This window comes from Burkholderia sp. BCC0419 (assembly GCF_902830285.1).
In the GTDB taxonomy this organism is placed as follows: Bacteria; Pseudomonadota; Gammaproteobacteria; order Burkholderiales; family Burkholderiaceae; genus Burkholderia.
Genome location: NZ_CADESR010000010.1, coordinates 111,969 through 217,910, shown reverse-complemented (window position 1 = coordinate 217,910; position 105,942 = coordinate 111,969). Strand labels below are relative to the sequence as shown.

Genomic DNA, 105,942 nt, shown 5'->3' with positions numbered 1-105,942 from the left:
CAGAACTGGGTCGTCGAAGGCGGTCTGCAGGCGGGCGATCACGTGATCGTGCAAGGCGTCGACAAGGTGCGCCCGGGCGCGACCGTGAAGACCGTTGCGGCCCAGCTTGCGCAGGCGCAGGGCGCCGCCGCAGGGGCTGCAGCGGCGGCCGTCACGCCGTCGTCGGGTTCGTCGCCTGCCGCGGCGTCGCCGGCCGCCTCGCCGGCTGCAGCGTCGGGCGCCGCACCGGCGAGCGCTGCCGCCGCATCGAGCGCTCACTAACAGGGAGCCTGCTTCATGGCCAAGTTTTTTATCGATCGCCCGATCTTTGCATGGGTGATCGCCATCGTGCTGATGCTGGCCGGCGTCGCGTCGATCTTCACGCTGCCGATCGCGCAGTATCCGACGATCGCGCCGCCGGCCGTGCAGATCACCGCGAACTACCCGGGCGCTTCCGCGAAGACGGTGGAAGACACGGTGACGCAGGTGATCGAGCAGCAGATGAGCGGTCTCGACCACTTCCTGTACATGTCGTCGACGAGCGACGACTCGGGCAACGCGACCATCACGATCACGTTCGCGCCGGGCACGAACCCGGACATCGCGCAGGTCCAGGTGCAGAACAAGCTGTCGCTCGCGACGCCGAACCTGCCGCAGGTCGTGCAGCAGCTCGGCATGTCGGTGACGAAGTCGAGCAGCAGCTTCCTGCTGTGGATTGCGTTCAACTCCGACGACGGCAGCATGTCGAAGGACGACTTGACGAACTACGTCGCGTCGCACGTCCTCGATCCGATCAGCCGCATCAACGGCGTCGGCCAGACACTGCTGCTCGGTTCGCAATATGCGATGCGCGTGTGGCTCGATGCGACGAAGCTGACGAACTACGGCCTCACGCCATCCGACGTGACGGCCGCGATCACGCAGCAGAACGTGCAGGTCGCGGGCGGCCAGATCGGCGGCACGCCGGCGAAGCCCGGCACCGTGCTGCAGGCGACCATCACCGAGGCGACGCTGCTGCGCACACCCGAGCAGTTCGGCAACATCCTGCTGAAGGTCAACCAGGACGGCTCGCAGGTGCGCGTCAAGGACGTCGCCAGGGTGTCCCTGGGGACGGAAAACTACAACTTCGACACGAAGTACATGGGGCAACCCACGGCCGGGCTCGGCATCCAGCTCGCGACCGGCGCCAACGCGCTGGCGACCGTGAGCGCGATCCAGGCGAAGGTGGCTGAGCTGTCGCGATACTTCCCGCACGGGCTGGTCGTCCACTATCCGTTCGATACGACGCCGTTCGTGCGCCTGTCGATCGAGGAAGTGGTCAAGACGCTGCTCGAAGGCATCGTGCTGGTGTTCCTCGTGATGTACCTGTTCCTGCAGAACCTGCGGGCGACGATCATCCCGACGATCGCGGTGCCGGTCGTGTTGCTCGGCACGTTCGCGATCATGGCGGCGGTCGGCTTTTCGATCAACACGCTGTCGATGTTCGGCCTCGTGCTCGCGATCGGCCTGTTGGTCGACGACGCGATCGTGGTGGTGGAGAACGTCGAGCGGGTGATGGTCGAGGAGGGCTTGTCGCCGAAGGAGGCGACCCGCAAGGCGATGGGCCAGATCACCGGCGCACTCGTCGGCGTGGCGCTCGTGCTGTCGGCGGTGTTCGTGCCGGTGGCATTCTCCGGCGGCTCGGTCGGCGCGATCTATCGTCAGTTCTCGCTGACGATCGTATCGGCGATGGTGCTGTCGGTGCTGGTCGCGTTGATTCTGACGCCGGCACTGTGCGCGACGATCCTCAAGCCGATCGAGAAGGGGCATCACGAAGAGAAGAAAGGTTTCTTCGGCTGGTTCAACCGGACCTTCGACAAGAGCCGCGATCAGTACCACGTCGGCGTGCACCACGTGATCAAGCGCTCGGGTCGCTGGCTCGTCATCTACCTGGCCGTGCTCGTCGCGGTCGGCCTGTTGTTCGCGCGCCTGCCGAAGTCGTTCCTGCCGGACGAAGACCAGGGCTACATGTTCGTGATCGTGCAGACGCCGTCCGGCTCGACACAGGAAACGACCGGCAAGACGCTCGACAACATCAACACGTACCTGACTACCGCCGAGAAGGACGTGGTCGACTCGGTGTTCACGATCAACGGCTTCAGCTTCGCGGGCCGCGGCCAGAACTCGGGTCTCGTGTTCGTGAAGCTGAAGGGCTTCTCGGCGCGCCAGCGTTCGGATCAGAAGGTACAGGCGCTGCTGCGAAGGACCGCCGCGCATTACGCGAAGTACAAGGATGCGATGGTGATTCCGTTCAACCCGCCGTCGATTCGGGAACTCGGCAACGCGTCCGGCTTCGACTTCGAGCTGACGGACAACGCCGGTCTCGGCCACGACGCGCTGATTGCCGCGCGCAACCAGCTGGTCGAGATGGCGTCGAAGGATCCCCTGCTCGCGCTGGTGCGCCCGAACGGCCTGAACGACACGCCGCAGTACAAGGTGGACATCGACCGCGAAAAGGCGGATGCGCTCGGCGTGATGCCGGATGCGATCGACCAGACGTTCTCGATCGCGTGGGCGTCGAAGTACGTGAACAACTTCCTCGACACCGACAGCCGGATCAAGAAGGTGTACGTGCAGGCCGACGCGCCGTTCCGGACGACGCCGGACGACCTGAACGTCTGGTACGTGCGCAACGGGTCGGGCGGGATGGTACCGTTCAGCGCGTTCGCGACCGGCCACTGGACCTACGGTTCGCCGAAGCTGGAGCGCTACAACGGCGTGTCGTCGTTCGAGATTCTGGGGCAGGCGTCGCCGGGCAAGTCGACCGGCCAGGCGATGGCCGCGATGGAAGCACTCGCGAAGAAGCTGCCGGAAGGCGTCGGCTATTCGTGGACGGGGCTGTCGTTCCAGGAAATCCAGTCGGGCTCGCAGGCGCCGATCCTGTACGCGATCTCGATCCTCGTCGTGTTTTTGTGTCTCGCTGCGCTGTATGAAAGCTGGTCGATCCCGTTCTCGGTGATCATGGTCGTGCCGCTCGGCGTGATTGGCGCACTGCTCGCGACGACGCTGCGCGGCCTCGAGAACGACGTGTTTTTCCAGGTCGGCCTGCTGACGACCGTGGGCTTGTCCGCGAAGAACGCGATCCTGATCGTCGAGTTCGCGCGGGAGCTGCAGGTAACGGAGAAGATGGGGCCGATCGAGGCTGCGCTGGAAGCGGCGCGCCTGCGGCTGAGGCCGATCATGATGACGTCGCTCGCATTCATTCTCGGCGTGCTGCCGCTCGCGATCAGCAACGGCGCGGGCTCGGCGAGCCAGCACGCGATCGGCACCGGTGTGATCGGCGGGATGATCACCGCGACGTTCCTCGCGATTTTCATGATCCCGATGTTCTTCGTGAAGGTACGCCAGATCTTCAGCGGCGAGCAGGAAGATGCCGATCTCGCACTGCGTCTCGCGCAGGCGCATTCGCGTCACGAAGATCGACCGCACAACGACGAAGACGCCGGCAACAACGGACAGTGATGATGCAAAAACACGCTTTGACTGCAAGCGCGATCGCACTCGCCGCCGCGCTCTTCGCCACGGGCTGCACGATGGCGCCGCATTACAAGCGGCCGGATGCGCCCGTCGCACAGGCGTTTCCGTCCGGCGGCGTGTACGCGACGCAGCCGGCGGCGAAGGCCGGCGCGCGCAGCGCGAACGGCCAGGCGGCGGCCGGCATCGGCTGGCGCGAGTTCTTCGTCGATCCTCGCCTGCAACGGCTGATCGAGATCGCGCTGAAGAACAACCGCGACCTGCGCGTGTCGGTGCTGAACATCGAGGCGGCGCGTGCGCAGTACCAGATCACGCGCGCGGGGCTGTTCCCGACGCTCGACGGTACGGGCACGGGCAATATCCAGCGCTATCCGCAAGGTGTCTCGCCGACCAATCAGGCCTACATATCGCGCACTTACAACGTCGGACTGTCGGCGTCGTGGGAGCTCGACCTGTTCGGCCGGATCCAGAGCCTGAAGGACCAGGCGCTCGCGCAATACCTCGCGACCGCGCAGGCCCGCAAGGCGTCGGAGATCTCGCTGGTGTCGCAGGTGGCCGATCAATACCTGACGCTGCTGTCGACCGATGACCTGCTGCAGGTCACGGAGAACACGCTGAAATCCGCGCAGGCGTCGTACGACCTGACCAAGCTGCAGTTCGATAACGGCACGGGCTCCGAGCTCGACCTGCGCCAGGCGCAGACGATCGTCGAGACGGCGCTCGCGAACCAGCAGGCGCAGGCGCGCGCCCGCGCGCAGGCGGTGAACGCGCTGGTGCTGCTGATCGGCGAGCCGCTGCCGGACGATCTGCCGGCGGGCCTGCCGCTCGACGCGCAGAACCTGCTGACGGACGTGCCGGCCGGGTTGCCGTCGGACCTGCTGACGCGTCGTCCGGACATCATGGAAGCGGAGCAGAACCTGCTCGCGGCCAACGCGAACATCGGCGCGGCGCGTGCGGCGTTCTTCCCGCGCATCTCGTTGACGAGTGCGTTCGGCACCGCGAGCCCGACGCTGGGCGGCCTGTTCAAGGCCGGCACGGCGGCGTGGTCGTTCGCGCCGAACATCGCGCTGCCGATCTTCGAGGGCGGCGCGAACATCGCGAACCTCGATCTCGCGAACGTGCAGAAGCGCATCGAGATCGCGAACTACGAGAAGGCGATCCAGTCGGCGTTCCGCGAAGTGTCGGACGGGCTTGCCGCACGCGGCACGTACGACCAGCAGATCGCCGCGCTGGAGCGCAACGAGCGCGCGCAGCAGCGTCGCTTCGACCTGTCGGACCTGCGCTACAAGAACGGCGTGGACAGCTACCTGTCGGTGCTGACCGCGCAGACCGACCTGTATGCGGCGCAGCAGTCGCTGACCAACGCACGGCTGGCACGGTGGACCAACCTCGTCGACCTGTACCGCGCATTGGGCGGCGGCTGGATCCAGCGGGCCGGCGAGACGCCGCGCCCGGCCGACCAGCCGGTGGACGACGGCAAGGTGGCCGTACCGTTCGCATCGGTCATGGCAGCGCGGGCGAACTGACCGCGGGCATGACGAAAAAATGGCTCGCAAGACCAAGGAAGCGGCGCTGTTGACCCGGGAAGCCATTCTCGACGCGAGCGAGCGCCTTTTCGATGCATGCGGCTATGGCGCCGCGTCGCTCGAGGACATTGCCGAGGCGGCCGGTGTCACGCGCGGCGCGGTGTATTGGCACTTCAAGGACAAGGGCGATTTGCTACTGGCGCTCTTTGTCCGTGTGCGGGAGTCGTTTCGCGACCAGTTACTGGCACTGGTGCGGCGCGGCAGCCGGCGCGGGAGCATCAAGGCGTTCTGCCGCCTGCTATTGTCGGGCGGCGCGCGCCGCGCGGAAGCGAAGGCGATCTGCCGGCCCGGCGGCAAGCTGCTGCCGTACGACGAGATTTTCCTCGCCGAGCCGTTGACGGCGCACCTCGCGATCGACCTGTTTCAGGAGATGCACGAGACGCTCGTCGCGATCCTGAACAAACCCGGCGACGCCGGCGAAAACGGCGCGAAAGCGTCGGCGGGCGAAACCGAAATCGACGCCTATTTTCTTCAGGCGCTGCTGGTGGGGCACGCGCGTCTATGCGCATTTCACGCGGCGCCGCGCAAGATGGGCGACGCCACCGCGCGGATCGTCGGGCGCGGCATCGAGGCGGTCTCCGCGCGCCACGGTACGCGCGCTCGCGCCGCGAACCGGGTCGGCGCGACTCCGATAGCCTGACCCCAGGCGGCGTGCACGGCCACCGTGCGACGTGCGTTCCACAACGCGTCGAGGCCCGCCGCGCCGCCCGCCGCCATCCGGCCGATCGAGCGCGCGAGCGTGTTCATCGGCACCGCGACGTCGTTCAGTTCGATCGTACGCATCGTCGCGGCGAGCGACACCGGCACGAGGCCGAGCTGCCGCGCGTCGCCGGGCATCAGGATGTTCGCGCCGTCTGCCCGGCGTCGCGCCGTCAGGCCACGATGGCGCGCCGCAGCCGCAGCGCGGCGTCCCGCATGTTGCCCGGCAGCGTCGCGCCAAAACCGATCACCAGCCCGGCCTCGCCGCCGCCGCGGTAATGCGGCGACAGCGGCGGCGTCTGCAGCCCGAGCGCCGCAGCGGCTTCCCATACCGCGAGATCCGCGTCCGGTGCAGTCGCGCCACGCAGCTTCGCGACGAGATGCAGGCCGGCATCGGGCGCGTCTCCCCAATCGAGTACGTCCGCGCAGTGGCATTCGAGCGCGGCCAGCAGCGCATCCCGACGCTCTGCATAAAGCATCCGCATGCGGCGCAGATGCGTCGCGAAATGCCCTTCGCCGATGAATTCCGCGAGCGTGACCTGCAACGGCGTCGGCGATTGCCGGTCAACCAGCGCGCGGGCGTGCGCAAACGCCCCGGCGAGCCCCGGCGGCGCGATCAGGAAGCCGATCCTCAATCCGGGCGCCAGGACCTTCGCGAACGTGCCGACGTAGATCACGCGATTCGCGGCCGATTGCCGGCCGAGCGCGCGTAGCGGGTGCAGCGGCCGCCCGGCGTAGCGGTAGTCGCCGTCGCAATCGTCCTCGATGATCCAGGCGTCCGCACGCTCGGCCCAGTCCAGCAGCGCGAGCCGGCGCCGCAGGCTCATCGTCACGCCGAGCGGGTACTGATGCGACGGTGTAACCACCGCGAGGCGCGCGTCCGCGGCCAGCCGTGCACCGGCCTCGACGTCGAGGCCCTCCGCGTCGACCGGCACCGGTACGACACGTGCGCCCGCGCTTTCGACCGCGCTGTGTCCCGCGACGAATCCCGGGTTCTCGATCCATACCGTATCGCCCGCGTCGATCAGCAGGCGCGCGGCCAGCTCGATCGCGTGCTGCGAGCCGGACGTGATCACGACGTCGTCGGCATCGCACGCCAGGCCGCGCGTCACGCCCAGATGTTCGGCGATCGTCTCGCGCAGCGGGCGGTATCCGGCCGGATCGGCGTAGCCGAGCTGGTCGGCGGTCGGCCGGCTGCGCCAGAAACGGGCGGACAGGCGAGTCCACGTGTCGTACGGAAACGCATCGAACGCGGGCGTGCCGGGCGCGAGCAGGCCCGGCCCGCGCGGCACCGGCGTAACCGGCAGCCCGGCCAGGCGGCGGCCCCGCTCGGACAGCGCCGGGTACGCTTCGCCGCGCGCTGCGGTAACGGACAGCGGCGCCGCGGCGGCGGGCGGCGCCAGATCCTCCGGCAACACGTCCGGCACGTAGATGCCGGAGCCGCGCTGCCCGCGCGCATAGCCCTCCGCGACGAGCCTGTCGTACGCCAGCACGACGGTCTGCCTCGACACGCCCAGTTCGGCCGCGAACGATCGCGTCGATGGCAGGCGCGCGCCGGGACGCAGGTGGCCGCGCAGCACCGCCTCGCGCAGGTGCCGGGCGATCTGCTCCTGAAACGGCAGCGCCGCGGCGGGATCGACGGCGAAAGCGCCCCAGACGGGCGGTGTGGCGCGTTTGCTCATGGCCTGAAAGTGGATTGATCCAGTTTTCGAAAGTGGGCTTAGATAATCGTGCCACCTGTTGCTATCGTGCAGACCATATCACTCCTTTCCCGATTACGCGCATGACTATCGAAGCGTCTTCCCTGCGCCGCGGCCTCGCGCTTGCGTCGCTCTATACAGGCGTATTCCTGCCGCCGCTGGATTACTTCATCGTCAATCTGGCGCTGCCTGCGATTCACGTCGGCCTGAAAGCCAGCGACGCGCAGATCCAGCTCACGGTCTCCGCATACGCGCTCGCCTATGCCGTCGTCCTGATCACCGGCGGGCGCCTCGGCGATCTGTACGGACGCCGGCGGATCTTCATGATCGGCATGGCAGCCTTCGTCGTTGCATCGGCGCTGTGCGGCATGGCGATGAGCGGCGAGGTGCTGGTCGCGAGCCGCGTCGTGCAGGGCATCAGCGCGGCGCTGATCACGCCGCAGGTCCTCGCGTCGATCCGCACCGTCTTTCCGGTGCAGATGCAGGCGCGCCTCATGGGCCTCTATGGGTTCGTGTTCGGGCTCGCGTCGGTGGCAGGGCAAGTCGGCGGCGGCGCGCTGATCGACCTGCATCCCTGGGGACTCGACTGGCGCGTGGTATTTCTCGTGAACGTGCCGATCGGCATGCTCGCGCTGGCGGGAACCTGGCGGTATCTGCCCGAGAGCCGCGCGGCGCGCGGCGCGCGCATCGACGTCCCGGGCATGGTCGCGCTGACGATTGCGCTGATGCTGCTGATCTATCCGCTGACCGTCGGCCGCGAACTGCACTGGCCCGCATGGACGTTCTGGAGTCTCGGCCTGTGCATGCCGGCGTTCGTCGCGTTCATCCGGATCGAACGCCGGATTGCGCGGCAGGGGCGCGATCCGCTCGTCGATGTGGCGGTGTTGAGCCAGCCGGTCGTGGCAATCGGCTTGCTGCTCGCGTTCCTCTTCTACAGCATCGCCGCGTTCTTTCTCACCTATGGCATCTACCTGCAGGAGGGGCTCGGCTGGACCCCGCTGCAATCGGGCCTCGGCCTCGCTCCCTACGGTGCCGGCTATCTGCTCGGGCCGCTCGCGACGCCATGGCTTGCCCGCCGCATCGGCGAGGGCCTGATGCCGCTCGGGTTCGGTTGCCTCGCCGGCGGCTTCGGGCTCTGCGCGTCGCAACTGGGCCATGGCGCACCGGAACTGCCGTTTTATATCGGTCTCCTGATTGCCGGGACCGGGCAAGGGCTGGCGCTGCCGTCGCTGCAGCGGATCGTGCTTGCGGACGTCGACGCGCGCCATGCCGGCATGACTGCCGGTGCGATCGTCGCGATGCTCTATATCGGCGCCGCGTTCGCGGCCGCCTGCATCGGCGGTGCGTTCTTCGGCGCGCTCGGCGAGGGCGGCGGCGCAGCAGCGCACGCGCACGCGATGCGCATCGGCCTCGAATGGATGCTCGTGCCGCTCGTCGCGGGGTTCCTGGTCAGCATCTGGATGGTGCAGCGTCGCGATCGGACGACGCGTGCCGTGCGCGGCATCTGACCCGGCGCGCGAGGTCGCGGCGCGGACGTGCCCGCGTGCGGCGCGGGGCGCTCACGCCGTGACCGCGACGCGATCCTTGCCGCGATACGAAGCGGCGATGACGCGCAGCGCCTGTTTGGCGCGCTCGTCCAGCGAGCCGCTGTGCAACATGACATCGGAACCCGGCAGCGGCGGCAATCCGAACCGGGTGCCGACCTCGACGGATCCGGCCGGCGCGGCGGGCCGGGCCAGCGCCGCGACGGCCAGGCCCGCGGATACGGCGGCCGCGACCGTATTCACGCCCCCACCCACGAAGACCTCCAGCCAGGGAATGCCCGCGTCGTCGAGCGCCCGCGACGCCATCGCGCGCACCCTGCACGTGGCGGGCAACGAAGCAATACGGAGCGGCGTTCCCGGCTCGTAATGCAAGCTCGGCGCGGCGTACCAGCCGATCTGTTCGTTGGCGATCACGCAGCCGTCGTCGCGTCCGTCGACGTGCCGGACGATCGCGGCGTCGAGATTGCGGCCATCGAGTTCGGCGAGCAGCCGGCGGGAATTGTCGACGCGCACTTCGATCGTCAGCCCGGGATCGAACACATGAAGCATCGACAGCAAGGCCGTCAATTCCGTGCCGACGAGATTGTGGCTCACGCCGAGCATCAGACGCGCGGGAGGTAGCGCCGGCCCACGCAGCGCGCGGTCATGCGCGGCGACGAATTCGCGCGCGGACTCGACGAATGCATTCCCTTCCCGCGACAGTCTCACGCTGCGCGGCGTGCGATCGAGCAACCGGTATCCCAGGCGCCCCTCGAGGCGTTTCAATTTCACGCTGACCACGCCCTGTGTCGTATCGAGAAAATCTGCCGCTTTTGTAAAGCTTTCCAATTCGGCAACCAGCAGAAATACGCGAACGGCATCGACGTCGAGTGTAGCCATGGCCAATCATCCAGATTTGTTGTGATTGAAATAATTATTTCGATATTCAACACATACTCAGGGAACTCCATAATTCTGTCAACTCGCCACGAGTGATAGCGATTCAGAACGAATATTATTGAGAGGACCCCATGAATAACGCCATCTGCGCCGCCAACCGACCGGTTTTATCGCAATCCGGCCTCTTTCGCACCGGGTAAGCCGCCGGCGCAGGTTTGCGCCGGGCGTGCCATGCGCGCGCCGACAGCTATGACGAAGCCGGTCCGGCGATATGGCGCAGACCGATCTGCCTTCCGGGATCCAGCAATCGGGATCGCGTGATTCACGCTGCTCCGGCAATTTGCCGGGACGGCGGGGTGCGCTTTTTGATTACACTCGTTTTTGACGAATTGCATTCAAAAAGCTTTCGGATTGCGCTTGCCACTCCATCGAATATTCATGGAGATGGATTGGTGCGGCCGGAATGTCACCCAATTACGCATCGGATGGATTTAATCGGCCAATAAGCCCGCCGGAGTGCATTGCCGCATTTTTGAGAATGTGACGTAACGCAATCTGCCTACGTCGGTTCGATAGCCTATTCATCAATTTGCAATACCAATGATTAGCGAGGAAGCCATGAACGAGCAACGCGATCCCCCCGTGTTCGTCTCCTCTCCTGCACGCCTGCGGTGCGAACTGCCGGCCGAGCGCGACGAGGAGCGCTTCGTCGCCGAATCGCGGGATGCGATCCGGCGCATTCTGGACGGAGACGACGACCGGCTTCTCGTGATCGTCGGCCCCTGCTCGGTGCACGAGCGCACCGCTGCGTTGGATTATGCGGCGCGCCTGTCCGAGGTTCGGCGCACGCTGCATCGCGACCTGGAAATCGTGATGCGCGTCTATTTCGAGAAGCCGAGAACCTGTCTCGGCTGGAAAGGCCTGATCAACGATCCGCATCTGGACGAATCGCATGACATCGATGCCGGGCTGCGGATCGCGCGCCAGTTGATGCTGGATGTCACGTCGCTGCGTTTGCCGGTTGCCACCGAGTTCCTCGACGTCCTGAGCCAGCACTATCTCGCGGACCTCGTATCGTGGGGCGCGATCGGCGCTCGCACGACCGAATCGCAGATCCACCGTGAAATGGCGTCCGGGCTAGGCTGCCCGATCGGATTCAAGAACGGCACCGACGGCGGCCTGAAGGTTGCGATCGACGCGATCCGCTCGGCACGCAGCCGCCATCGCTTTCTCGGCGTCGATGGCGATGGCCGGTTCGTCAGGCAGTCGACGGGCGGAAATGACCACGGCCATCTGGTGCTGCGCGGCGGCAAGGTGCCCAACTACGACGCGCAGAGCGTGGGCGCCGCCTGCGAACTGCTTGCGACGCACGGGCTTGCGCCCCGCGTCGTCATAGACGCGAGCCACGGCAACAGCGGCAAGCAGCACGAGAACCAGTTGCCCGTGTGCGAATCGATTGCCGCGCGCGTCGCGGCCGGCGATGCCTGTGTCGCCGGCGTGATGATCGAGTCGAACCTCGTCGCCGGCAACCAGTCGCTCGGCGCCGGGCTCGTCTACGGCCAGAGTGTCACCGATGCCTGCATCGGCTGGAACGACACGGTCACGGCGCTCGAGCGGCTGGCCGCCGCGATCCGTGCGCGCCGGCGCCCGTCCGCCGGCGCCCGCGCCGATCTGGCGCCGCTCTCTTCGATCGCATGACCGATGGCCACCGCCCGTCGCGTCGCTCGACCGCCAGGCCGAGTACGCGCCCCGGTGCGGCGAAACCCGACACACTCTCTTTTCGCTCCATGGACAACCTCACGCACGCGGCCCATGAACGCGAGGTCGACCGGCACCGCCGGTCGATCAGCGCGATCGACCAGGAATTGCTCCGGTTGCTCAATCGCCGCAGCGAGCATGCGCAGCAGATCGGCCTGTCGAAGCTGCGCGCGGGGCTCGCGATCCTGCAGCCGTCGCGAGAGCAACGGATTCTCGACGAACTCAAGCAGCTCAACCCGGGGCCGCTGCGGCCAGCGCAGGTCGAACAGATCTGGGAGGAGATCTTCTCCGCATCGAGGAGCCTGCAGCAGGCCGCACCGATTGCCTTCCTCGGGCCCAGCGGCACGTATAGCGAAGAGGCGGTGATCCGGTTTTTCGGCGACGCGGCCTTGCGCATCGGTTGCGCGACGCTCGATGACGCATTCGACGCGGTTGCGTCGGGTGCCGCACCCAGCGCGGTCGTGCCGTTCGAGAATTCCGCGCACGGTTGCATCGCGGACACGCTCGATCTGCTCGCCTGCACCGGCCTGCCCGCCAGCGGGGAAGTCGTCCTGCCGATCGTGCATTGTCTCCTGTCGCATGCGCGGGATCTGAGCGCGGTCGACTGCGTGCTCGGGCATGCGCAGGCGCTTGCGCAATGCAGGCACTGGCTCGATCGCCACTTGCCCGGCGTCGAGCGACGCGCTGTCTCGAGCAACGCCGCGGCGGTGAAGGCGGCCAGCGAAAGCGCCACCCACGCAGCGCTCGCCGGCGAGCGCGCCGGGCAACTATACGGCGTTGCGGTGCTGCATCGCGCCATTCAGGACCAGCCGTCGAATCGCACACGATTCCTGATCGTCGGCGACGCGCCGCGTGTCGCGGCGAGCAACGGCAAAACGCTGATACGGGCCGAGATCGAGCATCACGCCGGCAGTCTCGCCTGCTTGCTTGCCCCCCTGCAAGCCCACGGCGTCTCGATCGAATTCCTCGAAACACGCCCGCTCGGCAACGGCGTATGGACGTATTGCTTCTATCTCGAGCTTGCGGGCTTTCCGCACGAGGCGCCGGTCGCGGCGGCGCTGGCGGAGATGACGCAACGGGCGTCGGCGTTTGCGGTGCTCGGCTCGTATGCGCGCTCGACCGCGTGCGCGGCGCCCGCCGTACCGCTCCCGACCGACCCTGCCGGCAAGGAGCGCGCGCAATGAACCGGCCCGCTGACCATGCAACGCACCGCATCAAGCGGATCTTTGCATCGCAGGACGATCGCCTGATCGTGCTGCTTCGCTGCACGCCGCACGCGCTCGCGCGTCGCGACATGATGAAGTGCCTGAACACGCTGCGCTCCGCGTACGAGGACGAGCTGGAAATCGTGCCGTTTCTCGCGGCGAGTTGCCAGCACACGTTGCCGGAGGCCGTCGAACGAACGCTCGGCCGCCGGGTGCGCCGCACCGGCTTCTCGCTGGCCGTCGAGCACGCCGCCCTGCGCGGGTCCGGCTTGCCGTCCGCGTGGTGGCTGTGGGACGGCCGCGCGCCGCTGCGAATCCCGTCCGATGCGCCGCTCGTCGCGACGCTCTGTCCGGCCGTGCCCCTGCCGGAACTCGGCTGGGCACTGCCGCTCGCCGAGGGCGAGTGCCTGACGGAACGCCTGACCGTGCTCGACGACGGTGCGCTGCCGGCCGGCGGCCGGCGCGTGCTGCTCGACCTGCGCGCACCCGGCGCAAGCGGCCTGCGCATGCTCCGGCATACCCGGCAGGCGGCCGAATCGATCGGCTTGCATCGTGACCTGCTGGGCGGCGCGGTGCTCGATCTGCGCGAACTGGTCGACCTGCGCATGCCGCCCGCGCCGCCATCACGCGACGCGTGCGTCGATCTCGACACCACCAAGGCGCTGCTCGACGAACTGGCGAACGTCGTTACGCATTGCCGCATCGCGACCTACACACGCGCAAGCCGATCGCTATGGCGGCGCCTGTAGTCCCCGGAGGCGGACAGGCGGACACCGACGATCCCGCTGCCGCTCCCTTTCACCTCTCGATTCACGTCTCTATCAAGGATTCGACAACATGACGACGACCAAGGCAAGGGTGAAATTCGATCCGCTCGATCCGCTGCTGCTCACCCGCGAACTGTCGGACGACGAAAACACGTATCGTGAACGGGTGCGCGCGTTCGCGACCGGTGTCCTTATGCCGCGCGTGCGCAGCGCGTTCCGGCACGAGCACGAGGACCGCGCGATCTTCCGCGAAATGGGCGCGTATGGCCTGTTTGGCTGCATGGTGCCCGAGCAGTACGGCGGCGAAGCGCGCAGCGCCGTCTGCTACGGCATTGCCTCGCACGAAATCGAACGCGTGGATTCGGGCTACCGGTCGCTGCTGACGATCCAGGCATCGCTCGTCATCTTCCCGATCCTGCATTTCGGTTCCGACGCCCAGCGGGAACGGTATCTGCCGAAACTCGTGTCCGGCGAATGGGTGGGCTGCTTCGGGATGACCGAGGCGAACCTCGGTTCCGATCCCGGTGCGATGCAGACGCGCGCGGTCAAGGTGCCGGGTGGCTATCGCCTGAGCGGCGAGAAGAACTGGATCACGAACGCGCCGATCGCGGATGTGCTGGTCGTCTGGGCGAAGGCGGAGGACGGCAGCGTGCTCGGCTTTATCGTCGAACGAAATGCCGTCGGGCTGTCGACGCCCGTCATCGAAGGCAAGATGGCCCTGCGCGCGTCGACGACAGGGAAAATCGTGCTCGACGACGTGATGATCCCCGATGCGCAGGTGCTGCCCGGCGTGAAGCGTTTGTCCGATCTCTTCAGTTGCCTGAATTCCGCACGCTACGGGATCTCATGGGGCGCGCTCGGCGCCGCGGCTGCCTGCTACGAAACCGCGCGCGATTACACGCTCGCCCGCAGCCAGTTCGGCAGGCCGCTCGCCGCCAACCAACTGATCCAGAAGAAGTTCGCCGACATGCTGACCGAAATCTCGCTCGGGATGCTCGGCTGCCTTCGCTTCGGCCGAATGACCGACGACGGCATCGCGAGCGTCGAACTGACGTCGATCCTGAAGCGCAACTCGTGCGGCAAGGCGCTGGACATTGCCCGCGTCGCGCGCGACATGCTCGGCGGCAACGGCATCTCGGACGAGTACTGCGTGATCCGTCACTTGCTCAATCTCGAAGTCGTGAATACGTACGAGGGCACGCATGACATCCACGCGCTTGTGCTGGGCAAGGCGATCACCGGCCTGAGCGCATTCGCGAACTGAGCGCCTCGATCCATCCCGACTGGAGATCAACATGCACCCCATGCAGGAACTGCTCGTCGTCGCGGAACGGATCGGTCGGGTTGCCCATCTGCAACTCAACCGGCCGACGAAGGCGAACGTGCTCAACGCGGAACTGATGGCGGCCCTGTCTGCCCACCTGGCGCACCTCGATGGCGATGATGAAATCAGCGTGATCGTCATCTCGGGGCATCCGAAGTTCTTCGCCGCCGGCGCGGACGTCGCCGCGATGGTCGAACTCGACGCCGCGGATGTGGTTCGCGAACGCTTTCTCACCGGCGCGTGGGAATGCGTCGGGCGCGTGCGCAAACCGGTCATCGCCGCGGTGACAGGCTATGCGACGGGAGGCGGGTGCGAACTCGTCCAGGCCTGCGACGCCATCATCGCGGGCGAGTCGGCCCGCTTCGGACAGCCGGAACTGGCGCTCGGCACGATTCCCGGGCTCGGCGGCACGCAACGCCTGCCGCGCTGGATCGGCAGAATGCGTGCGCTGGATTGGTGCCTGCGCGCCCGCGTCGTCACGGCACGGGAAGCGCACGACGCCGGCCTCGTCACGCAGGTGGTCGCCGACGAGAACGTCGTTCCGCACGCGATCGCGTACGCCCAGGAGGTGGCGGCCTACTCGCTTCCGGCGCTGATCCTGTTGAAGGAAGCGATCAACCGCACGGCCGAGATGCCCTTGTCGGCCGGCCTCGATTTCGAAAAACGCTTGTTCTACTCGACCTTCGCGTTCGAGGACAGGCGAGAAGGCATGGCCGCGTTTCTCGCGAAGCGAGCGCCCGTGTTCCGGCATGCGTGACGCACGTGCCATTTCACTTTCATGAGGAGCAGGTCGAACATCATGACGAAACGCCATTTCACTCAGCAGATCGTCGTCCGCTATTCGGACATCGATTACATGGGGCACGTCAGCAATGCGGTCTATTACCAGTACCTGCAGGACGCGTACGTGAAGTTCATGTACGGGTTGCTTGACGCACCGTTCAGCGAACGCATCTCGCAGATCACTGTAAAGACGGTATGCGAGTACGTCGATCAGGTGCGGCTCGGCGAGGTGCTGAATCTGCGCGCAAGCGTCGTCCGGTTCGGCACGCGGAGTTTCGACATCGAGTATCTGCTGGCGCGCCGGGACAACGATGAGCATCTGGTCGCACGCGGCCTGTCGACCCACGTCACGTTCGATTACGGAAACAACGTATCGATCCCGCTGCCGGACGACCTGAAGGCGGGCGTGCTCGCCTATCAGGGCAGCCTGTAATCGCAGCCGTCGATTCGGCCGACCTGTCTGTCGGTACGCCAGTGTGCGCCCTCCAGACGATCGGCTGTCGTGCCACGCCGGCTCGATCTCGGTCGCTGAAGCAGCGTTTCGGGATCGGGCCGCATTACCGACAAGGCCTGAACATGGCTCACGCTCCCCGGCCGCACGACGGCCTGGCCGCCGAGAACGCGGCGGCGCCGAACCACCCTGGTGCGCCCGGGACGGACCGCGAAAGCGGCCGCCGGTTCTGTCTCGTCGGCCTGATGGGCACCGGCAAGACGACGGTGGGACGGCATCTGGCAGAGCGCCTGTCGATCAGCTTCGTCGATGCCGACGCCCTGCTCGAAGCGCGGCTGGGCTACCCGATCCGGGAATGCTTCGCGCGCGACGGTGAACGGGCCTTCCGCGCCCGGGAGTCGGACGTGATCGACGAAATCGCGGGCTGGCCCGATGTCGTGCTGTCGACAGGCGGCGGTGCCGTGCTTTGCGAACGCACGCGTTCGACGCTGAAGCGCCGCTTCACGGTCGTGCACCTGACGGCCACCGTCGACGAAATCCACGCCAGAACGCGGCACGACCGATCCCGCCCGCTTCTGCAGACCGACGATCCGGTCGCTACGCTGCAAGGCCTGCTGCAGCAACGGCACGCGCTCTACGAGGCCTGTGCCGATCTCACGGTTGACACGACCGGCCGCTCCGTCGCGGCAATCGTGACGCATCTGGCCCGCGTGCTGATGCCGGCCGACGTACGCGGTGCGTTCCCCAGCCCATCACGCTGAAGCGCCGCGCGGTCGGCGTTCTATCGGGAGGCGCTGGATTGCCACTCAGACATGCGCGACACGACCGATCCATCGTTCCCGACTCATGAAGCGCAGGGTGGCAAGCGATCCTGATTGCGCTCGTCAATTGGATCTTGGCCGTTGTCGATGAGCTCGCGCATCGTAAGCGCTTTTTCGCGTGCTTCAGAGAGGGAGACGTCGAGGCAGGTGCCCAACCCGGCGTCACGTCACTTGCCGGTCACGGGACGGGTGATGCGTAGGGTCCACTTGCTGCCCGACATCGTTGGGGTAAGCAGCAGTCCGGTCACTTTGCCGTCGAAGACGGGTTTGTCGATGGGTTTGAGCGCTTTGGCTTGTTTGTCGGTTAGCATCGGTTTTTGACCCATCACATAGCCCGTCGAGCATCACCGGACAGGGCTGGATGGTGTCAGAGTAAAATGGCCGGATTGACGATGCAAGCTCTTGATTTGCTGAAAGATAATCGGATTCCGATGGATGTTATTGGACAATAATTTGCCAGAAATGACCGAATCCGTTTCCACGCCTCGCTCCCGCTCCCGTTCCACCCGTTCGTCGACCCGTTCCCGCCAGCGCTCGGCCGCTGCCGCAGGCAGCACGTCCGCAAGGGCGACGGCACGATCCGGCAGCGCACCGGCCGGCGACGCGCCGCGCGACGAACGGACGCTCGACCTGTTCGGCGATCCGGTGCTGGAGCCGGGCGAGCGCATGCCGGTGGCGGCGCGCGATGAAGCGATCGTGGAAGCCGATGCGGCGGCCGGTGCCGACGACGGGCGACAGGCCACGCTCGACGGGTTTGTCCCGCCGGCGGATGCGGCTGCTGCGGCAACGCACGCGGAAGCTGAAGGTACGGCGGCGCCGGATGGGGAGATCGAGGCCGTTTCGACGCCTGAAGGCGGGATGGCCACGAACGTCGACGGCGCATTCGCAGAGGGTCTTGCTACGAAGGCAGCCGATTTGCCTGCGGGCGATGGCGGCGTAATGCAGATCGATGTGCCCGTGGTCGACGGTGCCGCGAACGCGGAGACGAAGCGGCAAGCATTGGGTGGCGCCGCCGCGCAGATGGCCGAATCGCAAGCAGCAGACGCCGAAGTTGTGAAGCCTGCGGTCGAGGTAGCGGCCGTCAAATCCCGCGAAGGGAAACCTTCGGGTGATGCCGTGAAGGAGCGCCGCGCGTCGTCGGGCGGCAAGCGCCGGGCGGCTGCCGGGGCCAACGAAGCGGCGGCGACGCAAACCGTACCGGTTGCGACGAGCGTCGACTCGAAGCCGAAAGCGGTTGAATCGAACCCGCCGCCGATCGCCGCCGCGCCGGTCGAGCCGCAGACGCCGGTACAGCCAGCACAGCCAGCACGGCCAGCACAGCCGCTCGAACCGGCGATCGCCCCGCATTCCGCGAAGCCCCGCGATACGGCCCAGCAGCCCGACGCTTCGCCGTCGCCGGTTGCGCAGCCGGTGGCATCCGCCGCATCGTTCGTGACCAAGCCGTCGTCGGAGCGTACGCAACCGGCCGCGCCGGCCTTCGATCCTGACACGCACCTGCGCCCGCTGACCGACCGGCTCGCCGCGCTGCAGTCCGACGTGGACGGCCTGGCGCGCGCGGCCGACCGCGAGATGCGCCGCGTCAACCGTCTGTTGCTCGCGCTGGCCGTCGTCGTGCTGGCGGGGCTCGTCGCGCTGGTGCTGCAAACGCGGCAGATCGCGCACCTGAAGCAGGACGTGGCTGCCAAGCAGCAGCGGATCGATCGCCTCGCGGCCGATCTGTCGACGCAGCAGGCCACGCTGATGACGCTCGAGGAGCATCACGAAGCGCTCCTGTCGCAAGTCGACCGGCTTCAGCGCAACGCGAACCGCGAGGCGGCCGTCGCGAAGCGGGCTCGTCGCACGCGCTAATCGTTTCGACCCTATCCTGGAAGCCTGACGGAGCAAGGATCGCCGTTTCACACCGGCGATCGGCTGTCGCGCGCGTGCGGCAAACCGATGCAGCTCACTGGCGGAGTTCAGGGGAAACCCTTAGAATAGCGGCTGTCTAAGGGAAAACCCTAGATCTATCTGTCAGGAGTCTCACATGAGCTTCATCTTCGCCCTGCTGCAAAAAATCGACGACCTGTTCGTGTCCCCGCACCTGCCGCTCGACGCCGACTACTCGTACGCCGCACGTCACGCCGAAGCCGAGCGCGTCCGCCGTGCGCACCTCGTGCCGATCGTCCTGTACCGTCGCTGATTCGCTGATTCGCTGATTCGCTGATTCGCTGATTCGCTGATTCGCTGATTCGCTGATTCGCTGATTCGGCGCGGCGTCCGCCGCACCTGCCTGCCCGTTTTCCACCGCCGCATCGCGCGCCGGTGCGACTGTCCCGCTACACTGGAAGTCCGATTCCGTTCACGGCGACCGGGCCATGCTGCAGATGCGACCGATGACGGCCGGCGAATTCCACGCGTACCGCACGCGAGCCATCGACGGCTACGCGCGCGATCTCGTTTCCTCCGGGCAAAATGCTGTCGAAGACGCGGCCGAGCGTGCGCGCGCCTGTTTCGACACGCTGCTGCCGGACGGCCTGCTGACCGCCGGCCAGACCCTCGTCACGCTCATCGACGGCGCCAGCGGCGACACGGTGGGCGACCTCTGGTACGCGATCGTCCCCGAAGGGCCGAACCGCACACTGTTCATCTACGACCTCGACATCGTCCCGTCCCGGCGTCGCCAGGGCTGGGCCACGCGCGCGCTCGATGCGCTCGATGCCGAGGCGCGCCGGTACGGCGTCACCGAGATCGGGCTGTCGGTGTTCAATCACAACGCGGCGGCGCGTGCGCTGTATCGCGCGTGCGGCTTCGCGCCGATCACCACGACGTTGATCAAACCGGTCGTGTCGGGCTGAATCCGCCGGCCCGCGATGCGTCGTGACGTGCTGCCGGTTCGGCACGCCGCGTAGCCGGCCAACATCGGCACGCTTCCCGATCCTTCCTGTTGGTCGAGCGTCGAACGCCGAACGCCGAACGGCCCTTTCGGCCCGTTCGGCATTCACCGCCTGCCGCATCAACGCGCGCGGCCTTTCCATCTCCGCAGCAGCAACGCGTTGGTCACGACGCTGACGCTGGAAAACGCCATCGCCGCGCCCGCGATCACCGGGTTCAGCAAGCCGAGCGCCGCGAGCGGCACGCCGACCAGGTTGTACACGAACGCCCAGAACAGGTTCTGCTGGATCTTGCGGTACGTGCGTCTGGAGATGTCGATCGCATCGGCGACGAGCGCCGGGTCGCCGCGCATCAGCGTGATGCCGGCCGTGTGCATCGCGACGTCCGTGCCGGTCGCCATCGCGATGCCGACGTCCGCCGCGGCGAGCGCGGGGGCGTCGTTGATCCCGTCGCCGACCATCGCGACGATCCCGCCGTGCGTGCGCTTCAGCTCGGCGACGACGCGCGCCTTGTCGTCCGGCAGCACCTGCGCGTGCACTTCGCCGATGCCGAGCGCCGCCGCGACGGCCGCCGCGCTGCCGCGGTTGTCGCCCGTCACGAGTGCGCTCGCGACGCCGCGCGCCGACAGCGCCGCGATCGCGCCGCGGGCGCCCGGCTTCACGGTGTCGCCGAATGCGATCAGCGCGAGCACCGCGCGCGGCGCATCGGCACGCATCAGCCACGAGATCGTGTTGCCGGCGCGCTCGAGTTCCGCCGCGCGGGCGTCGAGCGTCGGCGGTACCGCGATGCCGAGTTCGTCGCGCCAGCGCGTGCTGCCGAGTGCGAGCCGCTGTCCGCCGACGTGCGCTTCCACGCCGCGCCCGGCCACCGCGCGCGCATCGGTCGCGACGACCGGTTCAGCGGCGCCGCCCTGTGCGGCCACGTCCGCGTCATGCGCGGCGACCACCGCACGGGCGAGCGGATGATCGCTCTGGCGCTGCACAGCCGCCGCGAGCGCGAGCGCTTCGTCGCGCGGTACGCCGACGGCGTCGAACGCCGTCACGGACGGTTTGCCTTCGGTCAGCGTGCCGGTCTTGTCGAACGCGATCACGGTCGTGCGCTGCGCGAGTTCGAGCGCCTGCGCGTCCTTGATCAGCACGCCGTGCCGGGCCGCGACGCCCGTGCCGGCCATGATCGCGGCGGGCGTCGCGAGACCGAGCGCGCACGGGCACGCGATCACGAGCACCGCGACCGCGTTGAGGATCGCGGTTTCCATCCCGGCGCCGGCGATCAGCCAGCCGACCAGCGTCAGCGCGGCGATGCCGAGGATCGCCGGCACGAACACCTCGCTGACGCGATCGACGAGCCGCTGGATCGGCGCCTTCTCGGCCTGCGCGGATTCGACGAGGCGGATGATGCGCGCGAGCGTCGTCTCCGCGCCGATCGCGGTGGTTTCGACGACGAGCGCGCCTTCGCCGTTGATCGAGCCGGCCGTGACGGCGTCGCCGTCGTCCTTCGGCACGGGCAGGCTTTCGCCGGTGATCAGCGATTCGTCGATGTGCGAGCGGCCCGACACGATCCGCCCGTCGACCGGCACGCGCTCGCCCGGCCGGATGCCGACGTGCGTGCCGACGCGCACCTGCGACAGCGGTACGTCGCGTTCGACGCCGTGCTCGACGACGCGCGCACGGTCGGGGCGCAGCGCGTTCAGCGCGCGGATCGCCTCGGTGGTCTGGCGCTTCGCGCGCGATTCGAGCCACTTGCCGAAGCGCACGAGCGTGACGATGACGGCCGACGCTTCGAAATACAGATGGCCGGGATGCGCGGGATCGCGCAGCAGCATCCACAGGCTCAGCCCGTACGCGGCCGACGTGCCGAGCGCGACGAGCAGGTCCATGTTGCCGGTGCGCGCCTTCACCGCATGCCAGGCTGCGCGGTAGAAGCGCGCGCCGAAGCCGAACTGCACGATCGACGCGAGCACGAGCTGGAGCCAGCCGGGCAGCATCAGGTCGACGCCGAACGGCGCGACGAGCATCGGCGCGACGAGCGGCGCGCTCAGCACGGCGGCTGCGATCACGAGGTTGCGTTCGCGGATCGCTTCGCGGCGCTTGCGTGCGTCGGGGTCCTGCGCGGGGCTGGCCGGTTGTAGGTCGGCGCCGGCGGTTGCATCGGCGGGTGAGGCGGCGGGAAGCGACGCACGGTAGCCGGCTGTGGTGACCGCCGCGATCAGCGTGGCGGTATCGAGTGCGCCGGCGCCGTGCACCGACGCGCGTTCGGTCGCGAGATTGACCGTCGCGCGCGCGACGCCCGGCACGGCGGCCAGCGCTTTTTCGACGCGGCCGGCGCAGGACGCGCAGGTCATGCCGCCGATGTCGAGCTCGAGGTCGGCGGCAGCGGGGGTGACGCCAGGCGTGGCGAAGGCAGCCGGCGTCGCGCCGTAGCCGACCTGTTTCACCGCTTCGGCAAGCTGCGCGGCGGATACGTCGTTCGACGCATCGACCGTTGCACGCTCGGTCGCGAGGTTGACCGATGCGCGCGTGACGCCCGGCACCTTCGCGAGCGCCTTTTCGACGCGCGACACGCACGACGCGCAGGTCATCCCGTCGATATCGAGTTCGATGCTTGCGGGTGCGGCGGGCAAGGCAGTGGCAGCGGCCGGGACGACGGTGTCCGACGCCGTCGGCGTTGCGCCGTAGCCGGCCTGCTTCACGGCATCCGCCAATTGCGTGGCGGAAACGCCTGCCGACGCGTCGACCGTTGCGCGCTCGGTCGCGAGGTTGACCGATGCGCGCGTGACGCCCGGCACCTTCGCGAGCGCCTTCTCGACGCGCGACACGCACGACGCGCAGGTCATCCCGTCGATATCGAGTTCGATCGTCGCGGCGGCGGCCGGCGCAGTCGGCGTTGCCGCGCGTGGCGCGTGCGCCGCATGCGCGGCCGCGACGGCTTCGACCGCCGCTTCGCGCACCGCTGCGCGGTAGCCGGCGTCACGGATCGCGTCGACGAGCCGGCCGGGCTCGACCGTCTCCTGCGCGGTGACGGTCGCCGCATGTGCATCGAGATCGACCGCCGCGTCGACGACGCCCGGCACGGCGGCCAGCGCGCGCTGCACGCGGCCGGTGCAGCCGCCGCAATGCATGCCGTCGACGCTCAGTTCGATCGTTTGCAGCGCCGCGGAGGCAAGTGGTTCAGTCATGTCGGATTCCCCAAAAGCGCGGTTCGTGCCGCGAATGGTTCCAGTATCAACATTCCCATGATGGTAAGGTCAAGCGTCGGCGACGATGCGACGCATGTCGATGCGCACAGGTTGTCACAACACGGAAAAAGCGATCGCCCGGCTTCCAGACGGACAGCCGGGCGATCGTGCCGGGGTGTGCGCGTGCGCGCTCAGGCGCAGAGCTTGGCGCTCGCGAGGCGGTTGAGGCTGACGCCCTGCTCGGCGGCCTGGATAACCAGCGCACGGTGCGCCTGCGGCGGGATGCGGACCTTGAATTCGCCGCTGTAGGTTCGGTCGGCGATCGGTTCGGGCACCGTCTCGCCATTCGCCGTCAGCTCGCGCACGACGTCGGCGACGAGCCGGCGAATGCCGGCCAGCGCGCCCTCGGGTGTTGCATCGAGCCACGAAAGAGACGGGAACTCCGCGCAGAGGCCGACGTGCTCCCCGTCCTCCGGGGACCACGTTACGCGGTACGTAAAGTGGTCTTGGGTCATGATTTCTGTCCTTCAGTCGGTCGATCGCGTCGAGAACCTGCCGCACCTGATAAGCCTTTGCTTTCCCGCGATCATTCTGGATATTCACTCGAGGATCGCCTTGCCACGGTGTCTTGTAGCGGCATGGCTGGAACCGGATTGGCGGGCCGCGCCGAAGTGTGCGTCGCCGACCTTGAACAGATCGTTGAAGCGCACATTCGCGGGCTCGCGCCTCATTCGGTCGAGGATCTTCCATTCGCTTGCCATGGCCAATGGTGTCAATAGTGACACCATCTGTCAATCCTCGCCAGCAATCCTCCGTCTGACCATCCTTCCGGTGCGTTGGCGCTGTTTCAGATTTTTGCCGAATCCCGTGAAATATTTCAGATTTTTTGACGGTTCGGCTAGCGTTTTACCCGTTATTCGGCATATTGGGGGATGCCCTTAGGCGCTATGATACCGGCCTGACATCAGCGCCCACCGTTACGAAACGTAGCGAAACGGTCATCCGGGCACGCTGGGGTGCCTTGTTTTCGCCGTTCACGAGACGAACAGGGCGTTGACTGAAAAGAACGATATTCGGCCAGTAATCGATGATTGAAAACCAGCGAGAATCAGTTTCTCTGCGACGCGCGTGCGCGTCGCTGGCCATTGCGGCGTTGCTTGCAGGATGCGCGTCGCAACCGGACGCGATCCAGCGGAAAACCGGCTGGATGCGTGCGGAAGTCGCCGACTCCTATATCTATGCGTATCCGCTCGTGCTGATGGACGTCGCGAAGGAAGCGGCGACGGGCGGCGACGGCGCGCAACCGGGGCAGGCCCCGCTCAACACGCTGCGCCATGCGCAGGCGCTGCCGCCCGTCGGCGCGGTCAATCCGCCGCTGCCGGGCGTCGACACGCTCGACTCGACCGGCTGGCTCGACGTCGCCGCCGAACCCGTGATCGTCACGCTGCCCGACACGCGCGGCCGCTACTGGGACGCGCGCGCGCTCGACATGTGGACGAACGTGCTGTGGTCGTCGTCGAGCGTCGCGGCACGCGGCCCCCGCGGTGCCGGCCGATCGCAAACGATTGCCTTCGCCGCGAAGGACTGGCAGGGCACGCTGCCGAAGGGCGTGCTGCGCGTCGACGTGCCGTCCGCCAATGCGTGGCTCGAAGTGCGGCTGCAGACGAGCGGCGGGCGCGACCTGACGAACGTGAAGAAACTGCAGCGCGCGATCCGCGTGGTGCCGCTGTCGGTCTACACCGGCGCCGAGCGCGGCGCGTCGGTGGCGGTCCATGCGGGCAGCGCGCCGTCCGAAGCGGTGGGCGGCGGCACGCCGGCCGAGCAGGTGGCCGCGCTCGACCCGAAGGCGTTCTTCACGCGCTTCGCGCGGGCGCTGCAGGACAATCCGGCGCCGGCCGACGACGCGCACGCGCAAGAGTCGCTCGGCGACATCGGCGTGACGGCCGGCTACCCGGTGCTGTGGACGGGCGACCGTCTCACGGCCGCGACGGCCGGCGTTGCCGAGGCGCGCGCGCGGCTTGCGACGCCGCCGTCGAACCTGCTGAACGCGAACGGCTGGACCTGGATCGGCGACACGGCCGGCAAGTACGGCCAGGACTATGCGCTGCGCGCGTACGCGGCCTACACGCAGTTCGGCACCGCGACGCGCGACGACGAGACGCTCGCGATCACTCGCGTCGACGGCGACGGCCATCCGCTGAACGGCGCGAACCGCTACGTGCTGCATTTCGCGCCGGGCGCGCTGCCGCCGGTGCGCGCATTCTGGACGCTCACGCCGTACACGACCAACGGCGCGCTGCCCGACGTTGGGTCGGCGCGCCGCTCGCTCGGCGATCGCGACCGGCTGCGCCGCAACCGCGACGGCTCGATCGACGTCGTCGTGTCGGCGTCGCCGGGCGGCACGCATGCGGCCAACTGGCTGCCGGCGCCGCGTACCGATTTCGCGCTCGCATTGCGCCTGTATGCGCCGAAGCCGCAGGCGAGCGACGGGTCGTGGATGCCGCCCGTCGTAGTCCGGAAATGAACGGTTGACCGCCGCCGTTGTCCGACCGGCGGGCGCGGCGGCGGCGCCCGACCTCCGTACCGTCACCTCCTGAGCCTATACTTTCGGGATAGCGTGCGCGGCCGCCCGGTTCTCCGGTGCGGCCCGGCATCCATTCCCGAGGCATTCAAGCATGGCAAGCGCAGACAAAGAAACCGTACCCTCGACCCTCCATGCCCTCGGTGGCGTTGCACGCTCGCGCCGGACCCGGCGTATCGGCATCGGCGTGCTGATCTTCCTCGTTTTGTTCGGACTGCTCGGCTTCTTCGCGGCGCCGCCGCTGATCCGCCATGTCGCCGAACAGCAGTTGAGCAAGCAGCTCGACCGGCCGGCCACGATCCAGCGCATCGCATTGAACCCGTACACGCTGAACCTCGAAGCCGAGGACATCCATCTCGGCGAGCGCGGCGGCCAGGGCGACTTCATCGACATCGGCAAGCTCGTCGTGAGGCCGTCGTGGTCGTCGCTGTTCCGCGGCGCGCCGATCGTCAACGAAATCCGGCTCGACGCGCCGCGCTTCCACATCGTCCGCTACGACGCGCAGCGTTTCAACTTCACCGACCTGATCGAGAAGTTCTCGTCGCCGTCGCCGAAACCCGACAGCAAGCCGACGCAGTTCTCGGTGTCGAACATCCAGGTCAACGACGGCCGGATCGACTTCGACGATCGCCTGCTGAACGAAAAGCACGTCGTCGACAACTGGACGCTCGGCATTCCGTACATCGCGACGCTGGCCTCGAAGACCGACATCTTCGTCGAGCCGAAGCTGCGTGCGCGCTTCGACGGCAGCCCGATCTCGATCGACGGCAAGACCAAGCCGTTCGCGCAGTCGCGCGAATCGGAGATCGCGCTGAAGTTCGACCGCCTCGACGTGCCGAAGCTGATTTCGTACGTGCCGGCGAAGCTGCCGGTGGCCGTGACGAGCGGCCTGCTGAGCAGCAACCTCACGGTCAATTTCGTGATGAGCGGCGAGACGCCCGCGCTGCGCGTGTCGGGCACCGTCGACCTGAACGACGCGAAGGTGACCGACCGCGCGTCGGCGCCGCTGTTCGCCGCGCGCGGCGTGCACGTCGCGGCGGCCGGCCTGGAACCGCTGCGCAACGCGATGCACTTCGACGAGATCCGGATCGACCAGCCGGTGGTCGACCTGTCGCGTGACAAGCAGGGCGTGCTGAACGTCGAGAAGCTCGTCGCGCAACCGGCCGCCGCGCCGAAGGCCGAAGCCGGCCAGCCGGCCGCGTCGGCCGTCGCCGCTTCCGGAGCGTCCGCCGTGTCCGGAGCCACCGCCGCCGCCAGCGGCGCGAAGGCCGAAGCCAGCGCCGCCGCGAAGGCAGCGCCGCCGCTCGACCTGACGATCCGTCATTTTGCGATCGACGGCGGCACGATCAACGTCGACGACCGCGTGCCGGCGACGCCGACCGCGATGTCGCTGACGAAGCTCGCCGCGACGCTCGACGGCTTCTCGCTGCAGGGCAAGACGCCCGCGAAATACACGCTGTCGACGTCGCTGTCGCGCGGCGGCGACGTGAACGCCGAAGGTGCGTTCAATCTCGCCGCGAAGCAGGCCGACACGAAGCTGACGGTCGCCGCGCTCGCGCTGCCGGCGCTGCAGCCGTACCTCGGCGAGGCGACGCGCGCGCGCGTGCTCGACGGCACGCTCGGCGCGACCGTCAACGCGAAGACCGACTGGGGCAAGACGCCGCTCGCCGCGGAAGTTGCCGACAGCACGATCAGCCTGAAGTCGCTGAAGATCGCCGCGCCGGACAACAAGGCGGCCGCGATCGTGCTGCCCGACGCGAGCGCGAAGATCGCGAAGGTCGACGTCGCCGCGCGCACCGCGGAGATCGCGAGCGTCGACGCGAGCGGGCTCGCGCTCGACGTGAAGCGCCTGAAGGACGGCAAGATCGACCTCGCGGCGCTGGCCGAACCCGCGCAGGCGGCGGTGCCGCAGCGCACGGTCGCGCGCAAGGCCCAGGCCGCCGCGCCGTCGTGGCACTACCGGATCGACGCGCTGAACGTGAAGGAGGCGTCCGCGAACTTCACCGACCTGTCGACGCCGCGCCCGGTGAAGCTGGCGATCAAGCCGCTCGACCTGTCGGTGCAGAAGATCAGCGACGACCTGACGAAGCCGCTGCCCGTGCAACTGAAGGCGACGCTGAACCGCAAGGGCTCGCTGAACGTGGCGGGCGACGTGACCGCGCAGCCGCTGAAGCTCGGCCTGAAGATCAACGGCAACCGCCTCGATGCGGCCGCGTTCGAGCCGTACTTCGGCAGCGCGCTGAACGCGACGATCGCCAGCGCGCTGCTCAACGCGCAAGGCAACCTGACGTTCGCGCAGGTGAAGGACACGCCGCGCGCGACCTATCGCGGCGACGTCGCGCTGGTCGACGTGCGGATGCTCGACAAGGCGACCTCCGACCCGTTCGCCGGCTGGCGTTCGCTCGCGCTGTCGAACCTGAAGGCGAACTACGACGAGAAGGGCACCGACGTCGACGCGGCGCGCGTGACGTTCTCGAACTTCTACGGCCGCGTGCTGCTCGACGCGCAGGGGCGGCTGAACCTGAAGGACGTGGTCGCGAAGGAGTCGGGCCCCGCGCAGTCGCTCACGCGCGATGCGAGCAAGGGCGAGCCGGTGCCGCTGTCGCCGGGCGTGACGCCGCCGGCCACCGCGCAGGCTGCGTCGGCCGCGGCTGCGCAGCAGGCGTCCGTGCCGGCCGCCGCGTCGGCGACGGTGGTCGTGAAGGCCGCGCCGCAGCCGCAGAACCCGGTGCGGATGCACTTCGGCGAACTGCTGCTGCAGAACGGCCGCGTCACGTACACGGACAACTTCATCAAGCCGAACTACACGGCGAACCTCGTCGCGATCAAGGGCACGGTCGGCGCGTTCGGCACGGATTCGACGACGTCCGCGCCGGTCGACGTCGCCGCGAACCTCGCGGGCAACGGGCCGATCTCGATCAAGGGCTCGGTGAACCCGCTGATCGACAAGCCGGCGCTCGACCTCACGGCGACCGCGCACGACATCGAGCTGACCAACCTGACGCCGTATTCGGCGAAGTACGCCGGCTACCCGATCACGAAGGGCAAGCTCAACGTCGATCTGCACTATCAGCTCGCGAACGACCAGCTGTCGGCGAACAACCACATCTTCATCGACCAGCTCACGTTCGGCGATCACGTCGAGAACGACACGGCGACGAAGCTGCCGGTGAAGCTCGCGATCTCGCTGCTGAAGAACACGCGCGGCCAGATCGACGTGAACCTGCCGGTGTCGGGCTCGCTGTCGAATCCGGAGTTCAGCGTCGGCGGCCTGATCTGGCACGCGGTGCTGAACCTGATCGCGAAGGCCGTCACGTCGCCGTTCACGCTGCTCGCGAATGCGTTCGGCGGGGGCGGCGGCGAGGATCTCGGCTACGTCGAGTTCGCGCCGGGTTCGTACGCGTTGACCGATGCGCAGCAGCAGAAGCTCGACACCGTCGTGAAGATGCTGACCGAGAAGCCGTCGATCCGCCTCGACCTGATCGGCCGCGTCGATCCGGCGCAGGACACGCCGGGGCTGCGCGATGCGTACGTCGAGCGGCTGGTGCGCCAGCAGAAGCTGAAGGACGTGGTCGGCCAGGGCGAGAGCGTCGATCCGATGTCGGTGAAGGTCGACAAGGCCGAATACTCGAAGTACCTGACGCGCGCGTACAAGGCCGCCGACTTCAAGAAGCCGCGCAACCTCGTCGGCCTGCAGAAGACGCTGCCCGATGCGGACATGAAGCAGGCGCTCGCCGATCACGCGCCGGCCGACGACAACGCGCTGCGTGCGCTCGCGCAGCAGCGCGCGCAGGCCGTGCGCCAGTATCTCGACGGCAAGATCGATTCGAGCCGCATGTTCGTCGTCGCGCCGAAGCTCGACGCGAAGGGCATCTCGGACAAGGGTGCGACGACCCGCGTCGACTTCGGGCTGCAGTAAGCGTCAGCGCCATCCGCCGCCGTGCCCGTACCCGCCGGGCGCGGCGGCTTTTTTCAGCGCCCGGCGACCGCCGGTTCGCGCTTCTCCAGCTCCTTTCTCGCGGCCAGCGGGAGACGCGCGTCGTCCCACTGCGTCAGCCATTCGACTTCCTTCGCGGTAAACACCTGTCCGTAGTTGCGCAACGCGTACTGCAGCGCGTCGACGACGTGATGGCGAATGATTTCGGGGGTACGTGCATCGTCCAGCACGAACCGGAGAGCTTCCAGGGTCGACATAGTCGTGCTCCGGGTCAGGGAAAACCCTTTATGCCACGCCAATAGTCGCAGGCCAACCCGAAAAAAAATCCGGCCGCACGGGCCGGCGCACGCGATGGCCGCGTATTGCGACCGCTTCGTGTCACTTGCGTTTGGTTACGTTTGATAGAGAACAGAAAGCTTTGCTTCATCCGACCGCCCCACGATCCGGCGATATTTTGCGCGCCTGATGGCAGGTCACGCGGTTCAACATCAATCGATGAGGTGGGGTGATGATTTCCAGGTTCGTCAAGCAACGGAAAATGGCGGTGATGGTGGCGGGTGCGCTGGCGCTCGCCAGCGTGGGCGCGTACGCGGCGCAGCAGGACGGCAACAGCCAGGGCGAAAACGGTGCCAATGCGCGCCGCGTCGTGAAGCACGTGCTGCTGCTGAGTATCGATGGCCTGCACGAACAGGATCTCGCGCGCTGCATCGGTGCGAATACGTGCCCGAACATCGCGGTGCTCGCGAAGAGCGGCGTGACGTACGCGAATGCGTACACGCCGGGGCTGTCGGATTCGTTTCCGGGCCTCGCCGCACTGGTGACGGGCGGCTCGCCGAAGACGGCCGGCCTGTTCTACGACGTGTCGTACGACCGCAACCTGTACGCGCCGAGCGACACGACGTGCTCGGGCAAGCAGGGCTGGAACGTCGTGTTCGACGAGACGACCGGCATCGACGCGCAGAACGGCGGCGCGCTCGTGCACCTCGACGGCGGCGGCGCGTTCAATCCGCAGGCGATCCCGCATGCGAAGGTGAACGGCCAGTGCGTGCCGGTCTACCCGCACAACTACATCAAGACCAACACGGTGTTCGAGGCCGTGAAGGCCGGCGTGCCGAATGCGCACACCGCGTGGGCCGACAAGCACGCGTGGGGCTACGACTGGCTGAACGGCCCGTCGGGCACCGGCGTCGATGACCTGATGCGCACCGAGATCAATTCGATCGACCCGGCGACGAACACGGCCTACACCGACGTCTATTCGCACACCGCGCGCTTCGACAACCTGCACGTGCAGGCACTGATCAACCAGATCGAAGGCCGCGATTCGACCGGCACGAAGAACGCGCCGGTGCCGACGCTGTTCGGCGCGAACTTCCAGACGCTGAGCGTCGCGCAAAAGGCGCCGGTCGCGAAGGGCGGCGGCTATCTCGACGCCGACTTCACGCCGAACGGGCAGGTCGCGAACGCGATCACGTATGTCGACAACGCGATCGGCCATGTCGTCGCGGCGCTGAAGCAGGCCAACCTGTATTCGTCGACGGCCGTGATCGTCACGGCGAAGCACGGCCAGTCGCCGAGCGATCACACGAAGCTCGTGAAGAACGGCGACACGCTGACGAAGCTGCTCGAAGCGAACAACTTCATCGATCCGAACGGCAACTTCGGCCAGAACAACACGACGACGGGCAACCTGAACGACGGGTCGGGCCTGGTCGGCACGGGCTTCGTGCAGACCGACGACGTCGGGCTGATCTGGCTGCGCGACCGCAGCCAGCGCACGGCCGTCGTGCAGACGCTGAAGGCGAACCTCGGCTGCAACGCGCCGGGGATCTGCGCGGACGGCCCGCAGGCGTACGTGCTGTACGGCGCGGCGCTGGCCGACCGCTTCGGCGATCCGGCCAACGGCCGCACGCCGGACATCGTCGTCCAGCCGAATCCGGGCGTGATCTACACGTCGAGCACGAAGAAGGACGAGGAGCACGGCGGCAACGCGCCGGACGACAGCCACCTCGGCCTGCTCGTGTCGTATCCGGGCCTCCATCGCGCGCGCACCGTGACCGACCTCGTCGGCACGAAGCAGGTCGCGCCGACGATCCTCGGGCTGCTCGGCGCGGATCCGCGCCTGCTGCAGGCGGTCGTGGCCGAGAACACGCGCGTGCTGCCGGGGCTGGGTATCGGTCGCTGACGTTGCATGCCGGATGCCGCCGTCGGGCGGCGTCCGGCAACGGGCGCGTGCCGTCGCGCGGCGGTGCGCGCCGTTCGTCTCCGGGGCGACGTCGTGCCGCCTTACACGCGCCCGGATTCGTCCAGCATCCACTCCCTGAACCGCCTCAACGCATCGCTCGTGTCGAGGCGCTCCGGCGCGTAGCACAGGTAGTGTCCCTGCGCGTCCACGTCGACCGGTGCGTCGAACGGTTCGACCAGCGTGCCCGCCGCGAGATTGTCGAGAATCAGGAAGCGCGGCACGAGGGCGAGCCCGAGCCCGGCCTGGGCCGCCTGGATCAGCACCGAATACTGCTCGAAGCGCGGCCCGGCCAGCGCGTTCATCTGCGATGCGCGATGACGTTCCGCCCACGCGGACCACGCGATCTCCGCCTGCTCGTGCACGAGGCGCGGTGCCGCCGCCGCGTCGGCGGGCACGTGCAATGCATGCCGGTCGGCGAATTCGCGCGAGCAGACCGGCACGAAGGTCCGCCCGCCGAGATAGTCGCTTCGCACGCCTTCCCATCCCCCGTCGCCGTAGCGGATCGCCGCGTCGAGCCCGAACGGAAACACGTCGCCGGGCGCGAGATGACGGCGAAAGCTCAGCGTGACGCCCGGCGCGGCCGCGAGAAAGCGCGTGAGCCGCGGCAACAGCCACTTGGTCGTGAACGTCGGCACGCTCGCGATCGTCAGCAGGTCGCTGTTCTCGCGGGCGCTCAGCAGTTCGATCGACGCGTTGCCGATTTCGCGCAACGGCCCGACGACGCGCGCGTGATACACCTGGCCGGCGCGGGTGAGCGCGAGGCCGCGCCCCTCGCGCACGAACAGTTTCACGCCGAACAGCGCTTCGAGGTTCGCGATCTGCCGGCTGACCGCGCTCGGCGTCAGGCCCAGTTCGCGGGCCGCGTAGGAGAAGTTCAGGGTCTTCGCGGACGTGGCGAATGCATGCAGCTCCGCCACGTTCGGATACAGGTGCTTCATGGCGGGCTGTTCCGTCCTTGCACAAGTCGATGCGCGCTTTTTACGTTTTTTTCATGACGATGCCATGTCGAAACCGCACACTGCGCCGGCTTCGACAACGCATGCGGGCCCCGTCCGGCGGGCGTCGCGCGAGGCTTTTCCCGATCGTCAGCGAGTGTGTTCATGCCTCCGTCAACCGCCCCGGCCATGGCCGACGGTATTCCGATTCGTCGTAACAAACCGGCCCGGCCGACCGTCGGGCGCCTGCTGCTGCAGGCGCTGCTCGCGGTGTTCGGGCTTTACCTGCTGTTGCCGATCGCCTTGCTGCTGATCGGCGCGGTGGGCGAAACGTGGACGAACACGTTGCTGCCCACCGGCGTCACCGGGCACTGGTTCACCGACCTGGCCGCGAACCGGAGCTTCACGCGCGCGTTCGGCGTGAGCTTCCTCGTCGCGCTCGCGTGCTGTGCGCTCAACGCCGTGATCGGCCTGCCGCTCGCGTATGCGCTGCATCATCGTGCGCAGGCCGGCGGCGGGTTCGCGACGCGCGTCGTGATGCTGATGCCGGTCGCGGTGCCGGCGCTGACGCTCGGCTTCGGCTACATCGCGATCTTCAGCGGCGACACGTTGCCGTGGCTCGGCACGCTGCCGCTGATGATCGCGGCGCACGCGGTGCTGACGCTGCCGTATCTGCTGCAGACGCTGCTCGGCGACCTGCGCCACCTCGGCCTCGCGCGGCTCGAGGCCTGCGCGGCGACGCTCGGTGCGACGCCGCTGCGCCAGTTCGTCACGATCGTGTTGCCGAACCTGCGGCACAGCCTGTTTTCCGGCCTCGTGATGGTGGCCGCGCTGTCGATCGGCGAATTCCAGATCTCGAACCTGATCGCCGGCTTCCGCTACCGGAACTATCCGATCGTGCTGCTGCAGGCGTTCTACGGCGCGACGGGGATGGCGTGCGCCGCCACCGTCGTGCTGCTCGTACTCGCCGTGCTCGCGACGCTCGTGTCCGTCGGCACCGTGCAACGTCTGAAGTGAGTCATCCATGAGCCTCGAATTCGAACACGTCAGCTTCCAGTATCCGGGCGCCCGCCATGGCGTCGACGACGTCACGCTGTCTGCCGCGCAGGGCGAACTGCTCGCGGTGATGGGGCGCAGCGGGTCGGGCAAATCCACGCTGCTGAGGCTCGCGGCCGGGCTGCTCGACGGCTGGCGCGGCCGCATCGCGATCGGCGGCGACGACGTGGCCGGCGTGCCCGTGTGGCGGCGCGAAGTCGGGATGGTGTTCCAGCATTACGCGCTGTTCCCGAACCTGTCGGTCGTCGACAACGTCGCGTACGGGCTGCGGATGCGCGGCGTCGCGGCCGACGTCCGGCGCCGGCGCGCGCTGGACATGCTCGAGCGGGTCGGGTTGTCGGCGCATGCGACGCGCGGCATCGCGATGCTGTCTGGCGGACAGCAGCAACGCGTCGCGCTTGCGCGGGCGCTCGTGATCGAACCGAAGCTGCTGCTGCTCGACGAGCCGCTGGCGGCGCTCGATGCCGGCATCCGCCATCAGTTGCGCGACGAGATCCGTGCGCTGCAGCGCGCATGCGGCGCGACGACGCTGTTCGTCACGCACGACCAGGACGAAGCGTTGAGCATGGCCGACCGCGTCGCGATCGTCGACGGCGGGCGCGTGCTCCAGGCCGGCACGCCGCGCGACCTGTACGAGCGTCCCGCGACCGCCCAGGTCGCGCGCTTCGTCGGGCATTCGACGCTGCTGCGCGGGCGCGTGATCGCGCACGGCGAAATCGACGCGCGTTTCGCGACGCTGCGCGCGGAAACGGGCGCGCATCGGCCGGGCGCGGAGGTCGAGGTGCTGGTGCGACCCGAACACGTGCAGGCCGATCCGCCGGAACACAGCGCCAACCGCATCGAAGGCCGCCGCGGGGACGTGCGCTATTTCGGCGCAACGCAGCGCTACGACTTCATTCCGGACGGCTCGGCCGACGTGCTGCTGTGCGAAGGGCGCGAGCCCGCCGCGCGCAGCATCGCGATCGAACCGCACCATCTGCTCGTGCTGCCGGCGTCGCCGGACGCGCCATGATTTATTTCGTTCAACGGAGATTCACGATGCTTGCAGGCTCCCCTCTTGTGAAGGCCATGCGCGCCCGCGTGCTGGCGCTGTGCGCGCTCGCGGCGCTTTCCTGCGCGGCGGCCCAGGCCGCGCCGCTGTATCCGGGCGAAGACGCGCTGTATGCGAAGGCGGCCGACGAAGGGCTCGTCGTGTCGTTCGATACCGGCCCCGAATGGGCGAACTGGAAGGCGCTGTTCGCCGAATTCCGCAAGCGCTACCCGAAGGTCGAGATCACGTACAACGACATCGGCTCGGCGGCGACCGTCGTCGCGCTCGACAAGTCGCGCCGCCGTCCGCAGGCCGATACCGCGTACTACTTCGCGGCGTCGGCGCTCGACGCGGCGGGCAAGGACGTCGTCGCGCCGTTCAAGCCGATCAACTTCGACAAGCTGCCGGGCGTGTTCCGCGCGACCGACGCCCGCTGGTTCGCCGTGCATTCGCTGAACATCGCGTTCCTCGTCAACCGGAAGCTCGTCAAGAACGTGCCGCAGCGCTGGTCCGACCTGCTGAAGCCCGAGTACCGCAACGCGGTGGTCTATCTCGACCCGCGCTCGACCGGGCAGGGCCAGGTCGCGGTGTTCGCGGCCGCCTATGCGAACGGCGGCAGCGTCGAGAATCCGAAGCCGGGCGCCGACTTCTTCGGCAAGCTGAAGAATGCCGGCAACGTGCTGCGCGTCGAGGGCACGACGCCGTACGCGAAGTTCGTGAAGGGCGAGATTCCGATCTTGATCGGCTATGAGAACGACGGCCTCAAGGCGAAGTACGCGGACGGCATGGGCGATGCGGCCGACGTCGTGATTCCGCAGGACGGCAGTGTGTCGGCGCCCTATGCGATGAGTCTCGTGAAGAACGGCCCCAACCCGTCCGCCGCGCAGCTCTGGCTCAACCTCGTGATGAGCGACGTCGGGCAGGCGCTGTTCGCGCAAGGCTATGTGCGCCCGGCGGTGCCTGGCACGCCGGTCGCGCCGGAAGTCGAGGCGAAGCTGCCGAACGCGCCGCAGGTGCGCCCGCTCGATGTCGCGAAGGCGGCGGCGCGCAAGGCCGAAGTCGACCAGCTCTGGTCGCAGGCCACGCTCGGCAAGTAAGGGGCGCGGCATGCAGGCTTCCTTACCGGAGCGCGGCGTGCTGCGCCGCTTCGGCGCGCTTCCCGCGGCGGCATTGCTTGCGGTGTGCTTCGTGCTGCCGCTGGCCGCGCTGGTCGATGCCGCATGCGCGGACGGTGGCCGCGCGTTCGCGGCGGTGTGGCGCGATCCGCTCGTCGCCGATGCGATCGCGCGCTCGCTGGCGCTGGCTATTGGCGCCGGCACGCTGTCGGTCGCCGTCGGCGTGCCGGTCGCGTTCGCGCTGGCCGGACAGTCGCAGGCCCGCCGCCACTGGTCGCTCGCGCTGCTCGGTGTGCCGCTCGCGTTTTCCGGGCTGGTGATCGCGTACGGCTTCATCCTCGCGTTCGGCCGCGCGGGCTTCGTGACCATGTTGCTGGCCGCGCTGGGCGCCGATCCGTCCGTGACCGGCGGCGCGATCTACACGATGCCGGGGCTCGCGGTCGCCTATGCGTACTACCTGATCCCGCGCGTCGCGCTGATGATCTACCCGACGCTCGCGAATCTCGACCGGCGGCCGCTCGAGGCGGCGCTGACGCTCGGCGCGCGGCCGTGGCGCGCGTGGCTCGACGTTGCGTGGCGCGAGCTGTGGCCGTCGGTCGCGTCCGCATGGTGCCTCGTAACCGCGATCGCGCTCGGCACGTACGGCACGGCGCTCGCGCTGGCCGGCACGCAGATCAACATCCTGCCGCTGCTGATGTATTTGAAGCTGTCGGACGGGCAAACCGATTTCTCGCAGGCGGCCGTGCTGTCGATCGTGCTGACGGCGATCTGTACCTGCGTTCTCGCACTGGGAGAAGGCCTTGTTCGGCAACGGCGTCATTGACAGTGCGTGGCCGGAACCGGCACGCGACGCGCTCGCGCGACTGGCGCAACGGCAACGCGGCACGCACCGGCACCGGATGCCGGTCGGCGTGATCGGCCCGCGCGACGCGACGGATGAACAGATGCGGGTTGCGGAACGGATCGCGCACGCGGTGGCGGCCACAGGTATCGCGCTCCTCGGCGGCGGCAAGCAGGGCGTGATGGAGGCCGCCGCGCGCGGTGCGCACGCGGCCGGCGGCTGCGCGATCGGGCTGTTGCCCGAAGACGATGCCACGCTGGCGAATCCGTACCTGAGCGTGGCGCTGCCGACCGGGCTCGGCATTACGCGCAATGCACTGGTCGCGCGTGCGTCGGTGTGCCTGATCGCGGTCGGCGGCGGGCTCGGCACGCTGTCCGAAATCGCGCTCGGGTTGCAGTGGGGTAAGCCGGTGTTCACGATTTGCGGCGCGCCGCAGGTCGCGGGCGTCGAGTGCTTCGACGAAGCGGACCGGCTCGTCGCGCGCGTCGCGCAGTGGCTGGCCGATTCGGCGTAGAGCGGGGTATCGGCAGGGGGCATCGCCCGGCGCGCGTCGTGCCCGGGCTTGAAACGGCGCGCGCAACCCGCCATATTGGACGGATATCACCCGTTCAACGACGTGCCGACAGGATCGCTCATGCGCCTTCTGCTTGCCCTGCTGCTCCCGTGGTTCCAGTTCTTCACGATCGGCCGCCCGATCGCCGGAATCATCTGTCTGCTCCTGCAACTCACGATCATCGGCTGGCTGCCGGCCGCGATCTGGTCGGTGTATGCGCTGAGCCAGTACAAGACCGATCGGAAGATCGAAGCGGCGTTGCGCGAGCGGGGATGAGGCGCAATGAGCGCAGCAGAACCCTTGCCGGTAGTTCGGCTGAGTAGTTTGCATTTCGGTAGAAATTTATATATTTTATTCATATCGAGAGATATGATCTGTATAGATTTTTGCCGAAATGATGAATTCCTGCACCATTCAGCTTCACGCCGCCGGTCACTGGCACGACATCGGCAGCGTCACCTTGTTCGGCGAGCCTGATGAAGGATGGCGCGCTCGCGCCTACTCGGGCTACGGCGTTGAATGGATCGTCCGTCATCAGACTGCGCGCGATGCGCATGCGATGTCGTGCACCTTTCCCGTCGAACTCGAGCCGCTGGTGACATCCCATTGGCCGGTTTTCCTGATCGATTTGTTGCCCCAGGGTTTCGGTCGCCAAGAACTGTTGCGCCGCCTCGATTTGCCGGAAACGGCTGAGGAGCGTGCCGATTGGTCATTACTGCTGACGGGAGCCGGCAATTCGATCGGTAATCTGCGGATCAAGGAAGCCGCGCAGTGGCTTGCCGAGCGACAGGGGCCGCAGCAAGGTTTCACGGACGACGACGTCGCCATGCGCGGAGACGCATTCAGCGAATATCTCGCCGAACACGGATTCTTCGTTGCAGGCTCCTCGGGTGTGCAGGGTGAATGGCCGAAGCTATTGCTGACCCGCGCCGACGATGGGCTGCTCTACCTCGATCACACGCTGCCCGACGAGCGTGCGGTTGCACACTACATCGTCAAGTTCGGACGTGGCAGCAACGAGCGTCTTGCACAGATCCTGCGCCACGAAGCGCCCTACATGGCGTTGGCCCGGCGTCTTGGTCTGCGCGTGCATGCACCGCTGACGCTGCGTGATCGGGCGCTGTTCATTCCGCGGTTCGATCGCGCGCGAGTGGGTGACGGCGTTGTCCGGTTCGCCCAGGAAAGCATTGCTTCGTTGACGGGCAAAGCCGGCTTCGGCGTCGTGCCGAGTCACGACGAGGTATGCGCGCATCTCGTACGGCAATGTACGGATCCCCAAGCCGAGGTTGCGGAATACTTGTGTCGCGACGTCGCCAATCTTGCGTTGGGCAATAAGGATAATCATGCGCGAAACACCGCGTTGCAACGCGATTTCCAAGGGCGCATCGCGTTGACGCCGCTTTTCGACTTTGCGCCGACGTATCTGCATCCGGATGGCATTGCCCGACGCATTCGCTGGGAGGGAAATGACGGTGGCCGGCCGGACTGGGCGAGAGTGCTTGACACGGTGGTCCGGCCGAGCGAATCCTGGGCGGGGAGCGAGCAACCGGTGCTCGATCGTGATGCATTGCAGGCGCGGCTGCGTGCAATGGCACCGCGCTTGCAGGAGATCGCCGATCAAGGGGCGGATCTTGGGCTGGAGGCCGATGTGCATGCGTTTCTTAAACCGGGCCTGGAGCGGCTTGCGCGCGAACTGAATGCGCTGCGCTAAACGGGGATGGCACCATGGACAAACGCTATAACACGATGCCGCTTCCCGAGCAGCTCGCACTGCGGCGGCAAGCGGTCGAGGAGGTTCTTGCGCACCCTGAATGGACGCTGCGCGAATCGGTGCGTCATCTGAAGAAGACGATGCGGTTGACGAGTGCCGAAATGGCCAAGCTGGCCGGCGTATCGACCAAGACGATTCAGGATATCGAGCAGGGTCGCAGCGACGGGACGGTACAGACGATGAATCGCGTCTTCGGCATGCTGGGGCTTAAATTGGGTGTGGTGCGACAGAGCTCGTAGCCGGGCGGGATGTGTCGTCCGCGGGTTCCTCGTTATTGCGGCCTGGATGCAGCCAGCCGAAGCCGCAGCCCAACGACAAAACGGCCGCCCGGGCCGTCGTTCCCCCCGGGCGGCCGCTCCGCCTATTTCACCGCAAACAGCGTCAGGTTCATGAAGATCTTGAACGCATAGCCGAGCGTGACGGCGCCGATCACGCCGCCCGCCCACAGTACGACGAACCACATCCAGCCGCGCATCCGCGGCCGCGGCGCCTCGGGCGGGCGGTCGGCGGAATCAGTGGTGGTAGTAATGCTGGTCTTCATGGCGCACCTTGCCTCGGAATACCCAATAACCCATCGTCGTGTAGGCGATGATGATCGGGAGGATAACCGCTGCGCCGACCAGCGTGAAGGTCTGGCTCGAACGCGGCGCCGCCGCTTCCCAGATCGTCATCGTCTGAGGAATCGCATACGGGAACAGCGTGACGAGCAGGCCGACGTAGCCGAGCAGCACCAGCGCCAGCGCGAGCACGAACGGCGTCATGTCGTGCCGGTTGCGCACGGCGCGGCGCATCCATACCGCGCACGCGGCCACCAGGAACGGCACCGGGAGCAGGCGCCAGAACAGGCCCGAATCGAACCAGCGCTGCGCGATGGCTGGATCCTGCAGCGGCGTCCACAGGCTGACGATCGCGATGAAGCCCAGCAGCACGACGGTCAGCGGCCACACGACGCGATGCAGGCGCCGCTGCAGGTCGCCTTCGGTCTTCGCGACGAGCCAGCAGCAGCCGAGCAGCGCGTACGTGACGATCAGGCCGAGGCCCGTCAGCAGGCTGAACGGCGTGAGCCAGTCGAAGGCGCCGCCGGCGTACACGCCGTTCTTCACGTCGATACCCTGCAGGAACGCGCCGAGCGCGATGCCCTGGAACAGCGTCGCGCCGGCCGAGCCGCCGATGAACGCGAGATCCCACAGCTGCTTCGTGCGGCGCGCCTTCGCGCGGATCTCGAACGACACGCCGCGGAAGATCAGGCACACCAGCATGAAGATCAGCGGCAGGTACAGCGCCGACAGCACGGTCGAATAGACGATCGGAAATACGGCGAACAGCCCGGCGCCGCCGAGCACGAGCCACGTCTCGTTGCCGTCCCACACGGGCGCGACCGTGTTCATCATCAGGTCGCGTTCCTTCTCGTCCGGGAAGAACGGGAAGACGATGCCGATGCCGAGGTCGAAGCCGTCGAGCACGACGTACATGAAGAGCCCCAATGCGATGATCGCGGCCCAGATTACGGTGACGTCCATAGGTTTTCTCGTATGCGAAAGGAGTGGGCTCAGACGGTCTCGATCAGCTCGTCGACGGCCGACATCGGGCGGCGCGCGGTGTGATCGGGGCGCGTGTCGGGCTTGTCGTCGTGCTTGACGTCGGGCAGCGCGGGGCCGGCCTTCATCAGCTTCAGCATGTAGTACACGCCGGTGCCGAACACGAGGAAGTACACGATCACGAACGTCATCATCGACAGGCTGACCTGCTGCACCGACAGCGGCGACACGGCCTGCGCGGTGCGCATCACGCCATACACGACCCACGGCTGGCGGCCGGCTTCGGTCGTCACCCAGCCCGCGAGCAGCGACACGAAACCGGTCGGGCCCATCGCCAGCGCGAAGCGCTGGAACCACTTCGATTCATACAGGCGGCCGCGGCGGCGCAGCAGCCATGCGAGCGCGGCGAGGCCGATCATCGCGAAGCCGAGGCCGACCATGATCCGGAAGCTCCAGAACACGACCGTCGAATTCGGGCGGTCTTGCGGCGGGAAGTCCTTCAGCCCGCGGATCTCGCCGTCCCAGCTGTGCGTGAGGATCAGGCTGCCGAGGTGCGGCACCTTCACCGCGTAGCGGGTCGTCTCCGCCTTCATGTCCGGGATGCCGAACAGGTTGAGCGCGGTGCCGCCCTTTTCGGTTTCCCACAGCCCTTCGATCGCGGCGATCTTCGCGGGCTGGTGCTTCAGCGTGTTGATGCCGTGCTGGTCGCCGATCACGGCCTGCAGCGGCGCGAGCACCAGCAGCAGCCACAGCGCCATCGAGAACATCTTCTTCACGCCCTTGTCGCGGCGGCCCTTCAGCAGGTGCCACGCGCCCGTCGCGGCCACCACCAGCGCGGCGACGATGAACGCGGCGATCGCCATGTGGAACAGGCGGTACGGGAACGACGGGTTGAAGATGATCGCGAACCAGTCGGTCGGCACCACGCGGCCGTCGACGATCTCGAAGCCCTGCGGCGTCTGCATCCAGCTGTTCGACGCGAGGATCCAGAACGTCGAGATCAGCGTGCCGATCGCGACCATCAGCGTCGCGCCGAAGTGCGCGCGCGGGCTCACGCGATTCCAGCCGAACAGCATGATGCCGAGGAAGCCGGCTTCGAGGAAGAACGCAGTCATGACCTCGTACATCAGCAGCGGGCCGGTGACGGCGCCGGCGAAGCTCGAGAAGCCGGACCAGTTGGTGCCGAACTGATAGCTCATCACGACGCCGGAGACGACGCCCATCCCGAACGCGACCGCGAAGATCTTCGACCAGAACAGGCAGAGCGTCTTGTAGTACTGCTTGCCGGTCTTCAGCCAGCGATATTCGAGCACGGCGATGAAGCTGGCGAGGCCGATGCTCAGCGCCGGGAAGACGATGTGAAAGGAGACGGTGAACGCGAATTGCAGGCGGGCCAGATCGAGGGCCGAAAATGCGGTGTCCATACCAGTTGACCGAGGCTGACGATACCCGCCGGCGGGTGCCGGCGGCCCCCGGCCGACAGGCATCGGGGTTGGCTGGAGTATGGATCGCGATGTTGCACCGCGAAATGCGCCAACTCGTCGCAGATGTCCAGCCTGTCGCACGCCATTTCGGGATAAATCGTTGATTCGTATCAAGAAGGCCGTTCGCGGCGCGCGTGGCCGCGGCGTGGCGGTCTGACGCACGTGCGTCAATATGGCGCGTCGCGTCATCGGAACGACGTCGCGCGTGCGGAATCGGAGGCGCGGCGGCGGCCGGCAGCCGCCGCGCGAATTGCGTACACTCTCAGTCTCGTTTCGGCAGGGCCGGGCGCATCGGTTCCGGCTCGCGTTTACTCAGGGCACAGCGATGATCGATTTACGCAGCGATACCGTGACACGTCCGAGCCAGGCGATGCTGGCTGCAATGATTGCCGCCGAGACCGGCGACGACGTCTGGGGCGACGACCCGACCGTCCTGCGCCTGCAGGCGGTGACGGCCGAGCGGGCCGGCAAGGAAGCCGGCCTGTTCTTCCCGAGCGGCACGCAGAGCAACCTGGCCGCGCTGATGTCGCATTGCGAGCGCGGCGATGAATATATCGTCGGCCAGCTCGCGCACACCTACAAGTACGAAGGCGGCGGCGCGGCCGTGCTCGGCAGCATCCAGCCGCAACCGATCGAGAACGCGCCGGACGGCACGCTGCCGCTCGCGAAGATCGCCGCGGCGATCAAGCCGCTCGACAATCACTTTGCCCGCACGCGCCTGCTCGCGCTCGAAAACACGATCGGCGGCCAGGTCTTGCCGGAAGGTTATGTGCAGGAAGCCGTCGCGTTCGCGCGCAGCCGCGGGCTGTCCACGCACCTCGACGGCGCGCGCGTCTGCAACGCGGCCGTCGCGTCGGGTCGCCCGATCGCCGCGCTGTGCGCGCCGTTCGACACCGTGTCGATCTGCTTCTCGAAAGGGCTCGGTGCGCCGGTCGGCTCGGTGCTGGTCGGCAGCCATGCGCTGATCGAGCGCGCGCAGCGCTGGCGCAAGGTGTTGGGCGGCGGGATGCGGCAGTCGGGCATTCTCGCGGCGGCGTGCCTGTATGCGCTCGATCACAACGTCGAGCGGCTCGCGGACGATCACGCGAATGCCGCGCATCTCGCGGCCGGCCTCGCGCGCATCGATTCGGTGAAGGTACTGTCGCAGGCGACGAACATGGTGTTCGCGCAATTCCCCGAAGCCGATTGCGCGCCGCTCGAGGCGTGGCTCAAGGAACGTGGGATCCTCACGCAGATGCTGTATGCGTCGCGCTTCGTCACGCATTGCGACGTGTCGCGCGCGGACATCGACACGTTTCTCGGCGCGGTCGGCGCGTATTTCGCGCAGCGTCGCGCGTGAAGCGGAAGGCGCCGGCCGGCGACGGGCCGGCGCGACGCAGCATGACGCAACACACGGAGGGGTGACGCGGCGCGTTGCCGGTCGACCTTTGCCGTGCCGGCGGATTACGCTTGCCGCGGCGTGTCGACGGGGGGCGCGCCGTCGCGGAACAGCGATTTAAGCTGCGTGCGCAGTTCGGCGCTGTCGGTGTGCTGGTGCACCGAGACCGCGTGTTGCACGGCGGCCTCCAGCAGTTCGTTGTCGGAGTCGGCGGAAATTGCGACCGAGCAATGCATCGCACTGGGAAACTCGCGGCAATCGATATAGCGGCGGGACATGATGTTCTCCTCACATGAAAGGGAACGGCCGGACCTGGATGATCGGCCGCGCGGCGCGTTCGCGAGGCCGATGGAAAAAGTATAGGCGGCGCGGCCGACTTTCTCGTCGCGGTGCGTAGCGCGCCGGCAGTGTCGATCACCCGCTCGCCAGCCTGCGCGTTACGGCAGCGGCGCGAGCAGCCGGCGCGCCGCCTCGACCACCCGTGCGGACAGCGACGCCATCGTCGGCGACTGCACGGTCCACGCGTGCCAGTACAGCGTGACGTCGGTCGGATGCGCGGGCGCGAGATCGACCAGCCCCTGCGTATCGAGCGGCGCGGTGCCGATCAGCGGCTCCGGCACCATCGCGTAGCCGAGCCCGTGCCGCACCGCCGCGAAGTGCGAATGAGTGCCCGGCACGTAGTGGCACGGGTACGCGCCGTCCGGCAGCCCGAACTTCTCCTTCAGGAACGACGATTGCAGCGTGTCGCGCCGCGAATACGCGACGACGGGCGCGTGGCGCGCGCTCGTGCGGTTCAGCCCGCGCGGAAACCAGCGCACCGCGAACGCGGCCGCCGCGAGCAGCCGGTAGCGCATCGTGCCGAGCGGCGTCGCGATGCAGCCGCGCATCGGCTTCGGCTCGGTCGTCACGCAGCCGACCGCCATCCCGCTTTCGAGCAGCGCGAACGTGTGATCCTGATCCTCGACGATCAGTTCGAACAGGATCCGCTCGCCCGCGAGCACGGACGTCAGCGCGGGCAGGAACCATGTGCCGAGACTGTCGGCGTTCAGCGCGATCGTCACCGAGATCGGCGATTCGCGCTCGGTCGCGAGCGTGCTCTGCAGGTCGGCCTGCAGCAGCGCGACGCGGCGCAGATGCTGCAGCACCCGCTGCCCGGCCACCGTCGGGCGGCACGGCCGCGTGCGCAGCACGAGCGGCGTGCCGAGGCTCGCTTCCAGCGCGCGGACCCGCTGCGTGACGGCGGACGCGGTCACGTGCAGGCGCACGGCCGCCTGCTCGAAGCTGCCGGTGTCGGCGACGGCCAGCAGCGCGGCGGCCTGCTTCGGATCGATCGTCATCGACATGTCGGGGGCATTCCTGTGATCGGAGACGAGAACAGGCGGTAGTGTAAGGCAGCGTGCGCTGCCGTCCCGGCGCGGCGCATCGTCCCGCCGCGCGCGATTCGTCGTCGGAATCGGTTGCCGCGTATGGGATGCGCTGCGGCGCGGGCATTTTGATCTACGCTGTATGAATGTGCGAAACGCGGCGGCCGCAATGCTGCTCGCGCGCTGGCGATGTCATCATGCCGACGCCCGACGCCCGACGCCCGACGCCCGACGCCCGACGCCCGACGCCCGACGCCCGACGCCCGACGCCCGACGACGATATGCTGTATGCCGATCCGACTACACCCCACTGAAGAACAAGCGACGGAGCAACCGAGCAATGATCTTCCGGCAACTTTTCGACCCGCAATCGTCGACGTACACGTATCTGCTCGCCGACAGCGCCTCGCGTGAAGCGCTGCTGATCGATCCCGTGTTCGAGCAGGTGCGCCGCGACGCGGCGCTGCTCGACGAGCTCGGGCTGCGGCTCGTCGCGACCGTCGACACGCACGTGCATGCCGATCACGTGACGGGCGCGTGGCTCCTGAAGCAGCACACGGGCAGCGCGATCGCGATCTCGGCCGCGAGCGGCGCGCAGGGCGCCGACCGCTACCTGAACGACGGCGACCGCTGCGCGTTCGGCGCGCGCTACCTGACCGTGCGCGCGACGCCCGGCCACACGAGCGGCTGCATCAGCCTCGTGCTCGACGACGAATCGATGGCGTTCACCGGCGATTGCCTGCTGATCCGCGGCACCGGCCGCACCGACTTCCAGCAGGGCGACCCGCGCGCGCTATATCGCGCGGTGCACGGCCGGCTTTTCACGCTGCCGGCCGCGTGCCTCCTGTATCCGGCGCACGACTATCGCGGGCTCACGGTGACGAGCGTCGGCGAGGAGCGGCGCTTCAACCCGCGCCTCGGCGGCGATCTCAGCGAAGACGATTTCGCCGGCTACATGCGCAACCTCGGGCTCGCGCATCCGCGCCAGATCGACGTCGCGGTGCCGGCGAACCTGCAGTGCGGCGTCGCCGCGAACGCGCCCGATGCGCAGGCGGCCGCCGACTGGGCGCCGCTCGTCTATACGTTCGCCGGTTTCTGGGAAATCGATCCGCAATGGCTCGAGGATCATCTGCCGGCCGTGCAGATCGTCGACGTGCGCGAGCCGGACGAATTCGCGGGCCCGCTCGGCCATCTGCCCGGCGCGACGCCGATCCCGCTCGGCGAACTCGCCGCGCGCACCGGCGAGATCGCGCGCGACCGGCCGGTCGTGACCGTGTGCCGGGCCGGCGGCCGCTCCGCGCAGGCGACGGTGATCCTGAAGAAGGCCGGCTTCGACGCGGTCGCGAATCTCGGCGGCGGGATGCTGCGCTGGCGCGCCGAAGGGCGCGTCGTGATGGACGGCCGGTCGTAGCGGGCCCAGGCAGTCTCCCGAAAAAAAATTCCGGATCGATGTCGAAACGGCCGGGCGCCGCCCGTCGTCAAGGTATCCGATCATGTGGCGCCGCATGACGCGGCGCCGAAACCCTGAGAGACCACGTCATGATGCCGACGCTTTACGCCCATCCCTTTTCGTCCTACTGCCAGAAAGTGCTCACGGCGCTGTACGAGAACGGCACGCCGTTCGAGTATCGCGTGCTCGCGCACGACGATCCGAAGCCGATGCAGGAACTGACCGCGCTGTGGCCGCTGAAGCGCTTCCCGGTGCTCGTCGACGCGGGCCGCACGGTGATCGAGGCGTCGATCATCATCGAGTATCTCGGCCTGACCCATCCGGGCCCCGTGCGCCTGCTGCCCGACGATCCGCGCGCCGCGCTCGAGGTGCGGACGATGGACCGCTTCTTCGACAACTACGTGGCGACGCCGCAGCAGAAGGTCGTGTTCGATGCGCTGCGGCCGGAAGCCGAACGCGATGCGCGTGGGGTGGCCGATGCGCGCGCGATGCTCGAAACGTCGTACGCGTGGCTCGACAAGACGATGGCCGATCGCGAATGGGCGGCCGGCGACCGTTTCAGCCTCGCCGACTGCGGCGCGGCGCCATTCCTGTTCTACGCGGACTGGACGCACCGGATCGATCCGTCGTTCGCGAACGTGATCGCGTATCGCAAGCGGCTGCTGGCGCGGCCGTCGTTCGCGCGTGCGGTCGACGAGGCGCGGCCGTATCGTTCGTTCTTTCCGCTCGGCGCGCCCGATCGCGACTGACGGGCGCGGTGGCGGCCGCTCTCGCGGCGATGGTGCGGGGCGCGACCTGCGCGCGGCGCGATGCCGCCGCGCAGGGCCGGCAGCGGGTGCCCGGACGTCGGGACGACAGCAGCGGATGCATCGCGGTTTCGTCCCGTTACATCGTCGTGTGCGTGACCGACTGCGCGAGCGTCAGTAGTTCGTCGAACTGCGTGATCAGCTCGAAGCACAGCAGGAACGCGAGCGTATAGGCCGGCGCGGGGAAGCGTCGGATCGCGTCCAGCACCTGCGGCGCGAAGCGCGATCGAATGGCGTCGCGCGTCAGCAGCCATGCGAGCGCGATGCCGATCGCCGCGCCGGCGATCAGGTCGGTCGGGTAGTGAAAGCCGAGATACGCGCGCGGCACGCAGATGAACACGACCGCATAAAGCAGCGCAAGCACGCCGACGCGGCGCGCGATGATGAAGATGCCGGTCGCGATCGCCATCCACAGCATCGCGTGATCGCTCGGAAACGAACTCCATGTCTGCAGCGTCGCCGCACGCAATCCGGCCGACGGAAAGTGCAGGTGCAGGTCGGGGTTGTAGATCGGCCGCACGCGGAACGGCAGCACCTGCGCGAGCACGCGGCCGACGGCGAGCGCGATGAGCCCGCTCGCGACGGTGGCGACGACCAGCTCGCGTTGCCGCTCGCGGTTCGGGCCGGGCTGGAACCACAACCAGCACAGCACCGGAATGAGCACGAAGCCCTTGAACGTGTAGAGGCCCGCGACCACGCGGATCGCGTGAGTCATCAACGGGCCGAACGTCACGTGGGTGAGGAAGATCTGGATCGGGGTGTCGAAATTGTTCATGTCCTGTGCGACCCGGGCGGACGCGCAGCGCATGACAGGCGGCCGGCTGGATCGGAAAGCGCGCTCGCACGGAGCGCAACGGGGGGCAAGTATGTCACCCGTTATTTCGAAGAAAATGCGAAAAAATACCGGGAATCCCCTGATAAACCGGGCCGTGTGGTGGGGCCGGATGGGGAAGCGCCGTGCGGTGCGGCAGGGTCGAATCGTCCGACGTTTGCGTGCGGGCGTACACGGATGCCGGAAAAATATTTGGGTGAACTGGACAATTCGGCAGGTCGGTGCGGACCTTGCGCCGGATGAATGATTGCCGTGCCGGAGCGGCGTAAATCTGCCGGGCGGCGCAGCGTCATGCGCGCGCCGATCAAAAATAAAAAAATGCGGACAAGCCTCGTAGGCTTGCCCGCCAGCGTGACGCGATGCCCGACTTCAGTTGCGCCACACCCGCACGACGAGCGCGGCCAGCGACGTCGCGACGGCCAGCGCGGTCACCGCATTCCAGCCCAGTTGCGCGAGCAACAAACTGCCGATCGCGGCGCCGGCCGCCATCCCGATGAACATGCCGACGAACAGCACCGCGTTGAGGCGGCTGCGCGACGCGGGATCGATCCGGTAGACGATCGACTGGTGCGCGATCAGCGTGGCCTGCACGCCGAGATCGAAGCCGATCGTCGCGACCGCGAGCAGGACGAGCTGCGCATGCGGCGACATCAGCGGCGCAGCGGCCATCGACGCGAACGACACCGTTGCGATGCCGATCCCGATCCGCGTGACGCGCTCGGGGCCGTGATGGTCGGCGAGGCGCCCGGCAATCGGCGCGGCCAGCGCGCCGGCGGCGCCCGCGAGGCCGAAGGCGCCGGCCGCCGCGCTGCCGAGGTGGAACGGCGCGCCGTGCAGCATCACCGCGAGCGTCGACCAGAACGCGCTGAAACCGACGGCGAGCAGCCCCTGCGCGAGGGCGGCGCGGCGCAGTGCCGAATGGTCGCGCCACAGCGCCCCGAGCGAGCCGATCAGCGCGCGATACGGCAGCCGCGTGGTCGGCTCGAAGCGCGGCAACCCGCGTGCGGCCACGGCGCCGATCGCGGCGACGCTGACGGCCGCGAGCGCGAACATCGCGCGCCAGCCGGCCGTCTCGGCGACGAAGCCGGCCACGACGCGCGACAGCAGGATGCCGAGCAGCAGCCCCGTCATCACCGTGCCGACGATGCGGCCGCGATGCGCGTCGTGTGCGAGCGTCGCGGCGGCCGGCACGACGTCCTGCGCCATCGTCGCGGCGAGGCCGATCGCGAAGCTCGCCGCGAGCAGCAGCCCGAGCGACGGCGCGACGGCGGCCAGCAGCAGCGCGACGACCAGCGCGGCGGCCTTGGTCACGATCACGCGGCGCCGGTCGAAGCGGTCGCCGAGCGGCGCGAGCAGCAGGATGCCGAGCGCATAGCCGAGTTGCGTGAGCGTCGGCACGAAGCCGATCGCCCGCGCCGACGCGCCGAGATCGGGCGCGAGCGCGCCGAGCATCGGCTGCGCGTAGTAGAGCGGGGCGACGCCGAGGCCGGCGGCGGCCGCGAGCAGCAGCACGAGCCGGCGATCGGGCATCGAATGGGCGGCCGGATGGGCCGGGGCGTGCGCCACGCGGGGCGCTGTGTCGAGACGGGTCGGGGTGGACATCGCGTACATCCTCGGTTGAAGAATGGGATGGACGCGAGTGTGGCGGTACGTGGCCGGCGACGGTAGTGCCGCCTTGCGCAGATTTGTTATACGCTACACGAATGACCGGAAAAACTCCCTCCTCCCCCGCTGCTGGCGGTTCTCGGCGCATTCAGACGGTGCCGGTGGACGGCGCCGGCTATCGTTTCGAGTTGATGGAAACCTTCGTGCGCATAGTCGAGGCCGGCAGCCTGTCGGCGGCCGCCGTCCAGCTGCATACGACGCAGCCGACCGTCAGCCGGCGGCTGCAGGCGCTGGAAAGTTCGCTCGGCATGCGGCTGCTGCAACGCACGACCCATACGATGCGGCTGACCGTCGACGGCGAGCGGTGCTTCAAGCGGGCGAAGGAGCTGCTGGCGAGCTGGGCGGCGTTCGAGGCCGATTTGCGCGGCGCGCAGGAGGAGCCGGACGGGCTGCTGCGCGTCGCGGTGCCGCACGCGTTCGGGCAGCAGCGTTTCGTCGCGCCGCTCGCGCAGTTCCTGCACGACTATCCGCGGGTGTCGGTCGAGTGGCTGCTGCAGGACGAGGTGCGCGATTTCGTCGGCAGCGGCATCGATTGCGCGATCCAGGTCGGCGAGCCGACCGATCCGGGCGTGGTCGCGATCCGGCTGACGAAGGTGCCGCGCTTCGTGGTCGCCGCGCCGTCCGTGCTGAACGGCGCCGACGTGCCGGCCGATCCGGACGCGCTTGCCGCGCTGCCGTGGCTCGCGTTGCGCACGTACTACCGCACCGAACTCGCGCTGACGCATGCCGCCACCGGCGACACGCGGCGCATCGCGATCCGCCCGCGCATCACGACCGCGAACCTGTATGCGCTGCGCAGCGCGGCGCTGCTGGGCGTCGGCGCATGCGTCGGATCGTCATGGATGCTGGCCGACGATCTCGCGCGCGGCGATCTCGTGCACCTCGCGCCCGAATGGCAGGCCCCGCCGCTGCCCGTCTACCTGACTTATCCGCATGCGCAGTTCTATCCGTCGCGGCTCGTGCGGTTCGCCGCGATGATGCGCGACGCCGTGCCGGCGCTCGTCGAAGGGCGCGACGGCTGAAGCGGGCGGCGCCGCGTGGCGGTTCGCCGTCAGCCGCGCCGGATTCCTTCGGGCAGCGTGCTGATGCGGCGCACTTCGGGCGAGTCGAGCCACGCGCGCGACGTCGCGCAGTCGACGAACATGTCGGTCGCGTCCTCGCCCCAGAACAGGTCGCCGTCGAGTGCGAAGGTCGGCACGCCGAACACGCCGTCGGCGATCGCGCGATCGGTGTTCGCGCGCAGCGCGTCCTTGACCGACTGGGCCTCGACGGCCGTCACGCCCTCCGGAAAGCCGACGGCTTCGCATAGTGCGGCGAAGCCTTCCGGCGTCGAGACGTCCTGGCCGTCGCGCCAGATATGCCGGAAGATCCGCCGGATCGCGTCGCGCGAGCTGCCCATCGCGATCGCGAGGCGCAGCGGCTTGATCGGATTGAACGGGTGCGCGGGCGGCATCCGGAACGCAATGCCGAGCTTGTCCGCGCGGTATTGCGCATGCCGATAGGTGAACACGCGCTTGGCCGCGATCTCCGCCGGCGCTTTCTGGCCCCAGTGCGCGAGCAGCGCGCCGAGCACGATCGGCCGCGGCTCGAACGCGGCGGCGGGCGGCAACCGGTCGAACTGTTCCTGTTGCAGGTAGGCGAACGGCGAAACGAAATCGAAATACCAGCTGGCGGTGCGCGCGGCGTTCATCGCGGGTGTCTCCTCGGGCGGATCCGGGTGGGGCGGGTGCGGGTCAGTGTCGCACGCGGCGGCGTTTCGCGCTGCCGCACCGTTTTCCGTCGCCGGCGCGAACGGCGCTAGGCGGCCTCCACCAGCGCCGCGAGCCGCGCCAGCGCCATCTGCCAGCCGGTCTCGTTGTCGGCGGCCGGCACGCCGGGCGGGACGCCGTCGTGCACGGCGTCCACGCGCGTGCCGCCCGCTTCGTCGGACAGCGTGATCGTGATCGTCATCGCGCCGCGCAGCATCGGGTCGTCGGTTTCGAATACATCGATCTCGACGATCTGCTGGTCCGGCACGAGCGTGACGAAGCGGCCGTGATAGGTGTCGGTGTGCGCGGTGGTCTTGCCGGTGTCGGCCGACGGCGCGTCGTAGCTCAGCGACACGCGCAGCGCGCCGCCTTCGCGCGTGTCGTATGCGTGCACGCGGCAGGTCATGCCGTCGGGCACTTTCCATTGCTCGACCGCGTGCGGGTCGAGCAGTGCGCGGTAGACGCGCCCGCGCGGGGCGTTCAGGTGCCGGCTGACCCGGGTCGAATGCGTGTGCGTGTGCAACATGTTGCCTCCCGCGAAGCGCGCGCGACGGTGCACGCCGGCGTCCGGCGTGTCGTCATGCCTTCTTCAGGAATCCTAGACGCGGGCGCGGCGGCATGCAATGACCGCACGCGAAGCGACGTTCAGCGCAGGGTGGCGGCGAAGGCGTCGAGCTGCGTGATGCAGGTGTTCCAGCCCTCGAAAAAACCGAGCGCTTCGTGGCGCTCGCGCGTCGCGGCGTCGGGATGCATCACGCGCGCCTCGTAGCGGCTGCCCGCGTCGTCGTCGGCCATCGTGACGATCGCCGTGAAGCCCAGCCACGGCGTCTGCGGCCGCCAGCCGCCCGCGAGCATCGACGTGAACGCGATGCGCGATTCCGGCACGATTTCGAGGAAGCAGCCGGGGTTGTCGCTCGTGCCGCCGTCGGGGCCGCGCATGAACGTATGGAAAGCGCCGCCCGGCCGCAGGTCGAACGCGCGCACCTCGGTGGTCCACGGCTTCGGGCACCACCATTCCTTCAGCAGTTCGGGGTCGGTCCATGCGTGCCACAGCGCGCGGCGCGGCGCGCGCAGCGTACGCGTGATGACGAGATCGTGGGCTTCAGCGGGTTCGACGTGGCTGGCTGACATCTTGCTCCTCCTGGTGACGGCGTTCGACGAATTCGACGAGACGATCGGATCGCGCTTCCCACTGCGCGCGCTGCGCGGCGAGCCATGCCTCGGCCTCGGTCAGCCGGCTGCCGACCAGTACGCAGGTGCGCGAACGGCCGGTTTTCCGGGTTGCCACGAGGCCGCTGCGCTCGAGCACGGCGACATGTTTCATGAACGACGGCAGCGCCATGTCGAACGGCGCTGCCAGCGCGGAGACGGTCCGCTCGCCCTGGCCGAGCGCGCTGACGATCGCGCAGCGCGTCGGGTCGGCGAGGGCATGGAACACGTCGCTGAGGCCGGGTTGAATGTTATCCATTTGGCTAAGTGTAGGCGATGTCGAAACCGATGCAGCGAAAATTTCCGTCGCGTACGATGATGGGGCGGTAACACGCGCCGACCGGGCGCCGCGTTGCCGGACGCCCGCCGTCGTCGCGCGAGCCTCGATGCCCGGCCGGCGTTCGTACCGATTCCAGCCCATGCCGAACCCGCGCGTGCGGCCCACCTGATTACCGGAGATGGCATGACCGAACCTGTTACCGTCCGCCGCGTTGGCGCGAGCGAAGCGATGGCCTGCGTCGATGCGCTGGCCGACGTACTGATCGATTGCGTCGAAGGCGGCGCGTCCGTCAGCTTCATGTTGCCGATCGAGCGGCACACCGCCGTCGCGTTCTGGACGCGTGTGGCCGAGGGCGTCGCGAACGACGAGCGCATTTTGCTCGTCGCCGAGGATGCGTCCGGCCGGATCGCCGGCACCGTGCAGGTCGTGACCGCGCAGCCCGAGAACCAGCCGCATCGCGCGGACATCTCGAAGATGCTCGTGTCGCGGCATGCGCGCCGGCAGGGCATCGCCGCGCGGCTGATGGCGGCGGCCGACGCGGCCGCGCGCGACGCCGGCAAGACCGTGCTGGTGCTCGACACGGTGACGGGCGGCGACGCCGAGCGGCTGTATGAACGGGCAGGCTGGCAGCGCGTCGGCATCGTGCCGAACTATGCGCTGATGCCCGACGGCGCGCTGTGCGCGACGACGTTTTTCCACAAGCAGCTCGCGTAACGGAATCCGCGATGCATCCGATCGGGCCGGCGCTGCTGTTCGCCACGCTGGCGGCCGGTGTCGTTGCATTGATCGCACCGGCGTGGCTTGCTGTCGTGTGGCGTCGCCGCACGCAGGTGCCGTTGCGCGTGTTTTGCTACGGGATGCTGATCTTCTTCGTGTTCCAGCCGGTATTGCGCCTGTCGTGGCAGGCGCCGCTGTTCCACTGGCTCGGGACCGAGCCGCGCTGGCATCTGCCGATGCTCGTGTTCGCGGCGTTGACGGCCGGGCTCTTCGAGGAATGCGGGCGCTGGGTCGCGTTCCGGTATCTGCTGCCGAAGCGGCACGACGCGCAGACGGCGGTGATGCTCGGGCTCGGGCACGGCGGGCTGGAGGCGATGTTGCTGGTTGGTGCCGGGTTTGTCGTGCTCGGCGCCGGCTACCTGCTCGCGCATGCGGGCGTCGTCGTGCCTGAAGGCGCGCAGTCGCTGATCGGATCGCAGTTCGCGGGGATGACGCTCGCGTCGCCGTTTCTCGCGCTGTTCGAGCGCGTGAGTGCGATGGCCGCGCATGTCGGGCTGTCGCTGATCGTGCTGCAGGCGTTCGTGCGCGGCGCGAAACGCTGGCTCGTGTATGCGATCGCCCTCCATTTCGTGTTCGATCTCGCCGCGGTGCTGCTGACGCGCTACTGGCACGTCGATACCGTGCTGGTCGAGGTGCTTTTGTTCGTGGGTAGCGTTGCGTTGCTGTGGTTGGGGGTGCGCTGGAGCCGACGGGGAGCAGGCGCTGGCGATACGCGTACGGGGCACGTCGTGTGACGGGCTTGGCACGTGTCAGTCGCATGCGGCGGGGCCCCGAGCGTGCCGGCAGCCGCCTCGCGAACGGAAACCCGCCAGAAAGAAAAGCAGAACCGGGCGCCCCGGTCCGATATATTCACGTTCACGCAGAAAGACGCCAACGACACGCCACGAATCCGCCGCCTCGATGAAACGCTCCCATGTCGCTTTCGCCCTCACGGGCCTGCTCGTCGCGCTGCCGATTGCCGCGTATGCACTCGTCAAGCCGCTGCGCGTCGTCGCGCCCGCGCTGGTTCCCGGCGTGTCGTGCCCGAGCGCCGACATCTGCATGGACGATGCCGCGAAGCTCGGCGACGCGCAGCAACTCTATCGCGATGGCTACGCGCGCGCGGCGGTGGCCGTCGGCGCGTTCCGCGACGCACCGCGCGTCGTGTTCTGCTCGACGCGCACGTGCGCCGATGCATTCGGCCTCGGCACGCGCGCGGCGCTGACGCTCGGCGATTTCGGCGTGGTGATCGCGCCGCGCGGCTGGCAGACCTATTTTCTCGCGCACGAGCTGATCCATCACCGTCAGGCGGAGGTGCTCGGCAACCTCGCCGTCTTGACCAAGCCGCGCTGGCTGATCGAAGGGATGGCGTATGCGCTCAGCGACGATCCGCGTCATCCGCTGAAGGAGCCGTTCGAATCGTGGCGCACGCAGTTTGCCGCGTGGAATGCGGCGCGCGGCACGCAGCCGCTGTGGGATGCCGCGCGGGCAATCGAATAGCGCGACAAGGACGTGGGCGCTGCGTCGAAGGGCGCGCCGTTACGCCGACGTGACCGAATCGCCGCGTCGGCCGGTCAGCGCGTCCCGCCCCGCGTCCAGAATCTCGTCGGCCAGCGCGGGATCGCTGCCGGCGATTGCGCGGGACAGCACGAGCGCACCGACCATCTGGCTGAAGACCGCAAGCGCGTCGCGACGCGTCTGATCCGGCGTGGCGCCGTCGGTCGCCACCATCCGTTCCAGTCGATCGAGATACGCGGCGAGCCCGTGCGCGTAGCATGCGCGCGCCGTATCGGTCAGTCGCGGCGCATCGCCCGCGAAGCCGGACAGCGGGCACCCGCCCTCGACGTTGTCGCGATGCGCGGGCGACAGATACGCCGCCACCTGCGCGCCGAGACTGCCGGCGTTCGGCGAATCCGCGCGGTCGTGCATCGCCTTTTCCATCACTTCGGCGACCAGCGCGTCTTTCGACTTGAAGTGGTTGTAGAAGCCGCCCTGCGTGAAGCCTGCCTCCTTCATCAGCTCCGTCAATCCCACGGCGTCGACGCCGCGCGCGCGGAACAGCCGTTCGGCGGCCGCGACGATCGCGTTGCGGTTTTCCGCCGCCTGTTGTCTCGAGACGCCCATCGATCCCTCCCTCGTTCCGGCAATTGCGTCGATTGAAAAACACAATGGCGATCACCATTGACGTGCCGGAATCACGCTGGCACCATGCATCGCAAAGACGATGGTGATCGACATTGAGATTCGAGTGTAGCCGACTTCGCGGACGAAGCGAAGCGACCGGCGCGGCACGGATCGACGTTGGTCAGGGTCTAGGGTGCGGCGAGGCGCGGGCGGCGGGACGGCCTGGCTTTCGGCACCGGCGGTGCAACGGTTCGGTACGCGATGGCAGCGTGGTTTTTCACCGGATCCCGAGCGTGCGGCGAACCGGCGCGCACGGGATCGAATCTCCGAAAGGATGGGTCATGAAGATCGAAGGTGCAGTCGTTTTCGTCACGGGCGCGAACCGCGGGCTTGGCCTCGAGTTTGCGAAGCAGGCGCTCGCCAGAGGGGCGCGCAAGGTCTACGCGGCGGCGCGCGATCCGGCCAGCGTGACGCTGCCGGGCGTCGTGCCCGTGAAGCTCGACGTGACCGATCCGGCGGCGGTCGCCGCGGCGCGCGACGTCACGCTGCTGATCAACAACGCCGGCATCGCGCGGCTCGGCAGCCTGACCGACGACGGCGCGGTCGACGCATTGCGCGCTCACCTGGAGACAAACGTGTTCGGGATGCTGGCGATGTCGCGGGCGTTTGCGGGAACCCTCGCGGCCCACGGCGGCGGCGCGATCCTGAACATCCTGTCGGTCGCGAGCTGGGTGAACCGGCCGATCCTGTCGGGCTACGGCGTGTCGAAATCGGCCGCATGGGCGCTGACCAACGGGCTGCGCCATTCGCTGCGCGAGCAGCGCACGCAGGTGGTCGGGCTGCATGCCGGCTTCATCGATACCGACCTGACGGCCGGCCTCGACGTGCCGAAGGCCACGCCGGCCGACGTCGTGCGCCAGGCGTACGACGCCATCGAAGCGGGGGCGGAGGAAGTGTCGACCGACGAGTTCACGCGGCAGGTGAAGGCCACGCTGTCGTCGGGCGTCTATCTGGAAGAACCGGCGCCGCGTTGACGCCGCCGGCAATGCGAACCCGCCGCAAGCGTGGCGGCGGGTCGTGCCGTCAGACCGTCGTGTCGATGATGCCCGGGATCTTCACGTCCGGGTTCACGTCCGCGTCGTAGTCGACGCCGGCGATCTCGAAGCCGAACAGACGCAGGAACTCGGTCTTGTAGCCGGCGAAGTCGGTCATCTCGTACAGGTTTTCGTTCGTCACCTTGTCCCACATCGCGACGACCTTCGCCTGCACCTGCGGATCGAGTTCCTTGTAGTCCGCGCGCAGACGGCCTTCATCGTCGACGTGCGGCGTCGCGCCGTACAGGCTGTCCTTCAGGAGCCCGTACACCTGCTCGATGCAGCCTTCGTGCGTGCCGGTTTCCTTCATCACCTTGAACAGCAGCGACAGGTAGAGCGGCATCATCGGGATCGCCGAGCTGGCCTGCGTGACGACGGCCTTCAGCACCGACACGCGCGCATCGCCGCCGTGCGCGGCCAGCTTGTCGCGGATCGACAGCACCTTCTTGTCGAGATCCTTCTTCGCTTCGCCGATCGAGCCGTTCCAGTAGATGTCGTGCGTGATCTGCTCGCCGAGGTACGTGAACGCGGTGGTCTTCGCGCCGTCGGCCAGCACGCCGGCTTCATCCAGCGCGTCGATCCACATCTGCCAGTCCTCGCCGCCCATCACCGCGACGGTGCCGTCGATCTCTTCCTGCGTCGCCGGTTCGAGCGACACTTCGCGGATCACTTCCTTGTCGGTGTCGAGGCCGCGGAACGTGACGGCCTTGCCGATCGGCTTGAGCGTCGAGCTGATGGTTTCGCCCGTCTTCGGGTGCGTGCGGCGCGGCGCCGCGAGGCTGTAGACGACCAGGTCGACCTTGCCGAGATCCTGCTTGATGGTGTCGATCGTGACCTGTTTGATCTTGTCGGAGAATGCGTCGCCGTTGATGCTGCGCGCATACAGGCCCTTTTCGGCGGCGAATTTCTCGAACGCGGCGCTGTTGTACCAGCCGGCCGTGCCCGGCTTCGTTTCGCTGCCGGCGCGCTCGAAGAACACGCCGAGCGTGTCCGCGCCCGAGCCGAATGCGGCCGAGATCCGGGCGGCGAGGCCGTAGCCGGTCGACGCGCCGATCACGAGCACCTTTTTCGGGCCATTGGCGATCGGGCCGTGCGAAGTCACGTAGTCGATCTGTTCCTTGACGTTGGCTTCGCAGCCGACGGGATGAGTCGTCACGCAGATGAAGCCACGCACGCGCGGTTTGATGATCATGGAAACCTCTGTCTATCAGAAAGGCGGGGACGGCCTGAAATCGGAAAAATCCCGCGCATTGTAAAGGAAGCGGCCGATCGCGGGCGGGCGCGGCCGGAAGGTGCCGGATCGCCAGGTTATTTCTCTCTTGACAGAAATAACTGAAATGAATAAATTTCCGGACATGGAACTCACACCGATTGCCGAACGATTCATTCTCCACTGGGGCGAAATGGGCTCGCGGTGGGGCGTCAACCGCACCGTCTCGCAGATTCACGCGCTGCTCTACCTGGCCGGCCGGCCGGTAGCTGCGGACGAGATCGCCGAGACGCTCAACGTCGCGCGCTCCAACGTCAGCACGAGCCTGAAGGAGCTGCAGGCATGGCGGCTCGCGAAGGTCGTGCACGTGCTGGGCGATCGCCGCGACCACTTCGAGACGTCGACCGACATCTGGGAGTTGTTCAAGCTGATCGTCGAAGGGCGGCGGCAGCGCGAGATCGAGCCGACGCTCACGGTGCTGCGCGATTGCCTGACGAATCCGGAGATCGCGAATGAGAGCCGCGAGACCGAACAGCGCATTCGCGACACGCTGCAGTTCGTCGAGACGCTTACTACCTGGTCGGACGAGATGTTGCGGCTCAAGCCCGATACGCTGATGAAGGCGCTGGGCATCGGCGCGAAGATCAGCCAGACGGTCAGGCGCAAGCCGTCGAAGTAAGCGGTGATGGACGTGCGGGCAGGCAGCCCGCTTTTTTCGGGGTTGTTATTTCTGTCTGTACAGAAATAACTGTAAATATAGGATGAAAATGAACGCAGCCTTGCCGTCGACCTGCCCGCCCGAGCGCACCGGCGCACGCGGCATGACCGTGCTCGTGTGCGGCGCGAACGGCTTCATCGGGCGGGCGCTGTGCGCGCAGCTCGAAGCCGGCGGGCATCGCGTGCTGCGCGGCGTGCGTCATGCAGCCGGCCCGCACGACGTCGCGATCGACTTCGCGCAGGACGTCGATCCGCACGTGTGGCTGGCGCGGCTGAAGGGCGTCGACGTCGTGATCAACGCGGTCGGCATGCTGGCCGACCGACGCGGCGCGACGCTCGACGCCGTGCATCGCGCCGCGCCGTGCGCGCTCTTTACCGCGTGCTGCCGTGCCGGCGTGCGGCGCGTGATCCAGATCTCGGCGCTCGGGGTCGAGCGCGGCGATACGCGGTACTTCGCGAGCAAGCTGGCGGCCGACCGTTTCCTGCAGACGCTGCCGATCGATTTCCGCATCGTGCGCCCCGCGCTCGTCTACGGGGCGGCCGGCGCGTCCGCGCGGTTTTTCCGGATGCTCGCGAGCCTGCCCGTGCAGGTGCTGCCGGCGGGCGGCCATCAGCGGCTGCGCCCGGTGCATGTCGACGATCTCGCCGAAGTCGTTGCGCGGCTCGTCGTGCCAGCGGGCGATTCGCAGGCGGCGGGCAGCCGCGTGATCGACGTGGTCGGCCGCGACGAAGTCGAATACCGCGAGATGCTGGCCGGCTACCGCGCCGCGCTCGGATTTTCGCCGGCGGCCCGCGTGACGCTGCCCGGCCCGCTGGTCGGCGCGGCGGCCACACTGCTCGGCGTGTTGCCGGGGGCGATGCTGACGCGCGACACGTGGACGATGCTGCGCGGCGGGAACACCGGCGATCCGGCGGCCACCGCGGCCGTGCTCGGCCGGCCGCCGCGCGGTATCGGCAGCTTCATCGGCGCGGACGCCGCCGCGCTGCGCCGCGACGCGCTCGCGATGTGGCGGCGCCCGTTGCTGCGGGGCGCGCTCGCGATCGTATGGATCTGGACGGCGATCGCCAGCGCATTCATCCATCCGCTGCACGCGAGCCTCGCGCTGCTTGCGCCAGCACACCTGACGGGCCTGCCCGCGCTGATCGCGCTTTACGCGGCCAGCGCGCTGGATTTCGCGTTCGGCATCGCGACCGTCGTTGCGCCGTCGCGGCGCCTGTGGGCTGCGCAAGCGGCGCTGATCGTCGCGTATTCGGCGGTCATCGCGGTCACGATGCCGGGCCTGCTGGCCGAACCGTTCGGCCCCGTGCTCAAGAACGTGCCGATTCTCGCCATCCTGTTGATCCTGTTTTCAGAAGAAGAACACGCATGAATACCTATCTCGTCATCAAGGCGCTTCACATCCTCTCCTCGGTGCTGCTGGTCGGCACGGGGTTCGGCACCGCGTTCTACCTGTTCTTCGCGAACCGCACGCGGTCGGTGCCCGCGATCGCGGCCGTGTCGCGGCTCGTGGTGCGCGCGGACTGGTGGTTCACGACGCCGGCCGTGCTCTTCCAGCCGGCGTCCGGGTTGTGGCTCGCGCACACGGCCGGCTGGCCGTGGCATACGCCGTGGCTGCTCGCGTCGATCGTGCTGTACGCGGTCGCCGGTGCGTGCTGGCTGCCGGTCGTGTGGCTGCAGCTCGAACTTGCATCGATGGCGAAGCTCGCGCACGCGAACGGCGACGCCGCGTTGCCGGAGCGCTACTGGCGCTATGCGAAGCGCTGGGAACTGCTCGGATATCCGGCGTTCTTCGCGATGCTGAGCGTCTACTTCCTGATGGTGGTCAAGCCGATGTAAGTCCGCGCCGTCGCGCGGGAGCGGCGGCGTACGCGGGAAAGCAGTCAATCGATCGATTCATGATGCTTGCGATAACAAGAAGGAGTGCAAAGCATGGACTCAAGTGAATTGGTTCTCTACTTCGACGGGCGATGTCCGTTATGCGTCGCGGAAATCCGGCGTCTCGGCGCCCGCGACGCACGACACCGGCTGGCTTTCGTCGATATCGCCGAGCCGGGTTTCGATCCGGCGCCGCTGGGCGTCGACTTGCCCGCGCTGAATCGCGAACTGCATGCGCGACTGCCCGACGGACGCATGCTGACCGGTATCGACAGCATTCAGGCTGCCTATACGCTGGTCGGGCGCCGCTGGGTCGTCCGGCTGCTTCGCGTGCCGGCGATGCGTGCCGTGTTCGCGCCGCTGTATCGCCGCCTGGCACGCAATCGGCATGCCGTATCGCACTGGCTCGGGTATCGCGCGGAAGCCTGCTGTGAAGGCGGTGCGTGCGGCATCGGCACGAACGCCGAAAATGCGGCAGCGAATCGCCCGGCGCACGACACTCCGCGCCGCATCGTCGTGCGCTGGATGTACGCAGCGGCGATCGCGCACCTGCTCGTCGGCGTAGTGATTCCGTGGATTGCCGGCGCATCCTGGCTCGACGCGTATCACCGCGACATCGAGTGGCATTTCTGGACGGGAACCGCACCCGAAGCCGCGCGCGCCCAGCAGGTCTGGTGGATGTCGCTGATCGCCGCGACGGTGCAGTGCGCAGCGGTCTGGATGCTCGCGCTCGTCCATCTCGGCAACCGGTTGCGGAAACGGGAGGTGTGGGGCTGGCTGCTGGCCGGCCTGTTGATCTGGGCGCCGCAGGACATGCTGTTGTCGTGGCAGGCGCAGGTGTGGGGCCACGTGGCGATCGACGTCGCTGCACTGGTCGCGATGGCGCCGCCGCTGGTCTGGTTATGGAGGAGGGATACCGCATGAACACGTTGCCTGCTTTCGACTGGGCGCTCAACCTGCTGATCGTGCAGGGCGCGATGGGCGCATTCGATACGCTTTACCACCACGAACTCACGCAAGACCTGCCGCACAGCCCGCGCGCGCGGCTCGAACTGGCGATTCATGCGGTGCGATCCGTGCTGTACGGTCTCGTGTTCGCATCGATCGCGAACGTCGCGTTTCACGGCGCATGGGTCGCGGCCGTCGCGACGGTCGTGCTCGTCGAGGTGGTGCTGACGTTGTGGGATTTCGTCGTCGAGGACCAAAGCCGCAAGCTGCCGGCGACCGAGCGCGTGCTGCACACGCTGCTGGCCGTCAACGGCGGCGCGCTGTTCGGGATGATCGCGATGCAACTCGCCGTGTGGGCGCACGAGCCGACCGCGCTGCACGCAATCGACCTCGGCTGGCGCGGCTGGCTGCTCAGCCTGTTCGCCGTGGGCGTGACGGTGTCGGGCGTGCGCGACGGGATCGCCGCGTGCCGCATCGCGCAGCGTGCGCCGGCCGCCAACCCGTTCGCGGGGCAGCGGCCAGGCAACGTGCTCGTCACCGGCGGCACCGGCTTCATCGGCGAAACGCTCGTGAACCAGTTGCTCGATGCGGGACATACGGTCACGTTGCTGGTGCGCGATCCGCTGCGCGCGGCCTACCTGTTTCAAGGCCGCGTGCGCAGCGTGACGTCCGCCGACCAGTTGCAGCCGCACGAGCGCTTCGACACGGTCGTCAATCTCGCCGGAGCGCCGGTGCTGGGCGCACGCTGGAGCACGCGCCGGCAGGCGCTGCTGCTCGCCAGCCGCGTCGGCGTCACGCAGGCGCTGATGCGCTGGGTCGAGACTGCCGAGGTCAAGCCGCGCACGTGGATCCAGGCGTCCGCGATCGGCTACTACGGCGTGCGGCCGGCCGATGAGCGGCTCGACGAAGGCAGCCGCGCGGGCACGGGCTTCATGTCGGATCTGTGCCGACAGTGGGAAGCGGCCGCGCAGCCGCTCGAGCAGCACGGCGTGCGCGCGGTGGTGCTGCGGCTGGGCCTCGTGTTCGGTCCCGGCGGGGCGTTGCGCCCGATGCTGCTGCCGCACTACTTCGGACTGGGCGGGCGATTCGGCGACGGCGCACAGGTGATGAGCTGGATTCACCGCGACGACGTGCTGCGGATCGTCGCGCGCGCGATGTCGAATGCGGGCATGCGCGGCGTCTACAACGCGGTCGCACCGGTGCCGCTGACCCAGCGCGCGTTCGTGCAGGTCGTGACGAAGGTGCTGCGCCGCCCCGCGTTTCTGCACGTACCGGCCGCGCCGCTGCGCGCCGCGATGGGCGAGATGGCCGAGCTGCTGCTGGACGGGCAGCGCGTGATGCCGGCACGGCTGCATCAGGACGGATTCATGTTCCGCTTCCCGACGGCCGAGCACGCGCTGCGCGACCTGACGAATCGGCCGCACACCGATTTCGCGCCCGCGGCCTGCCGTTTCCCGCGAGGTCGTGTATAAATTCGGCGTGAACGCGTTCGGCGCGTGACGTGCGCCCCGAACGCTCTGCCCCCGACCCCACAAGGAGACTGCATGCTGCACATCCTCGGCAAGATTCCGTCCATCAACGTCCGCAAGGTGCTGTGGCTGTGCACCGAACTGAACCTGCCGTTCGAACAGGAAGACTGGGGCGCGGGCTTTCGCACGACCCACGATCCGGCCTATCTCGCGCTGAATCCGAACGCGCTCGTACCCGTCATCAAGGATGACGATTTCGTGCTCTGGGAATCGAACACGATCATCCGCTACCTCGCGAACCGCTACGGCGGCGATGCGCTGTATCCGGCCGAGCCGCAGGCGCGTGCGCGGGTCGACCAGTGGATCGACTGGCAGGGCTCGGACCTGAACCGCGCGTGGGTCGGCGCATTCCTCGGCCTCGTGCGCAAGTCGCCCGACCACCAGGATCCGGACGGCATCGCGCAGTCGATCGCGGGCTGGACGAAGCACATGCACGTGCTGAATGCGCAACTCGAAAAGACCGGCGCGTACGTGGCCGGCAACACGTTCACGCTCGCGGACATTCCGATCGGCCTGTCGGTGAACCGCTGGTTCGGCACGCCGTTCGAGCGGCCGGACCTGCCGGCGGTGTCGCGCTATATCGAACGTCTCGCGACGCGTGAGGGTTTCAAGCAGTACGCGGGCAGCGCGAATCCGTAATGCAGCGCGGGTAGTGCGTGAAGCGGCGGCGTCGCCACAACTGCCGCCGTATCGCGTCCGGCGGGCAACCGCCCGTCGTCACGCACCGGGCGCCGGCACCGCGGCGAGCACGCGCGCGAGAAACGCTTCGTGATTCCACGCGGCTTCCGGCCGCGACAGCCCGAGCCGCACGACCACCAATTGACGGCTCGGCACCACGCTCACGAACTGGCCTTCATGGCCGACCGCATGAAACGCGTCGGCCGGCATCGCCCGCGCGTGCGGATCGCGATCGTTGAACGGCTCCGGCACCTTGACCCACAGCTGCGCGCCGAACTCTTGCCGCGACGACTGCGGCGTCGCGCGCGTCAGGTAACGCACCCAGCCTTCCGGCAGCAGCCGCTGCCCGTTCCACATGCCGTCCTGCAGCAGAAGCTGCCCGAAGCGCGCCCAGTCGCGTGCGCTCGCATACATGTACGACGCGCTGACGAGCGTGCCGGACGCATCGGGCTCGAACACCGCGCTGCGCATCCCGAGCGGCGCGAACAGCGCGCGGCGCGGAAACGCGAGGTAGTCGTCGTCGCTGCCGCCCAGCGCTTCGCGCATCACGCGCGCGACGATCGCGCTCGTGCCGCTCGAGTACGACCACTGCGCGCCGGGCGTCGCGGCAAGCGGCTTCGCCGACGCGAACCGCGCGGTATCGGGCTGCGTGAACAGCATCACCGCGACGTCGGACAGCGGGTCGTCGTAGTCCTCGTTGAACTGCAGGCCGCTCGTCATCCGCAGCAGTTCGTCGAGCGTGATGGCCGCGCGCGGATCGCCGCTGCCGCGCCATTCGGGCAGCAGCGCCGACGCGTCCGGCGACAGCTTGTGCTGCGCGACCAGCGTGCCGACCAGTGCGGCCGTGACGGTTTTCGTCATCGACCAGCCGGGCAGCGGCGTGTCGGCCGTGAAGCCGGGCGCATAGCGTTCGGCGATCACCTGGCCGCGCCACATCACGACCACCGCGCGCGTACGCCGCGGCCGCGTCGGATCGGGTTCGTCGAACGCGCGGTCGAGCGCGGTCTGCAGCTTGTGTGCGTCGATGCCGGCGGGCGGCGTGGCCGGTGTGGATGGGGCGGGTGGCGCGGGCGGCGGATCGGGGAGGGGCGGCAACGCGGCGGGCAAGGTGGCCGCCGCTGCACCGGTCGGCGACCCCAGTGCGAGCGTGCAGCCGAGTCCCGGCCGGAAGTCGGCTTCGCGTTCGGCGAAGCCGGCGAAGGTCGCCACCGCGCGATGATGGTCGGGGTCGATCGACGGGCGCACCAGTTTCAGCAGCGGATGGACGCCGGCCATGATGTCGACGTCGATCACGGACGCGGCCGGGCGGCCCGACACGAACACGCCGGAACACAGCGCCTTGGCCGCATAGCCGGTCGCGATCGGCGCGAGCCGGGACAGCATGTAGCCTGTGTAGCCGATCGCGGCAACGAGCGCGAGCGCGACACCGCGCAGAATCAGCTTCTTGAGGGGGATCGTCATGCGCGAGCGTCCTCGGTGGCGTGCCGGCCGGCAACGATCCGGCAGTGTCGCAGGTTCAGGCGATGCGGTGCAATCGCGGCCGCGTGACGCGTGATGACGGCCGCATGCATGCGCGCTGCCGCGCGCTCGACGGTTCGGCACGCGTCGCGCGAGTTGATGTCGGGCCGGCCGTCGGCCGATAATCGTCCGGCATTGCTCTCCCAGTCCCACTGTCCAACCGAGATCGGAAAACGCCATGTCCTACGACAACAACAACCCGTTCGCCAAAATCCTGCGCGGCGAACTGCCGTGCGTGAAGGTCGCCGAAGACGACGCGACGCTCGCGATCATGGACCTGATGCCGCAGGCCGACGGTCACGTGCTCGTGATTCCGAAGGAGCCGGCCGCGCAGATCTTCGAGCTGTCCGGCGATGCGGCCGCGGCCGGCATCCGCATGACGCAGCGCGTCGCGGCGGCGGTGCGCGCGGCGCTCGAGCCGGACGGCGTGTTCATCGGCCAGTTCAACGGCGCGGCAGCCGGCCAGACGGTCCCGCACGTGCACTTCCACGTGATTCCGCGCTGGGAAGGCGCGGAGTTGCGGATGCATGCGCGCGACATCGCCGACGCGGCGACGCTCGAAGCGCTCGCGCAGCGCATTCGTGCCCGCTTCGTGTAACAGCCCGACCGCACTGGGTGCAGCGGCCCGCCCACCGGCTGGCTGCTGCCCCGCCTAAGCCTGTTTCAGCGGTCACGCGAGGTAACACGTGTAACCGCCCGGGAAACTCGGCCGGCCAGGCCCGGCGCTAGACTCCGCGCATTGTTTCACCGAGCGACAGGAAGGGCGGATCGCCCCTTCGTGCCGGCCGCCGCCTGTCGCGGCGGCACGGCCTTCGCGCGGTGCCATTCGTCTTTCGCGCCGGGAACCGAGCCATGTCCAGACTTCTCATCACGCTTGCCCTGATCGGCGGCCTGTCCGGCTGCTACGTCGCGCCGCCGTACGGCTACGCGCCCGCGCCGGCCTACTACGGCTATGCGCCTGCGTATTACGCGCCGCCCGTCACCGTCGGCATCGGCGGCCACTTCCACATCCGCTGACCCGTCGTAGCGCGCCGGCCCCGGCCATACCGGCCCGGTCGGCTGCGTTGGCTGGACGATGCACGCGAGTTCGCGCGCCGCATGACGGTGCTGCACGGCGCCCGGTGTGCGCTGTTCCTATACTTCACAGGAAAGCGCATTCCTGTGAGGCCGTCATGACAGCCACCCGCAAGGTCGTCGTCCTGTCGGGCGTATCCACGCTCGTCTATCTCGGGCTCGCCGTGCTCGGCAGCGGCGGGTTCGCTGCGTTCTTCTCGCATCCGCAGCTGACCGTCGTCGCGATCGCGACACTCGCGATGGCCATCGCCGCGCTGTTCACCGAAGGCAACCTGAGCAGCGGCGAGCGCGAGAGCCGCGACAACCGCTGGGTGCTCGCGGCGTTCGCGGTGAGCGGCTTCCTGCTCGCGTACCTGCCCGCGCTGACCGACCGGCTCGACGTCTGGACCTTCGGCGGCGAGACGGTGCGCTGGATCGGCGTCGTGCTGTACCTCGTGGGTGGTGTGCTGCGCATCTGGCCCGTGTTCGTGCTCGGCAAGCGCTTCAGCGGGCTCGTCGCGATCCAGCCGGGCCATACGCTCGTGACCGGCGGCATCTACAGCCACATCCGCAATCCGAGTTATCTCGGCCTGGTCGTCAATTCGCTCGGCTGGGCGCTGGTGTTCCGCTCGGGCGTCGGCGTGCTGCTGGTCGTGTTGACGCTGGTGCCGCTCGTCGCGCGCATCCGCTCGGAGGAGGCATTGCTGCGTTCGCAATTCGGCGCCGAATACGACGCGTATTGCGCGCGGACGTGGCGGTTGCTGCCCGGCGTGTACTGACCCCGTCATCTTTCCCCTGACCGTCGTTCGGACGCCCGCTTACGCCGTGTGCAGATGTGTTGCCACGTGTGTCTCAAACGTGCGAGCGCGTGCATGAACGCGTCTGACTGAAGGCGGGGCCGGACCCTTGCAAGAACCAATACCGGCAAGGGTTTCAGCCGGATTCGGCGGACCCGTTCGACGGGCGTGATTCGTAAACAACTTGTTACGAGAATGTCCACGGCAGGAATGCGGGACCGGTGCTATTCTTCGCCGCAAGCTCATTGAAATGAATTGGTCCGCGGTTCGGCACAATGCCTGGCCCGATGTCGATCGATTCAGATCGTCGTAACGAGCGGACCTCGATAACCAGAATTGCGAACAAGGAAGAATACGGGAATGTGGAAGAAAATCGCCCCCGCTCTCGTCGTCGCCGTGCTGACCGGCGCGACTGCACTGCCGGCCGTGGCCGGTGACTTGAACAACGCGCTCGGCGGCGCGCTCGGCGGGGTTGCCGGCGCAGCGGTCGGCGGCGCGGTCGGTGGCAGCACCGGCTCCGTCATCGGCGGCGCGATCGGCGGCGGCGCCGGCGGCGCGGTGACGTCGAACCGTCGCGAGCGCACCGGCGCGATCATCGGCGGCGCCCTCGGCGGCGGCGCAGGTACCGCGGCAGGCAACGCGATGGGCGGCCGCACGGGCGGCCTGCTGGGCGCGGCGGTCGGCGGCGGCGCCGGCGCGGCACTCGGCGGCAACATGTCGCGCAGCTCGTACGATCGCGATCACGGCGACCGCGGCTACCGTCACCGCAAGCATCGTCACCACCGCGACTGGGACTGATCGCTGCTGGCGCGGCACGGTGCGCGACCCGCGCACCGGCGCGCCGACGGCGTCGGCATCCCGACGCGAGCTTCAGCCCGGCGCCCTGCCGGGCCGCTTCGCCGGCCAGACCGGCGATCCTCCTCCGGCTGCATCAGCCGCTGCCATGTGCCCGATCGACGGGCCGGCTATCCCCCCCGCTGTTTTCTCCGTTTCTCGACGACATCGCCTGCCGCGTCCGAATGCGCCCGGACAGGATTGGCCGCATCACATCTGCTTTTCCTTGGACATGTCGGCTCGTTCCAATCTGACCTGACCGTATCCCGCGACCCTGCCGCAGCGATCCGCTGTCGCGCACGTATCGATCGCCTTCGATCCGCGTAACGCGATGTATCGAGATCGGCACTTGCACGCCGCGTTGCCGTGCGCGGACGCATCGCGAGAACATCGCAACCGTCAGGATTTCCCTGATAGTCGGCGCCCCCCGCAACGCCTCCCCACCGCGCATCGCGGGCGCCGGCGAGTAGTGGGAAATCGAATGGATGTCATCGCAACATTTAATTGGTCGATCGGGATCGACTTCGCTATCGTCGGCGATGCTCGCGTACGGAGTCGAACCGTGCCGCCGTCCGCGCCTCGCCGCATGATCGCGAGCGCCGCGGCCCGGCCCCGGCCCGACAACCCGGGCCGCCGCGTCCGCTGAACCGGACTGACCCGACGCGAAGCCTGGCCGACCGACCGAAGGCGCATGCGCTTTCAAGCCACCCCGGCAACGATGTCCCGCCGCCGCATGCGTGCCCCACGCGCATGCGAACCGCCCGATGCCGTTTGCGTCCGGGGCCGGACCAACCCATTGCCTGGATGCACTATGTCTAAGACAACGTATTACGCGCCGCATGGCGGCCACCCGCCGCAGACGGATCTGCTGACCGATCGCGCGATGTTCACCGAGGCGTACGCGGTGATCCCGAAGGGTGTGATGCGCGACATCGTCACGAGCTGGCTGCCGTTCTGGACGAACACGCGCCTGTGGGTGATCGCCCGCCCGCTGTCGGGTTTCGCGGAAACCTTCTCGCAGTACATCGTCGAAGTGAATCCGGGCGGCGGCAGCGACAAGCCCGAGCAGGACAAGAACGCCGAAGCCGTGCTGTTCGTCGTCGAAGGCGAAGCCGAGCTGACGCTGCAAGGCAAGCAGCACACGCTGAAGCCGGGCGGCTACGCGTTCATTCCGCCGGGCGCGGACTGGACGCTGCACAACGTCAGCGATGCCGCGGTGCGTTTCCACTGGGTGCGCAAGCACTATCAGGCGGTCGACGGCATTCCGCTGCCGGAAGCGTTCGTGACGAACGAGCAGGACGTCGAGCCGATCCCGATGCCGGGCACCAACGGCGCATGGGTGACGACGCGCTTCGTCGACATGAGCGACATGCGTCACGACATGCACGTGAACATCGTGACGTTCGAGCCGGGCGGCGTGATTCCGTTCGCCGAAACGCACGTGATGGAGCACGGCCTGTACGTGCTGGAAGGCAAGGCCGTTTATCGCCTGAACCAGGACTGGGTCGAGGTGGAAGCCGGCGACTTCATGTGGCTGCGCGCGTTCTGCCCGCAGGCGTGCTATTCGGGCGGGCCTGGGCGCTTCCGTTATCTGCTGTACAAGGATGTGAACCGTCACATGAACCTGACGCTGAACCCGGCGCGCTGAAGCGCCGCGCAAGTCGGACATGAAAGCCCGCCGGTGTTTGCCGGCGGTTTTTTTTCGGGCTCTTCGTGGGGTTCCTTGGATGTCCGGTGCCGACCCGGAGCGGTCAGCCGGTTCGCTCGGAAGCGGTCCTCATGTGGCGAAGCTGAGGGCTTTGACCAGCTCGTTAGCCACGACGTAGGCAATCAGAACGTAACAACGAAAACTGCAGGAGATCATGATAGGCGCCACGCCAGTACCCGGCTTGACGCTGATACCCTTCGCGGACAAAGCCCAGCGTCTCCAGCACCTGTATAGAGGATGCGTTCTGAGGGTGAACCTGGGCTTCGATACGGTTTATCTGCATCGTGTCGAAACCGTAATCGATCGCGGCAGAAAGCGCTTCGTTCATGTATCCCTTGCCACGCGCAAACGTAGCTAGCTCATAGCCAACGGCGCAGCTTCGCCAATTTCGATTCCATCGGAAGAGGCCGCACGTACCAAGTAAATGGCCGTCCGAAAGTCTCTCGACGGCCCAACGGACGCCAGAGCCACTGCGCCGCCAGTCGGCAAATACCTGAATCAACTTGTCAGCCTCGCCTATATCGGTCATCGGATCGGTACCGAACCAGCGCATACCCTCAGCGTCGCCATGCACCGCGAACAGCGACGGTGCGTCGCTGGGCAAAAGCTCCCGCAATGACAGCCGGGAAGTTGTCAGCGTTGGGAACGTGCCTTCCGTTTCGCCCCGATTGATGGACACCAGCGCCCCCTGTGTCGATGTTTCACTTGGTTTCAATAAATTGTCGCCGATTCAGTCCCGCCGATCCAATGTCCGGTGTTGGGTGCGGATTCAACCCGACGCGGTGGGCTGCCGCCGACCCACACGAGACAGTCACATGGTCCGAAAGCGGCCCCCTCATGAAGGTGGCAACGTCCGCATCCTGATGCCCGAAGCTTAGCGGAAGTTGTTCGGATACTCGGGGCACTCGCTTGTAGTTGCGACTGTGAATACGCCCGGCTCTGAGCGCTAGTCCGAACGGGATGTCACCCTGGCGGTAGCACGCCGCACCGCCGGTTTCGTGGTGAGTTCATCCAGTGTGGTGGAGAATTCGAAGCCCTTTTCGTTCTCACGCGTCACCACAAACCCAAGCTTGCGATGGAACGCGATAGACAACCGGTTGGTCTTGTAGACATGGCTTCGTAGCTCACCGATCCGTCGTTCGCTCGCCAGTGTTGCAATCTTCGCGAACAGTTCATTTACTACGGTGTACGTCCGATGCAAGGGATGAGTACCAAACGCACCTACGAACCAGTACGCTCCTGCTTCCGGCCGAAGCATTGCATAAGCCACGAGTTTGCCGTCCCGTCGTACGTAGCACACCTCATTAATCTCCAGGGATTTGCACAATTTCGCCCGGTGCTCGTCTACGTCGAAGGTGTCGCCAGCTCGCTCAGTGTGCTCACGTAACGTCAGTACATCAAGTGCAAGAAGTTCATCAACAGAAGGAGACATAGGGGGAGGTAAGGATGATGGAGAAGCGCACTGCAAGAATACTTCGGATCAAAACTTTCGCGAATTCATGCTACCTCGCTGACTGACCGCTTCTGGCCGCCTCGCGCCCGACGCATGAGCGCGACGAACATCGCCGGGCGGCCGCGCGATGCAACAGGCGTAACACGACCCATATGGGACAGCCGAGCCACCCCAAAGCGGACATTCAACGCCTTCAGTTTGGCACTGTGAGCATGAGATTTTCGAATACATGCGAGTGTTTCGAAGCACGCTGGCGCGCTACGCGGCAGTGGCCTGAATAAGACGCAGCCCCCATCCCGTCTTCAACGTACTGTCTTCGCGCTGCATAGGGGCAAACGCCGACAATAGTTCGCTCTTGAACTGCGCGCGCGCTGCTTCCGACATCCTGTCAGTATCGTAAGTGTCCAGCATATCCAACCATAACTGCTCGGGCGTAGGGTTCCAATCAATTTCGAGGTCTTCAAAGACGACATCAACAAAATCACGCTGGAGCAGTTCGCTCCACCCAGCTTCGCTGCGTGTGCGAGCATCACCGAGTGGTAAGTGAGCCAGATTCGCCTTCGCAATCGGTCTGAATATTTGTAAAAACACTTCGCCGACTTTCCCGGTCAGAAAGGCACGCCCGACGACGGCGGAAAAGCTACCGCCTTTACGCAATATCCGATGGATTTCACGAATTACCCGCTCTATGTCGTCCATTAGCATCAGGGCCATGTGGGACAGCACATAGTCCACCGATCCGGTATAGAGCGACAGCTCTTGTGCGCGCTCATTGATCAACCGCACATCCTTTGGCAATACCGCCCGGGCCGCACTCAGCTCGCCGTCGCTCATGTCGATACCGATCAACTTCGTACCTGCGTGGCCCCTGTCGCTCAGAATTTGCAGCAGCGGCCCATCACCACATGCCAGATCGACCACAGTGCGCGACATCTCGTCATTCGGCACACGTCGAGCCAGTGCATGATAGGAAGACGGGTATTCCGCTTCCGTAGAACGCGCAGGACGGTTGCCATAGGCCCGGCTCGTTGCTCCTGCGCGACGCCGGTGAAAATCTTTCAAATAGATTTCTGCCTGGGATGTCATTCGTGTGTGACCCGGTTGTTCAATTCTTGGCAGTACGCTTGGCTCTGGATCGTTCAATTCCACGGGGATTGTCAACGAACTAGACCACGATGTCGACCGCCTATTCCTGGCCGGCTGCTGTCTCATGCGAATGGCATACATCGCGAAATCCAGCCACGGCGATCGACAACACGCGACCCTGAGCGGCGTGGTATTTCCTGACCGTTGCCGTGCCGTGATCTACGTGGTCTGTCTCGATTCGGGCACCGTGGGTGATGCGAATGCATGGGGATATTCGTTACGAAACCAATCTTTCACCTGCTCGTGGCTGAGCGCAAAGAATTCGCGCGATCGTGGTATCAAGACAAAACCAAAAGCGAGCAGACAGGTGGCGAGACCGAAGCACGTATAGACCTTGCCGACTGCCCAATGCGTGAGCGCCGCGCCGGCGACCATCGGGCCAAGAATGCCCGCAATCTGCGTGGTCATCATGCTCGCAGCGAGAATGCGCACGCGGAAATTCTGCGGGATAGCCAATGAGCGGTGAGTCGCACCAACGAGCCCCATCGATGCATTGGCGAACCCCACACATGTAAGCGTCAATACGAGAACGGCGGGTGAGTGGGCCCAGCCCGAAGCAGCAAGTGCCAGCCCTTCGCACATCGCGGCCCCCACCCGGACGTTGAATCGGCCGAAACGACTGACCAGTGCATCAGAACCACGAAAGCTTCCGAGTAGTAAACCTATGGATAAGGCCGCTTCGCAAACACCTAGCCACAGACCCGACAGCCCGAGTGATTGAACTTTGAGTGGGATCAGCATGCCGACTGCGGGGCCCTGGAATATCCAGACGAGGAAGTTTACGAGTGTCCAGCCGCGCTCCAACGGGACGAACCATTTAGCATGCAGTCCTGCGCGCAGGTCTTCCCACCAACGGGCTAGACCACGATGGTGTTCGCGATGCTGAGATTGGGGTGGAAGATGCAAAGTCACGTAAGCAGCGACGCCGAGCAGTATGCCGTTCATCCAGAATGTTGCAGCTATGCCGCCCAAGGTCAGTGTCGCACCAGCCAATGCTGGCCCTAAGGCACGGCCAACTGCCTGCGTCGATTTACGAAGACGAAGCGCTTCGCCCAGACGATTCGCCGGAACAAGTTCAGCCGAAATGGTGGAACTGGCCGGATCAACGAAAGCTTTCGCTATAACGGTGACCACGCCTATGCAGATGATGAGCATGAGTCGGTAGTCGGACAGCGAGGCGAGCGTCGCGAGGGTGAAGGCGACGATCATCAAGGCGCATATACCCCATGCCATCTGCTGTCTCTTTGCGTAGCGATCCCCGAGTGGCGCAAGCAGTGGCATCGCAAAAATCGTGGTGATGGCGATGCTGACGCTGTAGATCGCCAAGTCATGAGCGCCGCCCCGGTGAACGATCCACCAAGGGAGCGTGATATAGCCAACCATTTCTGCCAGGATCCTCATCAGGTCGCTGAGAAGCAGACTGGCAAGAGGGACGTCGATCGAGTTTACGCGAGCCTTGATTTCCCGAATCACCGTCTTCCCCCTGTTGAGCATCGATGATGCTACCTCAACATTTTTCTCGCCGTTTAGATGCCCGTCTCCAGGGGCCGACGTGTCACTAGTGGACGCCGTACACAGTCACCGTTGGCGACGCTTCGGGTAGCGATTTCATCAATTCGTTGCATCGACGGGTTGAATCCGCAGCCGAAAGGTGCCCATCCTCCCCGCACTCCCCGGCAACTCGTGGTGAATCTGTTCCATCGGCGATACGTATCGCTACAGCCCGAGTGCCCCCGCCGCAAGCATCGCAACCTCCAGCCGCGTATCGGCCGGCAACTCGTCTTCCATCAACCACACGGCCGACAGCCCAGCCCACGCGAGTATCCATTGCAGCAACCGCCGCCGGTCGAGCTGCGCGGCATCTGCCACGACCGCGACACGCCGCTCGAAACGCACGGGATCGACCGCGCTGTCATGCGCGGGATTGCAGAACAGGTTCGCGTAATCGAACGTGCGCTCGCCGCGCAGCCCTTTCGGGTCGATCGCGCGCCAGCCGCGATCGCCGAAATGAAGGATGTTGTCGTGGTGAATGTCGCCGTCCAGCACGACTTCGTCGCCGGAGGGCTCGGCCAGCAACTGGCGGGCGATCGTTGCCGAGCGGCGCAGTGCGTCGTTGTCGGCGTCGTTCGACAGCAGCGCGTAGAACCAGTCGTGCAGCGGCACGACCGGAGGTAACTGCGGTGCACGATGCGCGTGCAGTCGCGCGACGACGTCGCAGGCGATGCGCATCGCATCGTCGTCGTGGCCCGCAGCCGACAACGCGGCCAGCGACGGCGCTGGCTGCGCGCGTTCGAGCAGGATCGCGTCGCCGTCGTGCTGCCACACCTGCGCGGCGCCTTGCCCATTCCACCAGGCCATCAGCGCATTGCCGCGCCGCTCTTCGTCGCAAGTGGCGACTTTCAGCATCGCCGGCCGCGCGTGCCAGACGACCGGCAACAGGCCGCCGCTCGCGGTCAGGATCGGGCCGCCGTCTGGGACGAGGCCCCACAGGTCGAGGTATCGATCGAACATCCGACGATGGTACAAGCGAACCGGCTCGCGTGCCCGGCGCGCTTGGCCGCGACGACATGCCGCGGACCGGCATACGCGGCGCGAGCGGGCTCCGAAGCGCTTCCCTAAATAAAATTTAGCCAGCCAAACTTTGGCTAAAGAATGTTCCGGTTTCGCGCCATCCCTTCGACAATGCGCGCCTTTCGTGACCGATCGGCGCGTGTCGCGCGCCGGCCGTCGCGGCACTGAAGAAGGAGCCCGACATGACCGACCCCACCGCCAACCCGCCGCCACCGCCCGCGCCGCCATCCGCACCGCCGCGCCGCCGCCGCGTAGGGCGTACGCTCGCGGGCGCGCTGCTCGGCCTGACGCTCGCGTGCGCGGGCATCGGCGCATGGACGATCGATCGCATCTGGACGCAATTGCCGTCCGTCGAACACCTGGCCGTCTATCGTCCCGCGCTACCGCTGCGGATCTTCTCGCGCGACGGCGACCTACTGGCCGAATATGGTATCGAGCGGCGCGAGTTCGTGCCGCTCGAACGCATCCCGCCGCTGATGCGGCATGCGCTGCTCGCGGCCGAGGACGCGAAGTTCTACGAGCACGGCCCGGTCGATGTCGGCGGCCTCGCGCGCGCGACGTTCGCGAACGTGGTGACGGGGCAGCCGGGGCAGGGCGGCAGCACGATCACGATGCAGGTCGCGCGCAACTTCTACCTGACGCGCGACAAGGTGCTGAGCCGCAAGCTCGCCGAGATCCTGATGGCGGCCAAGCTCGAACGCGAATACAGCAAGGACAAGCTGCTCGAGCTGTACATGAACGAGATCTATCTGGGCGAGCGCGCGTACGGCTTTGCGGCCGCCGCGCACGTGTACTTCGGCAAGCCGCTCGACGCGCTGAGCGCGGGCGAGGCGGCGGTGCTCGCCGGGCTGCCGAAGGCGCCGTCCGCGTTCAACCCGGTCGTCAACCCGGCGCGCGCGACCGCGCGGCGCAACTACGTGCTCGGCCGGATGCATGCGCTCGGCCAGCTCGACGAGGTGACGTATCGCGCGGCCGTCGACGCGCCGATCGCGCTGGCGACCACGCCGCCGCCCGGCATCATCGCGGCGCCGTACGTCGCCGAGCGGGCGCGCCGGATGATGGTCGAGCGGTTTCATGACGACGCGTACACGCTCGGCCTCGACGTGACGACCACCATCTCGATGCGCGACCAGCGCGCGGCCGAAGCCGCGCTCGAGCGCACGCTGAGCCGCCAGCCGCGCGCGAAGCGCGAGGCGCGCACCGGGCTCGAAGGCGCGCTCGTGTCGCTCGATGCGGCCACCGGCGACATGCTCGCGCTGGTCGGCGGCGCGGATTTCAACCGCAACGTGTTCGATCATGCGCTGCAGGCGTATCGCCAGCCGGGGTCGAGCTTCAAGCCGTTCGTCTATTCGGCGGCGCTGGAGAAGGGCTACTTCCCCGGCGTGCTCGTCGACGATACGCAGCGCACGCTCACGCACGCGGAAACCGGCGCACGGCCGTGGCGTCCGCGTAATTTCGGCAATCGCTACGAAGGCTTCATCCCGGTGCGGCGCGGGCTCGTGCGCTCGAAGAACCTGGTCGCGGTCAGCCTGATGCAGGCCACCGACGCGCGCTACGTGCAGCAGCACGCGGTGCACTTCGGCTTCGACGCGCAGCGCAATCCGGCGTCGCTGCCACTTGCGCTCGGCGCGGGCGCCGTAACGCCGCTCGAACTCGCGAGCGCCTACAGCGTGTTCGCGAACGGCGGGACGCGGATGGAGCCGCGCCTGATCCTGTCGGTGAAGCAGCGTCACGGCGGCGCGATGTACGAGGCGACCGTGCCAGCGGGCGAGCGGGTCGTGTCGGCGCGCAATGCGTTCGTGATGGACAGCATGCTGCGCGACGTCGTGCGGGCCGGCACCGCGCGCGGCGCGCTCGCGCTGCGGCGTGACGATGCGGCAGGCAAGACGGGCACGTCGAACGGGTCGAAGGACGTATGGTTCGCCGGCTATTCGTCGGGCATCGTCGCGGTCGCGTGGCTCGGCTACGACACGCCGCGCCCGATGGGGCGCGCGACCGGCGCGACGCTGGCGTTGCCCGTCTGGCTCGACTACATGAAGACGGCCGTCGACGGGCGTACGCCGCTCGATGCGACGCCGCCGCAGGACGTCGCGCTCGTCGACGGCGATTTCGTGTACGCCGAATACACGCGCGGCACATGCACGGCCGACGTGCCGGCGTATATCCGCAGCCGCTTTGCATGCGGCGGCGCGGCGGCCGTCGATGCGCCGGATGCACCGAACGCACCGGCCGGCAACGGCAAGCGCGACGAACCGATGCCTGCCGCCGTCGATGCGGCCGAGCGCGAACGCGTGCTCGACCTGTTCCGGACCGACGACTGACGCGCGCGATGCATACGCTTTATCTGATTGCGATCGTCGCTGAAGCGATGTCGGGGGCGCTGATGGGCATGCGCCGCGGGATGGACCGCTTCGGGCTCGCGCTCGTCGGCGCGGTGACGGCGCTCGGCGGCGGCACCGTGCGCGACGTGCTGCTCGGCCACTATCCGCTCGGCTGGATCGCGCATCCCGAATACCTGGTGATCACGCTCGTCGCGGCGACCGTCGCGTCGTGGGCGGCACGGCACGTCTCGCGGATGAAGACGCTGTTCGTCACCGTCGATGCGATCGGCCTCGCGGCGTTCACGATCATCGGCTGCGACGTCGGCGCGTCGACCGGCACGGCACCGATCATCGTCGTGCTGGCCGGCGCGATCACGGGCGTGTGCGGCGGGATGCTGCGCGATTTACTCTGCAACGAGATGCCGCTGATCCTGCGCGAGGAACTGTATGCGAGCGTCGCGTTCGTCACGGGTTCGCTGTATGTCGGGATGCAGCATCTCGGCATCGATGCGGGGTTCGCGACGCTCGTCGCGCTCGCGGCCGGCTTCTCGATGCGGATGCTCGCCGTGCGGCTCGGCTGGAAGATGCGCAGCTTCGGCGCGGCGGACGTCGAGCGTTGAGCGCTCGCGCCGATGCCTGCCGCGCCGGCACTCAGTCCGGCTGCATGACCTGAAAGACGTTCCCTTCCGGATCGATGCCGTCGACCATCCGGTACGGGAAGCCGTCGTAGCGCTTGAGATCGCGCACGGTCACGCCATCCCGGGCGAGCCGGTCGCGATGCGCGTCGATATCGGCGTCGATTCTGAATACGAGCTTCACGTTGCTGGTGGCTGCGTGCGCGTTCGTGCTTGCGGATGCGGCTGCATGACGGAACGCCGGGCCGGCCCGATGCAGCGCGAGTTCGATCGCGCCTGCGTCGAGCACGGTCCATTCGCCGTCGATTTCCTCGATGACGGGCAGTGCGAAATGCCGTTGATAGAACGCCTTCAGCAACGCGACGTCGCGGACGTACAGGATGATGCGGGTCATCGGAAGTGGCACGGAGTTTTCCTCGAAGGGGAGAGACGAACGATCTCGAGCGAAGGCCGCCGACGACGGCAGCACGCGACATCGAGCGACGCAACGATCTTGCGATACACGCCCACGCTACGCGGGCACCATCACCGGCGGTGTCCCGTCGCCGGTTTCCACCATCCTCACCGCGAAGCCATAGCACTGCGCGATATGGGCGGGCGTCATCACGTCGCGCGGTGCGCCGTGCGCGACGATCGTGCCGTCTGCGAGCATCGCGATCGCATCCGCATGCCGCGCGGCGAGATTCGGATCGTGGACGATCGCGAGCACGCCGAGCTGCCATTCGCGTGCGACGGCGCGCACGGTATCGAGCAGCCGGTGCTGGTGCGCGAGGTCGAGCGCGGCGGTTGGCTCGTCGAGCAGCAGATAACGCGGGCCGGCTTCCGTTGCGTCGTGGTCCGGCCACAGCTGCGCGAGGACGCGGGCGAACTGCACGCGCGCGAGTTCGCCGCCCGACAGCGTCGTGACGTCGCGGCCGACGAGCGCATCGGCGCCCGCACGTTCGAGCGCGCGCCACGCGATGTCGCGATCGCGGTGCGACGTGGCACCACTGCGCCGCGCATGCGGATAGCGGCCGAGCAGCACGATTTCATCGACGCTGAACGGGAACGCCGGCTGCGCGGCCTGCGGCAGCACCGCGCGCAGGCACGCGAGCCGCGGCGCGTCGATGCGCGCGAGCGGTTCGCCGTTCAGCGTGACGTCGCCCGTCACGCGCACGCCGTTCGGCGCGACGCTGCCGGTCAGCTCGCCGGCGAAGGTCTTCAGCAGCGTGCTCTTGCCCGCGCCGTTGCGGCCGAGCAGTGCGGTCACGCGGCCGGGTTCGATCGACAGCGACAGGTCGCGCAGGATCGTGTCGTGCCGGCGAGCGACGTCGAGGTGGTGGGCAGTCAGCATGGTCGTCGTGAAGAAGGGATTACCCGCCGAGCGCGCCGCGGTTCTTCCACAGCAGCGCGAGGAAGAACGGCGCGCCGAGCAGCGCGGTCAGCACGCCGAGCGGAATGTCGGCGGGCGCGGCGACGGTGCGCGCGGCAAGATCGGCCGCGAGCGTCAGCAACGCGCCGAGCAACGCGGCGCCGGGCAGCACGATGCGCTGGTCGGGGCCGCACGCGAGGCGCACGCAATGCGGCGCGACGAGCCCGATAAAGCCGATGATGCCCGCGCACGACACGAGCGCGCCGACCGTGAGCGCGACCGCGACGAGCACGCGCCGCTTCAGTTGCTGCACGGGCACGCCGAGATGCAGCGCTTCGGTTTCGCCGAGCTGCAGCGCGTTCAGCGCATCGCGTTCGCGCACGAGCAGCACGCAGCCGATCGCGACGCACGGCGCGACGGCCGCCAGCGTCGACCATTGCGCGCCGCCGAGGCTGCCGAGGCTCCAGAAGGTCAGCGAACGCAGCTGCGCGTCGTCGGCGACGAACGTGAGCAGCCCGATCGCCGCGCCGGCCAGCGCATTGATCGCGATGCCGGCGAGCAGCAGCAGCGGCAGCGCGAGCCGTCCGCGCGACGCGGCCAGGCGGTAGACGAGCGCCGCGACCGCGAGGCCGCCCGCGAACGCGGCCACCGGCAGCGCGGCCGCGCTCGCGTGCGCGGCAAAGAGCGCGGGACCGAGCACGATCAGCGTGGTCGCGCCGAGCGCGGCGCCGCTCGACACGCCGACGAGCCCCGGATCGGCGAGCGGATTGCGGAACAGCGCCTGCATCGCGGCGCCGGTCGCGCCGAAGCCGCCGCCGACCAGCAGCGCGAGCACGACGCGCGGCGCGCGGATGTCGAACAGCACCGCGCGCGCCTGTTGCGCGGCCGCGTCGCCGCTCAACGCGGCCCAGGCTTCCGCCAGCGGAATGCGGTACGCGCCGACGCACAGCGCGACGACGGACATCGCGCCCACCAGAACGGCGAGCGCGGCCAGGACGAATGGCGCGAAGCGGCGCGACGTGCCGAGGCGCGCGGCGCCGGCGCGCGAGGTGGGCGACGGCGCGTTGAAGGGCGAAGCGTGAGCGGGCATCGGGTCGGTCCGGAATCAGGCGAGCGCATCCGACAGGCGTCGATGCAGGGTCGTGACGGCGAGCGGCAGGCGCGGGCCGAAGCCGAGCAGGAACAGCGCGTCGAGCGATACGACGCGCCGTGCGCGGCCGGCCGGCGTCATGCTGAAGCCGGGTGTCGCGAGCAGCGCGGCGTGACCGCCGACGGCCGCCAGCCCTTCGTCGGAGATCAGCACGACGTCGGGCGCGGCCGCCGCGAGCGCCTCGGTCGTCAGCGGCTTGTAGTGATCGAAGCCCTGCATCGCGTTGCGCGCGCCTGCATAGCGGATCATCGCGTCGGCGGCCGTGCGCTGGCCGGCGACGAGCGCCTGGGTGCCGGTATGGTTCAGCACGAACAGCACGCGCGGCGGCTGCGCGCCGCCGGGCACGCGCGCGGCGACCGCGGCGCGCGCGGCCTGCCAGTCGCGATCGAAACGCTGCAGCAGCGCGGTGCCGGCGTCGCGCACGTCGAGCGCCTGCGCGACGCCGGTGATCTTCGCGCGCACCGATTCGACGTCGTGGCGCTCGTCGAACGTCGTCACCGTGACGCCGGCGCCTTTCACCTGCGCGAGCGCCGTCGGCGGGCCGGCTTCCGCCGAGGTCAGCACGAGATCGGGCCGCAGCGACAGCAGCCCTTCGGCCGACAGCGCGCGCTGGTAGCCGACCTTCGGCAGGCGCTTCGCGGCGTCGGGATACGTGCAGGTCGTGTCGGCGCCGACGAGCCGGTAACGCGGCGTCTCGGCGCCGCCGAGCGCGAAGGCGGTCTCCGCGAGCGCGCCGCCGATCACGATCACGCGCTTCGGGGCGGCCGGCGCGGCCTGGGCGAGCACGCCGCCGGGCAGCGCGCCCGCCAGCGCGCCGGCCAGCAGCGTACGGCGGCGCGGATCGAACGGCCGCGCGCTCACCGCGCACCCCCGCGTGCGGTCGCCGGCAGCGTCGCGACGAGCGCGCGCCAGTCGTCGCGCTCGACCTTGCCGGGCTTGCGCTCGCCGAACAGCAGCGCGACGTGGTCGCCCTGCCGGTCGAACAGCTCGAGCGACGTGACGATGCCGTCGCTCGTCGGCTTCTTCACGACCCATGCGGCGGCGATCAGGTCTTCGCGTACATGCAGGTTGAAGCCCGGATCGAGGACGTTGATCCACGCGCCGACTTCACGCACGTTCGCGACGGGGCCCGTATGGATCTGGATCATCCCCGCGTTGCCGACGAACACCATGATCGGCTGGCCGCTTTTCGCTGCGTGTTCGAGCACGTGGCGCAACGCATGCGCGGTTTCGACCGGATACGCGTAGTGCGGATCGGCGAGGCGCAGCGCCTGCATGCGGCTCACGCCGAAGCGCTGCGTGATGCCGAAGAACTGGTGCGTGTCGGTCATCGCGTCCCACGCGGCGCGAAAGCCCGCGACGTCGATTTCGGTGTCCGCGCGCTCGGGCATTTTCGGCGCGGCGGGCGCGACCTCGAGGCCCGGCTCCTGCGACGGCGCGCGCCAGCGTTCGACGAACGCGTCGTATGCGGCGTGATCGCTGTGCGCGCGCAGGTAGACCTTGTGGATCGCATGGCCTTGCGCATCGAAGAACTGCAGGCTCTTCAGCGGGCCGTGCGCGGTCTCGTCGCGCACCGCGAACGCCGACACCCAGTGACGATAGAAGATGCGCAGGTCGATGTCGCCGAGCGCGAGGCCGACAGGGCCGTCGTGGCTCATCTGCGCGTATTCGCCGTCCTTTTCGTGGACGGCCGTGTCGTTGCGCGTCAGCGCCATCACGCGACCGAGGCGCGGTATTTCCTCGAACATCGCCGGAAAGCGCGCGTCGAGCCGCACGACGTGCTCGCCGACGAACGCGGCGAGCGCCTCGGCTTCGCTGACGCCGAGCGCCTGCGCGACGTCGCGGTTGCGCAACTGGCGCTCGGTCTTGAGCTTGACGAACGCGTCGCGCAAGGCGGCGGCCGCGCGGGCCGGCGTGGCCGATTGACCGGGAAGGGCGGATTGCATCATGTCGGACTCCTTCAAGTAACGGTTGGGGTGGCAGCGCGGGCAACGCGCATCAGAAATCCACTTTCATGCTGACGGCGACCGTGCGGCCGGGCGACGAATACGCGTCGAGCACCTGCGAATCGGCCGCGAGGCCGCGCACGTCCGACCAGTTCCAGTACTTGCGGTCGAACAGGTTGCGGATGCCGATGGTGGCGCTCACGTGCTTGTTGAAGCGATAGCCGCCGCGCAGGTCGACGACGAATGACGACGGCGGCGCGAAGCACGACGTTCTAGTCCCCGGGCACGCGCTCGCGGGGATGTCCTTGTCGCGTTTCGCGGCCTGGAACAGCAGGTCGCTCTGCACGAACCAGCGCTCGCTCGGCTCGTAGCGCACGCCGAACACGGCCGAGAACGGGGTGATCGTGTCGAGCGGCTGGCTCGCCGCGCCGTCGTTCTGCGTCGAACCCTTGGTGAACGCCATCGCCGTCTTCAGCGTGATGCCGTTCGGCATCACCCATTCGGCGCGGCCTTCGAGGCCGTGGATGCGCGCGTCGGCGAAGTTCACGTACTGGAACACGAACGGGTCGACCGGGCGGCCGCTGCCGGCGATCGTCGTGCGCGAGATGAAGTTGCGGTAGCGGCCGGTGAACGCGGCCGCGCTGTAGCGCACGACGCCGTAGCCGGTGCCGGCCTTGCCGCGCAGGCCGGCTTCGAACGTGTCGCTGGTTTCGGGCTTCAGGTTCGGATTGCCGATCGACGTGTAGCCGTACACCGGGTTCGAGAAGCTGCTGTTCACCTGGTCGGGCGTCGGCGCGCGAAAGCCGTGCGCGTACTGCACGTACGGAATGACGGCGGGCGTGATCTCGTAGAGCACGGCGACGCGCGGCGACAGTTCGTTCGCGCTGGTCGACACGGCCTTGCCGGTGAACAGCGGATCGTTTTCGGTCGGGCTCAGCCGGTACGTGTCGAAGCGCAGGCCCGGCGTGACGAGCAGGCGGCCGAAGCCGATCTGGTCCTGCACGAACGCGCCGAACAGCGTGTAGTCGGTGTCGGGGAACGCCTTGTTCGGGAACGCTTCGCCGACGCCCGGCACCGTGCCGTCGCGCCTATTCGTCACGCGCGACAGGCTGCCGTCGACGCCATAGAGCAGCTTGTGCGCGAGCGGGCCGGTCGAGAAGCCGCTTTCGGCGAACGCGGCGCCGCCGAACGTGCGTTCCTTGTACTGGTTGTCGCGCGAACGCGAAGGCTGCCTGCCGCGCGTCTCGAACGCGTACTGGTCCTGCTTCGCGTCCTGGTAGTAGAACTGCACGTGCGCGGTCTGGAACCAGCGGAATGCGTCGTCGCGAAAGTCGTAATCGACGCTGAAGCGGTTGCGCTCGAGCCGGTCGTGGGTCGTGAGGCCGAGCGTCGCCGGCGCACTGATCGCCGACAGCACGTCGGTGCTCACGCGCCGCTGCACCGTTTCGGCGGTGAACTTGATCGTGTCGCGCGTGGTGGGCGTCAGCACGAGCTTGCCGAGCAGCGATTCCGAGTACACGTCCTGCGGGTTCGACGTCGTGCGCAGCGTGCTCGCCGAGTTGTTGCCGCCGCGCGTGTCGACCTCGTGGCCGCGCCGGCCGTCGGCGATGATCATCCCCTGGATGCGATCGTTGCCGCCGGCGGCCGACACGGTCGCGCCGATGCTGCGATCGGTCGAGTCGTAGCTCGGCCGGAACGAGAAGTAGTAAGGCTTGTGGTACACCGACAGCAGGTCGCGCGGGTCCTTCGTGATGAAGTTCACCGCGCCCGTCAGGCCGTCGCTGCCGTAGAGCGCCGACGCCGGCCCGCGCAGGATCTCGATGCGCTTGAGCGTGTCGAGATCGGCGTAGTCGCCGCGGCCCGCTTCGAGCGGCCCGAACGAGAACGCGTTCGGCAGGCGGATGCCGTCTTCCATCAGCAGCACGCGATTGCCTTCGAGGCCGCGGATGTTGATGCTCGAATCGCCGTCGCGGCCGCCCCCGAGCGCGGCGTTGCCGGGCCGGTACGCAGTGCGGCGCACCGTGACGCCCGGCTCGTAGCGCAGCGCGTCCTTGATGTTGGTGGCCTGCCGTTCTTCGAGATCCTCGTCGGTGATCACCGACACGGACGCCGCCGTGCGGCTCGCCGCGGTGGCGGTGCGGGTGGCCGTGACGGTGACGGGGTCGAGCAGCGCCGCATTGCCGCGCGCGGACGCGGCGGCGGTCAGGACGGCGGCAGGCGGGGTGGCGCCTTGCGGCGACGAATCGGCGTGAGCCGTGGCGGCGGACAGGCCGAACGCGCCGAACAGCGCGGCACAGATCGGCCGCCGCGCCAGCGTATAGCAATGCACAGGTGGTCTCCCATTGACGATAACAAGCCCGAAGGCTGGCTGGGTGACGCGTTCACCTGGCTGGCCCGTTTGCGCGCGACATGCGGCAAACGGCGATGTGAAAGGCAACTGACAACTTTACCAGTGTAAATGAGAATCATTATCAATACAAGGACGCAAAGCGACCCGTGCGAGTGAGCGCTCGCATGCACGGCTCGCCCGAGCCGGGGCGGAAATTTAGGAGAAACCGGCCCTAAGCCAGCGCTTCGATGCGAATCAGCAGATTGCGCGCATGCGCGATGAACGCATCGTGCGTCGCGCGATCGCTGTGGCTTTCGATGCCGGCCTGTTCGGCGAACGCGATCTGTTCGGTGTAGAGCTCGACGAGCGCACGGCGTGTGTCAGGCGGAAGCGCGCGGATCATCGACACGATCAGCAGTTCCTGCGCGCGAAGCATGCCGGACAGCGATTGGGGGTTCATGCTGGCCTCCTCGGACGATGCGGCGGCGGGCCGCTCTTTCCATACTAGGCGGTCGGCGTCCGCAACGGAGGCGAGGTGCGTGCGTGACGGCGAGCGGCACGCGATGCGACGCGAACGTCGTGCGATCCGACCTTCGCCGCGTGCGTGCGGGCCGCGCGAACCGGCGCGGGCACGGATGTGAACGGATGCGAACGGAATCAGCCGGCCGTGACGGCGGCCTGCGCATCGCGCACGACCTGCGCGACGCGTTCGACGAACTCGGCGTCGACGCTCGACAGCGCTTCGCGCTTGCCGTCGGGCATCTCGACCATCAGGCGATACGTGATGTCCTGCGTGACCCAGGTGAGATAGCCGACGACGGCGAGCATCACGCCGACCACCAGCGCGGCGCTCGATGCGCCGATGCCGCCGCCGATGGCGATGGCCGCGCCGATCAGCGAGATCAGCGACGGCACGAGACGGTTCTTCGGAATCTTGACGACGTCGACGTGGCGGATGTCACGCAGTGCGAATACCTGCCCGGCGGCCGACAGGCCGTTGCGCGTGACCATGACGCCACGTTCGTTGAATGCGTTTTCCATCGTGTGTTGCGTGGACGAAAACGCGCAGCGTAGCAGGTTTCGTTGCCGCGTCAAACGAGACCGACTGCCGCACGATGCGTGCGGCGCGGCCGACAGACGGGAAGCGGGTGGAACGGAAACGCGTTCAGAACTGCAGCCGGCCGTCGCCGTAAAGCCGGCCCGGCACGTGCGACGCGACGACCTCGGCGATCTCTTCGTCGGTCGATTCGGCCGGCACGATCTGGCGCCGCGCGGGCGCGTCGAGATGCATCGTCCATTCGACGAGGCGATACGGACGGCCCCAGGGGCGCTGCATTTCCACCGAGACGCGGCAACTCTGGACCGGCAGCGAGTGTTGGCACGTGAGAATCGCGTGCAGATGGCTGAAAACGGTATCTTCGATCATCGTGGCCTCCGATCCTGTCTTGTGGGCAGTTGATGGCGGTGCCGTAGGGGTGTCTCAAAAAAAAAGCCGCCGATGCTCAGGCGGCCAACAGGGGGGGTGAGAACATCCTCTCAGCCCAGAATTAAGCGAAACTTAAAAGCCCATAAAAAAGCGCCCCGCGTGGAGCGGGGCGCTGCTGCCGTCGTGATCCGCGAGTGACGCGGACAGTTAAGCGGATGCTTTAGAACTTGTGACGGATACCGACGCGAGCAGCCAGCTGGTTCGACGAACCGGTGCCCGACGTGTTGAAGTAGCTCGTGCTCGAACCGATCTGCGCCTGCACGTTGTTGCCCGATGCCTTCTGGTAGACGACCAGGCCGTACACGTCCGTACGCTTGCTGAGCGCGTAGTCGAGGCCGACGTTGCCCTGGTTCCAGTGCGCCGAGCTGCCGCTTTGCGTCGCGTTCGTGTACGTGTAGCCCGCTGCCGCCGACAGCGCCGGCGTGAACGCGTACTTCACGCCTGCTTCGTATGCGTTGTAGAACGTGCCTGATGCGCCTGCCGCGATCGGGGTGAACTGCGTGCGCGTCCACAGCAGCCACGCCGTTGCCGGGCCGAAGACATAGCGGCCGCCGACGCCATACGTGCGCAGGTCGCGGATGTTCGTCAGCGCGATGTTCGCGATCGACGTCGAGAATGCCGGCGTCGACTGGCTCGGGAAGCGGATGTCCGTGTACGCGGCGCCGAGCGAGAACGGGCCGTTCGCGTAGTTCAGGCCGAAGCTGTATGCGCGCGACGAGCCGCCGGTGTTGTTGGCGCCCGTGCCCTGTGCGCCGGCGAAGTCGGTCGAGTTCGAGAAGCCGTACAACGCGCCGAACGTGAAGCCGGCGTAGTTCGCGCTCTGGAACTTCACCGCGTTGTTGATGCGGCTCGACGTCAGCTGGTCGATGTCGTTCACGTGGTAAGCGTAGTTACCCGCGACCGTGTTGCCGCCCGTCGAGTAGTTCGAGCCGAGGATGTCGGTCGAGAACGAGTACTGGCGGCCGAACGTGACCGTGCCGTATTGCGCCTGGCTCAGGCCGACGTAAGCCTGGCGGCCGAAGATCGCGCCACCTTGGCCGATCGTGCCGTTGCCGCTGTTGAAGCCGTTTTCGAGCACGAAGATCGCCTTCAGGCCGCCACCGAGGTCTTCGGTGCCGCGCAGGCCCCAACGGCTGCCCTGGGCCACGCCGTCGTCGTACTTGAACAGCTTGCTGCTGCCGCTGGCGGTCTTGCTGTGGTTCACGTAGCTGATACCGGCATCGATGACGCCGTACAGGGTCACGCTGCTTTGTGCGTGCGCCGTGCCGGCCGTTGCGGCCAGGGCGGCGATGGTCAACAGTTTCTTGTTCAAAGGATTCTCCGAGCGAATGAATGGCGTGTCCAGTTGCGGTTCCGGCGCTCTCTACGGGCGCTTTCACGGACCGGCGCAACTTTATCGGCGGGCCACGTAATGAATATGACAGTGACTGTCATATGAAGAATGTGTGGTGCCGATGCGACACTGGATTTTGCCCGGTTGTATAGCGGGGAGTTATACCGATTTCGGCTGAGATTCGATCCCGATCAGGAATATGCACATGAAATAAGCTTGGTTGATGGCGTTCAGGCCCCGTGCCACGATCCGTGCTCCAACAAACGACATGGGACAAGAGGACAGCACATGCGACGTTCGATTCTGACCGGCCTCGGCGCACTCGCCGCCGCGCTGGCATTCGCCGCGCCCGGCGCGCACGCCGACTCCCAAACGCTGAAGATCGGCACGATGAGCGGCCCCGACGCGCAGATCTGGACCGAAGTGACGAAGGTCGCCGCGCGCGAAGGCCTCGCGATCAAGGTCATCGAGTTCAACGACTACGTGCAGCCGAACGCGGCGCTCGATGCGGGCGACCTCGACGCGAACGGCTTCCAGCACCAGCCGTTCCTCGACAGCCAGATCAAGCAGCGCGGCTACAAGATCGTCAACGTCGGGCTCACCTACACCGCGCCGATGGGCTTCTATTCGAAGAAGCTCAAGTCGCTGAAGGATTTGCCGGTCGGCGCGAAGGTCGGGATCCAGAACGATCCGTCGAACGGCAACCGCGCGCTGTTGCTGCTGCAGAAGTACGGGGTGATCAAGCTGAAGGCCGGCGCCGGCACGAACGGCGTAAACGCGACGCCGCTCGACGTCGCCGAGAACCCGAAGAAGATCAAGATCGTCGAACTCGACGCCGCGCAACTGCCGCGCGCGCTGCCTGACGTCGATGCCGCGTCGATCAACACCGACTACGCGGTCAAGGCCGGGCTCACGCCGGTGAAGGATGCGATCGCGATCGAGGATCTGCGCGGGCCGTACGCGAACCTGATCGCGGTGCGCGCGCAGGACAAGGACAAGCCGTGGGTGAAGAAGCTCGTCGCGGCCTATGAATCGGACGACGTGCGCAAGTTCATCGACCAGAAGTTCGGCGGCGCGATCGTGCCGGCGTTCTGAACGGTCTTCGTGCGCAGCGGCCGGCGGCGGATCGCCGGCTGCCGACGCGCACTCCGCAAAGCAAATCGCCCGCGCAAGCGGGCGATTTCGTTGGTGCATGCGATTGCATGCGCTGTGCGCCATGGCCCGGTGCGCGGGCCGCGCGCCCAGGCTCAGGCGGACAGCAGCGAACCGGTGCGGATCGCGGTCGCGCCGGCGATGCGCGCGACTTCCATGCCGGCCGTCGCGAAGCGCACGATCTGGCGCGCGTACAGCATGCCCGACACGCTGCTCTTCAGCGTGACGACGCGATCGGTCAGCGGATCGACGATGTCGGCCACGGCCTGGCCGGCCTCGATCATCACGCCGACCGGCGTGCGGAACACGATCACGCCCGACACGGGCGCGACGAGCGGATCGGTGCCCGCGAGCGGCGTGGCCGGATGCGCGAGCGGCGGCAGCGGCGCCGGCGTGCCTTCGACGAGGCCGCGCTCGGTCAGGTAGTCGACGATCGCCTGCGCATCCTTTTCGGCGAACTCGTACGACACGTCGCGTTCGCTGCGCAGTTCCACCGTGACTGAAATCGCGCCGTTCGGGATCGGGAAGCGGTCGCCGAAGCGGCTGCGCAGATCCGACCAGCAGAAGCTGTGGATTTCGTCGAACGGGTTGCCGACCGAATTCAGCGCGAGCAGCGACGCTTTTGCATCGAGATAGCGCGCCAGCGGCTCGACGTCCGGCCACAGATCGGGATTCGTGTACAGGTGCATCACCGCATCGCTGTCGCAGTGCAGGTCGAGCACGATATCGGCGTCGAACGACAGCTTCTGCAGCGCGAGGCGCTGCGAGTCGAGTTCGGTGCGCGGCTTCTGTTCGTCGAGCGCTTCGCGCATCGCGGTGCGCACGACGGCGAGATTGCGCTGCGCGTCGTTCGTGAGGCGGGTTTCGACACGCGGCAGCACGAGCGCCGCGAGATCGTAGAAATTGCGGTTGAAGTTCTGCATCGAGCCGAGCTCGAAGCGGCCGAGATGATCGCCGAACACGTGTTGCGAGAGGCCGATCGGGTTGGGCACGGGCACGATGACGACTTCGCCGCGCAGCTTGCCGGCCGTCTCGAGCGCGGCGATCTTGCGGCGCAGCAGCGTGGCGACCAGCATGCCGGGCAGCTCGTCCGCGTGCAGCGACGACTGGATGTAGACCTTCTTGCCGCCGCGCGGGCCGTAGTGGAAGCTGGTGATCTGGCGTTCGGTGCCGACGGCGGGGGAAATCAGCGGATGGGTCTGCGTTTGCATGATGAGGGAGTGCGGCGCAGCCGCGAATGATCCGTGTGCGTGGGAGATCGATTGTACGTTGCCTTTCTCGCCGCCATCAAACCGGCGCCGGAGCGCGCAGTTTTCCGTTTCGAATCATCAGGTTGGCGCGAAAAAAATAACGTCGCCCGCGCCGCGTGCAAAAAAAACGGGCTCCTTTGCGGAGCCCGTTCCCTTCGCGCCGAACCGCGCGTCTGTCGGCCGTATTACTTGCCGTAGACGTCGAAATCGAAGTACTTCTTCGCGATCTTGTCGTATGTGCCGTCCTTGCGCATGCCGGCGATCGCGCCGTCGATCTTCGTCTTCAGGTCGGTGTCTTCCTTGCGCAGGCCGATACCGGCGCCGTTGCCGAGCGTCTTCGGGTCGTCGAGATCCTTGCCGGCGAAGTCGAAGTTCGCGCCGCGCGGCGTCTTCAGGAAGCCGATCTCGGCTTGCACCGCGTCCTGCAGCGCGCCGTCCAGACGGCCGGAGATCAGGTCGGCGTAGACCTGGTCCTGGTTCTGGTAAGGCACGACCTTCACGCCCTTCGAGGCCCAGTACGTCTTCGCGTAGGTCTCCTGGATCGTGCCCTGCTCGACGCCGACCGACTTGCCCTTCAGCGATTCGGCCGTCGGCTGCAGGTTCGCGCCCTTCTTCGTGACGAGACGCGTCGGCGTGTTGAACAGCTTCGCCGAGAACGCGATCTGTTCGGCGCGCGCCGGCGTCATCGACATCGACGACAGCACGCCGTCGAACTTGCGGGCCTTCAGCGCCGGGATCATCCCGTCGAAGTCGTTTTCGATCCACACGCACTTCGCGTTGATGCGGCGGCAGATCTCGTTGCCGAGATCGACGTCGAAGCCGACCACCTTGCCGTCGGCGCCTTTCGATTCGAAAGGCGGGTAGCTTGCGTCGACGCCGAACCGCACGGTCGTCCAGTCCTTCGCGTACGCGCTGCCGGCCGATACGGCGAGCAGGGCCACGGTCACAGCCGCAAGAATCTTTTTCACTCGGTGACTCCTCGTTTTGTTCGATGGGTGCGCGGTTGTGCCGCGCCGTAAGCCTTCGGCCCGCCGCGGCTTCGCGTCGGACAGTCCGTTTCGCCCGCCCGATGGGGGCGCGCGACGTGCGGAAGATTATCAAGACAAAATACCGGCAGGGCGCCTAGGACAAGCCCCGATACCGGGCCCGGCGGCGGCGCGTCGGGTGCGCTGCCGTTTCATACACAGGAACGATTCAGCCGAGCGTTTCGTTGACCGCGCGCTGCAGGCACGTGACGAAGTGCGACACGGCTGGCGTGGGCAGCAGGTCGCGCCGCGCGATGATCGACAGGTCGAAGCGCGGCATGCTTTCGTCGAGTTCGGCCGTGCGGATGCCGAGCGGCGCGACCATCGCGGCGAGCGGGCGCGTGAAGCAGCCGATCACGTCCGAGCGCGCGACGAGCCCCAGCGTCACCGCGAACGACATCGGCGAGCGCAGCAGACGTTTCGGCAGCGGCAGCCCGTGCGCCTCGAACATCCCGACCATCACGCTGTGCGGAAACTGCTCGGCGCCGACGGTGACGATCCACTCGGCGTCGAGCAGTTCCTCTAACCGGCGCGCGTGCGCGAGCGGATGACCGTCGCGCATCACGATCGTGAATTCGGTCGACAGCAGCAGCAATTGCGTGAGATCGCGGTCGAGCGCGGGCACATGGTGCATCGCAGCGATGTCGAGCGTACCGTTGCGCAACTGCGCGAGCGCATCGGGCACCGTCACTTCCTCCAGATGCAAGCTGACGTTCGGCATCGCCCCGCGGAACGCCGTCACCGCGTGCGGCAACGCGGTCAGCGCGATCGACGGCATCGTGCCGACCGCGACGCGGCCCGACATCTCGCCTTTCACCTGCTCGACGGTTTCGACCGTGCGGCGGATGTCGCCGAGCAACTGCTCGGCGCGCGGCAGCAGCGCCTCGCCGCAGGCGGTCAGCTCGACGCCGCGCACGCTGCGCACGAGCAGCTCCGCGTTGAGCGCCGTTTCGAGCTCGCGGATCGTATGCGTGATCGCCGGCTGCGTGACGCCGAGCTCGCGCGCGGCGGCGCGCAGGCTCTTGAGGTGCGCGGCGGAGACGAACGCCTGGAGCTGCGCGATGTTCAGGGGATTGCGGATGCGGGTCATCGGTCGGGTCCGGTTGGCGCAAAAGGGGGCGGCGGGTTCATGCTTCAGGTGGCGATCCCGATGCACGTCACGCATCGGCGCGCGCGCGGAACGCCTGGCGATAGCGCTGCGGCGATGTACCGACGATACGCGCGAACCGCTCGCGAAACGCGGTAACCGAACCGAACCCGGCTTCCGTCGCCACGTGTTCGATCGACAGCTCGGTCACCTCCAGCAACTGCTGCGCATGCCTGACGCGCGCGGTCTGCAGCCATTGCCCGGGCGACGTGCCCGTCTGCTCCTGGAAGCGCCGCGTCAGCGTGCGCACACTCGTCGACGCCTTGCGCGCGATCGCGTCGAGCGTCAGCGGCTTGCGCAGGTTGGCCTGCAGCCAGTCCATCAGGTCCTGCAGCCCGTCGCCGCCGGCCGGCCATTCGGGCGCGATGAACTGCGCCTGCCCGCCTTCGCGCACGCGCGGCGCCACTGCACTGCGGGCGGCGTCGACCGCGACCGCCGCGCCATAGTCGGCCTGGATCATGTGCAGGCACAGATCGAGGCCGGCCGCCGCGCCGGCCGAGGTCAGGATCTGACCGTTGTCGACGAACAGCACGTTCGGGTCGACGTCGACGTTCGGGTAGCGGCGCGCGAGTTCGGCGGCCGCGAGCCAGTGCGTCGTCGCGCGCAGGCGGTCGAGCAGCCCGGCTTCCGCGAGCACGAACGCGCCGCTGCAGATCGACGCGATCCGGCGCCCGCGCGCGGTCGCCGCGCGCAGCGCGTCGAGCACGCGGCGCGACGTGGGCGCGAGCGGTACCGACGTGCCGGGGACCATGATCGTATCGGCGTCGGCCAGCGCATCGAGGCGAAACGGCGGGCGCAGCTCGAACAGGTCGCCGCCGACGCGCGGCTGCTCGCTGCACACGCGTACACGGTACGCCTGCTCGATATTGGGCGCCCGCACGCGTGCGAACGTGTCGCAGGCGACGCCCAGGTCGAACGGGACGACATCGGGCAAAGCAAGAACGGCGACCGTGTGCATGGCGTGTGCGGCTGTGGCCAGAATCCGTTGAAAGATGTCATTCTAGCCAATGGCTCGAACCCGCACCACACGCGACAATCGCGGCGGACCTACCTGGAGCCCTGCCGATGAAACAAGACGATCGCAACGCGTTGCGGAACCTGCAATACCTGTCGCTGCTGGAGGCGACCACGCTCGTCGTGCTGGTGTGCGTGGCCGTGCCGCTCAAGCATCTGGCCGGGTATCCGGTCGCGGTATCGATCATGGGCCCGGTTCACGGCATCGCGTTCGTGATGTACGTCTGGGCAGTGGTCGGCACCGCGTCGAGCGGGCTGTGGAGCAAGGGCGACGTCGCGCGGCTCGTGCTGTCGGCCGTCGTGCCGTTCGCGGGGCTGGCGAGCGCCGGCTGGATCGCGCGCAGGCGGCACGCGCGATGATCTACCTGGCGCTGAAGGCCGTGCATCTGGTCGCCGTCGTCACGTTCGTCGGCGGGTTGTTGTTGTCGTCCGTCGGGGTCCGGATTGCAAACCTCGCCGTGCATCGCGCGGTGCGGCGCTGGGACCGCACGGTGACGGCGCCCGCGCTCGCGATCGTCTGGATCGCCGGCATCGCGCTCGCGCTGAGCGGTCACTGGTTCGGCGCCGCGTGGCTGTCGGTGAAGCTTGCGCTCGTCGTCGCGCTGTCGGTGCTGCACGGGATCCTGGCCGGCACGCTGCGGCGCATGGAGCGCGACGATCTCGTCGTCGCGCCGGCGCCGTGGCTCGGGCAGGCGGCGGGCGCGGTGATCGTCGCGATGGCGATCGTCGTCGGGCTGGCCGTGATCAAGCCGTTCTGACGGGGCGCGTGTCGCGCCGTTTTCGCGAAGCGCGTCACGCGACGCCGCGCGGACAAAAAAAGCCTGGAAACTCGCGTTCCCAGGCCTGGAGACCATCAACGACGATGGTGGAGGAGACGATCTCGTCCCGATGCGCGCCGCCCTTCTGCCGGCGACGTCGCGCTTGTCTCGCGGTCAGATCGCCCAGCCGCCGAGATAGAACGTGACGAGCACGGCCGCGATGAGCACGGTGCCGACGTTGAGCTTGCGGAATTCGCCGCTGGCGAGGCGGCCGATCACGAGCGTCGAGAAGCCGAGCATGATGCCCGTCACGATGTTCGCGGTCAGCACGATGAACACCGCGCACACGAGGCCCGACATCGCGTCGACCATGTCGTCCATGTGCAGCTTGCTCACGCTGCCGAGCATCAACAGGCCGACGTACATCAGCGCCGGCGCAGTGGCGTACGACGGCACGAGGCCCGCGAGCGGCGAGAAGAACATCACGACGAGGAACAGCAGGCCGACCACGGCGGCAGCGAGCCCCGTCTTCGCGCCGGCGGCCACGCCGACGCTCGACTCGATGTAGGCCGCGGCTGGCGCACCGCCGAGAAAGCCGGAGAAGATCGAACTGACCGAATCGGCGGTCAGCGCACGGCCGCCGTTGATGATGCGGCCGTTCTCGTCGAGCTGGCCCGCCTGGCCTGCGACCGCGCGGATCGTGCCGGTCGCGTCGAACACGGCGGTCATCACGAGCGCCAGCACGCTCGGCAGCACGGCCATCGACAGCGCGCCCTTGATGTCCATCGCGCCGATCAGCGATGCGTGGCCCGGTGCGCTCAGCGACGGCAGCGCGAAGATGCCGCGGTATTTCACGCCCGGATCGAAGATCAGGCCGAACACCGAGATCGCGATCACGACGAGCAGGATGCCGCCCGGCACGCGCCGCTTCTCGAGACCGAAGATCGCGGCGAGGCCGACGACCGACATGATGACCGGGAACGCGGTGATCTGGCCGAGCGAGACGGGCAGGCCGGCGCCCGGATTCTTGATCACGAGGCCGACGTCGTTCGACGCGATCAGCAGCAGGAACAGGCCGATGCCGATCCCGGTGCCGTGCGCGACGCCCGCGGGCAGGTTGCGCAGGATCCACGAACGCACGCCAGTCACCGAGATGCCGGTGAACACCAGGCCCATCAGGAACACGGCGCCGAGCGCGACCGTCGGGGGCAGCCCCTTGCCGAGCACGAGGCCGAACGCGGTGAACGCGGTCAGCGAGATCGCGCAGCCGATCGCGATCGGCAGCTTCGCCCACAGGCCCATCAGCAGCGAGCCGAATGCGGTGGTGAGACACACCGCGACGAACACGGCGCTCGTGTCGAAGCCGGCCTTGCCGAACATGCCGGGCACGACGAACACGGAATAGACCATCGCGAGGAAGGTGGTCACGCCGGCAATGATCTCGCGACGCTGCGTGCTGCCGCGCGCCGAAATGCCGAAGTACCGGTCGATGACTCCCGTGGTGCCAAAGTCAGTTTCTTCCGCGCCGACGCCGACCGTCGGCTGCACCGGGGTATCACTCATGAGCTTGCTCCTTTATCAGCATGCTGAAACGGCCGGTAGCGGACCGTCGTCAGGGTGTCTCGTATCTGGTTGAAATAATCGGCAACGTCGTGGAGACGCGTGACGCGTGACGCGTGACGCATGACGCGTAGCGTGGTCGACGCCCGTCGCGTGTGCTTTGCCGTAGCGAAGGTTAGGCGAACGGCCCATCACGTCCCATTGGGGGAAGAGCATGCAGCGCATGTCGCAGCGCTTATATCGGCGTGCAACAGGGCTTCGTTGGCGCGGAACGCGTGTATACGCCTAGTTGGAATCCGTTAAGTCGATTATTTGAACGCGGGGCGGCAGGCAGGGCGGGGGGCGGGCAGCGCATCGAATCTTACGAAGGTCTTTCGGCGGCGCTGCGCAGGCGCGGGGAAACGGCCGCGTGTGACGCGATTTGCCGCCATGTACAACTTGCATCCGGATGATACCGGTGCCGCGCGGAGGCTGCGCTCGCGCCCGTTCGCGCGTCAAGCGAGCGCGAGTTGCGCGAGGTACGCGCAAAACATGTCGGCCATCGCACTCGAGTACGCGTGGATTTCCTCCGGCGTGCGTTCGGTTTCCGAAAACGTCTTGCCGGCGCTGGTGAGCGTGGTCATGATCAGCTCGGAGACGAGCGCGCGCGGGCCGTCCGGCACGTCGGGCAGCGCCTCCCGCATGAAGGCGCTGAAGATTTGATTGCCGGCCGCCCTCGCCTCCTGCGCCTCGGGCGCGTCGCGATAAAGCGGCGCGGCATCGTCGAGCGCGATGCGCATCCGCGCTTCGTCGCATTCCGACCGGACGAACGCATGGACGACCGTTCGCAACCGCTCGGGCGGCGTCTTCTGCTGATCTTCCAGCATCCTGCACAGCATCTCGGACGTCTGCCGCCATTCGTCGTGCTGGAGCCGGAACAGCAGCGCGGCCTTGTTCGGGAAGTACTGGTACAGCGAGCCGACGCTCACGCCGGCGCGCTCGGCGACGCGCGCCATCGTGAAGCGCTGCGCGCCTTCGGTGGCCAAAACCTGAATAGCGGCCTGCAGCACGTCGTCGACGAGCCGGGTCGAGCGGGCCTGCCGAGGCTGTTTACGCGAGGCGATCGGGACGTGGCGACGGGCGGTCATGACGGGTCTGCGAATGCGAATAGTAAAACCTGAATAGTTCGTCATATTCTAGTCGGGCGCACTGACGCATTCAACCTGACACCGGAGATTCGCATGACCACCCTGATTCACGACCCGTTGGCATCGCTGCTCGCACGCCTGTTCGACGAAGCCGACGCGTCGTCGCCCGCGACGAGCCCGGACTTCGCCAACGTGTCGCGCGACGAGCAAGCGCGGCTGATGCGCAGCAAGACGGACTACGCCGATCTGTATGCGCGCCTGAAGGACTATCCGCTCGCCGTGTCGCGCGAGACGGGCACGCTGCTGTACATGCTCGCGCGCAGCGGCGGCGCCAAGGCAATCGTCGAATTCGGCACGTCGTTCGGCATTTCGACGCTGCATCTCGCGGCCGCGCTGCGCGACAACGGCGGCGGGCGGCTGATCACGAGCGAGTTCGAGCCGTCGAAGGTCGTGCGCGCGCACGCGAACCTGGCGGCGGCCGGATTGGCCGATCTCGTGGAAATTCGCGAAGGCGATGCGCTGCGCACGCTGGCCGCCGATCTTCCGGATTCGGTGGACCTGCTGCTGCTCGACGGCGCGAAGGCGCTGTATCCGGAGATTCTCGCGCGGGTCGAGCCGCGACTCAGGGCGGGGGCGTTCGTCGTGGCCGACAACGCCGAATACAGCCCCGACTATCTTGCTTACGTGCGTGCGCCGGAAAACGGCTATCTGTCGGTGCCGTTCGGCGGCGACGTCGAATTGTCGATGCGGATAGTCCGAGCGGCCTGAACGAGCGTATCGGCGGTTTCACGTTTCCGTGCCTGAAAGATAGGAAAGCTGAATAAGTGGAAGCGTGACGATCGCCTGATGCTTGCGAAGCTGTGCGCGTCACTTCAGGAACACGTAGCGCGCGAAGTACGGGAAGCGGCCGACCGCATGCTCGGTCGCGCACGTCGTCGCCGGCGGCATGCCGCCCGACGTATCGAGCCGCTGCACGAAGCGCACGCCGGCGAGCGTGCCGGTTGCGGCCGGCGTCGCCGCGAGCAGCAGTTGCGGAACGCTGGCCGCGCTTGCGCTCGGCACTTCCGCGAGCTTCTTGCCGGTGACGCGGCTACCGTCGAGCGCTTCCCACGACGGCCCCGCGCCGTGCCGCACGACGAGCGTGCCGCTTTCATCGAACAACATCGCCTCCGGCCGCTGGAAGGCCCACGCGAGCCGGTGTTCGGCATCGTATTCGCACGAATAGATCTGGACGCCGGTCGCGGTGGTCGCCAGCACCGGCGTGGCCGGCGCTGGCGGCGTGAGGCCGGCGGCCTCGTCGGCATGTGCGGGCGCGGTAACAGCCGCCAGGGAAAGACCGGCCGCAAGGGCCAGCAGCATGTCGCGTGTCGGGGAGCGGCTGGGCATGACGGGGCGTCCTTTCAGGTCGGGTGACGGTCGTACGGCGTCGATCTCGTCAACGTTAGACGCCGATCGCACAGGCTGCAATGCGGAAATGACAATCGCGGCGATAGTCGCCGCGATTGCCGAAAGGGCGGACGCGCGATCAGCGGATCGCGACCGGTCTGCACGAGGCCGACGGCCTGCTCGATGACGCAGGCTGTCAGCAGGTTGCCGAGCCGATCTCGTCGTTCGCACCGTGCACGGACGGATACCAGTCGGCCGCGGGGGCGGCCGGTGCGGCGTGCGCTGCCCGGGCTGCCGCGAACGGCAGGCTCGCGGCGAGCGTTGTCTTCATTCCGGATTCCTTCGGTTCGATTACGCCGCGGCTTGCGCGAGCGTCGGGTAGTCGGTCAGGCCGCGGGCGCCACCGCCGAACAGCGTGTTGCGATCGTGCGGCGCGAGCGCGGCGCCGGTGCGCAGCCGCTCGGGCAGGTCGGGATTCGCGACGAACGGGCGGCCGAATGCGACGAGGTCGGCCCAGCCGGCGGCGATCGCTTCGCGGGCGCGCTCGGCGGTGTACGCGCCGGCATAGATCAGCACGCCCGGGTACACGGCGCGCAGTTGCTGCTTGAAGGCGACCGGCATCAGCGGCGCGTCGTCCCAGTCGGCTTCCGCGATGTGCAGGTAGCCGACGCCGAGTTCGCCGAGCAACTTCGCGGCGGCGAGGTAGGTCGTTTCCGGATCGTCGTCGACGCAGCCGTTCAGCGTGGTCAGCGGTGCGAGGCGGATGCCGACGCGTGACGCGTCGCCGGTGCCTTCGATCAGCGCCTGCGTGACTTCGCGCAGGAAGCGCAGCCGGTTCTCCAGCGAGCCGCCATACGCGTCGGTGCGCGTATTCGCGTTCGAATCGATGAACTGGTTCACGAGGTAGCCGTTCGCGCCGTGCAGTTCGACGCCGTCGAAGCCGGCTTCGATCGCGTGGCGCGCGGCGGTGCGGTATTGATCGACGATCTCGCGGATCTCGTCGATCGACAGCGCGCGCGGCTCGGACGCCTGCACGAAGCCCGGCGTGCTGCCGTCTTCGCCGGCGATGAACACGTTCACGCCCTTCGCCTGGAGCGGCGACGACGACACCGGTTGTGCGCCGCCGAGCAGGCTCGTGTGGCTCAGCCGGCCGACGTGCCACAGCTGCGCGAAGATGCGGCCGTGCGCGGCATGCACGGCGTCCGTCACCTTGCGCCAGCCGGCGACTTGCGACGGCGTGTAAATGCCGGGCGTCCACGCGTAGCCCTTGCCGAGCGGCGCGATGTAGGTGCCTTCGCTGACGATCAGGCCCGCACTCGCGCGCTGCGCGTAATACGCGGCCATCAGTTCGTTGGCTTCGTCGCCGGGCTGGCTCGCGCGCGAGCGCGTCATCGGCGGCATCACGATGCGGTTCGGCAGCGTCAGCGCGCCGAGTTGCAGCGGTTGGAAAAGCGGGTCCTGGGTCATGATGGTGTCCGGTCGGTTGTGTCGCGGCCGGCGGGCCGCGGACGGGTCGATTGAGAGAGGCGCGCTTAGTCCCACTTCGGCGCGAGGCCGGCCGGGTCGACTTCGCGGCCATTGCGTTCGAGCGCGGCGATCTGCGCCATGTCTTCGTCGGTCAGGCGCAGCGTCTGCGCGAGCAGGTTGCTCGCGAGGTTCTCGCGCTTGGTCGACGACGGAATCACCGAGTAGCCGAGCTGCAGCGCCCATGCGAGTGCGACTTGCGCCGGCGTCGCGTCGTGACGCCGCGCGATCGCGCCGATCACCGGGTCGCCGAGCACCTTGCCGTACGCGAGCGTCATGTACGACGTCACGTGGATGCCTTCGGCGTTCAGGAACTCGACCAGCTTGCGGTTCTGCAGGTACGGGCTCAGTTCGATCTGATTGGTCGCGATCGCGTCCTTGCCGACGGCCGCGATTGCTTCCTTCGTCAGTGCGATGTTGAAGTTCGAGATGCCGATCTGGCGCGTGAGGCCCTTCGCCTTCGCATCCGCCAGCGCGGTCATGAACGCGTCGATCGACACGCCGTTGTCCGGCGCCGGCCAGTGGATCAGCGTCAGGTCGACGACGTCGGTGCGCAGCTTGCGCAGGCTTTCCTCGAGGCTGGCCGCCAGCTTGTCCGGTGCGTAGTTGTCGACCCAGATCTTGGTCGTGAGGAACAGGTCTTCGCGGCGCACGCCCGACGCGGCGATTGCTTCGCCGACTTCGGCTTCGTTGCCGTAGATCTGCGCGGTGTCGATCGCGCGGTAGCCGACTTCGAGGCCGTTGCGGACCGAGTCGATGACGACCTGGCCTTGCAGGCGGAACGTACCGAGGCCGAATGCGGGAATCTTGCTCATCATGTGCTCCTGAAAGGGGGCGATTGCGGTATGGAAGTCATTCTGGCGCTTGATACTGATGAGATAAACGCCTTCATAATTCAAAAATATTTGATTTAAAGTCAAATATTGATCGTGCCGCGGGCGCATGCGGGCCGTGGCCGGCCTTATGCGGCGCGCGTCTGCGGATGCGTTTTCGGATGGAACACGGGCAGCACGTCCGCCGCGATCTCGGCCATCGTCTCGTCGAGCGGCCGCCGGTTGCGGCGGAAATGCAGGCCGATGTGCTGCACGCCCGCGTCGCGCATCGCCGCGAGTTCTTCCGTCAGCGCGATGCGCCCCGCGCGGGCGCCGAAGCGGTGCCGCTGCAGCGGTTCGTGCGGATCTTCCGCGAGGTCGAGGTGGATGAAGCTCACGTAAGGCTTGTCGCCGGCCACCGCGTGCCAGTTCGCGGCGCGCTGCAGGTGATCGGCCGGCGTCCCCGGATACGCGAGGCAACCGTCCATGTGCTCGCCGATCCACGCGGGCGTCTGCTGCGCGAGACCCGCGACGAGCAGCGGCACCGGCGAACGGGCGGCGGGCAGCACTTCCAGGCCGGGCGGCAAGTGCCCGCGCGCGCCGTCGCGCAGCAGCGCGATCTGGTCGCGGAAGTTCTCGCCGCGCGTGGCGAAGTCGCGGCCGAACAGCGGATATTCGACCGGCCGGTCGCCGCTCGCGACGCCGAGCAGCAGGCGACCGCCGCTCAGTTCCTGGATCGTCGCGGCCGATTTCAGCGTGAGCAGCGGTTCGCGCAGCGGCAGCACGACGGCCGCGGTGCCTAGCAGGATGTCGCGCGTGATCCCGGCGAGGTAGCCGAGATACGAGAACGTTTCGAACACCTGCGCGGCGTCGCCGAACGACGGGTCGTACACCGGCACGTCGCGCACCCAGAGCGCGCGGAAGCCGAGCGTGTCGGCCAGTTGCGCGAGTTCCGCGTGGATTTCCAGGTCGGGCACGCCGGGGTGGCGGCCGTCATGCCGGCGTTTCGCGTTGCCGGACGGAGTCCAGTCGTTGTCGAGCGGCAGTTCGATGCCGATGCTGAAGCCGCCGTCGGCGAGCGTGTCGAGTGAAGTGGGCATGGTCGGGCTCCGTTCAGACGGCGCGCAGGCTGCCGTCGAGCCGGTAGAAATCGAGCGACGGCGCGGTGAAGAACGAGCGCGACGTGCCGGCGGCGAAATCGTCGATATGCACGACGGTTGCGCGATCGGCTTCCTGCCACGAGATCGCGTAGGTGTCGCCGGCAATGGGCTGCCACGTGTATTCGACTTCGCCCTTCGCGCCCGCGTACGGGCCTTCGGTGATCTCGTAGCGCATGTGGCGGCCGTCTTCGTCGTACGCGTTGAGCGCGGTGAGGCCGTCGTAACGGACTTCGAAAGTCTTGCCGGCGAACGGCGGACGTTGGGTCGGTGCGTTCATGCTGGGTAGCTCCTGCAAAAAGGTGACGTTCAATGGGCGAGTTCGACGGGTTCGGCCGTGCGTTCGGGCAACCCGTGGCGACGGTCGAGACGGCCGCTCAGCGCGGTGAGCGCAAATGCGCCGAGCGTGACGACGGCGGCGATCCACGGCGTGTGGCCGAGGCCGACGTTCGCGACGATCAGGCCGCCAAGCGACGACCCGCCGGCCACGCCGAGGTTGAAGGCGGCGATGTTGAAGCCCGATGCGACGTCGGTGGCGTCCGGCGCGAAGTGGCGCGCCTGCTTGACGACGTACACCTGCAGCCCTGGCACGTTGCCGAACGCCACGGCGCCCCACGCGAGCATCGTCAGCACCGCGAGCCATTTCACGTGGATCGTGAAGGTCAGCGCGAGCAGCACGATCGCGAGCAGCAGGAAGATCCGCTTGAGCGCCTTCACGGGGCCGACGGCGTCCGCGAGCTTGCCGCCCCACACGTTGCCGACCGCGACCGACACGCCGTAGCCGACGAGCACGAGGCTGACCTGCGACGGCGTGAAGCCGGCGATCTGTTCGAGCAGCGGCGCCATGTACGTGAACGCGATCAGCGAGCCGCCGTAGCCGACGGCCGTCATCGCATAGACGAGCAGCAGGCGCGGCTGGGCCAGCACGCGCAGCTGGCGGGCGAGCGGCGCCGGCGGCGTTTGCGGCAGCCCGCGCGGCACGAAGGCGACCGCGCCGAGGAACGCGACGAGGCCGAACAGCGCGACGACCAGGAACGTCGCGCGCCAGCCGAAGTGCTGGCCGATGAAGGTGCCGAGCGGAATGCCGGCGACGAACGCGACGGTCATGCCGCTGAACATCGTCGCGATCGCGCTCGCGGCCTTGTCCTTCGGCACGAGCGTGGTCGCGATGATCGAGCCGACCGAGAAGAACACGCCGTGCGCGAGGCCGGTGAGGACGCGTGCGACGATCAGCGATTCGTAGCCCGGCGCCTGCCACGCGACGAGGTTGCCGACGGTGAAGAGCGCCATCAGCCCGGCGAGCAGCGCCTTGCGCGGCACGCGGCCGGTGAGCGCGGTGAGGAGCGGCGCGCCGATGGCGACGCTCAGCGCGTACAGGCTGACGAGCAGGCCGGCGGACGGCAGGCTGACGCCGAGGTCGGCACCGATCGTCGGGATCAGCCCGACGATCACGAATTCGGTGGTGCCGATGGCAAAGGCGCTGATGGTCAGCGCAAGCAACGCGAGTGGCATGACGGGATCCGGGTTTCAGTCAGAATGGATCGCAGTGTGCCGGCTTTACTTTTGCTGAAAAACTGGTCTATAAACCAAATTGTTTTGATTTCAAGTCAACAATGAAGATCACCCTCGACGAACTCCAGGCCTTTACCGCCGTGGTCGACACCGGTTCGATCACGGCCGCCGCCCAGCAACTCGACCTCACCGTGTCGGCGACGAGCCGCACGCTCGCGCGGCTCGAGGAGAAGCTGAAGACCACGCTGCTGCGCCGGACCACGCGCCGGCTCGAGCTGACCGAGGAAGGGCGCGCGTTCCTGCAGGATGCGCGCGCGATCATCGAATCGGTCGAGAACGCGGAAGAGCAGATGGTCGCGCGGCGCGAGATGCCGTCGGGGCGCCTGCGCGTCGACGCCGCGACGCCGTTCATGCTGCACGTGATCGTGCCGCTCGTGCGCGGCTATCGCGAGCGCTTCCCGAAGGTCGACCTGGAGCTGAACAGCAACGAGGGCATCATCGACCTGCTGGAGCGGCGCACCGACGTCGCGATCCGGATCGGCCGGCTGAAGGATTCGACGCTGCACAGCCGGCGGATCGGCAACAGCCGGGTGCGTATCCTCGCAAGCCCCGACTACATCGAAGCGCACGGCCAGCCGCGCAAGGTCGAGGATCTGCCGAAGCACACGCTGCTCGGCTTCACGCAGCCCGAATCGCTGAACGTATGGCCGATCCTCGGCACGGATGGCGAGCCCTACCGCATCGAGCCCGGCGTCTGGTCGTCGAGCGGCGAGACACTGCGGCAGCTCGCGCTGGAGGGCACGGGTATCGTGTGCCTGTCGGATTTCGTGACCGCGCAGGATCGCGAGGCCGGGCGGCTCGTGCAGGTGCTCGCGCGGCAGACGCTCGATGTCGAGCAGCCGATCAACGCGGTGTATTACCGGAACACCGCGATCTCGTCGCGGATCGCGTCGTTCGTCGATTACATGATCGAGGTGCTCGGCGGCGGAAGCGGCAGCGATGCGCCGGGGCGGCGCAAGGCCGCGTGGCTGAGGTCGCAGTAGCGACGCAGCGCCGGCGGCGCTGCCCTTCGGGAGCGGGCGTGCCGAGCGGCGGCACGCCGTCGTGCTGCGATTACGCCTCTTCGGCCCACGACATCCCGTCGCGCGCGAGCAGCGCCGACGAAGCCGCGGGCCCGAACGTACCGGCCGTGTACAGGCGCGGCCGGTCGCCGAGCTGCTTCCAGCCGTCGAGGATCGGCTCGACCCACGACCAGGCGGCTTCGAGCTCGTCGCGGCGCATGAAGTGCGTGAGGCGGCCGCGGATCACGTCGATCAGCAGCCGTTCGTACGCTTCCGCGCGCCGCTCCGGAATCGCCTGCTGCAGGTCGAGGTTCAGGCTCACCGGCACCATGTTCATCCCGCTGCCCGGCTCCTTCGCGAGCATCTGCAGCTGGATCGATTCTTCCGGCTGAAGCTGGATCACGAGGCGGTTGCCGTAATTGCGCGGGCCGGTCGGGATGATCGAGAACGGCATGTCCGCGAACTCGATCACGATTTCCGACTGGCGGCGTTGCAGCCGCTTGCCGGTGCGCAGGAAGAACGGCACGTTCGCCCAGCGCCAGTTGTTGATGTGCGCGCGCAGCGCGACGAAGGTCTCCGCGCGGCTGTCCGCCGGCACGTTGTCTTCCTCGAGATAGCCCTTTACCGGCTGGCCGTCGACCGCGCCGGCCGTGTACTGGCCGCGCACCGTGTCGCGCGCGACGTCCGACAGCGACATCGGCCGCAGCGAGCGCAGCACCTTCAGCTTCTCGTCGCGCACCGCGTCCGGGTCGAGCGATACGGGCGGCTCCATCGCGACGATGCACAGCAGTTGCAGCAGGTGGTTCTGCACCATGTCGCGCAGCGCGCCGGTATGGTCGTAGAAGCCCGCACGGCTGCCGACGCCGACCGTTTCCGCGACCGTGATCTGCACGCTGCGGATGTTCGGCGCCTGCCACAGCGGCCCGAAGATCGGGTTGCCGAAGCGCAGCACCATCAGGTTCTGCACGGTTTCCTTGCCGAGATAGTGGTCGATCCGGTAGATCTGCGATTCCCCGAAGTGCTTGCCGACCGCGTTGTTGATCGCCTGCGCGGACGCGAGATCGTGGCCCAGCGGCTTTTCGAGGACGACGCGCGAGTGCGCGTCGACGAGGTGCGCGGCCGACAGGTTGTCGCAGATCGTCGTGAACAGCTCCGGCGACGTCGACAGGTAGAACACGCGGACCGCGTCGCCGCGCGCCGCTTCGGCCAGCCGCAGGTAGTCGTCCGGCGCGTTCACGTCGATCAGCACGTACTTGAACAGGTCGAGGAAGCGGCTCCACGCGTCGGCGTCGAACGCCTTCTCGTCGATGAACGGGCGCGACTGCTCGTCCATGAACTTGCGATAGCCGTCGACGCCCCAGTCGCGGCGGCCGACGGCGATGATGCGCGTCTCGGGCGGAAGATTGCAGTGCAGGTGCGCCATGTACAGCGCGGGCAACAGCTTGCGGGCGGCCAGGTCGCCGCCGCCGCCGAAAATGATCATGTCGACGGGCCGGGCGGCCGCGGTTTGGGAAGGCTGATTCGTCATGGGAGGTTCGCGGTTTGAAACGGTGAACGTGAAACGAACGTCGAGGGCATGGAGCGCCGGATCGCCGGCGCCGGTACGGCAAAACGCAATAGTGCACCGTTTTGATGGATTGCGTATGCGTTCCCCCCGGATGTAACAGGGCTTGCATTCCCGATGACGGGTGATTATGATTGAGCGCTCACTCATTAAAGGAATCGAACGTGGCCCGACCGCGCAGTCCCGACAAGCACGAAGCCATCCTCGCCGCGGCCGCGCGCGCGCTCGCCGAGGACGGTGCGACCGCGACGACCGCGCGCATCGCGAGGCTCGCCGGCGTGGCGGAGGGCACGGTGTTCACGTACTTCGAGACCAAGGATGCGTTGCTGAACGCGCTGTACCTGAGCCTGAAGGCCGAGCTGCGCGAGGCGATGATGACCGGGTTTCCGGAACATGCGCCGGCCGAGCAGGCCGTGCGGCATGCGTGGAACGGCTATGTGTCGTGGGGCGTCGCGAA

103 protein-coding genes and 2 pseudogenes (1 of these 105 cut by a window edge) are annotated in these 105,942 nt (G+C 67.6%); 53 read left to right on the top strand and 52 right to left on the bottom strand.

Going from position 1 to position 105,942, the window contains the following annotated elements; genetic code table 11:
- The 4 genes and pseudogenes from HWW87_RS31815 to HWW87_RS37475 form a co-directional block, all read left to right on the top strand.
- A pseudogene (locus HWW87_RS31815) lies at positions 1-261 on the top strand (efflux transporter periplasmic adaptor subunit); the annotation flags it as partial.
- A 15-nt stretch (positions 262-276) separates the two neighbouring features.
- The gene (locus HWW87_RS31810) at positions 277-3,480 is read left to right on the top strand and encodes an efflux RND transporter permease subunit (RefSeq protein WP_175823626.1); all 3,204 of its coding nucleotides are present in this window, start codon (positions 277-279) and stop codon (positions 3,478-3,480) included.
- Entirely contained in the window at positions 3,480-5,018 is a 1,539-nt protein-coding gene (locus tag HWW87_RS31805) for an efflux transporter outer membrane subunit (RefSeq protein ID WP_175823625.1), read from the top strand. The genes HWW87_RS31810 and HWW87_RS31805 overlap by 1 nt, the downstream gene beginning before the upstream one ends.
- 19 nt (positions 5,019-5,037) lie before the next feature.
- Positions 5,038-5,718, top strand: a complete 681-nt coding sequence (locus HWW87_RS37475; protein ID WP_175823624.1) for a TetR family transcriptional regulator — start codon at positions 5,038-5,040, stop codon at positions 5,716-5,718.
- Positions 5,719-5,723: 5 nt separating this feature from the next.
- On the opposite strand, the pseudogene HWW87_RS31795 reads toward HWW87_RS37475, so the two are convergent.
- Positions 5,724-5,936: pseudogene (locus HWW87_RS31795) on the bottom strand (hypothetical protein); the annotation flags it as partial.
- A gap of 14 nt (positions 5,937-5,950) precedes the next feature.
- A complete protein-coding gene (locus HWW87_RS31790) occupies positions 5,951-7,459 on the bottom strand; it encodes a PLP-dependent aminotransferase family protein (protein WP_175823623.1) in 1,509 nt (502 codons plus the stop codon).
- A 14-nt stretch (positions 7,460-7,473) separates the two neighbouring features.
- Between HWW87_RS31790 and HWW87_RS31785 the strand changes: the two genes are divergently transcribed.
- Positions 7,474-8,985, top strand: a complete 1,512-nt coding sequence (locus tag HWW87_RS31785) for an MFS transporter (RefSeq protein WP_175823622.1) — start codon at positions 7,474-7,476, stop codon at positions 8,983-8,985.
- A 51-nt stretch (positions 8,986-9,036) separates the two neighbouring features.
- Here the strand turns inward: HWW87_RS31785 and HWW87_RS31780 are convergent, their stop codons facing one another.
- Positions 9,037-9,900: a LysR family transcriptional regulator gene (locus HWW87_RS31780; protein WP_175823621.1), complete on the bottom strand. Its 864-nt coding sequence runs from the start codon at positions 9,898-9,900 to the stop codon at positions 9,037-9,039.
- Positions 9,901-10,518: 618 nt separating this feature from the next.
- On the opposite strand from HWW87_RS31780, the gene HWW87_RS31775 reads away from it, so the two are divergent.
- From HWW87_RS31775 to HWW87_RS31745, 7 genes are all read left to right on the top strand, one after another.
- A complete protein-coding gene (locus HWW87_RS31775; protein ID WP_175823620.1) occupies positions 10,519-11,598 on the top strand; it encodes a 3-deoxy-7-phosphoheptulonate synthase in 1,080 nt (359 codons plus the stop codon).
- 89 nt (positions 11,599-11,687) lie between these two features.
- The gene (locus HWW87_RS31770; protein ID WP_175823619.1) at positions 11,688-12,842 is read left to right on the top strand and encodes a bifunctional chorismate mutase/prephenate dehydratase; all 1,155 of its coding nucleotides are present in this window, start codon (positions 11,688-11,690) and stop codon (positions 12,840-12,842) included.
- Entirely contained in the window at positions 12,839-13,612 is a 774-nt protein-coding gene (locus HWW87_RS31765; RefSeq protein ID WP_175823618.1) for a hypothetical protein, read from the top strand. The genes HWW87_RS31770 and HWW87_RS31765 overlap by 4 nt, the downstream gene beginning before the upstream one ends.
- Before the next feature lie 88 nt (positions 13,613-13,700).
- The gene (locus HWW87_RS31760) at positions 13,701-14,894 is read left to right on the top strand and encodes an acyl-CoA dehydrogenase family protein (protein WP_175823617.1); all 1,194 of its coding nucleotides are present in this window, start codon (positions 13,701-13,703) and stop codon (positions 14,892-14,894) included.
- Between the two features lie 40 nt (positions 14,895-14,934).
- Complete coding sequence (locus HWW87_RS31755) at positions 14,935-15,711, top strand: enoyl-CoA hydratase-related protein (protein ID WP_175823616.1); 777 nt, start codon at positions 14,935-14,937, stop codon at positions 15,709-15,711.
- 42 nt (positions 15,712-15,753) lie between these two features.
- On the top strand, positions 15,754-16,170 hold the full coding sequence (locus HWW87_RS31750; protein ID WP_175823615.1) for a thioesterase family protein: 417 nt from the start codon (positions 15,754-15,756) through the stop codon (positions 16,168-16,170).
- A 143-nt stretch (positions 16,171-16,313) separates the two neighbouring features.
- Complete coding sequence (locus HWW87_RS31745; RefSeq protein WP_175823614.1) at positions 16,314-16,949, top strand: shikimate kinase; 636 nt, start codon at positions 16,314-16,316, stop codon at positions 16,947-16,949.
- Positions 16,950-17,176: 227 nt separating this feature from the next.
- On the opposite strand, the gene HWW87_RS31735 is transcribed toward HWW87_RS31745, so the two are convergent.
- Complete coding sequence (locus tag HWW87_RS31735; protein ID WP_175823612.1) at positions 17,177-17,320, bottom strand: DUF4102 domain-containing protein; 144 nt, start codon at positions 17,318-17,320, stop codon at positions 17,177-17,179.
- Positions 17,321-17,471: 151 nt separating this feature from the next.
- On the opposite strand from HWW87_RS31735, the gene HWW87_RS31730 reads away from it, so the two are divergent.
- The 3 genes from HWW87_RS31730 to HWW87_RS31720 all read left to right on the top strand — a co-directional run bounded on the left by HWW87_RS31730 (position 17,472) and on the right by HWW87_RS31720 (position 19,843).
- Positions 17,472-18,857: a flagellar hook-length control protein FliK gene (locus HWW87_RS31730; RefSeq protein WP_175823611.1), complete on the top strand. Its 1,386-nt coding sequence runs from the start codon at positions 17,472-17,474 to the stop codon at positions 18,855-18,857.
- Positions 18,858-19,032: 175 nt separating this feature from the next.
- Positions 19,033-19,188 carry a hypothetical protein gene (locus tag HWW87_RS31725; RefSeq protein ID WP_174385615.1) on the top strand — a complete coding sequence of 52 codons (156 nt, stop codon included), beginning with the start codon at positions 19,033-19,035 and terminating at the stop codon, positions 19,186-19,188.
- 175 nt (positions 19,189-19,363) lie between these two features.
- Positions 19,364-19,843, top strand: coding sequence for a GNAT family N-acetyltransferase (locus HWW87_RS31720; protein ID WP_174431183.1), 480 nt, complete (start codon positions 19,364-19,366; stop codon positions 19,841-19,843).
- 158 nt (positions 19,844-20,001) lie between these two features.
- Here the strand turns inward: HWW87_RS31720 and HWW87_RS31715 are convergent, their stop codons facing one another.
- The 3 genes from HWW87_RS31715 to HWW87_RS37305 form a co-directional block, all read right to left on the bottom strand.
- On the bottom strand, positions 20,002-23,055 hold the full coding sequence (locus HWW87_RS31715) for a heavy metal translocating P-type ATPase (protein WP_175823610.1): 3,054 nt from the start codon (positions 23,053-23,055) through the stop codon (positions 20,002-20,004).
- A gap of 191 nt (positions 23,056-23,246) precedes the next feature.
- Positions 23,247-23,570, bottom strand: a complete 324-nt coding sequence (locus tag HWW87_RS31710; protein ID WP_175823609.1) for a toxin-antitoxin system HicB family antitoxin — start codon at positions 23,568-23,570, stop codon at positions 23,247-23,249.
- Between the two features lie 84 nt (positions 23,571-23,654).
- The gene (locus HWW87_RS37305; RefSeq protein WP_244107376.1) at positions 23,655-23,843 is read right to left on the bottom strand and encodes a hypothetical protein; all 189 of its coding nucleotides are present in this window, start codon (positions 23,841-23,843) and stop codon (positions 23,655-23,657) included.
- A 299-nt stretch (positions 23,844-24,142) separates the two neighbouring features.
- Here HWW87_RS37305 and HWW87_RS31700 point away from each other — a divergent pair, with 299 nt between their 5' ends.
- Entirely contained in the window at positions 24,143-25,579 is a 1,437-nt protein-coding gene (locus HWW87_RS31700; protein WP_175823608.1) for a DUF1254 domain-containing protein, read from the top strand.
- 151 nt (positions 25,580-25,730) lie between these two features.
- Positions 25,731-29,555, top strand: a complete 3,825-nt coding sequence (locus HWW87_RS31695) for a DUF748 domain-containing protein (protein WP_175823607.1) — start codon at positions 25,731-25,733, stop codon at positions 29,553-29,555.
- Positions 29,556-29,608: 53 nt separating this feature from the next.
- Here HWW87_RS31695 and HWW87_RS31690 read toward each other — a convergent pair whose 3' ends face one another.
- Entirely contained in the window at positions 29,609-29,830 is a 222-nt protein-coding gene (locus HWW87_RS31690; RefSeq protein ID WP_174431187.1) for a hypothetical protein, read from the bottom strand.
- 251 nt (positions 29,831-30,081) lie between these two features.
- On the opposite strand from HWW87_RS31690, the gene HWW87_RS31685 reads away from it, so the two are divergent.
- A complete protein-coding gene (locus tag HWW87_RS31685; RefSeq protein WP_175823606.1) occupies positions 30,082-31,758 on the top strand; it encodes an alkaline phosphatase family protein in 1,677 nt (558 codons plus the stop codon).
- 101 nt (positions 31,759-31,859) lie between these two features.
- Here HWW87_RS31685 and HWW87_RS31680 read toward each other — a convergent pair whose 3' ends face one another.
- Positions 31,860-32,756, bottom strand: coding sequence for a LysR substrate-binding domain-containing protein (locus tag HWW87_RS31680; protein WP_175823605.1), 897 nt, complete (start codon positions 32,754-32,756; stop codon positions 31,860-31,862).
- A gap of 162 nt (positions 32,757-32,918) precedes the next feature.
- Here HWW87_RS31680 and HWW87_RS31675 point away from each other — a divergent pair, with 162 nt between their 5' ends.
- From HWW87_RS31675 to HWW87_RS31640, 8 genes are all read left to right on the top strand, one after another.
- Positions 32,919-33,770 (top strand): ABC transporter permease subunit, encoded by an 852-nt coding sequence (locus tag HWW87_RS31675; RefSeq protein WP_175823604.1) that lies wholly within the window; start codon positions 32,919-32,921, stop codon positions 33,768-33,770.
- 7 nt (positions 33,771-33,777) lie between these two features.
- A complete protein-coding gene (locus HWW87_RS31670) occupies positions 33,778-34,821 on the top strand; it encodes an ABC transporter ATP-binding protein (RefSeq protein WP_175823603.1) in 1,044 nt (347 codons plus the stop codon).
- A 26-nt stretch (positions 34,822-34,847) separates the two neighbouring features.
- Entirely contained in the window at positions 34,848-35,936 is a 1,089-nt protein-coding gene (locus tag HWW87_RS31665; protein ID WP_175823602.1) for an extracellular solute-binding protein, read from the top strand.
- 10 nt (positions 35,937-35,946) lie between these two features.
- Positions 35,947-36,777, top strand: a complete 831-nt coding sequence (locus tag HWW87_RS31660) for an ABC transporter permease subunit (protein WP_175823601.1) — start codon at positions 35,947-35,949, stop codon at positions 36,775-36,777.
- 76 nt (positions 36,778-36,853) lie between these two features.
- Positions 36,854-37,309 carry a TIGR00725 family protein gene (locus tag HWW87_RS31655; RefSeq protein WP_244107378.1) on the top strand — a complete coding sequence of 152 codons (456 nt, stop codon included), beginning with the start codon at positions 36,854-36,856 and terminating at the stop codon, positions 37,307-37,309.
- Positions 37,310-37,429: 120 nt separating this feature from the next.
- Positions 37,430-37,624 carry a YqaE/Pmp3 family membrane protein gene (locus HWW87_RS31650; protein WP_174431195.1) on the top strand — a complete coding sequence of 65 codons (195 nt, stop codon included), beginning with the start codon at positions 37,430-37,432 and terminating at the stop codon, positions 37,622-37,624.
- A gap of 118 nt (positions 37,625-37,742) precedes the next feature.
- Positions 37,743-39,059 (top strand): HipA domain-containing protein, encoded by a 1,317-nt coding sequence (locus HWW87_RS31645; protein ID WP_175823599.1) that lies wholly within the window; start codon positions 37,743-37,745, stop codon positions 39,057-39,059.
- Between the two features lie 14 nt (positions 39,060-39,073).
- On the top strand, positions 39,074-39,358 hold the full coding sequence (locus HWW87_RS31640) for a helix-turn-helix domain-containing protein (RefSeq protein WP_175823598.1): 285 nt from the start codon (positions 39,074-39,076) through the stop codon (positions 39,356-39,358).
- A 122-nt stretch (positions 39,359-39,480) separates the two neighbouring features.
- On the opposite strand, the gene HWW87_RS31635 is transcribed toward HWW87_RS31640, so the two are convergent.
- The 3 genes from HWW87_RS31635 to HWW87_RS31625 are packed head-to-tail and all read right to left on the bottom strand — an operon-like array spanning position 39,481 to position 42,081.
- Positions 39,481-39,660 (bottom strand): hypothetical protein, encoded by a 180-nt coding sequence (locus HWW87_RS31635; RefSeq protein WP_034187692.1) that lies wholly within the window; start codon positions 39,658-39,660, stop codon positions 39,481-39,483.
- Positions 39,632-40,639, bottom strand: coding sequence for a cytochrome d ubiquinol oxidase subunit II (cydB, locus tag HWW87_RS31630; protein ID WP_175823597.1), 1,008 nt, complete (start codon positions 40,637-40,639; stop codon positions 39,632-39,634). The genes HWW87_RS31635 and cydB overlap by 29 nt, the downstream gene beginning before the upstream one ends.
- A gap of 29 nt (positions 40,640-40,668) precedes the next feature.
- A complete protein-coding gene (locus HWW87_RS31625) occupies positions 40,669-42,081 on the bottom strand; it encodes a cytochrome ubiquinol oxidase subunit I (protein WP_175823596.1) in 1,413 nt (470 codons plus the stop codon).
- Between the two features lie 385 nt (positions 42,082-42,466).
- Between HWW87_RS31625 and ltaE the strand changes: the two genes are divergently transcribed.
- Entirely contained in the window at positions 42,467-43,480 is a 1,014-nt protein-coding gene (ltaE, locus tag HWW87_RS31620) for a low-specificity L-threonine aldolase (RefSeq protein WP_175823595.1), read from the top strand.
- Positions 43,481-43,584: 104 nt separating this feature from the next.
- Here the strand turns inward: ltaE and HWW87_RS31615 are convergent, their stop codons facing one another.
- Both HWW87_RS31615 and HWW87_RS31610 read right to left on the bottom strand, forming a co-directional pair.
- Positions 43,585-43,797 (bottom strand): DUF1059 domain-containing protein, encoded by a 213-nt coding sequence (locus HWW87_RS31615; RefSeq protein ID WP_174385634.1) that lies wholly within the window; start codon positions 43,795-43,797, stop codon positions 43,585-43,587.
- A 159-nt stretch (positions 43,798-43,956) separates the two neighbouring features.
- Complete coding sequence (locus HWW87_RS31610) at positions 43,957-44,862, bottom strand: HTH-type transcriptional regulator ArgP (protein ID WP_175823594.1); 906 nt, start codon at positions 44,860-44,862, stop codon at positions 43,957-43,959.
- A gap of 361 nt (positions 44,863-45,223) precedes the next feature.
- Between HWW87_RS31610 and HWW87_RS31605 the strand changes: the two genes are divergently transcribed.
- Both HWW87_RS31605 and HWW87_RS31600 read left to right on the top strand, forming a co-directional pair.
- Positions 45,224-46,294: an MBL fold metallo-hydrolase gene (locus tag HWW87_RS31605; protein ID WP_175823593.1), complete on the top strand. Its 1,071-nt coding sequence runs from the start codon at positions 45,224-45,226 to the stop codon at positions 46,292-46,294.
- Between the two features lie 128 nt (positions 46,295-46,422).
- Positions 46,423-47,082: a glutathione S-transferase family protein gene (locus HWW87_RS31600; RefSeq protein ID WP_175823592.1), complete on the top strand. Its 660-nt coding sequence runs from the start codon at positions 46,423-46,425 to the stop codon at positions 47,080-47,082.
- A 136-nt stretch (positions 47,083-47,218) separates the two neighbouring features.
- Here the strand turns inward: HWW87_RS31600 and HWW87_RS31595 are convergent, their stop codons facing one another.
- Positions 47,219-47,914, bottom strand: a complete 696-nt coding sequence (locus HWW87_RS31595) for a phosphatase PAP2 family protein (RefSeq protein ID WP_175823591.1) — start codon at positions 47,912-47,914, stop codon at positions 47,219-47,221.
- Between the two features lie 426 nt (positions 47,915-48,340).
- A complete protein-coding gene (locus HWW87_RS31590; RefSeq protein ID WP_174429418.1) occupies positions 48,341-49,573 on the bottom strand; it encodes an MFS transporter in 1,233 nt (410 codons plus the stop codon).
- Positions 49,574-49,674: 101 nt separating this feature from the next.
- Here HWW87_RS31590 and HWW87_RS31585 point away from each other — a divergent pair, with 101 nt between their 5' ends.
- The gene (locus HWW87_RS31585; RefSeq protein ID WP_175823590.1) at positions 49,675-50,658 is read left to right on the top strand and encodes a LysR family transcriptional regulator; all 984 of its coding nucleotides are present in this window, start codon (positions 49,675-49,677) and stop codon (positions 50,656-50,658) included.
- 29 nt (positions 50,659-50,687) lie between these two features.
- Here the strand turns inward: HWW87_RS31585 and HWW87_RS31580 are convergent, their stop codons facing one another.
- The 4 genes from HWW87_RS31580 to HWW87_RS31565 all read right to left on the bottom strand — a co-directional run bounded on the left by HWW87_RS31580 (position 50,688) and on the right by HWW87_RS31565 (position 52,852).
- On the bottom strand, positions 50,688-51,326 hold the full coding sequence (locus tag HWW87_RS31580; RefSeq protein WP_175823589.1) for a 2-hydroxychromene-2-carboxylate isomerase: 639 nt from the start codon (positions 51,324-51,326) through the stop codon (positions 50,688-50,690).
- A 107-nt stretch (positions 51,327-51,433) separates the two neighbouring features.
- Complete coding sequence (locus HWW87_RS31575) at positions 51,434-51,910, bottom strand: SRPBCC family protein (protein WP_175823588.1); 477 nt, start codon at positions 51,908-51,910, stop codon at positions 51,434-51,436.
- A 119-nt stretch (positions 51,911-52,029) separates the two neighbouring features.
- Entirely contained in the window at positions 52,030-52,515 is a 486-nt protein-coding gene (locus tag HWW87_RS31570) for an SRPBCC family protein (RefSeq protein ID WP_175823587.1), read from the bottom strand.
- Positions 52,487-52,852 carry a metalloregulator ArsR/SmtB family transcription factor gene (locus HWW87_RS31565; protein ID WP_175823586.1) on the bottom strand — a complete coding sequence of 122 codons (366 nt, stop codon included), beginning with the start codon at positions 52,850-52,852 and terminating at the stop codon, positions 52,487-52,489. The genes HWW87_RS31570 and HWW87_RS31565 overlap by 29 nt, the downstream gene beginning before the upstream one ends.
- Before the next feature lie 204 nt (positions 52,853-53,056).
- Here HWW87_RS31565 and HWW87_RS31560 point away from each other — a divergent pair, with 204 nt between their 5' ends.
- The 3 genes from HWW87_RS31560 to HWW87_RS31550 all read left to right on the top strand — a co-directional run bounded on the left by HWW87_RS31560 (position 53,057) and on the right by HWW87_RS31550 (position 55,129).
- A complete protein-coding gene (locus HWW87_RS31560) occupies positions 53,057-53,587 on the top strand; it encodes a GNAT family N-acetyltransferase (RefSeq protein ID WP_175823585.1) in 531 nt (176 codons plus the stop codon).
- Between the two features lie 11 nt (positions 53,588-53,598).
- On the top strand, positions 53,599-54,384 hold the full coding sequence (locus HWW87_RS31555) for a YhfC family glutamic-type intramembrane protease (protein WP_175823584.1): 786 nt from the start codon (positions 53,599-53,601) through the stop codon (positions 54,382-54,384).
- A gap of 166 nt (positions 54,385-54,550) precedes the next feature.
- On the top strand, positions 54,551-55,129 hold the full coding sequence (locus HWW87_RS31550; protein ID WP_175823583.1) for a hypothetical protein: 579 nt from the start codon (positions 54,551-54,553) through the stop codon (positions 55,127-55,129).
- A gap of 39 nt (positions 55,130-55,168) precedes the next feature.
- On the opposite strand, the gene HWW87_RS31545 is transcribed toward HWW87_RS31550, so the two are convergent.
- A complete protein-coding gene (locus HWW87_RS31545) occupies positions 55,169-55,753 on the bottom strand; it encodes a TetR family transcriptional regulator (protein WP_175823582.1) in 585 nt (194 codons plus the stop codon).
- A gap of 341 nt (positions 55,754-56,094) precedes the next feature.
- Between HWW87_RS31545 and HWW87_RS31540 the strand changes: the two genes are divergently transcribed.
- On the top strand, positions 56,095-56,787 hold the full coding sequence (locus HWW87_RS31540) for an SDR family oxidoreductase (protein WP_175823581.1): 693 nt from the start codon (positions 56,095-56,097) through the stop codon (positions 56,785-56,787).
- 49 nt (positions 56,788-56,836) lie between these two features.
- On the opposite strand, the gene fabV is transcribed toward HWW87_RS31540, so the two are convergent.
- Positions 56,837-58,039: an enoyl-ACP reductase FabV gene (gene fabV / locus HWW87_RS31535; RefSeq protein WP_175823580.1), complete on the bottom strand. Its 1,203-nt coding sequence runs from the start codon at positions 58,037-58,039 to the stop codon at positions 56,837-56,839.
- 163 nt (positions 58,040-58,202) lie between these two features.
- Here fabV and HWW87_RS31530 point away from each other — a divergent pair, with 163 nt between their 5' ends.
- The 6 genes from HWW87_RS31530 (at position 58,203) to HWW87_RS31505 (ending at position 63,766) form a co-directional block, all read left to right on the top strand.
- Positions 58,203-58,736 carry a MarR family transcriptional regulator gene (locus tag HWW87_RS31530; RefSeq protein WP_006480371.1) on the top strand — a complete coding sequence of 178 codons (534 nt, stop codon included), beginning with the start codon at positions 58,203-58,205 and terminating at the stop codon, positions 58,734-58,736.
- Between the two features lie 88 nt (positions 58,737-58,824).
- Positions 58,825-60,144: an SDR family oxidoreductase gene (locus HWW87_RS31525; RefSeq protein ID WP_175823579.1), complete on the top strand. Its 1,320-nt coding sequence runs from the start codon at positions 58,825-58,827 to the stop codon at positions 60,142-60,144.
- The gene (locus HWW87_RS31520; protein WP_174385657.1) at positions 60,141-60,611 is read left to right on the top strand and encodes a DUF2269 domain-containing protein; all 471 of its coding nucleotides are present in this window, start codon (positions 60,141-60,143) and stop codon (positions 60,609-60,611) included. The genes HWW87_RS31525 and HWW87_RS31520 overlap by 4 nt, the downstream gene beginning before the upstream one ends.
- A 93-nt stretch (positions 60,612-60,704) precedes the next feature.
- Positions 60,705-61,574: a DUF393 domain-containing protein gene (locus HWW87_RS31515; protein WP_175823578.1), complete on the top strand. Its 870-nt coding sequence runs from the start codon at positions 60,705-60,707 to the stop codon at positions 61,572-61,574.
- Positions 61,571-63,070, top strand: coding sequence for a TIGR01777 family oxidoreductase (locus HWW87_RS31510; RefSeq protein ID WP_175823577.1), 1,500 nt, complete (start codon positions 61,571-61,573; stop codon positions 63,068-63,070). The genes HWW87_RS31515 and HWW87_RS31510 overlap by 4 nt, the downstream gene beginning before the upstream one ends.
- 72 nt (positions 63,071-63,142) lie before the next feature.
- On the top strand, positions 63,143-63,766 hold the full coding sequence (locus HWW87_RS31505) for a glutathione S-transferase (protein WP_175823576.1): 624 nt from the start codon (positions 63,143-63,145) through the stop codon (positions 63,764-63,766).
- 78 nt (positions 63,767-63,844) lie between these two features.
- Here HWW87_RS31505 and HWW87_RS31500 read toward each other — a convergent pair whose 3' ends face one another.
- Positions 63,845-65,266, bottom strand: coding sequence for a serine hydrolase (locus tag HWW87_RS31500; RefSeq protein WP_175823575.1), 1,422 nt, complete (start codon positions 65,264-65,266; stop codon positions 63,845-63,847).
- A 235-nt stretch (positions 65,267-65,501) separates the two neighbouring features.
- Here HWW87_RS31500 and HWW87_RS31495 point away from each other — a divergent pair, with 235 nt between their 5' ends.
- The 5 genes from HWW87_RS31495 to HWW87_RS31475 all read left to right on the top strand — a co-directional run bounded on the left by HWW87_RS31495 (position 65,502) and on the right by HWW87_RS31475 (position 69,655).
- Positions 65,502-65,921 carry an HIT domain-containing protein gene (locus tag HWW87_RS31495; RefSeq protein ID WP_089492911.1) on the top strand — a complete coding sequence of 140 codons (420 nt, stop codon included), beginning with the start codon at positions 65,502-65,504 and terminating at the stop codon, positions 65,919-65,921.
- Between the two features lie 254 nt (positions 65,922-66,175).
- Complete coding sequence (locus tag HWW87_RS31490; protein ID WP_162838116.1) at positions 66,176-66,340, top strand: hypothetical protein; 165 nt, start codon at positions 66,176-66,178, stop codon at positions 66,338-66,340.
- 155 nt (positions 66,341-66,495) lie between these two features.
- On the top strand, positions 66,496-67,155 hold the full coding sequence (locus HWW87_RS31485; RefSeq protein WP_175823574.1) for an isoprenylcysteine carboxylmethyltransferase family protein: 660 nt from the start codon (positions 66,496-66,498) through the stop codon (positions 67,153-67,155).
- A 378-nt stretch (positions 67,156-67,533) separates the two neighbouring features.
- On the top strand, positions 67,534-67,971 hold the full coding sequence (locus HWW87_RS31480) for a hypothetical protein (RefSeq protein WP_027781621.1): 438 nt from the start codon (positions 67,534-67,536) through the stop codon (positions 67,969-67,971).
- Between the two features lie 847 nt (positions 67,972-68,818).
- Positions 68,819-69,655 (top strand): bifunctional allantoicase/(S)-ureidoglycine aminohydrolase, encoded by an 837-nt coding sequence (locus tag HWW87_RS31475; protein WP_175823573.1) that lies wholly within the window; start codon positions 68,819-68,821, stop codon positions 69,653-69,655.
- A 163-nt stretch (positions 69,656-69,818) separates the two neighbouring features.
- Here the strand turns inward: HWW87_RS31475 and HWW87_RS31470 are convergent, their stop codons facing one another.
- The 5 genes from HWW87_RS31470 to HWW87_RS31450 form a co-directional block, all read right to left on the bottom strand.
- The gene (locus HWW87_RS31470) at positions 69,819-70,394 is read right to left on the bottom strand and encodes a GNAT family protein (RefSeq protein WP_175823630.1); all 576 of its coding nucleotides are present in this window, start codon (positions 70,392-70,394) and stop codon (positions 69,819-69,821) included.
- Between the two features lie 267 nt (positions 70,395-70,661).
- Entirely contained in the window at positions 70,662-71,147 is a 486-nt protein-coding gene (locus HWW87_RS31465; protein WP_175823572.1) for a GNAT family N-acetyltransferase, read from the bottom strand.
- 279 nt (positions 71,148-71,426) lie between these two features.
- Complete coding sequence (locus HWW87_RS31460) at positions 71,427-72,254, bottom strand: class I SAM-dependent methyltransferase (protein WP_175823571.1); 828 nt, start codon at positions 72,252-72,254, stop codon at positions 71,427-71,429.
- Between the two features lie 219 nt (positions 72,255-72,473).
- Complete coding sequence (locus HWW87_RS31455) at positions 72,474-73,808, bottom strand: MFS transporter (RefSeq protein WP_244107375.1); 1,335 nt, start codon at positions 73,806-73,808, stop codon at positions 72,474-72,476.
- A gap of 222 nt (positions 73,809-74,030) precedes the next feature.
- Positions 74,031-74,825, bottom strand: coding sequence for an aminoglycoside phosphotransferase family protein (locus tag HWW87_RS31450; RefSeq protein ID WP_175823570.1), 795 nt, complete (start codon positions 74,823-74,825; stop codon positions 74,031-74,033).
- Between the two features lie 242 nt (positions 74,826-75,067).
- On the opposite strand from HWW87_RS31450, the gene HWW87_RS31445 reads away from it, so the two are divergent.
- On the top strand, positions 75,068-77,206 hold the full coding sequence (locus HWW87_RS31445) for a PBP1A family penicillin-binding protein (RefSeq protein WP_175823569.1): 2,139 nt from the start codon (positions 75,068-75,070) through the stop codon (positions 77,204-77,206).
- 8 nt (positions 77,207-77,214) lie between these two features.
- Positions 77,215-77,826 (top strand): trimeric intracellular cation channel family protein, encoded by a 612-nt coding sequence (locus HWW87_RS31440; protein WP_175823568.1) that lies wholly within the window; start codon positions 77,215-77,217, stop codon positions 77,824-77,826.
- A gap of 31 nt (positions 77,827-77,857) precedes the next feature.
- On the opposite strand, the gene HWW87_RS31435 is transcribed toward HWW87_RS31440, so the two are convergent.
- From HWW87_RS31435 to HWW87_RS31390, 10 genes are all read right to left on the bottom strand, one after another.
- Positions 77,858-78,247: a VOC family protein gene (locus HWW87_RS31435; protein WP_175823567.1), complete on the bottom strand. Its 390-nt coding sequence runs from the start codon at positions 78,245-78,247 to the stop codon at positions 77,858-77,860.
- A 105-nt stretch (positions 78,248-78,352) separates the two neighbouring features.
- Positions 78,353-79,174 (bottom strand): heme ABC transporter ATP-binding protein, encoded by an 822-nt coding sequence (locus HWW87_RS31430; RefSeq protein WP_175823566.1) that lies wholly within the window; start codon positions 79,172-79,174, stop codon positions 78,353-78,355.
- A gap of 19 nt (positions 79,175-79,193) precedes the next feature.
- The gene (locus HWW87_RS31425) at positions 79,194-80,282 is read right to left on the bottom strand and encodes an iron ABC transporter permease (RefSeq protein WP_175823565.1); all 1,089 of its coding nucleotides are present in this window, start codon (positions 80,280-80,282) and stop codon (positions 79,194-79,196) included.
- Positions 80,283-80,297: 15 nt separating this feature from the next.
- A complete protein-coding gene (locus HWW87_RS31420; RefSeq protein WP_244107377.1) occupies positions 80,298-81,167 on the bottom strand; it encodes an ABC transporter substrate-binding protein in 870 nt (289 codons plus the stop codon).
- 32 nt (positions 81,168-81,199) lie between these two features.
- Entirely contained in the window at positions 81,200-82,291 is a 1,092-nt protein-coding gene (locus HWW87_RS31415) for a ChuX/HutX family heme-like substrate-binding protein (RefSeq protein WP_175823563.1), read from the bottom strand.
- A 49-nt stretch (positions 82,292-82,340) separates the two neighbouring features.
- Positions 82,341-84,617, bottom strand: a complete 2,277-nt coding sequence (locus tag HWW87_RS31410; protein WP_175823562.1) for a TonB-dependent hemoglobin/transferrin/lactoferrin family receptor — start codon at positions 84,615-84,617, stop codon at positions 82,341-82,343.
- 232 nt (positions 84,618-84,849) lie between these two features.
- Positions 84,850-85,077 carry a hypothetical protein gene (locus HWW87_RS31405; protein ID WP_175823561.1) on the bottom strand — a complete coding sequence of 76 codons (228 nt, stop codon included), beginning with the start codon at positions 85,075-85,077 and terminating at the stop codon, positions 84,850-84,852.
- 197 nt (positions 85,078-85,274) lie between these two features.
- Positions 85,275-85,658 carry a DUF6232 family protein gene (locus HWW87_RS31400; RefSeq protein WP_175823560.1) on the bottom strand — a complete coding sequence of 128 codons (384 nt, stop codon included), beginning with the start codon at positions 85,656-85,658 and terminating at the stop codon, positions 85,275-85,277.
- Positions 85,659-85,782: 124 nt separating this feature from the next.
- Entirely contained in the window at positions 85,783-86,043 is a 261-nt protein-coding gene (locus tag HWW87_RS31395; RefSeq protein WP_011548992.1) for a DUF2866 domain-containing protein, read from the bottom strand.
- A gap of 220 nt (positions 86,044-86,263) precedes the next feature.
- Entirely contained in the window at positions 86,264-87,415 is a 1,152-nt protein-coding gene (locus tag HWW87_RS31390) for a porin (RefSeq protein WP_175823559.1), read from the bottom strand.
- Positions 87,416-87,724: 309 nt separating this feature from the next.
- Between HWW87_RS31390 and HWW87_RS31385 the strand changes: the two genes are divergently transcribed.
- Entirely contained in the window at positions 87,725-88,531 is an 807-nt protein-coding gene (locus tag HWW87_RS31385; RefSeq protein ID WP_175823558.1) for a MetQ/NlpA family lipoprotein, read from the top strand.
- Positions 88,532-88,683: 152 nt separating this feature from the next.
- Here HWW87_RS31385 and HWW87_RS31380 read toward each other — a convergent pair whose 3' ends face one another.
- The 4 genes from HWW87_RS31380 to HWW87_RS31365 all read right to left on the bottom strand — a co-directional run bounded on the left by HWW87_RS31380 (position 88,684) and on the right by HWW87_RS31365 (position 92,968).
- Entirely contained in the window at positions 88,684-89,799 is a 1,116-nt protein-coding gene (locus HWW87_RS31380) for a succinylglutamate desuccinylase/aspartoacylase family protein (protein WP_175823557.1), read from the bottom strand.
- Positions 89,800-90,023: 224 nt separating this feature from the next.
- Positions 90,024-90,806, bottom strand: coding sequence for an ABC transporter substrate-binding protein (locus tag HWW87_RS31375; RefSeq protein ID WP_175823556.1), 783 nt, complete (start codon positions 90,804-90,806; stop codon positions 90,024-90,026).
- Positions 90,807-91,032: 226 nt separating this feature from the next.
- A complete protein-coding gene (locus tag HWW87_RS31370) occupies positions 91,033-91,953 on the bottom strand; it encodes a LysR substrate-binding domain-containing protein (RefSeq protein ID WP_175823555.1) in 921 nt (306 codons plus the stop codon).
- Between the two features lie 67 nt (positions 91,954-92,020).
- Positions 92,021-92,968, bottom strand: a complete 948-nt coding sequence (locus HWW87_RS31365; RefSeq protein WP_175823554.1) for a helix-turn-helix domain-containing protein — start codon at positions 92,966-92,968, stop codon at positions 92,021-92,023.
- A 107-nt stretch (positions 92,969-93,075) separates the two neighbouring features.
- On the opposite strand from HWW87_RS31365, the gene HWW87_RS31360 reads away from it, so the two are divergent.
- A complete protein-coding gene (locus HWW87_RS31360) occupies positions 93,076-93,384 on the top strand; it encodes a DUF3817 domain-containing protein (RefSeq protein ID WP_175823553.1) in 309 nt (102 codons plus the stop codon).
- Positions 93,381-93,782: a CopD family protein gene (locus HWW87_RS31355; protein ID WP_175823552.1), complete on the top strand. Its 402-nt coding sequence runs from the start codon at positions 93,381-93,383 to the stop codon at positions 93,780-93,782. Before HWW87_RS31360 ends, HWW87_RS31355 begins: the two co-directional genes overlap by 4 nt.
- Positions 93,783-93,956: 174 nt before the next feature.
- Here the strand turns inward: HWW87_RS31355 and HWW87_RS31350 are convergent, their stop codons facing one another.
- Together HWW87_RS31350 and HWW87_RS31345 are read right to left on the bottom strand one after the other, a co-directional pair.
- Positions 93,957-95,345 (bottom strand): NCS2 family permease, encoded by a 1,389-nt coding sequence (locus tag HWW87_RS31350; RefSeq protein ID WP_175823551.1) that lies wholly within the window; start codon positions 95,343-95,345, stop codon positions 93,957-93,959.
- 491 nt (positions 95,346-95,836) lie between these two features.
- On the bottom strand, positions 95,837-96,469 hold the full coding sequence (locus HWW87_RS31345) for a TetR family transcriptional regulator (protein ID WP_244107374.1): 633 nt from the start codon (positions 96,467-96,469) through the stop codon (positions 95,837-95,839).
- A gap of 93 nt (positions 96,470-96,562) precedes the next feature.
- Here HWW87_RS31345 and HWW87_RS31340 point away from each other — a divergent pair, with 93 nt between their 5' ends.
- Entirely contained in the window at positions 96,563-97,237 is a 675-nt protein-coding gene (locus HWW87_RS31340) for an O-methyltransferase (RefSeq protein WP_175823549.1), read from the top strand.
- Between the two features lie 99 nt (positions 97,238-97,336).
- Here the strand turns inward: HWW87_RS31340 and HWW87_RS31335 are convergent, their stop codons facing one another.
- The 7 genes from HWW87_RS31335 to HWW87_RS31305 all read right to left on the bottom strand — a co-directional run bounded on the left by HWW87_RS31335 (position 97,337) and on the right by HWW87_RS31305 (position 102,860).
- A complete protein-coding gene (locus HWW87_RS31335) occupies positions 97,337-97,855 on the bottom strand; it encodes a DUF3455 domain-containing protein (RefSeq protein WP_175823548.1) in 519 nt (172 codons plus the stop codon).
- A gap of 196 nt (positions 97,856-98,051) precedes the next feature.
- Positions 98,052-98,186, bottom strand: a complete 135-nt coding sequence (locus HWW87_RS37470; RefSeq protein WP_279608063.1) for a hypothetical protein — start codon at positions 98,184-98,186, stop codon at positions 98,052-98,054.
- A 20-nt stretch (positions 98,187-98,206) separates the two neighbouring features.
- Complete coding sequence (locus HWW87_RS31325) at positions 98,207-99,322, bottom strand: alkene reductase (RefSeq protein WP_175823547.1); 1,116 nt, start codon at positions 99,320-99,322, stop codon at positions 98,207-98,209.
- 65 nt (positions 99,323-99,387) lie between these two features.
- A complete protein-coding gene (gene dkgB, locus HWW87_RS31320) occupies positions 99,388-100,194 on the bottom strand; it encodes a 2,5-didehydrogluconate reductase DkgB (protein ID WP_175823546.1) in 807 nt (268 codons plus the stop codon).
- A 146-nt stretch (positions 100,195-100,340) separates the two neighbouring features.
- Complete coding sequence (locus tag HWW87_RS31315) at positions 100,341-101,291, bottom strand: LLM class oxidoreductase (RefSeq protein ID WP_175823545.1); 951 nt, start codon at positions 101,289-101,291, stop codon at positions 100,341-100,343.
- A 13-nt stretch (positions 101,292-101,304) separates the two neighbouring features.
- Positions 101,305-101,628: an adenylate cyclase gene (locus tag HWW87_RS31310; RefSeq protein WP_175823544.1), complete on the bottom strand. Its 324-nt coding sequence runs from the start codon at positions 101,626-101,628 to the stop codon at positions 101,305-101,307.
- A 29-nt stretch (positions 101,629-101,657) separates the two neighbouring features.
- The gene (locus HWW87_RS31305; protein WP_175823543.1) at positions 101,658-102,860 is read right to left on the bottom strand and encodes an MFS transporter; all 1,203 of its coding nucleotides are present in this window, start codon (positions 102,858-102,860) and stop codon (positions 101,658-101,660) included.
- Between the two features lie 101 nt (positions 102,861-102,961).
- On the opposite strand from HWW87_RS31305, the gene HWW87_RS31300 reads away from it, so the two are divergent.
- Positions 102,962-103,903, top strand: coding sequence for a LysR family transcriptional regulator (locus HWW87_RS31300; protein WP_175823542.1), 942 nt, complete (start codon positions 102,962-102,964; stop codon positions 103,901-103,903).
- A 70-nt stretch (positions 103,904-103,973) separates the two neighbouring features.
- Here the strand turns inward: HWW87_RS31300 and zwf are convergent, their stop codons facing one another.
- Positions 103,974-105,449 carry a glucose-6-phosphate dehydrogenase gene (gene zwf, locus HWW87_RS31295; protein WP_175823541.1) on the bottom strand — a complete coding sequence of 492 codons (1,476 nt, stop codon included), beginning with the start codon at positions 105,447-105,449 and terminating at the stop codon, positions 103,974-103,976.
- 200 nt (positions 105,450-105,649) lie between these two features.
- Between zwf and HWW87_RS31290 the strand changes: the two genes are divergently transcribed.
- A protein-coding gene (locus tag HWW87_RS31290) for a TetR/AcrR family transcriptional regulator (protein WP_175823540.1) crosses the window boundary here: on the top strand, positions 105,650-105,942 show its 5' portion. The gene runs 286 nt beyond the window's last position; only the first 293 of its 579 coding nucleotides appear in the window; its start codon is at positions 105,650-105,652; its stop codon lies off the right edge, out of view.

Bases quoted from the DNA above. Each gene is read 5' to 3' on its own strand.
- HWW87_RS31810 (WP_175823626.1), top strand. From the start codon at position 277: ATGGCCAAGTTTTTTATCGATCGCCCGATCTTTGCATGGGTGATCGCC.
- HWW87_RS31805 (WP_175823625.1), top strand. From the start codon at position 3,480: ATGATGCAAAAACACGCTTTGACTGCAAGCGCGATCGCACTCGCCGCC.
- HWW87_RS37475 (WP_175823624.1), top strand. From the start codon at position 5,038: ATGGCTCGCAAGACCAAGGAAGCGGCGCTGTTGACCCGGGAAGCCATT.
- HWW87_RS31790 (WP_175823623.1), bottom strand. From the start codon at position 7,459: ATGAGCAAACGCGCCACACCGCCCGTCTGGGGCGCTTTCGCCGTCGAT.
- HWW87_RS31780 (WP_175823621.1), bottom strand. From the start codon at position 9,900: ATGGCTACACTCGACGTCGATGCCGTTCGCGTATTTCTGCTGGTTGCC.
- HWW87_RS31775 (WP_175823620.1), top strand. From the start codon at position 10,519: ATGAACGAGCAACGCGATCCCCCCGTGTTCGTCTCCTCTCCTGCACGC.
- HWW87_RS31770 (WP_175823619.1), top strand. From the start codon at position 11,688: ATGGACAACCTCACGCACGCGGCCCATGAACGCGAGGTCGACCGGCAC.
- HWW87_RS31765 (WP_175823618.1), top strand. From the start codon at position 12,839: ATGAACCGGCCCGCTGACCATGCAACGCACCGCATCAAGCGGATCTTT.
- HWW87_RS31760 (WP_175823617.1), top strand. From the start codon at position 13,701: ATGACGACGACCAAGGCAAGGGTGAAATTCGATCCGCTCGATCCGCTG.
- HWW87_RS31755 (WP_175823616.1), top strand. From the start codon at position 14,935: ATGCAGGAACTGCTCGTCGTCGCGGAACGGATCGGTCGGGTTGCCCAT.
- HWW87_RS31750 (WP_175823615.1), top strand. From the start codon at position 15,754: ATGACGAAACGCCATTTCACTCAGCAGATCGTCGTCCGCTATTCGGAC.
- HWW87_RS31745 (WP_175823614.1), top strand. From the start codon at position 16,314: ATGGCTCACGCTCCCCGGCCGCACGACGGCCTGGCCGCCGAGAACGCG.
- HWW87_RS31735 (WP_175823612.1), bottom strand. From the start codon at position 17,320: ATGCTAACCGACAAACAAGCCAAAGCGCTCAAACCCATCGACAAACCC.
- HWW87_RS31730 (WP_175823611.1), top strand. From the start codon at position 17,472: ATGACCGAATCCGTTTCCACGCCTCGCTCCCGCTCCCGTTCCACCCGT.
- HWW87_RS31725 (WP_174385615.1), top strand. From the start codon at position 19,033: ATGAGCTTCATCTTCGCCCTGCTGCAAAAAATCGACGACCTGTTCGTG.
- HWW87_RS31720 (WP_174431183.1), top strand. From the start codon at position 19,364: ATGCTGCAGATGCGACCGATGACGGCCGGCGAATTCCACGCGTACCGC.
- HWW87_RS31715 (WP_175823610.1), bottom strand. From the start codon at position 23,055: ATGACTGAACCACTTGCCTCCGCGGCGCTGCAAACGATCGAACTGAGC.
- HWW87_RS31710 (WP_175823609.1), bottom strand. From the start codon at position 23,570: ATGACCCAAGACCACTTTACGTACCGCGTAACGTGGTCCCCGGAGGAC.
- HWW87_RS37305 (WP_244107376.1), bottom strand. From the start codon at position 23,843: ATGGTGTCACTATTGACACCATTGGCCATGGCAAGCGAATGGAAGATC.
- HWW87_RS31700 (WP_175823608.1), top strand. From the start codon at position 24,143: ATGATTGAAAACCAGCGAGAATCAGTTTCTCTGCGACGCGCGTGCGCG.
- HWW87_RS31695 (WP_175823607.1), top strand. From the start codon at position 25,731: ATGGCAAGCGCAGACAAAGAAACCGTACCCTCGACCCTCCATGCCCTC.
- HWW87_RS31690 (WP_174431187.1), bottom strand. From the start codon at position 29,830: ATGTCGACCCTGGAAGCTCTCCGGTTCGTGCTGGACGATGCACGTACC.
- HWW87_RS31685 (WP_175823606.1), top strand. From the start codon at position 30,082: ATGATTTCCAGGTTCGTCAAGCAACGGAAAATGGCGGTGATGGTGGCG.
- HWW87_RS31680 (WP_175823605.1), bottom strand. From the start codon at position 32,756: ATGAAGCACCTGTATCCGAACGTGGCGGAGCTGCATGCATTCGCCACG.
- HWW87_RS31675 (WP_175823604.1), top strand. From the start codon at position 32,919: ATGCCTCCGTCAACCGCCCCGGCCATGGCCGACGGTATTCCGATTCGT.
- HWW87_RS31670 (WP_175823603.1), top strand. From the start codon at position 33,778: ATGAGCCTCGAATTCGAACACGTCAGCTTCCAGTATCCGGGCGCCCGC.
- HWW87_RS31665 (WP_175823602.1), top strand. From the start codon at position 34,848: ATGCTTGCAGGCTCCCCTCTTGTGAAGGCCATGCGCGCCCGCGTGCTG.
- HWW87_RS31660 (WP_175823601.1), top strand. From the start codon at position 35,947: ATGCAGGCTTCCTTACCGGAGCGCGGCGTGCTGCGCCGCTTCGGCGCG.
- HWW87_RS31655 (WP_244107378.1), top strand. From the start codon at position 36,854: ATGCCGGTCGGCGTGATCGGCCCGCGCGACGCGACGGATGAACAGATG.
- HWW87_RS31650 (WP_174431195.1), top strand. From the start codon at position 37,430: ATGCGCCTTCTGCTTGCCCTGCTGCTCCCGTGGTTCCAGTTCTTCACG.
- HWW87_RS31645 (WP_175823599.1), top strand. From the start codon at position 37,743: ATGATGAATTCCTGCACCATTCAGCTTCACGCCGCCGGTCACTGGCAC.
- HWW87_RS31640 (WP_175823598.1), top strand. From the start codon at position 39,074: ATGGACAAACGCTATAACACGATGCCGCTTCCCGAGCAGCTCGCACTG.
- HWW87_RS31635 (WP_034187692.1), bottom strand. From the start codon at position 39,660: ATGAAGACCAGCATTACTACCACCACTGATTCCGCCGACCGCCCGCCC.
- cydB (WP_175823597.1), bottom strand. From the start codon at position 40,639: ATGGACGTCACCGTAATCTGGGCCGCGATCATCGCATTGGGGCTCTTC.
- HWW87_RS31625 (WP_175823596.1), bottom strand. From the start codon at position 42,081: ATGGACACCGCATTTTCGGCCCTCGATCTGGCCCGCCTGCAATTCGCG.
- ltaE (WP_175823595.1), top strand. From the start codon at position 42,467: ATGATCGATTTACGCAGCGATACCGTGACACGTCCGAGCCAGGCGATG.
- HWW87_RS31615 (WP_174385634.1), bottom strand. From the start codon at position 43,797: ATGTCCCGCCGCTATATCGATTGCCGCGAGTTTCCCAGTGCGATGCAT.
- HWW87_RS31610 (WP_175823594.1), bottom strand. From the start codon at position 44,862: ATGTCGATGACGATCGATCCGAAGCAGGCCGCCGCGCTGCTGGCCGTC.
- HWW87_RS31605 (WP_175823593.1), top strand. From the start codon at position 45,224: ATGATCTTCCGGCAACTTTTCGACCCGCAATCGTCGACGTACACGTAT.
- HWW87_RS31600 (WP_175823592.1), top strand. From the start codon at position 46,423: ATGATGCCGACGCTTTACGCCCATCCCTTTTCGTCCTACTGCCAGAAA.
- HWW87_RS31595 (WP_175823591.1), bottom strand. From the start codon at position 47,914: ATGAACAATTTCGACACCCCGATCCAGATCTTCCTCACCCACGTGACG.
- HWW87_RS31590 (WP_174429418.1), bottom strand. From the start codon at position 49,573: ATGTCCACCCCGACCCGTCTCGACACAGCGCCCCGCGTGGCGCACGCC.
- HWW87_RS31585 (WP_175823590.1), top strand. From the start codon at position 49,675: ATGACCGGAAAAACTCCCTCCTCCCCCGCTGCTGGCGGTTCTCGGCGC.
- HWW87_RS31580 (WP_175823589.1), bottom strand. From the start codon at position 51,326: ATGAACGCCGCGCGCACCGCCAGCTGGTATTTCGATTTCGTTTCGCCG.
- HWW87_RS31575 (WP_175823588.1), bottom strand. From the start codon at position 51,910: ATGTTGCACACGCACACGCATTCGACCCGGGTCAGCCGGCACCTGAAC.
- HWW87_RS31570 (WP_175823587.1), bottom strand. From the start codon at position 52,515: ATGTCAGCCAGCCACGTCGAACCCGCTGAAGCCCACGATCTCGTCATC.
- HWW87_RS31565 (WP_175823586.1), bottom strand. From the start codon at position 52,852: ATGGATAACATTCAACCCGGCCTCAGCGACGTGTTCCATGCCCTCGCC.
- HWW87_RS31560 (WP_175823585.1), top strand. From the start codon at position 53,057: ATGACCGAACCTGTTACCGTCCGCCGCGTTGGCGCGAGCGAAGCGATG.
- HWW87_RS31555 (WP_175823584.1), top strand. From the start codon at position 53,599: ATGCATCCGATCGGGCCGGCGCTGCTGTTCGCCACGCTGGCGGCCGGT.
- HWW87_RS31550 (WP_175823583.1), top strand. From the start codon at position 54,551: ATGAAACGCTCCCATGTCGCTTTCGCCCTCACGGGCCTGCTCGTCGCG.
- HWW87_RS31545 (WP_175823582.1), bottom strand. From the start codon at position 55,753: ATGGGCGTCTCGAGACAACAGGCGGCGGAAAACCGCAACGCGATCGTC.
- HWW87_RS31540 (WP_175823581.1), top strand. From the start codon at position 56,095: ATGAAGATCGAAGGTGCAGTCGTTTTCGTCACGGGCGCGAACCGCGGG.
- fabV (WP_175823580.1), bottom strand. From the start codon at position 58,039: ATGATCATCAAACCGCGCGTGCGTGGCTTCATCTGCGTGACGACTCAT.
- HWW87_RS31530 (WP_006480371.1), top strand. From the start codon at position 58,203: ATGGAACTCACACCGATTGCCGAACGATTCATTCTCCACTGGGGCGAA.
- HWW87_RS31525 (WP_175823579.1), top strand. From the start codon at position 58,825: ATGAACGCAGCCTTGCCGTCGACCTGCCCGCCCGAGCGCACCGGCGCA.
- HWW87_RS31520 (WP_174385657.1), top strand. From the start codon at position 60,141: ATGAATACCTATCTCGTCATCAAGGCGCTTCACATCCTCTCCTCGGTG.
- HWW87_RS31515 (WP_175823578.1), top strand. From the start codon at position 60,705: ATGGACTCAAGTGAATTGGTTCTCTACTTCGACGGGCGATGTCCGTTA.
- HWW87_RS31510 (WP_175823577.1), top strand. From the start codon at position 61,571: ATGAACACGTTGCCTGCTTTCGACTGGGCGCTCAACCTGCTGATCGTG.
- HWW87_RS31505 (WP_175823576.1), top strand. From the start codon at position 63,143: ATGCTGCACATCCTCGGCAAGATTCCGTCCATCAACGTCCGCAAGGTG.
- HWW87_RS31500 (WP_175823575.1), bottom strand. From the start codon at position 65,266: ATGACGATCCCCCTCAAGAAGCTGATTCTGCGCGGTGTCGCGCTCGCG.
- HWW87_RS31495 (WP_089492911.1), top strand. From the start codon at position 65,502: ATGTCCTACGACAACAACAACCCGTTCGCCAAAATCCTGCGCGGCGAA.
- HWW87_RS31490 (WP_162838116.1), top strand. From the start codon at position 66,176: ATGTCCAGACTTCTCATCACGCTTGCCCTGATCGGCGGCCTGTCCGGC.
- HWW87_RS31485 (WP_175823574.1), top strand. From the start codon at position 66,496: ATGACAGCCACCCGCAAGGTCGTCGTCCTGTCGGGCGTATCCACGCTC.
- HWW87_RS31480 (WP_027781621.1), top strand. From the start codon at position 67,534: ATGTGGAAGAAAATCGCCCCCGCTCTCGTCGTCGCCGTGCTGACCGGC.
- HWW87_RS31475 (WP_175823573.1), top strand. From the start codon at position 68,819: ATGTCTAAGACAACGTATTACGCGCCGCATGGCGGCCACCCGCCGCAG.
- HWW87_RS31465 (WP_175823572.1), bottom strand. From the start codon at position 71,147: ATGTCTCCTTCTGTTGATGAACTTCTTGCACTTGATGTACTGACGTTA.
- HWW87_RS31460 (WP_175823571.1), bottom strand. From the start codon at position 72,254: ATGACATCCCAGGCAGAAATCTATTTGAAAGATTTTCACCGGCGTCGC.
- HWW87_RS31455 (WP_244107375.1), bottom strand. From the start codon at position 73,808: ATGCTCAACAGGGGGAAGACGGTGATTCGGGAAATCAAGGCTCGCGTA.
- HWW87_RS31450 (WP_175823570.1), bottom strand. From the start codon at position 74,825: ATGTTCGATCGATACCTCGACCTGTGGGGCCTCGTCCCAGACGGCGGC.
- HWW87_RS31445 (WP_175823569.1), top strand. From the start codon at position 75,068: ATGACCGACCCCACCGCCAACCCGCCGCCACCGCCCGCGCCGCCATCC.
- HWW87_RS31440 (WP_175823568.1), top strand. From the start codon at position 77,215: ATGCATACGCTTTATCTGATTGCGATCGTCGCTGAAGCGATGTCGGGG.
- HWW87_RS31430 (WP_175823566.1), bottom strand. From the start codon at position 79,174: ATGCTGACTGCCCACCACCTCGACGTCGCTCGCCGGCACGACACGATC.
- HWW87_RS31425 (WP_175823565.1), bottom strand. From the start codon at position 80,282: ATGCCCGCTCACGCTTCGCCCTTCAACGCGCCGTCGCCCACCTCGCGC.
- HWW87_RS31415 (WP_175823563.1), bottom strand. From the start codon at position 82,291: ATGATGCAATCCGCCCTTCCCGGTCAATCGGCCACGCCGGCCCGCGCG.
- HWW87_RS31405 (WP_175823561.1), bottom strand. From the start codon at position 85,077: ATGAACCCCCAATCGCTGTCCGGCATGCTTCGCGCGCAGGAACTGCTG.
- HWW87_RS31400 (WP_175823560.1), bottom strand. From the start codon at position 85,658: ATGGAAAACGCATTCAACGAACGTGGCGTCATGGTCACGCGCAACGGC.
- HWW87_RS31395 (WP_011548992.1), bottom strand. From the start codon at position 86,043: ATGATCGAAGATACCGTTTTCAGCCATCTGCACGCGATTCTCACGTGC.
- HWW87_RS31385 (WP_175823558.1), top strand. From the start codon at position 87,725: ATGCGACGTTCGATTCTGACCGGCCTCGGCGCACTCGCCGCCGCGCTG.
- HWW87_RS31380 (WP_175823557.1), bottom strand. From the start codon at position 89,799: ATGCAAACGCAGACCCATCCGCTGATTTCCCCCGCCGTCGGCACCGAA.
- HWW87_RS31370 (WP_175823555.1), bottom strand. From the start codon at position 91,953: ATGACCCGCATCCGCAATCCCCTGAACATCGCGCAGCTCCAGGCGTTC.
- HWW87_RS31365 (WP_175823554.1), bottom strand. From the start codon at position 92,968: ATGCACACGGTCGCCGTTCTTGCTTTGCCCGATGTCGTCCCGTTCGAC.
- HWW87_RS31360 (WP_175823553.1), top strand. From the start codon at position 93,076: ATGAAACAAGACGATCGCAACGCGTTGCGGAACCTGCAATACCTGTCG.
- HWW87_RS31355 (WP_175823552.1), top strand. From the start codon at position 93,381: ATGATCTACCTGGCGCTGAAGGCCGTGCATCTGGTCGCCGTCGTCACG.
- HWW87_RS31350 (WP_175823551.1), bottom strand. From the start codon at position 95,345: ATGAGTGATACCCCGGTGCAGCCGACGGTCGGCGTCGGCGCGGAAGAA.
- HWW87_RS31345 (WP_244107374.1), bottom strand. From the start codon at position 96,469: ATGACCGCCCGTCGCCACGTCCCGATCGCCTCGCGTAAACAGCCTCGG.
- HWW87_RS31340 (WP_175823549.1), top strand. From the start codon at position 96,563: ATGACCACCCTGATTCACGACCCGTTGGCATCGCTGCTCGCACGCCTG.
- HWW87_RS31335 (WP_175823548.1), bottom strand. From the start codon at position 97,855: ATGCCCAGCCGCTCCCCGACACGCGACATGCTGCTGGCCCTTGCGGCC.
- HWW87_RS37470 (WP_279608063.1), bottom strand. From the start codon at position 98,186: ATGAAGACAACGCTCGCCGCGAGCCTGCCGTTCGCGGCAGCCCGGGCA.
- HWW87_RS31325 (WP_175823547.1), bottom strand. From the start codon at position 99,322: ATGACCCAGGACCCGCTTTTCCAACCGCTGCAACTCGGCGCGCTGACG.
- dkgB (WP_175823546.1), bottom strand. From the start codon at position 100,194: ATGAGCAAGATTCCCGCATTCGGCCTCGGTACGTTCCGCCTGCAAGGC.
- HWW87_RS31315 (WP_175823545.1), bottom strand. From the start codon at position 101,291: ATGCCCACTTCACTCGACACGCTCGCCGACGGCGGCTTCAGCATCGGC.
- HWW87_RS31310 (WP_175823544.1), bottom strand. From the start codon at position 101,628: ATGAACGCACCGACCCAACGTCCGCCGTTCGCCGGCAAGACTTTCGAA.
- HWW87_RS31305 (WP_175823543.1), bottom strand. From the start codon at position 102,860: ATGCCACTCGCGTTGCTTGCGCTGACCATCAGCGCCTTTGCCATCGGC.
- HWW87_RS31300 (WP_175823542.1), top strand. From the start codon at position 102,962: ATGAAGATCACCCTCGACGAACTCCAGGCCTTTACCGCCGTGGTCGAC.
- zwf (WP_175823541.1), bottom strand. From the start codon at position 105,449: ATGACGAATCAGCCTTCCCAAACCGCGGCCGCCCGGCCCGTCGACATG.